Origin of the sequence: Enterococcus sp. C65 (assembly GCF_040887165.1) — a bacterium.
Taxonomy (GTDB): Bacteria; Bacillota; Bacilli; order Lactobacillales; family Enterococcaceae; genus Enterococcus_B; species Enterococcus_B hirae.
In genome coordinates, this window is record NZ_JBFOFG010000006.1 from 1 (window position 1) to 115,343 (window position 115,343).

Sequence of the window (115,343 nt, forward strand, 5' to 3'; positions counted from 1 at the left end):
CTTTATGTAAAGGTCAATAGGTAAAAGAAAAAAGTCAGACAAAAATGTCTGACTTTTATTTACTCAACTAATTTTACTACTCTAAGGTGTCACTTTTCTTTTTAAATGGCAAAAATTTTTAGTAATAAATGACAATTTAGAGATTGTCTTATTCTCCTTGTTTAACCAACTATAGGGCTGATTAACTCAAAATAATCTTAAAATCGTTATATGAACACTAAATACTATATTATTTTCTACATTCTACATAGATTCTCTTACCTGGAATAATTGATAGTCCGAATTTCTGCTTTGCTGGATCAATATATTTGAGTACGACTTGATCTAAGTTTACAAGTTCTAAATTATTTAGTATCCATTGCTTAAGTATCTCTTTTCCTTCTTCAAAAGTTCCAACTTCTTTTTGCGATTGAACAGACCAATTATCTTCTTCAATAACAAAAAAGCGTTGTATGGGTTCTTTTCTACCTGTTAAAGCTTCCATCCCCACTCTAGTTATTACTAAAGTTTTTCCAAATAATCTGATTTCCCCTTCAGGTATTTTGTTAGGATATTTTTTCTTCATTTGTCTTACATATCCTGAATCATATCCCCATCTTAAACTAGCTTCAGTCGCAGTCATCAAATCGTTGTCATGTAAATTATATTTCTTTTTCGACATGTTCTCTCCTTTTATACACTATAAAGATTATTAATAATGATATTTTTTATAGTGTATAAAAACAAGTGTTTAATTTGAGTGTACCCTAATTAGACAATAGTGTAGTGTGTCGTTGAAAAATATAGATGTAATTTTTATATTTAATTGACACAGTTTTTTCTAATTATTTGTCATATTCATTAGCTAACAAAAGCCACGAATTTTTTTGATAGATTGAGATATTTAAAAATCTATCAAAAAAATTTGGTTGCTTTTGTCACTCCGCGCTGAAAATTTATGCTATTTATCTAGAAAAATGACAGCTTGAGTAAAAGCTTTTCATATCAATCAAAAAGTAATCATTTACTGGCTCTTTCGAGTAATCAAGCATAACGTTCTCCCCCATTTCAATTCGATTATTCAAACATACGTTCCCTTTTATAAAGGTGAACAATCTAAAATAGCAAAAAAGTCAGACTAATTGTCTGACTTTAAGGATTTAAATAAGATTTAAACTATTTTTTTCTTCAACAATGACAGTAAAAGCTTCCAATTGTTCTAAATTTGATTTGATTTTTTTAAAGGCTTCTACTGATCCCTCTACATCTTTTTCCGTATTGTTATTGTATAATTTTTGATAAGCTCTAATTTCCTGTGTCTCATCGTTAATATCAATTAAATATAAATTTTTAAGAATATAAAGATATGCAGCAGAATTATCAGAAAAAACTGTATCTAATGCTCGCCAATAATTTTCAGGCCACAAAAAATTTTGCCACTGTTTTTTTATAGTTAAATATGTGAGGAAATAAAATTCTTTATTTTTTCCATTTAGAAAATCATCCGATTCAAGCTCTAAATCTGTGTAAATTTGACTAAGATTATAAAAACTAATATATAGAAATCTTTCAAAGAAATACAATCGTTGTGAGAAATCAAAAGAATAGCTATCTAAAATGGGAGTCCATTCATTAATAATTAATTTATGATCACGTGAATCTATTTTATTAATTATCTCTTTGTTTTTATGTTCAATAATGTTATGAACCAAGGCTGATTCACTATTGATTAAAATATTTTTAATAGCAACTTCAAATAGTTTTTCTCTCTTTTCATGTTCAAGGCTATTTAAATTACGAGTAACATACTCATAAACATCATTGTTATAACCACCGTTTTCTATAATTATTGCTTGAAGATTCGGATGATCTAACATTTCTTGACCCTGAACCTCTGTTAAATGAAAAATTTTCTCATACATAAAATATGCTTCTCTTTCACTAGAAAACGGTATAGGATATCCCTCCTGATTTGTTAAAATATCTCGTAATATTTCCCAGTTTTCTTTAGCCAGTACAACTGCAACTTCTTCGGAATTTACTAACCGTTTATATTCAGAAGGATAAAAGAGATATAAAAATATAATCACTAATTGCTGTTCAATTTGAACATAATCTCTTTTTCCTCTTACTTCTAACTCTTGAATAACATAGTAGTGAAACATTTTCCTTTCTCTAAGATTTCTTTTTTCTTCGATAAATAAACTTACAAATAACGGAGAAATACTAATAGATAGTTGTTTTTCAAGTTTTATAAAATATTCATTCCATATATTATCTGGATACAAACTATATGGGAGTTCAATTGTTTGATTAATAATTTTTTGTAAATATTTATCTTCCTCATGTTTAATTTTATCGTATTCACCCACAAAAATTATTGGTAATTTACCATTCAAACAATTGAAAAGCTTGTAAGCACCTTCCTGATTTAATGAAGAGATACGATCAAAATCATCAATGATCAATACTTTATTTTTTAAAAAGTACGCTGAAATTGAAGTTTTAAAAAACTTATAGTAAAAATAATCTGTCTTGTATTTAAAAAATTGCCAAACTGCTGCAAACAATGCAATTAGTGAAGCTAATGGTACTATCCAATTGCTAAACAGTTCCTTATCGATATATCTGACAAAAAATTCACTTAGATTTAAATTTATTGCTGGGGTAATAAGTATTGATATAACTACAGAAAAAATAATTAAAAATTTAAATAAAAAATTAATAACCGGATGTAAATCTGAAAAGGCTATATTTATAACTGTACGTTCATCCATTACGTTCCATAAATTCAAGTAAACAAAATTTTGCTTATTATTATTTTTCGCAATTTTCTCTACTTGTTTTAAGTATTCTGTTTTACCTGCACCCCATTCTCCGTTTAAGAAAAATGTCATATTTTTATTCAACAATTTCGCAAAAAATTCTGCACTCTCTCTCGTATCAATCCAATCTAATGAATCTACTTCATCTTCCTCAATTTGGACTTTTTTATTATAAAAAATTATAAACTTTATTATGAATTGCAAGAAATATAAACAACCAATAAATAATAAAAAACTAAAAAAATTTAGTATCTTAAAAAAACTCAAAATTAAATATACTATGAAAAAGAGTAAGCAAAGCTTGATTAAACCGTTCCTGTTGATAATATTATTTTTCATCATTTTTTGTCTTCCTTGCTTCATTTGTTATACCATATCTCATCCTGTATCTCCTAAATGTTCTTCGATTAATCCCTGTTTTTTCTTCCACTTCTTTGTCTGTAGATCCTTCTAAAAATAATTCAAATGCAAGCTGCAGGCGTGGATCATTTTCTTTATATTTAGGCTTTCCTCCTTTATATTTTCCTTTAGCTTTAGCAAGCGCAATACCTTGCTTCTGTATTTCAAGTATATATTTACGTTCATCTTCAGCCTGGTATTTATATAATTCAATAATCAAGTTATTAAGTAATCGACGGAGATTATCATCGGTAATACCTGTTAACGCTGGTAAATTCAAAACTTCAAGCGTTGCTTTCTTCAATTGAATTAAATTCATTGTTTCCGTTAATTCTTTATTATTACGCCCGAGACGTTTAAGTTCGGTGACTACCACAATATCATCTTCACGAATAAAATTCATCATTTCTTGAAATGCTTCTCGATTTGTATCCTTTCCACTCAACTTGTCAGTAAAAATTTTATCACAGTCAGATAAAAGCTCCAATTGTCGATCTAAATTTTGATCTGTACTACTTACTCGTGCATATCCAATTTTAGCCATAGAAAAAACTCCTTTAAAAATCAAAAATTTTGATCATTATAAAAATTCTGTTGCCCAACTCTGTTGACCTCTTAGAAACTCAAGTATATCATGAACATACAAAAAGTCCAACAGGGTATACTCTGTTGGGCTTTAAAATCAGATTTCTATTTCCTGAGTTAGTAATTTATTTTTTTCATAAAGCACATTTTTCTCTATGAATTCACTTAAAGAACGTATTTCAATCAAATTTCACACTTCCTTTAAGAATTGTTGTGCTAATAATAACACGATACTTTGGATCCAATGATTTAATCTAAACCTACAAATGTTAGAAACATCACAATAAATCCTTTATGATTGACTTTTACTAATTCAAATAGCTCGAGATTCAACATAATATTTTTTGTTGAATTAAAAACAGATATTTAATTTGATTTCATGTAACTCCTCAGTCTTCCATTTTTCTATCATATAAGTTATACTGTAAATAAATAAGGAGCTATGCACTAACATAGCCCCGTTGTAGCCCGTTTAAGACGGTGGCTCAGATTATATAAGTTTTGTAAACCTGTCATCTCTCGCCAAAGATTATGACGGGTTTACTTTTTGTTGTTTTTGCTTATTGTCACCATTAAGGCAACTAGAGCAATGACAAATGATCCAAACTGAACCATTAATCCAATTGCTTCAGCAACAGACAAAAACGCTACTCCCTTCTACGAAGTAGGAAAATGCACATAAGCATCACCCCCTGAGTAGCCACCGTCATAAACTTACTACGCAAATAGTATAGCATACTTCTTTTAGTAATAAACATTCTAATTATAAACTGTAATTGATTTTTCTTTTCCTGTGATAGGAAATATTTTTTTGGTACATTGTCTTCGAGAATGTCCGATAATAAAGACACGTTCTCTATTTTGTGCGACATAATTTTTGCTGTTAAACAATTGCCATTCCACATCGTACCCCAATTCATCCAAGGTTCGTATAATTGTCTCGAACGTAGCCCCTCTTTCATGGTTGAGCAATCCTTTAACATTTTCAAGGAATAGATAGCGTGTTCTGAGAATAGATGCGAACCTTGCAATTTCAAAGAAGAGAGTTCCCCGAGTATCTTCGAAGCCTTTCCGTTTTCCTGCAATCGAGAAAGCCTGACACGGAAATCCTCCACAGGTAACATCGACACTTCCAATTGATCGAATAAACCATATGATACTGTTGTGATGTCATTCATTTCCACCTCTCCTTCAGTGTTATGAATTGCCTTATAACTTTCTCTCGCCTTCGCATCGATTTCGCAAAACCCGACACATTTATGAGCTGTTTTCTCTAACCTCAAACGAAATCCACCCATACCTGCAAATAAATCTAAAAAGGGCTCTGTACTTTTTGATGTTGGTGAAATTCACTAATGTCTTTTTTATGATGTAAAAACATAGAAAAGACACCCTGAAATCCTTTAGAATTAATTTGGCTAACCAATTCATAGGAGGATTCAAGATGTCTTATACTCAGCTTATCAAAGATACCCTAAATATTCTAGACCTAACTATCTATATCGAGGAAAATTATTTAACCAAAGAAAGATATAAAGGGCAAACTTGCTTGATTTACAAAGGTACTCTTCAATACACGTCCGAAGAGTATCCACATTGTCTCAAACCGACGATTGCCTTATTTAGAAAGCTGTTTTCTCGATTGTCCTTAGCGACTCGAAAAGCTGTTGAATTCATTGTTATTGATAGGTATGTGCCTTATGTTTCATTGGTTAAAAAGCTTTTCCCAAATGCTCAGTCAAAAAGAAGAAGCAAGGTTGAACGATGAAAAACGAGTTTGGCGTGCCAGTTTCAAAGATTACTTAACTAAAAGTGAGATTGTCGACCGATTGTTAGCTACTTGTCCCAATCTACGACAAGGCTATCAGTTATATCAAGATGTTCTTTATGCAGTAAAGAAAAGAGATCATTTACTATTTGAGGACTGTTTATCCAGAGAAGTCAGCCAGCTACCTGAAACTTATGCGACAACTTTGCGAACATTTAAAAAGTTTCTGCCACAGATCCAAAATGCCCTCCGCTACAGTTATTCAAACGGACCACTAGAATGTTTAAACAACCATATTAAAGTATTAAAACGCAATGCTTATGGTTTTCGAAATTTTTATCATTTCAAACGTCGGATCATGATTCGACACGGTAAAACCATTTTAACCAAATAAAAAGAACAGAAAGAAGTTTTTCTTCTTTCTGCCCAACTTATTCTAAGATTTCTCTTTACCAACATCATTTGACAAAGAGCCTCTCTTTTAAACTATTTTTTATTTATGAGACAAGCGCTGGTTCATAAATTTTTGAAGAAGTTTCAAAAATGGCTTCTATAGTAGTTAAATCATATACATCCGCATATTTCGCAACCACTTTCCCACATTTTTCTAATATTTCTTCATGATCACTTTCTTGGTATTTTTCCACACATAACACGATACAATTTTCTAATTTATTAATGACTTCACCTACTACTACATGCTTTAAACCAATTGGCTTACACGCATATTTTTGTCCCAAAATGATTTCTTCGTTATCCATATCTCATCCACCTTTAATCGTTCTAACATTTTATAAAATGATAATAACATTAAAATTAGATTATGAAAACCAAAAACCATTATAATTTTAGAAAAAAATCAAAAGAACGACTATTTCGAGCGTTCTTTTGATTTCACTTGTTAAAGTTATTGAATTTTTTAAGAAATAACATCTAAAGGCACGATATCAATAAGCATTTCTACGTATTTCTCAAGATATTCTTGATCAATATGATCATACCCGCCTGTTACACCACAATCAATATCTAGAACGCCAATCAGATGTCCTTCTTTGATCATGGGCACAACGATTTCAGATTGAGCTGCAGAATCACAAGAAATATAGTTTTCATGTTTCTTAACGTCATCAACGATCAATGTAGTTTTTGTTTGTGCTGACTCACCACAAACCCCTTTTCCCATTGTGATCCTAGTACAAGAAACACGACCTTGAAATGGACCCAAAATCAATTCTTCGCCATTATATAAGTAATAACCTGCAAAAACTGTTTCTGGTAATGTCTCGTTCAACAAAGCAGAAGAATTCGCTAAATTTGCTAGCCAATGATCTTCTGCCTCTAATAATCCTTTTTGCTGTAATAATAAAATTTGATAGGCATCTTCTTTTTGCTTTTCTGTCCACAACATCTCAACCACTCCTTCTATGAAAAAATTATAGCTTAGAAATGATTTGCTGACTAGTCATTGAGAAAAAAACTGACCTTACTAGACAGAAAGACGGGAAAAGAACGTTCTTCAAATATAAAATACTTTCATTATTAATTTTTAGCACGGACTCATTAGAAAATTATTCCGCTTGCTGGATCTCTTGTTCCAAGTTTGCATAATCTATTGTCGTTCCAATAAACGTTGGATCATCGCTGGGAAAATGTTGAACAAGTGTTTCGATTTTACTGATTTCGACAGTGCCTTTTGTCAGCTCAAAATCAATGACATGCCCTCCGAATTGTTTAGCATCATCGATATAGTGCAAATGAAATCCAGCAGCTGCTACTCCTTGAAACAATTCTGGCGTATAAAATCCAACTAACGTTCCTTGACTATTTGTTTCATGAAATTCAGGTTGAGACTCTGATATTTTTGCTAATCTTCGGTAAGGCTTTTCTTGTTTTGGCATAATACGTGTGTGGACTGTTTTAAACAGCCCAGTAATTTTTATCGCTAAGAATAAGTTGTTTCCTGCTTGACTGGCTAAAATTGATTGTTTTAATTCTTCGACTTTTGTTTGATTTTCGACTTCAAACCGTCCATCTGCAATGAATGGGGTGATTGCTGCATAAGGAGTGGTTTCTTTTCCTGTCAGCTTAACAACTACTCCATCTGAACGCCCTTGATAAGCTTCGCCATCTAGGAAGATGACTTCCCCATCTAACCCATGTAGCGTTCCCAAACCTAAAGTCCCGTGTTTGAGTATCTGTTCAATCGTCTCAGTACCATCCATTAGTCCTGCCATCAATGCTCCTAGTGTTCCATGTTGAAAAAGTATTCTTTCACTCATCTTAGCATCTCCTTAATAGAATTGATCTGGTAAAATCGTTTCACCAAGTTTTTCATTATCACGGTAGTCGATTGGAATATCGATGATAACTGGACCTTGCGTTTTAAATCCTTCTTCTATTGCTTGTTCCAACTCAGCAACAGAGGTCACACGAAGCCCCTTAGCACCAAAAGCTTCTGCATATTTTACAAAATCAACTGGGCCAAAATCCACACCGGAAGCTCGTTGGTATTTCATGATTTCTTGAAATTCTACCATATTGTAACGACCATCGTTCCAAATCAAATGAATGATCTTCAAATTTTTACGAACAGCTGTTTCTAGATCTTGAGCAGAAAATAAGAAACCACCATCACCAGATACCGAAATGATTTGTGTTTTAGGACGTACTAATGCAGCGGAGATTGCCCATGGCAAAGCAACGCCTAGTGTCTGCATCCCATTGCTAAATAATAGATGTCTTGCTTCATAACTTCTAAAATGACGTGCCATCCAAATGTAGTGACTACCTACATCTACAGTAACAGTCATCTCATCTGTCACTTTATTTTGGAGTGTATTAATGACTTCTAGAGGATGTAAAATTCCTTCGCGGCCTTTTGTTGGCACAATATCACGCTCAGTTAATTTATTTTGCAAAAAGGCTAAGTATTCTTTCGCATCACGTGACACTTGATGCGGTGTTAAAGAATCCGTCAACAGATCCAATGTTTCAGAGATATCCCCGATTAATTCTCTTTCTGGCTGCATGTAAGAATCAATCTCAGCTGGTGTTTCATCAATAACGATTACTCGAGCATCTTTTTCAGCATTCCAGTTTCTTGCTTCATATTCGATTGGATCATAACCAATCGCAATCACTAGATCACTTCGTTTCAATAACATATCTCCTGGTTGATTTCTAAACAAACCGACTCTGCCAAAGAAATAGTTTTCTAATTTTCTAGAGATCACACCAGCGGCTTGGAAAGTTTCTACCACCGGCAAGCCTGTTTTTGCTACTAATCTACGGATCGCTGCTGTTTCTTTTTTACTTGAACCTCGCATCCCGATTAATAAAACAGGTAATTTCGCTTCTTGAATACGTTCCGCTAAATAATCGATATCGCCAGCAGAAGCAGAACCTAATTGTGGATCTTTTAGAGGTTTGATGACTTCATTTTTTACAGTCGCATCTACCACATCTTGTGGGATACTAATAAAGCTTGCTCCTTTTTTCGAACTTTTAGCCATTCGATAAGCATTGGCAATCACTTCTGAAATTGTTTCTGGATCTTGAATTTCTGCACTATATTTAGTGATTGGCTGAAATAAAGCAGCATTGTCCATACTTTGATGAGTTAATTTAAGTAGATCGCTTCGTTTGACTTGTCCTGCAATTGCAAGAACCGGATCACCTTCAGCCGTAGCGGTCACTAGCCCAGTTGCTAAATTACTAGCTCCAGGACCACTAGTAGCAATGACGACGCCTGGCTCGCCTGTGATCCGTCCAATTGCTTGAGCCATAAAAGCGGCATTTTGTTCATGTCTCGTAACGATTAATTCTGGTCCTTGATCTTCTAACTCATTAAACACCCCATCGATTTTTGCTCCTGGAATCCCAAAAACATATTCGACTTGGTGATTTGCTAAACTTTCTACTACAGCTCTAGAACCTTGTTTCATTTCATCATCCATTACAATATTACTCCTTTTTCATTAAACATTCTCTCGAAAAACGCTTTTTTATTAGTACAGTTTTACAAACTGTTTCACAAAAAGAGTGTAACACAAATTTTTTCATTTGTGTAGTAATATGAAAAATAAGCTGTAGTTTCAGAAAAATTCATGAAACTACAGCTCATTTGATTAGCGATACGATTTTCCCCAAATAGCTAACCCAAGCAATCTCTCATCGATTTGCGCAACTTCAGGCAGTAGCCCCCATAAACAATAACCATTTTTTTCAAATAAACGTTGACTCGCTTGATTACTATCAAAAATAAAAGCTAGCACTGTTTCAATGTTTAAGTGAGGGAGCTGTTTTTCTACAAAGTTCACAGCGTATTGCCCAATACCTCTATGTTGATAGACCTCATCAATATAAATACTGATTTCTACCGTTCGATCATAGGCAGGTCGTCCATAAAAATCGCTCAAACTGATCCAACCAATGATTACTCCTGCTTCTTGCATGATCCATAGTGGGCGTTTCTTAGGATCATGGGCTTCAAACCATGCCAATTTATCCTCGATAGTTACGGGCGTTACATCGGCAGTTGATTGTTTCGTTAAAATCGATTGATTGTAAATCTCCACGATGCGAGGTAGATCTTCTTTAGCTGCTATAGAATAACGGATCATATAGTACACACCTTTTTTTGTTTAAAAACTATTATACCAGTTCAAATTTTTAAGACAAGAATCTACTGATAAGATCACTAATCAAAACAAACACGTTTTTTAGCAAATGATAGTTTTTACTTATTTTTATTACGTTTGTATTGATGAATGATTTTTAACGCTCTTTTTTTCGTTTTGATATTGGGGCTCTTTAGCCGACGGTAGGCACTCGCTAAGTCTTGTTTTTCCATTGCTTTCTCCCTTTTTCAAGTCTATTTTTATCAAATAAACCGTTCACGAACTCAAATAGTAATGATTACGATTTATACAAACAATATAACTTCACCCAAAAAATTTGTCAATAAAAAATAAAATGAAATAACGATTATTTTATAATGTAAACAGCAAACAAAGATGGTATTATAAAGTAACAAAAAATTATCAAGGTGAGAAAATGAATAACACTCAATTAACGCTATATATATCCCTGGTCAAATTCCTCGGACAAGCTTTAGGGGAAAACTATGAAGTGGTTCTTCATCATCTGGAAGAAGGTCATTTTCATATCGCTGCCATTGAAAACAATCATATAAGTGGACGAGATATCCATTCTCCTGTTACTGGTTTCGCTTTAGAAATGGTGCGCTCAAAGAAATATCTTAAACAAGATTATTTAGTCAACTATGATGCACAAACAATCAACGGGAAAAAATTAAGAGGTGCCACTTTTTTTATACGCAATGATCAGCAGAAGATAGTCGGATTACTTTGCATTAATCAAGATATCAGCAAATATCAGTCACTCTCAAAGGAGATACTCGCATTAGCTGGCTTATCAACAGAAAAACAACCACTTGCAGTGTTTGATACGAATCACCTCCCCGAATCCGTTGAGATCTTGGAAGAAACCATTGAAGGGATTATCTACTCTATCGTCCCCTCCGATCTCTTGGACAAACAAACTCCTTTAAATAAAGAGTTGAAAATTAAAATCATTCGCCAATTAAATGAAAAAGGAATCTTCCAAATCAAAGGCGCTGTTTCACAAGTGGCTAAGATTCTCAACATATCAGATCCCAGCGTTTATCGTTACCTGAAGATTGCTGAAGGAGAAAAGTAAAGAGATGGCGAAAGCATCGGTTACCTCCAATGACAATAAGCAAGCATTTTTTTAACAGCTTCTCAGACATGATGGGCTTTGAAACTAAAGACGGCACTCCTCTTCACTAAGGAGTGCCGTCTTATTTCTTGGTTGTTTCACTTTTGAAACAGATGAAGGCTATTGTAAAAACGATCCAATCAGCGAGTTGGTATCAACTCATTACCTAGATATCGTTTGATCACTAATTGAACACATAACTTTTCCCATTGTCTATTACTCTTCTTCATTTTTTTTATTCAATGGTGCCAAAAACGCTTGTTTATCAAATGTTCCTTCCCACTTATCTACCATAATCGCAGAAACCATTGAGCCTGCGACGTTCAACATGGTACGTCCCATATCAACAATCGGATCGATACCAAATATCGCTCCAATACTTGTGATCGTGTGTCCAAACCCTAAGCCATTAAGAGTAACTGTCGCCGCAACGGTCGCCGTACCAGGCACACCAGCAATTCCGATGGATCCTACCGTAACGACAACGACCACCAAGAAATAAAAGGATAGATCCATTTCTGCGCCAACAGCTGATCCCATTAAAACACCAAGCATAGCAGGGAATACACCAGCACAACCATTCATACCAATCGAAGTTCCTAAAGTAGCAACAAAATTTGCCGTTTCTTGAGATACACCTAGATCTTCTTCCAGATTTTTCAAAGTATAAGGTAAAGTTCCTACACTTGAACGGGAAGAAAAAGCAAACAATAGTGTCGTAAATGCTTTTTTGTAAAAAACAATTGGATTCACACCCATGAATAGTAATAAAATGACATAAACGATCAACATCAAAAGAACACCAGTATATAGAGCTGCAATAAATCCGATCATTCCCATAATTGCTTGAATCCCTCTAGAAATAATTGTATTACTTACTAAAGCAACAACCCCATACGGCATCAACTTGATCACGTTAGTTAAAACGGAAATGACGGTTACTTTTAATGAGTCCAACAACGTAACAAAAGGTGCCACTTGATCCGGTTTTTTGACTTGTAAGAAGCGAATAGCTCCAGCAAACATAGCCGCTATGATCACAACCGATACAATACTCCCATTATCCCCCATCACACTAACAATATTGTTAGGTATCAGTTTCAAGAAAAATTCCGGGAAACTTTGCGAAGCAATATTACTAATGCTTTCTGCTTTGTCTGCTGCCAAGTCTCCAGCAAACTCTGCACCGTTAAGCCGATAGAGTTTGACAACCGCAATCCCCAATGCCGCAGAGATAGCTGTAGTCCCTAGTAATGTTGCAAAAGTTTTTCCCGTCAAATATTTTAACCGTTCTCCTTTGACATCAATCACTACTTTGATGATCGATAAGAACACGACAGGAATAGCTAGCAACTGGATCATCTTCAAGAATCCTGAACCAACTAAGGCATACCAGGCATTGATTTCCGTTCGAGCAAATTCGGTATAAATTTCGCTATCGGAACCAATCAAATCAATGACAACCCCTAAAAGCAAACCAAGAATAAGAGCATAAATCATTCGTTTTGAGAAATTAATCCGTTTGTCTTTGAGGTACTTCATTACCCCGAGGGATAGAATCAGCAAAGCGATTCCTCCCGCAGTATAATAATTACTTACTTTCAGAAATTGAGTAAAAAAAGGTGCATCGATCAATTTATTCATCCCCTTTATTTTGCAGTATTTGCTACAACATTTAGTGCTTCCCACGTAGAAGAAAAAGGTGGTGCATAAGCAAAATCAACAAATCCTAATTCTTCAGTCGTTATTTGAGCGTGTATCGCAACAGCTAAGCCAGTCGCACGAAGAACTGTTTCATTTTTCCCGAATAGTTGGGCGCCATACAACACTTTTGTTTGTCGGTCATAAACCAGTTTGATCATGATTTTTTCTTGAGTTCCATAATAATTCGAGTGATTCATTGTCTCAATACAAGTCGTTTTGATATCTAATCCTTTTTCTCTTGCCATTTTTTCAGTGATACCAGTCGCTGCTGCCTCATACTCTCCTACTTTGATCGCACTGCTGCCTAATGTCCCTGAATATTCCTGCATCTGTACACCGCTAAGATTGATCCCAACGATCCGTCCCATTTTATTCGCTGTAGTCGCTAAAGGAAGGTAAATATCCCCTAAGATTCGATGGGGAATCGAAGCACAGTCACCTGCCGCAAATACATCTTTTTGAGACGTTCTCCCATATGTATCGATTTTAATTGCACCATTTCCTAACAATTCCAATTGATCATTCAAAAAGCTGGTATTAGGAACAAATCCAGCAGCAACGATCACCGCATCCGCCTGATAACTTCCTCTATTCGTTTTGACAGCTACCACTTGTTCATGATTTTTTTCGATCTCTAGAACAGACTCCTCCAAGGAAACCCTTACATTTTCTTCTTCAATAGCTTCTTTAATTTTAGTAGAAAATTCCGGATCAAATGAACGATTCATCAAGTGAGGAGCCATCTCGATCAAATGAATATTTTTTCCTGCTTTCGTTAACTGATCAGCTACTTCAATGCCAATAAATCCACCACCCAGGATGACAATATTTTGATAATTTGATAATTCTTGCTGTAGTCGTTTGACTTCATTAAGTTTTGTAATCGTATATACATCACTGGAATCAATACCAGCAATGTTAGGAACAAACGGCTTTGCACCGACAGCCAGCATCAGACGATCATAAGTTTCATGACTCACTTCATTTGTACTTAAATTTTTTACAGCTAACGTTTTAGTGGCAAATTCGATTGATTCTACTCGATGGCGCAACAATAATTTAATTCCTAAACGTTCGATTTGTTCAGGCGTTCGAGCAAACATCTCTTGTTCATCATTAAATTCTTCACCTAAATAATAAGGAAGCCCACAAGCGCCGAAAGAGATATAATCCTCTTGTTCAATCACGATGATTTCTGCATCTGGATTGACTCTCTTTGCTTTGGCCGCTGCGCTCATTCCTGCAGCAATTCCACCAATGATTATTATTTTCATTCTTTCTTCCTCTTTTCTTATGCTTTAGATAAAACCCATTCGATTTCTATTAAAGCATCTTTTGGTAAGGCAACGACTTGAAAAGCTGATCGTGCTGGGAAACGTTCACCAAAGTGTTCTGCGTACACTTGATTAAATGCTTCAAAATGATTCATATCAGTTAGAAAACAAGTCGTTTTAACCACTTGATTCATGGTCAAGTCTAGCTCCTCCAACACTTGTGATATATTGATCATGATTTGGTTCGCTTGTGCTTTAATCTCTTCAGAAACGATTTCACCAGTGGTTGGATCGATTGGTAACTGTCCAGAAACAAAGATCAAGTCTCCCGCCACGCGATATTTTTCATACGGTAATTTGTTGCTACTCATTCTTTTCCTCCTTTAATAATTTTTTATCATAGAATACAATTACACTAAAAAATTATCATATATTTTTAAGGCAGTCAACCACTTTCAGAGTTTTTAAAAACCGCAAAAATTCTTTTATTTAAAATAAAATTATAAAAACTAATGTTATTTAAAATCTAACGCAAGCAATTAATTTCATTGATAATTTTTTATCAAGAAAGCGTTGACATAACGGAAATGAATGTGTTATTTTTGAGATACATGAAGTAGGTTTGGAGGAAACCCATATGAATATCAATACAAAAATTCTACACGATTACCCAGTCATCGACCCAGTTACAGGCGCATCGTCGATACCTAAATATCAAACTTCCACGTTTCTCATCAAAAAAATGTCTTCACTCACACAGGTTTTAGTTACACTCGTTTTGGTAACCCTACTGTCGAAGCGGCGGAAAAATGTATTGCTTCATTAGAAAACGCGCAGTTCGGTTTAGCCTTTTCATCAGGAATGGCTGCTATTAACGCTGTCCTGTTCCTTTTATCCAAAGGAGATCATTTAGTACTAGGTAAAAATATTTATGGTGGAACCTTCCAAAGCATCCATCTTTTCTTAGCTCGTTTCGGGATCGATTGCACTTTTGTTGATGAAACGGATATTGATTCTTGGCAAAAAGCGATTAAAAAAGAAACAAAAATGTTTTACATTGAAACTCCTTCCAATCCATTATTAACAATCACTGATATAAAGAAAGTGACTGAATTGGCTAACGAGTATCAGATCTTAACAGTTGCAGATAATACATTTATGACACCCATTTCACAACATCCTTTAGATTTAGGTGTTGATATCGTGATACATAGTGCAACAAAGTTTATCAATGGACATAGTGACATTGTTGCAGGTTTGGTCGCTACAAATAACGAGGAGCTGTATCAGCAATTAAAGGAACATCAAAAAGCACTGGGCGGGATTTTAGGTCCTGAAGATGCTTGGCTACTATTGCGCGGCGTTAAAACGCTGGGGTTAAGAATGGAAAAATCAGTTCGAAACGCTAGTGAATTAGCTAACTTTCTCGTCAATCATCCGAAAGTAACAAACGTTTATTATCCTGGTCTTGAACAGCATGCTGGACATTCGATCCATCAAAAACAATGCGAAGACTGTGGTGCTATTTTGTCATTTGAAGTAGATTCAGTTAAGCAAATTGAAACCTTATTCACACACTGTCGTGTACCAATCGTCGCTGTCAGTCTCGGCGGTGTGGAATCCATCCTTTCTTATCCTTGGGCGATGTCTCATGCCAGTATGCCTGAAAAGGATCGATTAGCGATGGGTGTCACTGAAACTTTAGTTCGGCTTTCATGCGGGATCGAAGATGTAGAAGATTTGATCGCTGATCTTGATGATGCGTTAAATGCTATGTAGTTTCACTCACTATCTGATATTCATGGTGAGTTCTATCATCGAAAATAAGCCGGATAATCCCCAAATAGTTCCTCCTATTTGGGATTATCCGGCTTATTTCTTAGAGTTAGACACTTCCGACATGCCTTCTTTTTCATCAAATTTTTTTATTCCATCATTGGTAAAAATTTCAGAACTGTTTTATTTAGGCTGTAAAAGTTCTCTTAACCAACTGTTGGCTAACATGGACTAATATCTTATTGTTCTAATAAATACCGATCGTAATTCTCGATTTTCTTATGTAATCGTGTTAAACACTCTTGCATCTCATCGATCTTTTGAATCAAATGCTGTCTTTCTGTCATCAATAATTGCTTCCTAGCAGCAATTGTCTGGTCTCCTTGCTTACACAATTTATTGTATTCGATCAACGACTCAATGGATAAACCAGCATTTCTCATACAAATTGTAAAATCTACCCAGTTGAGGTCTTCTTCTGTATAATCACGGATTCCGCCTTTCGTGCGATGTACAGGCGGAATGAGACCAATTTTCTCATAATAACGCAATGTATCGGGCGAGATCCCTTTCGCTTCGCTCACTTGTTTGATGTTCATAGTTGATATCTCCTTTTTTCTGCTCCATCTCGTTCATAATTGACTAGCCTAACATTTATCTGCTTGGCCAAAACCAATAAACGAATGGAGATTTATGCATGATCATCGTCGCATTTGAAACAACGTACAAAAAATGATCTAGTCTTTCGGCTCTCACTATAAGGGATTTTTCTCAAAAAAGCTAGCAGACCTAAAAAATTCGAGAAGTAACGAACCATACAGCTCCTGTTACTCCTACGAATTTTCTCTTATCATTCACTCGTACATCAAGATGTGGATTTTATTCTTTGTACACGAAATGCTTGATTCTTTGCTAAATAAAAAGGGCGTAAGTATGCAACCGTGTTGGAAAGCGGTAAAATATCTTTACTTAAATCAATGTTTAGCACTTCTTTCAAATACGTTTGACGAATCATAATGCGTTGCCATAATTCTGGATACTTTTCTTTGATTTTTGCTTGCAGTGCCTCATCAGCTAATACCACACATTCTTCCGCACTAACACCTGTATAACCCGGAACTGAAGGAATGATATCTAGTTGAAAAATCATCCCACTTTCAAGTATTTCTTGCGACTCTTGATAAATAGGTGAAGCTAACCACTCTTCATCTGCTGTCAAGTGACCAGGATTTAAATGCCAATGGAACTGTTTTTTTGGTAAAACAGTCTCAACTAGTTGATAAACTTCTTCGCCTCTCATCCCCACTTTGATTGTTTCTAACCAATGAACAATTGCTTGAAAATAAGGTTTAGCCACTTTTTCTAAATAATCCGCTTGCTCTGACGGAAGTTGTTTTTCATGTTCGATGACAAACCCTGTTCTGCTAGATAGACCACCTTTAAACCCAGTAGTTAAAGACAACGCATCCCCAAGTTTAATTGTTTTATCGGTTGGGTAAAGATTAGCATATTCGAAACGTTGCCCTGTCGCAGCAATTGTCACTACCGTGTTCGGTTGTCCTTTTCCATTTAACAATGCTCCAATTTCAGACTCTTTTACACCTACTTCAATCTTGTTTAGTGCTTGTAACATGCAACTAGAAGCTAGATTGGCACCAAATTCATAATGAGCGATCTCATTGGCGTTATTTGTTCTCCGTATTCCTTTTTCCCCGATCAACAGCGAACTAGCATTTAGTAGTTCAGTCGTTTCACCTTTTGCTTTTTCGATTGCTTCAATAATAAAGTGAGGAACATCGAATAGCTTGGTCGCTTCTTTCTTCCGTGTAGTAAACATTTTCCAACCAACTACCCCGATTTTTTTCTTTTCAACGAACCCTAACGAGGTAAATAATTGTTCTAAAGGTTGTTCGTGATCCATTGGTTGATTCGGCAATGAAAAAGGTGGATAATGAACCAATTCTGATTGGATTCGTGCATGTTTACATAGTTTCAGATTTTCATTTCCCAAAATCAAGGTACTTTTTCCACTATCTTCCATAACAAATAATCCTTCTTCAAACCGTGGAATAAATCCCGTAAAATATTCAAAATTGCTACCATGCTCACGATCTGCATAAATGATTAGTGTGTCAATCGCTTCTTCTCTCATCCTTTGTATCATTCGTTTTTTTCTCATCTCAATCGTTTCATCTGTTAAGAAAACCGGTGAGACATCTGCAAATTTTTTCGGCTCAGTCAACACATCTAAAATTATATTTTTCTTTTCCATACTTACTCCTTTATTGATCTAATATAAGACATTCCACCTGATTATTTATCAAAGCTTGTTGCAACTGCTTGCTGGGAGGTTGATCTGTTACTAGAAAATCAATCTCTTTTAAATCACAAACCTTAAAAAAACCGGTTTTATCCATTTTTGTATGATCTGCTAAAGCAACCACCGTTTTTGCCTGTTTGACCATTTGGCGTTTGACAAGTCCTTCTTCTTCCGTATGGATGAATATCCCCTCAGACGACAAAGCAAAAACACCTAAAAATGTATAGTCTACACTGTATTGTTTTAATTTCTCAATAGTATCTGCGCCATGTAAAAAAAGTTGTGTTTTGTGCAATTTTCCCGGCAATAGCGTAATCGTAGTTGCTGACCTTTTCGCCAACAGCATCGCATGAGTCAAAGAATTAGTGATAGCTGTCAAAGGTTTCATCCCTATTTGATTGATCACACTTTCTACAGTAGTGGAGGAATCGAAAATAACCGATGAATTGTCTTTAATGATAGCTGCAGCGGTTTTTCCTAACTGAAGTTTCACTCCATTTAATTTAGTTGAACGTTGCTGGTAATCAAAAATAGTTGCTTCTCTTTCTAATAAAATCGCTCCGCCGTGTGTTCTGCGAACTATATTTTTTTCTTCTAACTTCATTAAATCACGTCTGATCGTGTCTTTAGATACTTCCAGCTGTTCTGCTAAGTCATCAATCGCAGCATTTTGTTTTTCTTTCATGATTTTGATTATTTTTTTCAAACGAATTTCCCTCAGCAAGAAACCGCCTCCCTTATGTCACTTTACTACAGTTTGCAACACTTTGCAATATTTTGCAATTTATCGCATTTTGTCGCAAAAAAATCGCCAAATGCAATCAAATGATTTGTGCTATAATAAGCAGACAACGATGATTCCGTTACTGATATGAAAAAATCTTATATAGGAAAGTAGATGAATCTATGAAAATCGTTCCTCCAAAAATTTCTCCCACATTACCACTTAAGCCCTTTTCTACAATCTATTCCGAAGAGGAACCAATGCTTGAAATGTGCAAAGTAGTCAATGACGAAGCAATCGAAGCATTTTTCGATCGTCCACGTTTTTACAATATGGAATTTGATCACTGTCAATTTACAAATAGCGATTTTAGTCAGGTCGAGTTCGTAGATGTTCGCTTTACAAATTGTGATCTTTCCAACGTCAATATGCCAAAAGCCTCTATCCACCGAGTAGAATTTATCAATTGCAAACTACTTGGGACAACCTTTCAAGAATCAACGATTAAAAACGTTACTTTTAAAGATTGTCTAATCAATCTAGCTGCTTTTGGCTATGCTAAAATGGAGAATAATCAATTTTGCCATTGTTCATTGGAAAACGCCGATCTTTATCATTGTCACTTCAAAGGAATCATTTTTGACAATTGTGAATTGAACGAAGCGAATTTTCAGCAAACCTCTTTAAAAGGCGTTGATTTAAGCTCCTCTAATTTTGAAACATTAGGCATTACGATCAATGAATTAAAAGGTTGCCAGGTCTCAACCTACCAGGCCTTAAAATTCTCTACATTGTTAGGTCTAATTATAAAAGAGTAAGTGAATAACCTAGGTTTAATTCCCTAGAAGTAATACGATGAACACCATAAAAAGGTCATGAAAGATACAGTAAGCTCTGGTTTGTTCGGAGCTATTTGCTTCTTTCATGACCTTTTTGAACTATCTTTCTTGGATCTAATACTTATTAAACAGACTTCACTGTTTCATCTTTATGTTTACGAGCGGTAATCACGTAAACGATAACCAACACCAATTTCAGTAATGATATATTCAGGCTTCAACGTATTTGTTTCAATTTTTTTGCGGATATTTGACATATTGACTCGCAAAATTTGGGAATCTTCGCTGTATGGTCCCCATACTTGGGTCATTAATGTTTGGTAAGTGACTACTTTACCAATCTGCTCAAATAAACATTTAAGTAATCGATATTCATTTTTTGTTAAATGGATTTCTTGGTCATTTTTATAAACCAACTGCTTATCAAAATCGATTTTCAATGCATTATTTACTACGATCAACGTCTGTTCTTCTTTGGTTTTCTTATGGCGTAAAGCTGTTCTTATACGAGCTAGAAGTTCGTTAGTCCCGAAAGGTTTGGTGACGTAATCATCTGCTCCTAAATCAAGGGCGGCTACTTTTTCATTTTCGTCCTTTCGTGCAGAGATCACCACGATCGGAAGATCCATCCGTTTCCTCAATATTTTCAAGAGATCCATTCCATCAATATCCGGTAAACCTAGATCAAGTAAAATGACATCAAATGTTTCTGCCTGTAAAGCAGTTAAAGCTTCCATCCCATTTGCTGCTACCGTTAATCTATATTGTTCTCGCTCAAAAACCACTTCCATGAAGTCGGTAATATTGGGATCATCTTCAATCAATAAGATCATCTTATTCATAAAAAACTCCTTACTTTAAATAGATTCGGACAATCGTTTCCCCATTATCGGCAATCATCTCCATTTGTCCGTTATGAGCACGAATGATCGTGTTGACAATACTTAACCCAATTCCCAATCCGTTTTTAGAATCAACAGGCACCTCATTTGGTTGAGTCAGATTATTTTGGATTTTTTGAAATTGTTCGATAGGAATCTCACCCTTATTTCTAATCTCAATCCTCGTTTCTTCTCCATTTTGGCTCACAGTCAATCGTACAGGTTGCTGTTTTTCACCGTGTCTCAAAGCATTCTCAATCAAATTGAACAAAGCTTGTTCAATTAAAATAGGATCTGCTTGGATGAATAGCATGTTTTCTGGTAATACGACATCTAATTGGCTATCTGGATACACTTTTTTCAAATGACTATACACAGCTTCGATAATTTCTTCAATCGGTTCCGCTGATTTATTCACTTTCATTGTATTCATATTGATCCGTGTAATCGATAATAAATTTTCCACCATTCGAATCAACCATTGGGACTCATCTTGAATATCTTGCAATAATTTTTGTTGGGTTTCTTTCGACACACTTTTTTCATTGTTTAACGTCTCCGCAATCCCTGAAATTGCCGTTAATGGTGTCCGCAAATCATGCGAGACCGCTCGGAGCAAATTGCTGCGGACTCTTTCTCGTTCATTCTCAAGTTCGATTTGCTCTTTCTCATTTTTCAATTGATTTTGTTCCAGAATCGTTGCCAGTTGTGTAATGAGCAACTTTAAATAGTTTAGTTGATCGTTTTGTAGGTCGTGGGAATGACTTCGTTCCATTCCTAAAACAGCTACGACTTTTCCATTAGTAAGGATCGGTAAATAGAATCCTTTTGCTCCTCCGAGGGTATCGGTTCCATTTCCTGCTTCCTGTTGATTTTTTGCTGTCCAAACAGCTACTGCAATTTCTTCACTGATATTAAGTCTTGATTTTTTCCGATCGACACGATGCACACTTTTCACTTGTCCTTCAGAATCAAAGAGAACCACTTCCCGATCTAACAAACGTGAAAGATACGTCGCAGTAATATCAAAAATTTGTTGTTGATCTTGTGCCAACACATATTGTTTATTCAATTCATAAAGAATTTCCATTTGATGCTCTTTTTCCATAGAATAAACTGCTTGTTTTTTTAACCGCACCATTAAGTTACTAATCATCAGAGCAACTAAAAACATGATCAAAAGAGTGAACGGATAGCCTTGTTTATAGACTGTCAATGAATAAAGCGGCTCAACAAAAAACCAATTGAACGATAGTACACTAAGGATTGATGCTAAAGCACTCCAAAAATAACCGGAAGTCATCCGAGCGACTAATAAGACGAAAAAGAGATAGATCAACATCAGATTTTGATCACCGACGTTCAAATACTGCATCAACTCAGTAATTAAAGTGGCACAAAAAACAGCACCTAATGCATACCCTAGATCTTTCCCGCCGCCTTCAATGATTTTTCTTGTATGAAATAAAAAAGACGGTCTAGTTTCTTGAAATGGGATCAAATGGATCTCTGTATCATTCAATCGCTTCAGCAATCGGTTTTCAAACGATTCTAAAAATAATCGTTCATACCATGGTTGTCGTAGATTCTTTCCCATGATAATATCTGTAATACCAGTCATTTTAGCGTATTCAACGATCGTTTCAAAGCTTCCTTCTTCTTCCATACTGATCACTTCTCCACCAAGTTTGTCGGCAAGTGGTAAGTTTGTCGGCGTGTCTTCATGTGAACGAATCTGAATAACGACCCATTGCGCACCTAAGCCCTGCGCTAATCTTGCAGTCCAACGAATACACTTTTCTGCCATTTTAGGAAAATCGTCATTAACAATAGTCAACAACTTGCTTTGGATTCGATTGGTTTGACTACTAACTTGATTGATATGGTCGGAAGCTCTTTGGATCGCTAAACCTCTCAGATGATTCAACTTTTGTGGGGTAAAAAAATTTTTTAAGGCTCGTTTTGCATTTTCGTTGGTATAGATCTTTCCTTCTTCTAACCGTAAGATCAATTCTTCCGGCTCAACATCGATCACTTTCAAAGATGCTTGTTGAAAGAAAGTGTCTGGCACGGTTTCTTTTACTTCCACACCTGTTACATTAACAACAACATCATTCAAACTTTCGATATGTTGCACATTAATCGTTGTAAAAACGTTGATTCCAGCATTCAGTAACTCTGCCACGTCTTGGTAACGTTTCTTATTTCTTGAACCATGCGCATTGGTGTGTGCTAATTCATCGATCAAAACTACTTCGGGCTTTCGCTTGATCAAGCGATCAATATCAGGTTCAAATAAAGTGATTGATTTGTAATTGATTTCTTTGGGTGGGATCTGAGGCATACCTTCGAGTAGTTGATTCGTTTCTGGTCGATCATGAGGCTCAATATAGCCAATCACGACATCTTTACCTAAGGCAAATAATTCTCTAGCTTCTAAGAGCATCGCATACGTTTTACCGACACCAGCCGCAAAACCAAAGAATACTCTTAGTTTGCCCTTCTTCCCTTGCTGTCCTTGCATAAAATCTTCTGATACACTCGATAACGACATCCTTTCCCCCTCCAACTTATCCTTTATGTAAGTCTGAGCCATTTTCCGATTGGCTAAAACCAATCAAGAAAATGGCTAGAACCGATTATGAATCAGACATCTGATCTAACGAAAGATTCAATTGTAATACATTAACGTATTTGCGATCTGAAAACCAATCCTTATGGCTGTTTTTTTCTATTATAGCATAGATATCCGCTTCTTTAAGACCTCGCTCTTGAGCGATTTTTGACACTTGAAAATTGGCTGCTTCCACACTGATATCCGGGTCTACACCACTTGCCGAAGCAGTCACTAGATCCACCGGAACTTCTTTTTGCGCTGGGTTTTCTTGAAGTTGTTTTTTCGTTCTCTGTTCCACACGTGAAGCCTGTTCCTTGGATACCGGTGACAGTTGGCTAACTTTTTCATTCCGTCCAGAAAAATAGCGAGTTGATTCAAAAGGTTGCCCAATCAACTTCGAACCTATGACTTTCCCATCATTGGTAACTTGGCTACCATTAGCTTGTTCATTGAAAAAAAGTTGACCGACCCCGGTAACTAGTAATGTATAACCCCCTCCAAAAACAAGTAAACTTAACAATAAAAAACGAATACTTCCCATAACTGTTTTTCGCATCACTTTTCTCCTTTACAAAATCACGAATGATAAAATGACATCAATCAGTTTGATAAAAATAAATGGTGCAATGACTCCTCCTAATCCATAGACAAGTAGATTATGTCGCAGGATTTGGCTAGCTGGTTTTTCTTGGTAAGCAACACCTTTCAACGCTAATGGGATTAATGCCACAATCACCACTGCGTTATAAATGACCGCAGATAAAATAGCTGTTAAAGGCGTACTAAGTCCCATGATGTTCAATTGATCTAGTTGTGGATAGATGCTATAGAATAAAACTGGGATCACCGCAAAATATTTAGCAACATCATTGGCAATACTAAAGGTCGTTAACGCTCCCCGAGTCATCAATAGTTGTTTGCCGATTTGAACTACTTGCAGGAGCTTCGTAGGGCTTGAATCTAAGTCGATCATGTTCCCTGCTTCTTTGGCAGCCTGGGTTCCTGTATTCATTGCCATCGCTACATCAGCTTGTGCTAATGCCGGAGCATCATTCGTTCCATCACCGGTCATTGCTACAAGGTGACCTTTTTCTTGGTACTCACGGATTAATTCCATTTTGTTTTCTGGTGTTGCTTCTGCCAAAAAATCATCAACGCCAGCTTCTGCTGCAATCGCTGCCGCCGTCATGGGATTATCCCCTGTGATCATGATCGTTTTGATTCCCATTTTCCGCATATCTGCAAATTTTTCTTTCACACCATTTTTTACAATGTCTTTGAGATAAACGACACCTAAAACTTGGTAATTTTTGACAACTACTAATGGGGTTCCCCCTGCACGTGCGATTTGAGCCACTAATTGATCGCATTCTTCAGGATAGGTATGTCCATTTGCTTCCACGTATTTTTTCATAGTGTCAGCCGCACCTTTACGAATTTCGTCCCCGCGATAATCGATCCCGCTCATTCTTGTTTTGGCACTAAAATCAATAAATTTCACCTCAGATTGCTGAAATTCACGTTCCCGTAGATTGAATCGTTCTTTGGCTAAAATCACAATGCTTCTGCCTTCCGCTGTTTCATCTGCCAAAGAGGAAAGTTGGGCAGCATCCGCCAGTTCTCGTTCACTCACTTGATGAACTGGTAAAAATTCACTTGCACGTCGATTGCCCAGCGTAATCGTTCCTGTTTTATCCAATAATAAGACATCGACGTCTCCTGCCGCTTCGATTGCCCGACCACTCATGGCAATGACATTTTCTTTTGTCAATCGACTCATACCAGCAATACCGATCGAAGAGATCAACGCACCAATTGTCGTGGGTGCTAAACAAATCAATAACGCAATCACAATGATTAAAGAAAGCGGGCCACCTTTTCCTGCCAGCAGACTACTAAAGTGAGTAAACGGGATCAGCGTAATCGAAACTGTTAAGAAAATGATCGTCAAAGTGATCAAAAAGATTTGCAGTCCGATTTCATTCGGTGTTTTTTTTCGTTGGGTGCCTTCCACCATCGCAATCATTTTATCTAAAAATGATTGCCCGTTTTCAGAAGTGACCCTTATCACTAAATAATCAGAGACGACTGTCGTTCCTCCTGTCACAGCGCTTCGATCCCCTCCGGATTCCCGAATGACTGGTGCTGATTCTCCAGTAATGGCACTTTCATCGACGGAGGCAGCCCCTTCAATAACGTCCCCGTCTGCTGGGATTTGTTCACCTGCCTGGACATAAACCAGATCGCCTTTTTTCAAATCAGAAGAACGGATCTCAATAAAATTTTTTTCTTGCACATCTTCTAAACGGGTGATCTTATAGGTCATTACTTCTTTCTTCGCTTGCTTCAAACTATCCGCTTGTGCCTTCCCACGACCTTCAGCAACGGCTTCAGCAAAATTGGCAAATAATAGAGTCAACCATAAGAAAACCGTAATCGCAAGACTAAACCATAACGGTACATCCATCGGGTAAAAACACAAAATGGTTGTCAAAATCGCGCCTAAATAGACAACAAACATGACTGGGTTTCTTAATTGCTGTCGTGGGTCCAACTTCTTGAACGATTGACCCACAGCCCATAAATAGATTTTTTTCATTTTTCTCACTCACTTTACTGTAAAATACTCAGCAATTGGTCCTAAGGCTAATGCTGGTAAGAAACTCAAGGCGCCGATCACTAAAATGACAATAATCAACATCGTAACAAACGTTGGACTGACGGTTGATAATGTCCCTGGACTCAACGCTGCTTTTTTCTTATTCCCCATGTTTTCTGCTAGGAATAAAATCGCAACGATCGGTAGATATCTGGAAAGCAGCATCAAGAAACTGCCTAAATAGTTAATAAACGGCGTATCTGCTAATAGACCGCCAAATGAACTCCCATTATTATTCGCTAAGGAAGTTGCACCATATAATAATTCACTAAATCCATGAGGACCTTCATTAGTTAACCAAGTGAAGACTTCACTGTGGCTGATCAAGGCCATAGCTCCAAAGAGGGTCAACATTAAAGGAGTCAAAATAACTAAACTAGCCATCTTGATGTCAAACGCTTCAATTTTTTTCCCTAAATATTCGGGCGTACGACCAACTAATAAACCAGCAATAAAAACGGCTAACAAAAGAAAAGCAAGCATGCCGTATAGTCCACTACCAATCCCACCAAAAATAATCTCTCCTAATTGCATCAAAAAGAGTGGGATCGCTCCACCTAAGGGTGTAAAACTATCTAGCATCGCATTGACCGAACCATTAGAAGCAGCAGTCGTGCTGACAGCCCATAAACTTGACCATCCCACACCGAAACGAACTTCTTTTCCTTCCATGTTGGCCGAACCTAACACTTGAGTAAAGTTTGGTCCATAATATTCACTAACTGTTACCCCGATAAACGCTAATAGAACAAAAGTGGTTGCAACGATCAAGATCGTCCGTCCTTGTTTCCATTCTTTTACCCAAAAACCTAGTGTAAAAATCAATGCAGCAGGAATGAGCAAAATGGCAATATTTTCCAAAAAATTCGCTAAAATCGTTGGATTCTCAAAAGGATAAGCTGAATTTGCTCCAAAAAAACCACCACCGTTCGTTCCTAACTGCTTGATAGCTACTTGGCTTGCTACTGGTCCTAGATACAACCACAAATCTTTTCCTTCTAATCCTTGATAAGCTAGCCCTGATTGAAACGTTTGGATCGTTCCTTGAGAGATCAATAAGATGGCTAAAACGATGGAAAGCGGCAATAAGATATAGACTAGACCTCTGGTTAAATCTTGCCAAAAATTCCCTAGTCGTTTATTTTTCACTTGAGTCAAACCTCTTAATAAGGCAATCAAAACTGCTAAACCAACACCTGCAGATACAAAATTTTGAACTGTTAAGCCAAACATTTGCGAAAAATTCGATAAGGTAGTTTCCCCAGCATAGGCTTGCCAATTAGTATTCGTTACAAAGCTAACTGCCGTATTGAGGGCTAATGGGAAAGAAAGATTTTTAACTGTATTCCCTCCCGGCAACCATTCTTGTGTCATTAACAGACCAATCAGTAAAATGAGCGAAAAAAGGCTTAATGACAATACACTAAAAATGTAGCGTTTCGCCGTCATTTCTTTCTGACTGACTGGTCCGATTATTTTATAAAATAGTTTTTCAACGGGTTGCAAAAATCGTACGCCTTTAGGTATGTTATTTTGCATGATTTGTTTAATATACCACCCAAGAGGTAACGCTAGAATTAGTAACACAAATAAAAAAAACAATCCTTGATAAATGATACTACTCATAACTCTTCCCCCTTAAATAAAAACCAGAAAAGATAAATCATTAATAAAGCACTAATCAAACCAAATATAATCATCATTTTTCCTCTCTCCTTTATGATTTGATCATACAAAAAAAGATATAAAGATAGTGTGAAACTTTAAATCGTTTCTTTACACTATCTTTATATCTCTTGATTATTTATTCTTGTCTATTTTTCTCCATTATAAAAATAGAAGAAGCGTTTCAAAAAATGTTCATCCTATTATAAAGCTTACCGCTACGTTTATACCCGTTGTTACCCTCCGAACAAATGGTATTCATAGCCTTTTTTATAACGCTACTGGTGTTGCAGTTTCTTGCAGCACTTGGTTGAGTTGTTGGATTTTTTTACTTCCTTCTTCGTTCATCCACGTCATCGCCGCTTCTTTTCCGTGTTTGACAAAAGTTTCTACCCCAGCACTCCACGTTGCCCGACCACAAAGAACCCCATTGAAGGTCGATCCTGCTGCCTTGGCAAAACGTAGTGTTTCATAAAATAATTCTGCTTCGACACCGGCACTTAAAAAGATATAAGGCAAATGGGTAGCAGCAGCTTGTTCTTGGAAAAATTTCGCTGCTTCTTCTTTCGTATGTACGAAATCCGTTTGACCATATCCTTCTACATAGTGCATGTTGACAGGAACTTCCACTTTCAAGACATCGACATTGAATCGCTCTTCAGAAAATTTCTCCATCATTTTTATGACTTTACCAGGTTTTTTCATCGCATATTCTTTTGATTGACTATCAGAAATGTTTTGATCATATGAAACTAATTCTAAAAAGAATGGTAAATTTTCTGCCTGACATTCTGAGCCGATCCGTTCGATAAATACCTGTTTTCGCTCATTGATTTCGTCACTTTCATCAACATCATAATAAAGTAAGAATTTACAAGCATCTGCACCTGCCTCTTTTAGATTCTTAACTGAACAAGTAGGTAAAAGATCAGGAAGTCTTCCAGGCACGGTACTATCATATCCCGTTTTTTCATAGGCAAGAAGTAAGCCAGCTTCTTGCGCTTTCGCTTTCGCTGCAGGCAAGCCATACTCCGGGTCTAACAAAATCGCTGACGCATCTTTTGTTAGTTGCGAAGACACGATCATCTTAAATTCTTCCAGCTCTTTAGCACTTGCTTCTTCTCCTTTTGCTTTGGTAAGCATTTTACGTAATGCACCTCGTTGATCAATTGCTAAAGCGGCAAAGATTTGTTCTTTATTCCAGAGTTTTTTTAAATGTTTCATTTTTCCATCCATTGCTTCTATGTCACGCTCCTTTTAGTCTTCGTATTCGCCCATTTCCCATTTTTTAAGAAATTTTGCAAAAAATTCCGGCTTCTCTTGCGAAGCATTTGTGCTTTCACACTGGTTGATTTTTTCGATCAACTGTTTGTTTTTATCTGTTTCTTGATATTCTGCCTGAATAAAGGCTTCGATGACATCACAAATCAAAAATTCTCCTGTGATTCTGGCACCAAAACCAATGACGTTCGCATTTAGTTGCTCTTTTGCATAGATGGCACTGGTCATATCACGAACCAACGCACCTCTTACTCCAGGTACTTTATTGACTGCATTGGTAATCCCGACACCTGTTCCACATAAACATACGCCTAAATCAACTTCTTTTTTAACTACTGCTTCTCCAATTTTTTTCCCATATATCGGGTAATGTGTGCGGGTAAAATCATAGGTCCCTACATCCACTACTTCATGCCCTTTTGATTTCAAAAAATCCGCAACTGCTATTTTTGTATCTGTTACGATGTGGTCACATCCAATTGCTATTCTCATTATCTGCTCCTTTCTTAACCCATTTCATTTAACATATCTACACGAATCTGATGACGACCACCACTATAAGATGCGGTCAAAAATCCCTTAACGATATTTAACGCAAGCTCTTTACCAACAATCGCTGCGCCTAAGGTAATCATTCGGGCATCATTATGATCTCTAGTCATATAAGCACTTCTTTCATCCGACACTTCAGCTGCCACGATTCCTTTTATTTTTGTTGCGACCATAAAGCTCCCTGCACCATAACCATCAATAGCAATCCCTAGACTTTCCGGGTGTTCTTTTAAATCTGTTGTGATAGCTAATGTAGATGCAATAAAATCTTCTGCTGGTCGAATACTTTTATCTTCTACTTCAAATCCCTCTTGCACGAGCTTATCTTTTAACCATTCTTTTAATTCCATTCCGTCGCTATCCGCACCAATGACTACTCGCATACTCATTTTTCCTCCTGTTTAGTTTTCTCATTTCTCGCTAGTTTCATTTTTAATCGGTTGATCCAATACTTTTTCTTTGCTGATTTTTTGGTACCAATAAGCACTCTTTTTAGGAAATCGTTGCTGCGTATCAAAATCTACGTAAAATAATCCATAACGTTTATTGTAACCATTCGTCCAAGAAAACATATCCATCAACGACCAAATAAAGTATCCCTCAATTCTCACACCTTGGTCGATCGCCCGTAAAATAGCGGCTAGATGAAGACGAACATAATCGATCCGCTCCTCATCATTGATTTGTCCCGCTTCAAAATGATCCTTACTCCCTAAACCATTTTCTGTTACATAGATTTTTCCATAGTTCGGATAATTCTGTTTGATCAAGAGAAGCATATCTTCCAACCCTTGTGGATAGATCGGCCAATCCCAGTCAGTCGTTGGGATTACAGGATTTGTTACCCTTTCTCCTACACCTTGCAAGGCAAAGATACTACTTCCTTTTTCACCAGTTCCGTTATGTTGGATTTTTGATGTTCCTGTATAGCCTTTTAAAAAATGACTCGCATAATAATTGACTCCTAAAAAATCAATCATTTTTGCTGCTTCTTTTAGATGATCAAAATCTTCTATTTTGAGTTCAAGCTGCGCCCCATTTGCAGATAAGATCTCATTGATCACACGCATCGTTTCTGCTGAGTATTCCCCTTTAAACGTCGCATCCAATAGAAATTGATTCGCCAAGATATGTTCTTTCTTCGCTGACAGGCTATCTTCTCTCTGATCAGTTATCCCGTACTTTGATTCTAAAATATGAACGATCCCGATCTCACCTTGGTAATTAGCTTCCTTGTATTTTTTGACTACGCGAGCGTGGGCAACCATCATGTTGTGCATCGATTGGATCGCTTTACCCAGCTCATATTGATTGTTCGGCGGAAAATGACCGATGATGTATTGACCGGCAACCACTGACCAGGGTTCATTGATCGTGATCCAATGTTTCACTTTGTCCCCGTATTCTTCAAAACAAAATTGCGCAAAGTCAACATAATCATCCACCATATTTGCAGACAACCAATCACCATCTTTAAATTGCTTCTCTGGTGTATCAAAATGGTGCAAAGTCACAAACGGCGTGACTCCATTTTTGATACAAGAATCGATCAAACGATGATAAAATTGGACACCGATCGGATCGACCTTCTCTCTCCCACTAGGAAAGATCCTAGACCAGGCAATCGAAATCCGAATGCCATTGATGCCAAACTGATGACATGCTTGTAAGTCTTCTGCATAACGATTATAGAAATCACTTGCTTGACTAGGGTCAAACGTCCCTGTCTTTTTAAGGTAATCATCCCAATAATTTTTCCCACGGTTTCCTATTGAAAGGGCACCCTCAGCTTGATAAGCGGCCGTTGCCGCTCCAAAAATAAAATGTTCTGGAAATTTATTCATCGCATCCTCCACATCATGTTAGATTTTCAAAAACAAAGTTGACCGCATCAGTAGGTGCTTTTGCAAGTTTGACGTACTCGATTCCCGTAGTAGAAACAGTTTGTGTTTTATGGTCCTTCGCACTTTCTCTCAGTTCCTCAAGCATCGAAGCCATTTGCGGAGCTAAGATAATCAAGTCAAACTCGCCAATCTGATCTTTATGTTGCCCATAAGCCATTGCCGTCGCATCCACACCGATACTCAATTCCTTCGCACCCTTTTTAATTGCATTGGCTAACATCGAACTAGTTGCTCCATTGGCACAAAGTACAAGAACATTAGTCTGATCATTCTTTTGTTTAGCAAATGCCGGTGAAACGACTGCTGATTTGACAGTTGTACTTTCCAACTGATCCCCGTGCCCTATTTCTTTTTCTTTCACTAATAATTCATTGTCATAGGCTTTGAAAAATGGATAGTAAATCGCAAAATCAACAGTTAATAAAACAATCATCAAAACGATCGATAGTCCAGCAAAACCTGTCCCTAAGATCAACCCTACTGGTCCAGGAGTTGTCCATGGCAGATTGTAGATGAATCCATTCATATCTAACACCTCAACAAAAAATTTAAAGATCCAGACATTGAGGATCGGTGCAAGAATAAAAGGAATAAAAAAGATAGGATTCAATACGATTGGTGCACCAAACAGCATGGGTTCATTCACACCAAACAAAACGGGAATCGCTGAGGCACGTCCCATTGTTTTTAACTGCTTTGACTTTGCTAGAAAAGCAAACATCAACGTAATGACCAATGTCGCACCCGTCCCACCTAGTGTGGCAACAAAGTATTGTAAGCCTTGAGATAAAATTTTCGGTGCATGTTCCCCACTTTGATACAGTTGAAAATTCATCTCTACATTTGTTATGTAGATGGCAGCAACAGCTGGCTCAACAATAGAGGGACCGTGGATACCGACAAACCAGAAAAACGCCATTGCCCCAAAAATGAGTGCTAACCCAAAATAGCCATCGGCCGCTGAGAAAATTGGTTGGAACAGCTCAATCAATTTTTCTGAAAACCCACTACCGACAAGGTTACGAAAACCCAAATCAAATCCCCAAAAAAAGACGGTCGACAGTGTAATCGGGATCAAATCCTTAAATGTCTGTGAGATATTACCAGGAACTTCCTCTGGCATTTTCACTGTCAAATTCTTGCTAACACAGAATCGATAGATATTAGGAACAATAAAACCAACAATGAACGCTGTCATCAATCCTTTGGTCCCCATGTAATCAGAAGCAAATCCACCTTCTAACGAATCAACCCCAACAATCAAGAAACCAATAAAAGCAGCGATCATGGTTGAAGTACTATTGATTTGATTCGTTTTTGGCAATTTAGTATTAAAGTTTTCTGTCAAACTCTTGGTCACTGTAGCAGCCATTAAGATCCCTAATATCCCCATGGACCCGTTATACGCTTTCATTAGAATAGACTCTATTTCTTCTCCCCAATGAAAATTGAATACGTTGGGAACATATGCTACCAATAAAAAAAAGCTTGAAAAAAGAATGACAGGGATAAGACTGATAAAACCATCCCTAATTGCTCTTAAATAAGAATTATTAGAAATTTTCTCAAAAAACGGTTTCATTTTTTCGATACGTTTGATCATTGCATCCATACCCAGACTCCTCTATGATTTTTTATAAATATTAAAGAGATGTTGAATGACATCTTTCAATAGCAACGTGGTCATTAGATGATCTTGGGCGTGAACCATAATAAACCCTACTTCAATTGTTTCACCACTCGCTTCAGCAGCTAACATTTTAGTTTGAGAATTGTGCGCTTCAACCAAACTCTGATTGGCTTCTTCAACTAATCCATTGGCTTCTTCAAATTCCCCCTTCTCTGCTTTAGCTAACGCTTCGATCAATTTCGATCTTGCTTCACCAGCAAAAGCTACCACTTCAAATCCAATCATTGCTACTGTTTCTTTATCCATTTTTCTTCCTCCATTCTCTTACAAGAACATTATATTTGTTCCAGTTTATGTTTGTTTGTGTTCGTTTTTGTCTTTTACAAACAAATAGTAACCGAATATTTTTAACATGTCAATCTATTTTCTTATACAAACCTTTAATATTTGACAACCTTCTCTGAATGTTTTATGTTTATTTCAAACAAAAAAATAAGAACCACGAAATATCAGGGAGTTTATATCATGTTAAAAGAAGAACGACAAAAATACTTATTAGCACAACTAGAGAAGAACGGCATCGTGAAAGTGGCCGATATTGTTCAAGAATTGAAAGTAGCTGATATGACTGTTCGTAGAGATTTGCAGGAATTGGAGGATAAGGGGTTAATCATTCGCATTCATGGTGGTGCCAAACTATTAAATCCTAAAACTTCCGTGATCGAACTAAGTCATCGGGAAAAAAAGGATCTTCATTTGTCAGAAAAAATAGAAATTGCCACAATCATTGCGAATCATATCCACGAAGGCGATACTGTCTTTTTAGGACCTGGAACAACGATTGAATTAGCTTATGATTTCTTGACGATTAACCACGCTAAAATCATTACCAATTCGATCCATGTGTTTAACAAATTCAAAAGTGATCCTCGATTTGAGATCATCCTGATCGGCGGCTCCTATCGAAATAAGACCGGCGCTTTCGTTGGGACGATCGCCAATGATTTTATTGCAAATATCCATGTAAAAAAAAGTTTCATTGGGGTAAATGGATTAGATAAAACATCCGTTTTCACTTCAAATGAAGATGAAGGATTGACTCAACGTTACGCATTGAACAGTGCTGAAACACGATATATCGTAGCAGATCATCATAAACTTGATAAAAAAGATTTCTATGGCTTTTATCCACTCCAAGAAGTCGACTATTTGATTACCGATTCTGCTATATCCGATAGTCAAAAAGAAACTTTTGGCAAACATGTTCAATTATTAATTGATTAAAACTCTTTCAAGTAGTTAAGGAAACGAAAAATTAAAGGAAGACAGCGCCCAAATGGCCCTTTCATCGGGTCAATCCAAACGCTGCCTTTTTCGTTTTCTTCATTTCCTTGATCAATCAAGGATCTTTATGTATTTCGATAGAATCAATATTTCATATGCTTTCTTTGATACACTAATTTTTTTCAAGAAATTTTATCCTTTATCATGATCCAGCTCAATTTTTCCGTTGTCGATCTAGCTCATTCGCTAATATTGTTTCAACAATCAACTGAACCACTAAGTCAAAACCTTCTGTCTTGATTGGCACATCCGTTTGTTGCCTAAGCTTCACAATCTCTATCTTTCTCAACGGAACAGCTGCTTTATTTTCTGTAAGAGCTCTGTTCACCGCACTGCTCAAGCCACCAATAACTGCATAATTTTCGATAGTGACCACTTGTGTTTTCCCTTTCAACTCGTTAAGGATCAACTGTTTATCGATTGGTTTGATCGTAAACATATCAATGACTTCGCAACTAATTTGACAGGACTTTAACCGCTTAGCAACATTGAGAGCTTCGTAAACTAATCTGCCAGCGACAATAATTAAAATATCTGTTCCATGCCAAACAATGTTTCCTTTGCCTAATTGAAAAGTCGTTTCTTTTTTATAGATATTAGGTATCCTTTTATTTTCTCCGCGTACATAGTGAATACCGCTCAATTGGCTAAATTCTTTGATGATCCATGCCATTTGCACCTCATCTGTTGCTTCACAAATAATTGAATTTGGGATCATTGTCATCAACGCTAAATCTTCCCCTAGTTCATTGACGCGTTCCTTTCCATTTCGATTAGAAGCGAAATATTCCCCAAAAATATTGATGGTATTTCCACCGTATCCTTCGGAAATAAATAATTGATCAAAAATTTTTCGAATCGCATGAGAATCAAAAAGATGGATAAAAGGTTGGTAGCCAGCTAAACTTAACCCCGCTGCAATACCTACCATGTTCTCTTCATCCACAGGCATGTTGAGATATCTCTTTGGGTGTTCATTTTTTAAATCAACCCAATTACTAAATGATTCAAACTTATTTTCTAACGCAACGATATTGTGGTTTTTTTTCATTAATTCATTTAATGTATCAACTATGCAAGTACGAAGTTCTTTCCTTACAGATAACGAGTTACTTAACTGAACCATTTAGCTCATCCTTTCAAGCTTTTCTTGTAATTTCAAAATTGTTTTTTCTATCTCTTGATGGAATGTTTTAGGAATTTTTTTACTTGAATCCTCATGATCGTCCATTGTTAAGTCTGATAGCACTCGCTCTGGATAACTTTCTAAAACAATACAGAAGGCTTGTGTCGTCCTCATTTTATACTCTTCAATCGCCTCATTGATTGCTTTGATATTTGTCCCATCAACGAGCAACGTATAAAACCCAGCCTTCTCTGCTTTTCTTTTCAATAGATAAGATTTCTCATACCTTTTGCTTAACTGTTCTCGTTTTCTATAACCACTATCAATAATTACCAAGCAATGATCTAATTTAAAATGAGCAATACACTGAAATACTTGCCAGCAACGTTCATCTTTTAATTCGTCTTCATCCATCACTAAATAAACATCATTTTCCTTATTTGCTATTTTTAATCCCATCGCAAGACCTGCAGCTATTGCAACACCGTTATTTAAGTCCCCGATTGTCACATCGATTCCAGGAGTCTTTGAACGATCTAACTTTTTAGGGAGTCTGTCCCCTTGATGACTCATCGTCCATAGCCACTTCTTATCAAAATACCCTAGATTAGATAAAGTACTATATAATTCCAATACCGCATGACTTTTAGCTAAAACTAATTGATCACGATTTCCCCAATCTGGTTTTTTCGGGTCAATCTTCATCTGTTTGCCGTATAAAACAGCTAACAATTTGATCATAGAAAAAGAACAATCCATTGATTCTTCTCCTCTTTGTTTAACACTTATCAAAATATCTAGTTGAATGTTTAATGCTAATTTTTCCAATTGAGTCACTTGTTTATGATCAATAGCCATAACGATTCCTCCTATAAATGAATTAGAGAATAATTCATGATGCCATACAGATTTTTCACATGATATGTATACTTGCTCTTTTATGATCTGATCAAAATAAGATGATACTCCTTAATCTACAACCTCACTGGACACTTCCCTCCTTTTGAACTGAGTGTAAAGCCATTTTATGTCATCTTATGTCCCCTTTTCCTTCCCTACCCCTTCATATATAACATAAGTACACATCTCATAATATATTCAGTATATTCATTTATAAAATAAAAAAATAGAAAATATTTAATAAGATAAATTTGTTATAATAAAAACAAAAAGTCTGTTATCATAAAAAAATATTACAACAAAAAAATTACATTATCAATATTAAGAATAAAGATACATATAATAAACGAGATACACCTTCCTATTAAAAATGTTATTTTAAAATAACGATAAAAAATTTTTATCTTATTCCATTACCAAACTACCTCACTGAAACCGGAGTAAATTGTTTTGTTAAAAATGAAAATGACTCACCCTATAAAAACTCTTTCGGTATTTCCCATCTAAATATTCCGATCCCTCTTCAATCTCACTGCTCCTAATCATTTTAGGCTTTTTGATTTCCGGCTGTACTAGGACATACTGGTGCGTTGGTTTACTCATTGAATCTTCTATTTTCAAAATAATTTGCAGTTGTTCGTATAGCTAAATGAAATTTCTTGCTAATGTTCATTCAATCGTTGCTTGAACAATTAGTAAAAACATAGAAAAACAATCAGGTATCTAATTGACATTCCGCCGTTTTCATTTACGTGGAAAACAGGATCTATTAATTAAGCACCTTCGCACTCATGGTACTTAATTGAAGAAAATTCGTGAAAAGATCGTGCCTAGAACAGAAAAAATAAGCCTGACTTTGACGTAATGAATCAAAATCAGGCTTACTTTCTTTTTAGGTTAATGATTGTTTCAGACCTTTCATTTTCCAAAAGAATACGCTACGCTCTCAACTACTATCCCAGTTACTAATCAATGTGTGGTAGTTAAACAATTCGTGCACAATACTGAAAATGGCTTCTGGTTTTTTGAACAAAGCGATGAGCTATTTATAGCCAGTAGATCTATGGGAACAAATAAACGAACACCAAGCGTTTTTTGTGTTTCTCTTGAGGTCGTGAAAAGAGTGTTTTGACCTGAGCGCTCACCAAGTAAAAACTGCGACGAGTAATCGCAGGAGCATTAAGGATGAAAATCTCGAAACAGCTTCCCATGTTTTGAGATTTTTTGACTTATCGCCGAAGGTCAGCTCTTTGAACACCGTGAATCAGAGGTCGTGAAAACATCCGGTAGCTCTGATGACAATAAGAAAGAATTTTTTGAAACAGCTTCTCATGTTTTGAAAAATTCAGGCTTATTTCAAGGAGCTGATGTTTGAACACCGTTTAGCAAGAGGCTGTGAAAGAAGCGTTTAGCTCCGAGCGAATAAGCGATGATTTTTTAAAATAGCTCCTCATATTTTAGAAAATCATCGCTTATTGTTGAGGAGTTGCTTCTTGAACGCCGTTTAGCAAGAGGCTGTGAAAAGAGCGTCTTGACCTAAGCGTTAAGGATGAAAATCTCGAAACAGCTCCTCATGTTTTGAGATTTTTTGACTTATCGCCGAAGGTCAGCTCTTTGAACACCGTTTATTCGTTTTTAGAGATACTAGAAGATACTGAGAGAACTTTTGTCCCAGTCCCGATGCTTATTTGAACAATCCCATTGAATGAATAACTCTATGATTTCTAGATAAAAGATTTTCAAACAAAAATACAAGTTTTTTCACTCATTTTTTGCTATACCAATCGATCAATATCATACTCAAACCCATTTTGATTGCTTAACTGTTTGTAGAACTCACCACTTTTCTTGATCGTCCGTTTTTGGGTTGGCAGATCAAGAGAAATTAGTCCATAACGGTTCTTATATGCATTGATCCAGGACCAGCAGTCAATAAAGGTCCAAAGATGATACCCTTTGATATTACAGCCGTCATTGATTGCTTTCCAAAGATAGGCGAGGTGATCTTGGATATATTCGATCCGGTAATCATCAATCACTTGCCCACTTTCATCCATAAAGCGTTCCTCATCTGCTACGCCCATCCCATTTTCAGAGATAAAGGATTCGATATTCCCATAGTTTTCTTTGATATCCATGCATAAATCATGGATACCTTTTTCATAAATTTCCCAACCACGATATTCATTCATCCGTCGTCCCGGCATCACATGATTCTCAAAAAACCAATCCGGTAAGAACGGACCCTCTTGATTGATTGCAGTTAAACGAGCCTTCACACGACGTGGTTCATAATAGTTCAATCCTAAGATTTGTGCCGTGTTCTCTTTGATACAACGCAGGTCTTCCTCGGTATAATCCGTTGGCAATTGATCATATTCACGTAAAAGGTTAATTAATTTTTCTGGATAAACACCCTTGACCATTGGATCTAAAAAGCTGCGAACATAAAAAAGATCCGCAATTTCAGCTGCCTTCACATCAGCGGGGATTTGACTCCTTGGAAACGTCGGGCTTAAATTCAAGATAACACCTATTTTACTGTTCAAATTCAACTCTTTGTGTGCTGCAATTGCTTTCGCGTGAGCCAAAATAGTAAAGTGAGCCGCTTGCGCTCCTCGTTTGAAATCAATCAAATTTGGATAATGGAAGTCTTCCAAATATGACCCTAAGATCGGCCCCAACGGTTCATTGAAAGTGAACCAGTGGTAGACGAGATCGCCAAACTCCTTGAAACAAGTAACTGCAAATTGCACATATGCATCGACAACTTCCCGTGATTCCCAACCGCCTTTATCCTGTTGGGCTGCTGGCATATCAAAATGATAAAGATTGGCGAATACTTTAATACCATTGTTATTCATCTCAGTAAATAAATCCCGATAAAATTCAACCGCTTTTGGATTTACCTCCCCTACTCCATCATTTGGGAACATCCGCGCCCAAGAGATCGAGACCCGAAAGGAATTATGTCCGGTTTGCTTCATCAGTTGAACGTCTTCTTTATAACGATGAATGTGATCTGTCGTAATTTCTGAACTAATCCTTTGATAAAAACGGTATGGTTGTTCTTTGTACCAACGTTCCCAAACCGTTTCGGCTTTTCCAGTTTCACCACGACCTTCTGCTTGCTCAGCTGACCAAGCAGAACCCCACCAAAAGTTTTCTGGAAATGTTAATTGTTGTTTGTTCATTGTATCCTCCTAAAATGACATTCTCTTGAGTACTACTCCATCATAACACCGCTTCCAATAAATTGTAATATTTTTTTATTAAAAAATATATACTTTTTATAAATGTTAATTGTTTTACCCTTTAAAGATTGCTAAAATTAAAGAAAGGTATATAATTATTTATATCTTTACGCGGTAACTATAGGAGGGAAAAAATGAAGAAGAATGCGAAATATATGGAAGTTTATTCTGATGTAAAAAAGAAAATTGAAAACGGTACTTACGCAATCGGTGAAAAATTACCAACTGGTTCCGAATTGGCAAAACAATATCATACGAGTAAATTGACAGTAAAAAAAGGATTAGACATGTTAGTTTCTGAAGGAGTTTTACATAGTCGAAGTGGATTTGGAACCGAAGTTTTGCGCAAACCGATCCATAATTCGAAAGTTTTCGGTCCAAGCGAAGGTTTTATGAGTGTAGTTGGCGAAGAACATGTAGACTCTGAAATTCATATGTTTTCAATTGAATTACCGTCAAAAAAAATAGCAGAGCGATTACAGATTAACGACAAGGAATACATTTATAATATTGTTCGCAGTCGTTTTGTCGATCAACAACCCTATTCATTGGAACAAACTTTTATGCCGCTATCAATTATTCCTGGTTTGGAACCTAAACACTTGAAAAAATCGGTTTATTCCTATATTCGCAATGAACTGCAGTTAGAGATCAATGCTTCTCACGTTTGGATGAAGGGCGTACTGGCAACCGAGTTTGATGCAACTATATTAGGAATTGATGCCGGAGACTTTATGATCGAAGTTGAAAAAAGTGTTTCTTTGGCAAACGGGACTCCTTTTGAATACTCCATTACAAGGCATTTGTATCAAGATTTTGTTTTTGAAGCCGTTTTTGTTGAAAAATGATTGAAAGAGCTGAGGAAATCAGCTCTTTTTTTTGCCCTTTTTCATTAAAGTATATAATTTTAAAAAAAGTTATTTACTTTTATCAAATTCCGTTCTATTATTGAACTACGGTAAGTGCTTACAAATAAAAAACAAGGAGAATATACCATGAAGAAAACAAATAAGAAGGAACAGGTGTTTGAACGATTTGGTATGATCGCATCGAAGCTAGGAAATCAAATTCATATGCGTACATTACGCGATGCATTTGCAACATTCATGCCATTTATGATGTTAGCTGGATTCGTGACTTTGATTAATTACGTTATCTTAGAACCAACTGGTTTTATGGGTAAAATTGTTAAACCCGAAACATTAATGAAAGTTCAAGAAATTGGCATGTCGATCGCCAATGGAACATTGAGTATTACGACGCTATTAGTTGTAGCTGCAGTTTCTTATCATATGTGTGTTAGCAGAAATTATACAAATCATATCGCAGCAGTTTTAGTTTCGATCTCAACTTTCATCGTTTTAACACCAATGAAAATGATGTTCACTCCGGAAAATGCAAAAAAAGCGATTGAAGTAACCGGAGTTATTCCAGGTTCCCATACAGGTGCATCAGGAATGTTTGTCGGAATCTTTGTTGGATTAGTAGCTACTGAGCTATTCATCAAATTATCTACAAATGAAAAATTGCAAATCAAACTATCTGGAAATATCCCGCCCGCAGTGTTGAAGTCATTCAATGTATTGATCCCGATCATGATTACTGTTACTGGTTTTGCGATTCTATCTTTCGCTGTCAATCAGTTATTCAACATGGACGTAAATGGCGTGATCACTAAAGCGATCACGGGACCTTTAAGTCACATCACAACTGGTTTACCTGGCTTTATCTTAATCACATCAATCGCCAATTTATTCTTTGGTTTTGGAATTCATCAAGCTGTAATTTCAGGTTCTTTACTTGATCCGTTCTTATTACAAAACATGCAAGAAAATATGGCAGCTTATGCAAACCATGAACACATCCCACATATTATCAACATGGCTTTCAAGGATACTTTTGCTGTTATGGGTGGTTCAGGAAATACGATCGCCTTATTGATTGCGATTTTCATATTCAGTCGTCGAAAAGATTATAAAGACTTTGCTAAACTATCGGTAACACCAGCGATGTTTAATATCAGTGAGCCGATCATCTTTGGATTACCGATCGTATTTAACTTGAGTCTAATTATTCCGTTTGTGTTAGCACCAATCTTCTCATTAGTAACTGCCTACTTTGCGACTGCAGCCGGCTTAATCAATCATGTGGTAGTTCAGATACCGTGGACCACACCACCAGTTATTTCAGGATTCCTTGCGACAGGTGGAGATTGGCGAGCAGCAGTATTGCAAGTTCTAATCATTGCGGTTAGCGTATTTATCTATCTACCATTCCTACGAATTGATGAACACGTAACGGCAAAAATGGCTCAAAAGGAAGCTGAAATCACTAATCAATAATTGACACCTCCACTCCTAAAAAAGTGGCCTTTCTCGTTTAGTAAATATGTAAAAAAACGTCCTCAATTCTCTTAACAACCGACATTTGGGATCATCGTTGCATTTTGAATAAGTTGAAATTATGAGACTGATGAATCAGAACAGATTTTTCAGTCTCATTTTCAGTTAACTTGCCAATGACAAAACGATTGTTAGTAAAAACATTCAAAAAAAGTTCTTATTATTCAAGGACTGTCGCAATTTATATTTTTAGACACTCTCTAGCAGGATTTTTTTCTGATCTCTTTAATACGCATAGCGTTTGCGTGTAGTACATATAAACTTGATAAGCTGATTACGTTCACCTACCAGATCTGTCGCCCCTTTGGTATGAATAGGACTGTCATCGTGTCATCTGATTGACGTATATTTAAGATATACCAAAGTGACTCGACTTTTTGCTCCTTGTTTGCCACTCTTGCAAATCTATAATGTCAAACAATCTAGATTTACTGCTTATAAAAATAATCAAAAAAAGAACCCTTGAAAATCAAGGGTTCTTCCACTATCAGATAACGATAGATTAACGACGGATTTCTTTGATACGAGCAGCTTTTCCGTGTAATGCACGTAAGTAGTACAATTTTGCACGACGTACTTTACCGTAGCGAACGACTTCGATCTTTGCAACACGTGGTGTATGCAATGGGAATGTACGTTCAACGCCTACTCCGTTAGAAACTTTACGTACTGTATAAGTTTCGCTGATTCCAGCTCCGCGGCGTTTGATTACAACACCTTCAAATAACTGGATACGTTCACGTGTACCTTCGACAACTTTCGCATGAACACGTACAGTGTCACCAGGGCGGAAAGCTGGGATGTCAGAACGTAATTGTTCTTTTGTTAATTCTTCAATTAATGGATTCATTGATCTTTTCTCCTTATTCCAAACATTCTTATGAGTTTTCCCTCACAGCGGAACATCGTAATAGTTAAGTGCTTTTGCACTCACCATAAAATATTATCACACTATCAATTTAGTGTAAAGAGTCATATTGATATTTCTTATTCTATTTCGTCTGATTCTTCTTTTTTGACTTCTTCTAACAATTTCAGCATTTGTGGAGTCATTGATAATTGTTCCAATAAGTCAGGTCGGCGTTGATAGGTTCTTCTTAAGGATTCTTTCAGTTGCCATTCTTCAATCAATTTATGGTTTCCATTTGTTAAAACTTCTGGGACTTTCATCCCGTTAAATTCTGCTGGCCGTGTATATTGAGGATGTTCCAATAATCCCGTTGAATAAGAATCTGTTTGAGCGGATGTTTGATTTCCTAAAACATCCGGTAGTAAGCGGACTGTTGCATCAATCATCACCATTGCGCCAAGTTCGCCACCAGTCAAGACATAATCACCTAAAGAAACTTCATCCGTAACTAGCGAACGGATTCGTTCATCATAGCCTTCGTAATGTCCACAAATAAATACTAAATGTTCTTCATTCGAAAATTCTTCCGCCATCGCTTGATCAAATCGTTTACCAGCTGGATCCAATAAAATCACACGTTTTTTTGTTTCAGGATTTGCTTGTTCAATTGCTTTGATATTGTCATAGATAGGTTGGACTTTTAACAACATCCCTGCCCCGCCACCATATGGATAATCATCGACCGTTTGGTGTTTATTATCGGAATAGTCTCTAAAATTAGAAACATTGATCTCTAACAATCCTTTATTGACCGCTTTACCGATGATCGATTCACCCATTGGTCCTTCAAACATTCGTGGGAAGAGTGTTAAGACATCAATTTTCATCATCGATCAATCCTTCTGGAATCTCGACGTAAATGACCCCATTTTCTAAATCAACTGTTTTAACCACTGAATCAATATAAGGAAGCAAAACATCCTTTTTCTTTGGTCGTTGGACTACCCAAACATCGTTAGCACCTGGTGAAAGAATTTCTTTGATTTTACCTAATTCATTTCCATTTTCCTCAACGACCTTTGCTCCAATGATCTCATGATAATAAAATTCATTTTCTGGCAACTCGATCGTTTCTTCTTTTGAAACTTTTAAAATACCGTCTCGATATTTTTCAACATCGTTGATTGAAGGATGCCCTTCAAAACTTAACAAGTCAAAATTTTTATGTTTACGATGACTTTTGACGGTTAATTCAATTGGCGCTTTCTTCTCTTGAAACAAGGTAAGTACAGCACCTTTTTTATATCGTTCTTCTGGAAAATCTGTGGTAGAAATGACGCGCACTTCTCCTTTGATCCCTTGAGTATTTACGATTTTTCCAACATTTAAATATTCAGTCAACTTGTATCCCCTTTTCCTTTTCACACATGTTTCAACCAAACAATGGTTTTTAAATGGCTGAACGTGTTTTTGACGTATCTGCCTTATTTTAGCATGTGTGCATATGCAATTCTACTTTCTTTTCGCTTTTCTATATCATTTTCCAATCATTTATTGGTTCATAGAAACAGCCATTTTCAATGCGGAAAGAGTATCTTTGTGGGTAACAGTATAAACATTTTTAGGCTCTTGCCAGCTTACTTGTGTAGCTTGTTTGGAAGAATCATTCATTTCAACCGTAATTTTCCCGTACTTCTCAGGCGCAGGCAAACTTGCTTTTTCTAAGTAAGCAACGATTTCTTTGGCTAACGGTACAGGATCTTGTCCTTCAATATTACTTGCCCGGACACGAATACTCCAATTTCCTTCTTGCCATTCTAGAATACTAGATCCCGCCGCTCCTTGTTGATAGCCAGTGATATTGTAGCCCAAATCGACTTGTCGGCCATTTGTATCAACTGTAACTGGTCTCAAGGCATCAATTGCTTCTTGACTAGAAGCAAAACCATATTGGTAAAGATAAGAAGCCATCGGGGTTTCTTGGTTTAACTCTTTGGCATTTAAGACATAGGCTTTCGGTAGATCATAGTATAAGATCGAAAAGCCCTGTTTGGTTTCGGCAGCAGCGATGTTTAATTTCCCTGTTGTAATCGGAATCTCTTGTGGCATCGGTGTCGTTGGGTATTTTTCTTTCAGTTCTTCAAATGCGGTTTGTGCTTGTTTATTCTGTGTAGATGTTTCTGTTTTTGTAGTCGCCGTTTCCGTTGTATTTCCAGACATCTCAGAGCTTTCACTCTTTTTGGTTGTTGATTGAGTATCTGTTTCTTTGGAAGTACTATGACTCGTTGAATGAGTCTCTGGTGTCGCCGTATCAGTTGTTTCAGTAGAATTATTTGTCCCTTGACAGGCACTTAAAAGTAAAAGAGCTGGTATCAATAATGCAACTTTTTTCATAGGTATCTACTCCTTTCTATACTTTAAGGATACGCTTTCTATACTCATTTGCCAAGTAGTCACCTCAAAAAGAAAAAAGCTGTCTCGTCAAGACGAAACAGCTTTTTTTATTCCTTATGATCGATGATATTTAAACGCACTTTTTTCGGTGCATTTGTTCGTACCCCGTAAACGATCGTACGAATTGCTTTCGCAACACGCCCTTGTTTACCGATGATACGACCAATATCTTCAGGAGCCACAGTTAGGTTATATTCATAGAAGTCTTTTGACTCAGTGACTTCTAACTGGACTTGTTCAGGATAAGTGACTAACGGACGAACGATTGTTAAGACTAATTCGCTTAAATCTTTCATATCCGATCACCTTATTTCTTTGAGAATTTAGCTTCGTGGTGTTTTTGCATAACGCCTTCTCTTGAAAGGATGTTACGTACAGTATCAGAAGGTTGCGCACCTTTAGATAACCAGTTAAGAACTAAATCTTCTTTTAAAACTACTTCTGCAGGGTCTTTCAAAGGATTGTAAGTACCTACAGTTTCGATGAAACGTCCATCACGAGGAGAACGTGAATCAGCTACGACGATACGGTAAAAAGGACTCTTTTTAGAACCCATACGTTTTAAACGGATTTTAACTGCCATTATATATTTCCACCTCCATTGTTTTATTCACAAGTTGTAGTGTAACAGTTTTTTTTTACCCTGTAAAGCTTTTTTTCTTTACAGCTAATAAAAAATTTTTTCAACTCTCTTTTTTATTGAAAAAAAGAATTCCTGTCACTAAAAAGGCAGCAATCATCAAACCTGTTACCATTAAAGAAAAAGAATAGTTACTCGAATCAATCCTTTCCCCTAATGCGTTCGAAGCTGTCGTTAAATAAAAAGGAGAATACTCAGCAACTTTTGTAAACATAGATAACAAATAACAGCCAGCCACACAAATCCCTCCACAAGCTAGCACAAAATAGCCAGAAGAAATAAAGGAGGACAACCATAGAAATAAAGTATATAACCACACACCCCATAAATAATAATAAAAACTTCTTGTCCCTAATTGAACAACCAGCTCATTATCCCAATAAATAGCAGTATAAAAGTAAGTAATGAAGGAACAACCCCAAAAACCAACTGCCCAAAAAAACTGTCCCATGATCCATTTAGTAAAATAAATTTTCCAGCGAACCATCCCTTTGGTTAAAAGATTAATCAATGTTCCTTTTTGATATTCATTCGTCAAGGTCGAGCTAAACAATAACAAAAACAATAAAAGAAACATAGGCATGTTTTTATAAAATTGTCCCCAAGAAGTCAGCGCATCTACATTGACTTCCCCGATTTTCATACCAGATGCTGCTAAATTTTCTGACATCGATTGAACGATGTAGGGTGTTAATTTGGCTATCAGTGGATTCATGATCCCAAAAATGATCGTTAATGAAAGCAACAGTAATAATCTACCTGTACGCCAATTTTCCTTCCATTCTTTTTTTGAAAACGCGAGTAATTGCTTCATTTGTCCACCACTTCCATAAAAATTTGTTCTAAGGAAGGTTCTAAACGATGAATCGATTGAATCGGTAATTTGTGATCAACAATTAAAGATAGTGCACGAAGTAAGTCTTCGTTAGTTCTGCCAGGATAAATAAGGGTTTCATTTTTCATGATTGCTCCCGGCAAAAGCGATAAAAATTCTTGAGAATGTTTCACAGTTGAAAATTGGATTTCAAATCCTTCATTTTTAGGATGGGTTTTCAATTCTGCTACCGTGCCCGATAAAACGATTTCTCCTTTATTTAAGAAAGCCACTTCATCACAAATTTGTTCCACGTCTGATAGAATATGTGTGGAAAAAAGGATCGTTGTTTGCTCTTTGACACGTAATAAGATATCCAAAATTTCTTTACGCCCCAATGGGTCCAACGCCGAAGTCGGCTCATCACAAATAAACAGTTTTGGTTCATTCAGTAACCCCTGGGCAATCCCCAAACGTTGCTTCATCCCTCTTGAAAAAGTCCTAATCCTTTTTTTCTCGTGAGCCAATCCGACTAACGCTAATAACTCTTGCGTTTTTTGTTGGATTTTATGTTTAGGCATCTCGGTGATTTCCCCGCATAATTGCAAATACTCTTCGGCGGTAAGGTAGTCATAAAACATCGGAATATCTGGCAAATAGCCGATCCAGCGATTCGTTTTTGTTTGACCATAGTGAACCGTTTCATCATTAACCTTGATTGTTCCAGCATCTTTTTTTAGCAACCCCAAAATCAATTTCATCGTTGTCGTTTTCCCTGCACCATTTTTTCCAATAAACCCAAAGATCGTCTTTTCCTTGACGGTAAGGGAAAGATGGTTCAACACTTTTTTTTCACCAAAAGATTTTGATACATCGATTAGTTCAAGGATCGCCATTATGCCTCCTCCTTACCGAACACGAAATACAAGATTGGACCAACAAATTGAAATCCTATGAGAATTACGATGATCCAGAGTGTTCGACTGCCAAATCGATAATGCGTATGAGTCAAAATATGATAAAGGGCATAAAAAAATAACCCAAGTTGTATGATCACTAACGGGATCAAAAATGGTAAAAACTCGTTAATATGCATTTGTTCCACCTACCAATTTCATCTTTTTATTTGATGCTGCGTTACCCCAAGTCATGCGATGATGTGTACCGATGTTTCAATGAGAAACATTCTTTATCAAAAGTTCATGTACTACACTCTTTTCTAAAAAAATCACACAAACTCCTTCAGACAAGACTTCTATTCACTAATTATAGAAGATCCATGTCAAGTGAAGCAAATATATATACGTAATAACTACTATAAGTAGTCGAAAAAAGTAGTTAAGTTAGTCGCTATGTTCCTCAAGTGTTTTTATTTGCTGAGTTTACTTATTTTTTGTAAGATAAATATAGAAAGTTTGAAGGAGGAATTGTTTTATGACTAAAAAAATTGGATTTTTTGTAGGTAGTTTGCGTAAGGATTCGTACAATAGAAAAGTAGCAGAGGCTTTCGCTAACTTGCTACCTGAAGGATATGAAGGTGTTTTTGTAAAGATCGATGATCTGCCTTTTTATAACGAAGATCTTGAAACTCCAGAGAATGCTCCTGCTGAATGGAGTCGTTTCCGTGATGAGGTCAAGGAATTAGCAGGTGTTGTTTTTGTTTCTCCAGAATACAATCGTTCGGTTCCTGCTGTACTTAAAAATGCGCTAGATGTAGGCTCTCGTCCTTACGGTCAAAGCGCTTGGGACGGTAAACCTGGGTTAGTTGTCACTGCTTCCCCTGGCGGTATCGGTGGATTTGGCGCGAACCATCACCTACGTCAATCACTTGTATTCTTAAATGTTCCTACCTTACAACAACCTGAAGCTTATATTGGCAATATTGCAAATTTAGTTGATGAAGAAGGTCATATTGTGGAAGGAACACTCAGCTTCTTCCAAACGATTCTAGATGCTTATCTTGATTTTTTAAATAAATTAACTAAGTAAAAATTAGCTTTGATAAGCGATGGGTCGAATCAAATAGATCATATATGAAGGAAACAATCGAAAAAAGGTTGTGGCATGTCTAGCTCTGAAAAACAAGCCGAAGAATCCGAAAATAGCTTCTCCTATTTTGGAATTCTTTGGCTTGTTTTCAATACATGAATAAGACCACGAAAAAAGCGATAAGCTCCGAGCGGATCAGAAAGGATTTGTTAAAATCGCTCCTCATGCTTTGAAAAATTTTCATTCCTCTTTATGTTCTTTTTTCCGAGACTTCTCTTCCCTTTTACTAAACCAGTATTATCCACGATTACTTACATAATGCAATTCAATGAACTCTCCAAAATAATTAGTATCAACTAGTTTCAATCGTTCTTCGTATGCGCCTTCTTGAAACAATCGAATACCTTCTCCTAAAAGCACAGGTGCAATTTGGATCCACCATTCATCGATCAAATGATTTTCGATCAAAGGTTTCAACAAATTCCCACCACCAACGACCCAGACTGTTTGGTTAGAATGTTCTTTTATGTTTTTCACGAATGAAACGGGATCTTCATGAATAACTGTTGCATCATTTAATACCAATTCTTTGTTAGTAGAAAATACAAAATTCTTTTTTTCAGGATACAGATGGTCAGTTGCTAACAATTTTTTGGCTTCCTGATAAGTTTTTCTTCCCATAATCGTTTGATCAATTGTTTGATAAAAAGCCTCGTAAGTTGTTTTTTCTCCAGTTGGTGTGTCAAATAACCACTGTAAACTATCCTCTTTTGTTGCTAAGTAGCCATCTAAACTAATGGCACCATAAAAGACGATTTTCCCCATCATATTCACTCTCCTTTTCCCATCTGGCTGACTTCTTGTTTGCGAAAGCAATGATCTAAATGATCATTGACAATTCCCACAGCTTCTAAAAAAGCATATATGGTTGTGCTTCCGATGAATTTAAATCCGCGTTGTTTTAGATCTTTGGCGATTTGATCAGATAACGGGCTCGTTGTTGGTACCTCATTTTGTTCTTTATACGAGTGATTGATCACTTGATGATCCGAAAATGACCACAAATAATCCGCAAAACTACCAAATTCATGTTGGATTTTTTGGACACCCTGAGCATTGGCTACCGCTGCTTCAATTTTACGACGGTTACGAATGATCCCTTTATTTTCCATCAACTCATTGATTTTTGCTTCTGTATATTCGGCTACTTTACCGATCGAAAAAAAGTCATAAGCTTCATCAAAGGAGGCACTTTTATTCAAAATCGTTTGCCAGCTTAATCCCGCTTGATTGATATCTAACATCAATTTACGAAAAAGTAATTGATCATCATATTCTGGAACACCCCAAACTGTGTCATGATAATGTTTCATACTTGCTGTTTGCTCACCCCAAGGACATCTTCGTTTCATTCTCTTCACCTCTTAGCTTTATTGTACCATTCCTTTGTTTCTCTATCTAAAATGAGGAACGCTATGGCAGGTAGTTTTTGAATTGGGTTTATCTAGTATGCAAAAAAAGAATCGCAAAGCCAGCAGAAGCTAACTCAACGATTCTTTCGATGGATGAAACGGTAAACAAAATTCTACTATTATAATAGAAGTACGATAGACGTACGATAGAAGCTTTATTTCCGTTTTTTCTTTTTCTTTTTGTTTTTCTTGATCATGCGATTCATCGCCATTTTTCCAAGTTTTCCTTTGACACCTGTGCCAAACATTTGGTCCATTCCAGGAATATTCATATCTCCCTTAGACATTTGTTGCATCATTTTGCGTGATTCTTTAAATTGCTTAATCATGCGGTTAACTTCAACCACACTGTTACCAGAACCTGCGGCAATCCTTCTGCGACGACTTGGATTCAATAAATCAGGGTTTTCTCTTTCTGCAGGTGTCATTGAGTAAACCATTGCTTTTTTACGTTCGACATCTTTAGGATCTACTTTGACATTTTCAATCCCTGGTACTTGGTTCATCCCAGGAATCATTTTGATCAGATCCTCTAACGGTCCCATCCCCATCACTTGATCCAACTGTTCAATGAAATCATTGAAATCAAATGAATTTTCCCGCATTTTTTTCGCTAATTCTTCTGCTTTTTTCTCGTCATAGTCTTGTTGCGCTTTTTCGATCAACGTCAACATATCGCCCATACCAAGAATACGGCTTGCCATACGGTCTGGATGGAAAACTTCAAGATCTGTTAATTTTTCCCCTGACCCGATGAATTTGATTGGTGCGCCAGTCACAGAACGGATCGAAAGTGCTGCACCACCACGTGTATCACCATCTAATTTAGTAATAACTACCCCAGTGATCCCTAGTTGTTGGTTAAAACTATCTGCCACATTGACAGCATCTTGACCGGTCATCGCATCGACAACCAACAAGATTTCATTTGGTTGTGTTAATTCTTTGATTTGTTTCAATTCATCCATCAGGGTTTCATCGATATGCAGACGCCCCGCCGTATCGATCAGAACATAATCATTTTTCTTTTCTTTTGCTAATTCCATCCCTTGACGAACGATCTCAACTGGACTAACATCTGTTCCCATATCAAAAACAGGTACATCTAATTGTTGCCCTAGAACTTTCAATTGATCGATCGCAGCTGGACGATACACGTCACCTGCGATTAGTAAAGGACGTGCATTTTCATTTTTCTTTAAATAGTTGGCTAGTTTACCAGTAAACGTCGTCTTACCTGCCCCTTGCAAACCTGCCATCATGATGACTGTTGGAATTTTTGGTGATTTATTCAATTCAACAGTTTCTGCCCCTAAAGTGATCGTCAATTCTTCATCAACGATCTTAACGATTTGTTGTGCAGGTGTTAAACTTTCTAATACTTCTACACCAATCGCCCGTTCTCGAACACGCTTCGTAAAGTCTTTTACTACTTGTAAGTTTACATCGGCTTCTAGTAATGCAAGGCGGATCTCCCGCATCATTTCTTTGACGTCAGCTTCTGAAACTTTCCCTTTTTTTCTTAACTTGCTCATTGCCTGTTGAAGGCGCTCAGTTAAATTTTCAAATGCCATGATTTCTTCATTCCTTTATTCTTCAATTTCTTGGATCTGTTTCACATAATCAAGGAGAACTTCATCTTTAGGATAAGTTTCCTTTACATAAGTTTTCATTTTTTCTAATAACTGTTCCCGAACAATATAATTAGAGAAAAGATGGAGTTTCTTTTCATAATCTTCTAAAATCTTACTGGTTCGTTTGATATTATCGTATACTGCTTGGCGACTTACTTCATACTCTTCTGCTATTTCTCCTAATGAAAAATCGTCTGCATAATACAACTCCATATAATTCATCTGTTTTTCGGTTAAAAGCGTAGAATAAAATTCAAAAAGTGCGTTCATTCGGTTCGTTTTCTCGATTTCCATTCTGTTCACCTCGCAATTTCAACCATTCTTCATCAGAGAGTACGGTCATCTTTTGTTGGATAAAATAAGCAGTTGCCACACCAGTTCCAGACTTCAAGGTTCCTGAAAAACTCCCATCATAAATAAGAGAGGAACCACAAGAAGGACTTTTCGCTTTTAATATCACTAAATCTATTTCTTGCTCTTTTAATTTTTGATAAGCATGGATTGCCCCTTCTTGGTAGGCTTTTGTGACGTCTTCACCATTTGTAGTGATCACTTTTGCCTGACCATTCCAAACGTCAAATCCATCGCCACCAACGATTTCTGCTGGGGCTCTAGGAGTTGAAAGACCGCCCATTACTTCAGGACAAACCATGATCGCTTTACCTTCAGCGACCAGTTTCTTTAATTCGGGCACAGCTTTTTCTTGTCCATCATACCGACATAAGACACCGCCTAAACAAGCGCTAATTCCGATCAATTGCCACTCACTCCTTTATCCAACAAAGTGCCTTCCTATTATACCATTTATTTAGTTGGTAAAATAGTCCTTCTACTGGATTCTATGCTAAAATAAGAAATGTCTATTCATGACACTTAATTAAAAAAACCAGGCATTAGTTGATAGCTGTTTTTAAATAAACAAAAAGAATGAACGCAAGAAAAGGGAGAAGTTATGAAAAAAGTATTAGTGGTAGATGATGAACCTTCAATCGTCACATTGTTGACATTCAATCTGGAAAAAGAAGGGTATCAAGTAACAAGTGCTTTAGACGGACAAAAAGGACTGGAATTAGCACTGGAAGAACCTTTTGATTTTATGATTTTAGATGTGATGCTGCCTTCTATAGATGGTATGGCAATCACCCAAAAGTTAAGACAAGAAAAAATTGATACTCCAATTTTAATGCTAACAGCCAAAGATGACCAGGTCGATCGGATCATCGGTTTGGAAATTGGTGCTGATGATTATTTAACAAAGCCTTTCAGCCCTAGAGAAGTACTTGCTCGAATGAAAGCTATTTTTCGCCGCATCGAACCACGCCATGTCCAACAAGAAGAAGCAGAACCTGCTTACCTAACGATTGGACAGATCAAAGCAGATTTAACGAATTTCCAAGTAACCGTAGAGGAACGACCAATCGAATTAACGCCAAAAGAATTTGAACTGCTCGTTTATTTTATGAAACGAAAAGATCGTGTAATTGATCGTGATACGCTGCTAAATCGCATCTGGAATTTTGATTTTGCAGGTCAAAGTCGAATCGTTGATGTCCATGTCAGTCACTTAAGAGAAAAAATCGAAAGAGACCCTAAACATCCAAAATATTTAGTGACAGTTCGCGGTTTTGGCTATAAATTTCAGGAACCAAAACGATGAATTGGAAAAAAATTTCTGAGCGTGTCTTCTTTTTCATTCTCTTAGTGGGACTCTTTTTCGGTGGCTGGCAAATGATTTCTCAATATTTCAAACAACAAATCATCGAGCAACAAGAAAGCTATCTTTCAAAAAAAGGGCAATTGCTGATCCAGCAATTGACTATTGATGATTTATCTTCGAAGCATAATCAATCAGTTTTAACAGACTTTGTTCATCAATCAAATGAACGACTAACCTTATTAGCTCCAAATGGTACAATCCTATTCGATACGACCGATCACTCACTACGAGGGCAGCGAAATACTCGTCCAGAAATCAAAGCAGTCCTTGATGGCGGCTCACTAGGTACTTCTTTAAGAATGAGCAGTACGTTAAAGGAAGAACTATTATATGTAGCACTACCGATCAAGAAGAATGGGCAGTTGGAAGCCATTATTCGAATCGCAGAACCAACAAATGGCTTTTTGCCAAGAACAGAAAATTTTCGTCGTTGGGTCTTTTTCTTCTTTTTGGTTTTCTTCGTTGTTTTGTCCAGTATGAGCTATTATTTGGTTTATCAACGTAACCGTCCCTTGAAAACCGTGCTGCCCGTCTTAAAGAAAATGGTCAAAAACCCTGATAAAACCGAGACCATCATGCAAACTTCTGATCAATGGGAAGAACTTTACCAAACGATCAATGCTTTGAGTGAACAAATGAGTAAAGTCTATCGTGCCTATACGACCACTGAAGAACAATTGTATACTCTATTGAATGAATTAATGATTGGTGTCTTTTTGATCGATTCAGAGTCACATCTGCGGCTATTGAATCCAAAAATGCAGGCACATTTAGGGGTACATGATTATCAGCCTAATCAACGGTATACTGAGATCATTCAAGAGCCAAAATTAATCCAATTGATTCACCAAGTTACGCCAAATGAACCATTGATCCATCAAGAAATTACTATTTCAGAGGGACAACAAACATTAGACATCAGCTTACGTTACTTCAATAGTTCTGAAGAGACTGGGCAGATTCTAGGCGTGGCTTATGATCTCACAAAAGTAAGACGATTAGAAAAACTGCAAAAAGACTTCGTAGGAAATGTTTCTCATGAACTTAAAACACCGGTTACTTCATTGATCGGATTTACTGAAACACTGCTGGATGGAGCCAAAGATGACCCAAAAATATTGAATGAGTTCCTATTGATCATGCAAAAAGATGCGATTCGTTTAGATAAGCTGATCCGAGAAATCATTCAGTTATCAAAAGATGAAGAAACGGCACACGAAACGCAAACCATCCATTTAGCAACTTACTTTGAACAAATCATTCAAAGTTACCAACCAATGATCGAAAAGAAACACTTAACCCTGGAAATGCAACAGAAAGAAAAATCATTTACAACTCAAACTGAACTCTTATACCCGATCATCAAAAATCTGATCGAAAATGCAATCCAATATTCTAAAGAATCAGAGAAAATAATCATCCGTTACGAGGTTGACAACCAATTGACATTCTCCGTCCAAGACTTTGGTATTGGGATTGATCGTGAAGATCAAGAAAGGATCTTTGAGCGCTTCTATCGAGTGGATAAAGCACGTAGTCGACACTCAGGTGGTACTGGTCTAGGTCTGGCTATTGTGAAAGATTACGTCAATCTCTTGGGTGGTACGATCAAAGTGGAAAGTCATCCAGGAATGGGGTCGACTTTTACCGTCACCATCCCTCCAGCATGATCACCTTTAAATCTTCAAAAAATGAATGAACAAGTGAAATAGAGGAACAGAAAAAAATAGGCGGTTGGCATAACCGCCTATTTTTGTTTTGTCTATCTGTTAATCGTGTTTATTGTCTACTGAAAACAGCACTTTGAGCCAGAACCAAATAGACCGTTTTTTCTTTCCATCCTTCAACTGGCTGTAATTTTCGATCATTCGCGTATACTGCCGGAAAATCGAGTCCGCCGCAAAAAATAGAATCAAAAGCAACAGAATCGAAACGGGTGAAATAGCGGAGATAGAAAATAATTTATGCAGAAAGACGACTGAAAATAAGATACCTGCTGCACAAAATAAAATGATCCGCCCTCTGAATTGGTTCAATGGGTGACAAATTTTATAGAGTACGAGAAAACCAACCGCTGTCAGTAGCATCGTTGAAGCCGTGGAAACATCTGTCTTATTCAAATGCAAGATGACACCGCCTACCACTAAAGTCCCCACGACAGTCATATCTGTTAGCCCACCAGGAATGGCTTTTTCTAAGACATTCACAATAAACTTTCCTTCAATTCGATTTTTGTTTTCTTCAAGAGCAAGTAAAAACGATGGCAAACCAATCGTAAACAGACTAATCAAGGTAATTTGAGAAGGCTCCAACGGATAAGTCAGTGCAAACAAGACAGAAAAGACGGAAAGTAAGAAAGAAAAAATATTTTTTACTAAAAACAAACTAGCAGATCGTTCAATATTATTAACAACTCGCCGACCTTCTGCTACGATCTCAGGCATTCTAGAAAAATCAGAATCTAATAAGGCAACTTGCGCAGCTTGGATCGTTGCTTCGTTGCCAGAAGCCATAGCGATACTACAATCAGCTTCTTTCATTGCTAAAATATCATTGACACCATCACCAGTCATCGCGACTGTATTTTTTTGTTTAAGAAGCTGAACGAACTGCATTTTTTGTTCAGGTTTTACCCGTCCAAATACGGTGTATTTTTCCACTGCTGAGAGATAATCTTCCTCAGCAAGTTGAGAAACATCAATATATTGGTCTGCATTAGCAATGCCCGCCTGTAATGCGACAGTTGAAACGGTCTGCGGATTATCCCCTGAAATCACTTTGATTGCTACCCCTTGTTCCTTAAAATAAGCAAATGTGTCAGGGGCTTCTTTTCGAATTGGGTTGGCAATCAAAAGATAAGCAAGCGGAATCACTTCTGCTTCTAAAAGTGCTTCGCTCAATATTCCTTGGTAACTACCGAAAACCAACACACGATAGCCCTGATCAGCATATTGACTAAATTCATTTTTAACTGTTTCGAAACGTTCACGTAAAACCATTTCTGGCGCTCCTAATACATAGACCCCATCAGCAAATGTTACGCTACTGAATTTTTGTACCGATGAAAAAGGCAAGATAGATAAAGGTTCTTGATCTGTAGGCTTATTAAAGTACGTTTTGATTGCTTGCATCGTCGCATTGTCATTTGCCATAGCTTTAGCATAATCTGAAATGAGTTCTTGAATCCTAGTTGCCTGTTGCTCCGCTTGCTCATTTTTAGCAATCACTAGTTTTTGTACAGACATCTGATTTTCAGTAATAGTTCCCGTTTTATCTACACATAGTACATTAACCCTTGCTAAAGTCTCTATGCTTTTCATATCATGTAATAATACTCGTTGCTTAGCTAAACGAGCGGCACTCATTGCTAGAGCGATCGTTGTCAATAGATACAATCCTTCTGGTATCATCCCGATTAAAGCTGCTTCCATGGCTACCACACTTTCTTTGATCGTGTTGCCATTAAAAAAGTAACTTTGTGAAAACAAAGTGATGCCGATGGGAATAATAATGATCCCGATCCATTTGATTAATTTATTCAGCGAAGCAATCATTTCTGATTGTTCGCCTCCTCCCATTTTTTTTGCTTTTGCTGTTAATTGGGAGATGTAAGAGTCATAGCCAACCTTGTCTAATCGTACATAAGCCTTACCAGAAACGACAAAGCTCCCTGACATCAAATAATCATCTACTTCTTTCACGATCTCATCTGCTTCACCTGTCAAAAGTGCTTCGTTGACTTGTAATTTACCGTCTAAGACATAACCGTCTGCAGGAATCTGTTGACCCGTTTCGAGCAAGATGACATCATCTAAAACTAATTCCTCCATATCGATCTTATTGGCTACGCCGTTTCTTACGACTGTGACTTTTGCTGCATTCAGTACACTCAAATTATCTAATATCTTTTTTGAGCGAATCTCTTGATAGATAGCAATTCCCGTGTTTGCAAGAATCACTGGCAAAAAAGTCAAATTTTTATAGGAACTAACTAGACATAATAAAACTGCTAAGACGATAAAAATCAAATTAAAATAAGTAAATATATTTTGCAAAACGATTTGTTTGTTCGTTTTAAATGATGGGTCGATCGTTTCATTTGTTGCTTGAGCATGCACTCGTTCTGCAACTTGCTCATCTGTTAGCCCCTTTCGATAATCGGGAGCATATCTTGTAATATTTTTAACTGAAGTTTGATCTTTTTCAACTTCCGTTTGATGACTAAATATTCTCATTTACCGTTTACCTCGATTATTAGTATTATATTTACCTTAATACATTTGTAAAAAAAAAGCCTATGAAATGACTAATAAATATCTTTCATTACTGTCATATTCATTTGCAGGAAATAGCTAAAAAAAAGCATGCCCGTTAAAGGCACACTTTTAGGGGTAGCAGATTTGAGTACATGATTGCTTATTTTAAGTTTCCTTCAGCATCACGTTCTACTTTCATCGCAGTAATTGGTAAGTAACCGAGTTCTTTCACCGGTCCTTGTTGGATTTCGTCTGTCATCATATAATCTAAAAATTTTTGAACTTCCGGGGAAGGCTCACCATTTGTATACATGTGTTCATAAGACCAAATTTTCCAACTGTTGTCAGCAACATTTTCTTCTTTTGGTTCTACACCATCAATACTTAAAGCCTGTGTTTTATCATCCAAATAAGAAAAAGCAAGGTAGCTGATTGCGCCAGGAGTTTGGCTAACAATTTGTCGAACAGTTCCTGATGAATCCTGTTCTTGTGATTGTACTGGAGTAGCACCATCTAATCCCCACTTTTCAAAAGTAGCTCGTGTACCACTACCATTTGCCCGATTGATGACATTGATTTTTTCATCTTTCCCACCTAGTTCTTGCCAATTGGTAATTTTTCCAGTGAATATATCAATTAATTCCTGTTTTGTAATATTTTTGACGTTCGTGTCTTTATTGACGATTGGCGCCATACCTACCACCGCAACTTTATGATCCTTTATTTTACTTGCATCTACGCCTTCTTTTTCCTCAGCAAAGACATCGGAGTTTCCGATCGTCACTGCCCCAGACTCGACCTGACTTAACCCAGTACCACTTCCGCCACCTTGGACAGAGATTTGATAGTTGGGATTTTTTTGGACAAAACTTTCTTGTGCCGCATCGACTAAAGGTTGGAGCGCAGTAGATCCGACAGCCACGATTTTGACTTGATCGCCAGAAGTTGCAGAATTATTTTGTGCTGCGGAGCCATCCGTGCTACCAGAACCGGAACCACAGCCAGCTAACATAAGACCTAAAACACCTAAAGAAAATAATACTTTTTTCATTGATATACCCCTTTCTTATTTACAAGTAAATTGTAGCAATCCACTGTAAATCCTGCATATTGAAGGTGTAAATATCCAGTTAATTTATGTAAAGTTATCGTAAATCGAAGCCAAATAAAAAGGCTTCGTACTTTTTGATGTTGGTGAAATTCACCGACAAATTTTTTATGATGTAAAAACAGAGAGAAGAGCCCCACTGAAATCCTTTAAACCATGATCCGTCACGTAAAACTATTTTAACCAAAAAAAAAACACAGAAAGAAGTTTTCTTCTTTCTGGCCAAATGATTCTAGACTTTCTCTTTACCAACGTCATTTGACAAAAAGCCCAAAAATAAAGGTTAATTTATATCAAAACTAACCTTTAATCCTTTTCTTTCTTCTCTATCTACGATATACTATAATTAAATAAAGGAGCTATGCGCTAACATAGCCCTTAATGTGTAGTCCGTTCAAAGCGGATGGCATTTTTTAACAAGTTTAGAGCCTGTCTACTTCGCCAAAAGTTGAGACGGCTCTATTTTTTTTTGTTCTTTTTTGAACTTTAACCATGCTAAAATCGAATCACTAGCTTTCGCTACGGCAGTAATTACTACTGCTGCTGCTCCGATAATAGCAATGATTTGATCCAACGAGAACAAATCAGGCATTTCCTTTCTAAAGAGTACGTCCAACAAGCTAATAAGCCCATAGGCACCACGTCTCCTCAATTGGATTTGCCAAACCGCCACAAACTTTCTACAATCATCATTTGACAAAAAGCCCTATTCAAGTAATAGAATAGCAATTGGGATTAATGATTCTACTATGATTGAAGAAGTAGCAATATGCTATATTTAATGTCATGCAGAACAACACTTCGCAAACAAAGTTACTTTTCAAATTTAGATAAATGGGTTATAATAAAAATGAAAGGGCATGCTGTAACATGCCCAGTGTAGTCCGTTCAAAGCGGATGGCATATATACAAAGCTTTAGAGCCTGTCTACTTCGCCAAAAGTTGAGACGGCTCTATTTTTTTTGTTCTTTTTTGAACTTTAACCATGCTAAAATCGAATCACTAGCTTTCGCTATTGCAGTAATTATTACTGCTGCTGTTCCGATAATAGCAATGATTTGATCCAATGAGAACAAATCAGGCATTTCCTTTCTAAAGAGTACGTCCAACAAGCTAATAAGCCCATAGGCACCACGCCCCCTCAATTGGATTTGCCAAACCGCCACAAACTTTCTACAATAATATTATATCATAGAATAAAGATCTTTAGCTTGCCTAAAAAGGCTATTTGAATTTTTTAAATAGGTTGATTATTATACGAAAAGAGATATTTCCTTTGCGGAATATGTAATACATTCAGTTATTCATTCTTTTATATTTCGATTTGATTTTCTTCATTGTATTCTTCTTCAGGCAACATTGCTTCATTCATATCTTCATCCATTGATTGCGTATCTAACTTCTTACTTAGTGAATACTCCATTTCTATGTTTATTCTAGTTTGTTCTACCACTTTTTCTTTGAGTTCTTCCTTTTGTGGGAAACGAAGCTGTTTTTTCGCTATTTCTAACTTCTCTTCTATTTCCTTAAGTTGTTCTTGCTTTCCTGCCATCCTTTCAGGTATTTTTGTACAGTGTTTTCAAAACGTCGAATCCTGCCAACGCCTGTTTTGGGATCAAAAATCTTTGACAAAGAGCAAAAAAACACTGTTCGCTACTATCATTTGCTCACAATGTTTCCTCTTTATTGAACCTATTTATTAACTTCGCCGGACAGTTTTTCTTCTATTCTTAATTTTGCTATAGAATAAAAAATGACTGCTAATAAAAACGAAAGAATCGCTAGATAAAAACTTGGTTTAATGGTCAAAAAGTACATCGAAGTTTCCCCTGTATCTTTCAATCCACTTTCACTTAAGCCATTCGGTCCAACAATGATTCGTGGCAGAATAGAAAAAAAGGAAGTAAAAACCAACATACAAGAAAAATGAATCAAGTGCCAATTATAACTATTCATAAATTTATTTGTCAAAATCAAGCTCATACTCACTAAAAAATAGAATAGTGTTAAAATTGGAAAATTTTTCGATACTACAATCCCAGTACCATGAATTAGCCCCAAAATTTCTGCTCCCTGAACAACGGCATTCACCCAAGTAAACGGCAACAGCAGAATTGGAAAAAACCAAAAAAATAAATACAATTGTTCAAGTTTTATTTTCTTTTTCATCACTTTACTCCTACGCGATTTTTTCTTTCACCTACTATAAGCGTTTTCTCTAAAAAAATTAGGGGGAAAATCTTTTTTTTTAGAGATAAGGCTATGAGAGTTTATTCATTTAATCTACAAATTTCAAAAAAGTGTTTGATTATTAGCTGGTTGATTTTAGAATGAAAGTAGAAGAAATCGGATTCACCTGATTGGGGGAACACACCATGAAAAATCATGGAAAAAAATTAATTTTGCTCTTACTTTTCATTCCGTATGTGTACTTCTCTTTACTACTAGATTATCGGTATCATTCTGTTTTTGGCTTGATTTTTTTGATTTTTCTGTCTTTTTACGCTGGCTTTAGCTTCCAGAAAAAGCAACAGTTACTCTTTCTCTTCTTTATTAATATTAGTTCAACATTCATTTCTTATTTGATTTGTCACTATTACTCTGATTGGCATTTCTTTTACCAGCCATTCAAACCAACCCAACTGATTTTACTGCTTTCAGTTTTGTATTTGATCCCTCAAATTCTTGGGGCTTTTTGGGCAAGAATTTTCACTCGCTAAATCAGTGAATCGAAAAAATATGACTAGCAAAGGATCGGTAAACACCCAATTTTTATAGAAAATCAGCTATGATTTCTCATTGATCCTTGTAAAAAAGTCTGAAAAATCATAGCACCGAAAGAAGCAAAAAATAAAAATTTACGCTATTCATTAAAGTTCATGCAGATAGATTTTTTTTATAATAATTTTATCAAATAATTGTGATTGACTGTCTTGTTCACCAATAATCTCGGCAATTACTGTACGACTGTTTGGTTTTCTACGTAACTGATAATTGATCTTTCCAGTTGCGGTCAATTCGTTTAACATATCGACCACTCCTCCAAAGCCCGTCTTTTTCGTAATGAAACCTAGTGTAACCATTCGTTCATCTAAATTTTTAGCAGAAATCGTTACACCAGTAATCAAATAACGTTTCAGTGTTTGTACCAACTCATCTAGACCATCAGAAGTCGAAACGACAGCAGCTGTTTGGTCAGTGTAGTTTCCAAGTAGTTCATTACTTTCTATAGGTGCCTGTACTTCTTCATTTGCCTTCTGACGTAAATCTGCTAATTCTTGTAACAGTGTTTCATATTGCTCTTGTGTCAACATCACTCCTGCAACTTTTTCACGATTAAATATATATACACCGGTTTCAGCTTTTCTTGCCTGATCAAATACATCCATCGGTGATCGTTTTACTTCAGTGATTGAAGATGTAGGAACTTCTAATTTCTTTAAATCCAAAAGACATCCTCCTTTACTCATCTTCTTTATTATAACACACCCTTTTCATATGATAAAAATCAATTTTTCGTATCAATCCAATAATCAATATCTGATAGTAGACGATCTACCCCAAAAGAAGGTTGGTAGAAATAAGTCTTTTGATGTTTACTATTATTTAATGGAAAAAAATGGTCCGTAATAATCAATTGTGCATAACTTGGAGGGATTGATCGAGTACAAACATGTATGGAGGTCCGTTTTCGATGTCGCAAGGTCTTATCCAGAACAGAAGCTAGGCGGCGCGCTTCCTCATGATCGTAACGAAAAAAAAAGACGATTTTTACTTCTGGTGGATAGATTTCCAGGTATCCTCTTTCTTGCAAAACTTTAAGTAAAAGTAGGCCCCATTCATACGATGGATATGTAAGTGCTTGTTGTAAAGCCATCCGGTATTGATAAAGTTTTTCATTAACATTCGGCACCAAACGCAAGCTTTCCTGATACTCATGAAATTCCTCTTTGACTACTCTTTCGTGTAGTCCAATTGAGTAACGGAGCCACTCTTGATAGATAACTCGCGTGATCGTTGTTTTATTCGTACTTTCAAATTCACTAGCCAACCAAAACAACGAATCCAATTTCTCTGTTAAGGTCATTAATTTTCGGTAGATTTTCGTTTCTTCAATTTTTTTCCAGTATTTTTCGATAATGATGTTGCAACTTAAACGAACGATACAGCGGTAATTTTTTTCGCGGACAGATAAACGTTGTTCGTGTCGGAATAACAACTCTGGAAAAAGTTCAAAAAAAAGCGTGCGATGTTCGTCTAATATTTTGATTTCGGCATTTTGGGCACGTGTCTCCAACAAATGGATAAATAATTCGGAAAAAGACTGTTCTGTATCCCCAATAAAAAAGAGGGGAAAATCTTTAAGAAAACAGAAAAAAAGATAGCGTATCTTTCTTTCAGAACCATAAAGTTGTTGTTTTCGATAAGAAAAAGACAAATGATATTCACCCAGCCATTTTCTTAGACGATCTTGTGAGGAGCGGTCATACTCTTGTTGATACTCCGTGTTCAAAATCAAATCCTTCAATAAGCAAAAGGACGAAGAGTGGATCAGAAAATCAAACAACAAATAGGGCTCACTGTAGCCTTTATTATAAATCAGCTTTACGCTTTTTTTATGTTGAATCAGTTGGATCGGAAAATCTCCTTCTTCTAATCTTTTTAAATATCGATCGATCGTTTTTACATCAACTAATAGTTTTTCTGCTAGATCCGTTTTTTTCCACGATAAATCTTTCATTTGATGGATCAATATAAATAGATTTTGTACATTTTTTGACAATAATCTTTGCCACTTCATTGGCGTTCCCTCACTTATTTTTTACTGTGTGTTTCAGGAGTACGATCAACTATAGATTAATACATCTCCCTATATATAAATTACGAAAAAAAACATTTTTTCTTCTTTAATTCAAACGAAATTCATTAAATTCTAATTTAACAGATCGAAAAAGTTAACTACTGCTATTTTTTTCTTACCGTCACACATTGAACTGTGCAAAATTTCGTACAATGGGAACAACTATGGTTACTGATTATTTCTTGAATACCTCTCTCAACCTCTCTCCTGCCATTTTTTCTTTTCATTTTGTCTACATAAATAAAAAAGACAATCTTTAACGACCTTTGCTAAAATTGATTCGCTGAAAAATAGCTGCTTGCCAGTTTTCATTTGAATAAATTTGCTTGTGTTTGTCCTTAAAGATTGTCTTTTTTCTATTCTTACACTCACTCGTTAATCAAGTAACGTTAACAACTTATTTTAAAGTTAAGGCGTTGAGCGCAACGACCACTGTACTTAGTGACATCAAGACTGCTCCCACTGCTGGGCTTAAAATAAGTCCGATCGGTGCTAAGATTCCTGCTGCTAAAGGAATAGCAATAATATTATAACCAGCGCCCCACCAAAGATTTTGGATCATTTTTCTTCTCGTTTCTTTTGCTAATTCTAAGAAATGCAAGATATCTTTGGGGTCACTGTTCGTTAAGACAACATCTGCAGAATCAATCGCAATATCAGTTCCTGCTCCGATTGCCATACCTATCGTTGCCCGTGCTAAGCTTGGCGCATCATTGATGCCGTCACCAACCATGATCACTTTTTTTCCTTGATCAAGATATCTTTGAACGATCGCCTCTTTGTCATCTGGCAGTAGACCACCGTAATATTCATTGATTCCAAGATATTCCGCTACTGCTTGGGCTGCTTTGGGGTTATCCCCAGTCAACATGACTGGGATAATATTTTTTTCTTTGATCGCTTGGATAAACTCTTTTGCTTCTGGTTTAATGACATCTCCTAGAGCAATCACAGCCACTAATTTATCTGAAACTACTAAAAAGCTGACAGTGTTTCCTTGAGCTTCATAGTTTTTTAATCGTTCAGGGTCGATTTTTAGTCCTAAACGTTTTGCTTCTTTTTCATTAATAATTTTAACATCTTTGTCTTCCACAGTTGCTTCTAAACCAACACCTGCTAAATTTTTTTGTTCCTGTGCTTGATAAGGAGTAATCTTTTTTTCTTTTAAATAATTCATTATCCCAATCGCTAAAGGATGATTTGCATGTGCTTCTAAAGCACCAATATATTTCAAGATTTCTTCTTCTTGATAAGCTTCATCTAAAATCTCAATACCAGTTACAGTAAATTTTCCTTGGGTCAACGTGCCTGTTTTATCTAACATGATCACATCTAGATCATTGGCTTGTTCCATCGCATTCCGATTTTTCAAAAGCAACCCATTTTTAGCTGCGATCGAAGTCGAACGAGCAACGACTAATGGAATCGCAAGTCCCAGTGCATGCGGACAAGCAATGATGAACACGGTGACCATTCGTTCTAGTGCATCTGGTAGATTTGCTAGGAAGAGCCAAGCAATAAAGGCGATGATCCCAACTACTAAAGCCACATAAAATAACCATTTTGCTACTTTATCTGATAGAAACTCTAATTTAGATTTTTCTCCTTGGGCTTTTCGTACCATCTCCATTACTTTTGCAAGGTAACCATTTTCGCCAGTACCTGTTACAGTAATTTCAATTGTTCCGTCGCCATTAATTGATCCACCAATGACCGAATCGCCCACTTGCTTTTTAACCCCTTTGGATTCACCCGTAACAGCAGATTCATCAACAATGGTATGTCCTTTGTCGATCGTCCCATCCGTTGGCATCTTGTCTCCAGCACGAACAATTAGACGATCACCTTCATGGACCTCTTTTAAAGAGACGGTTTCTTCAGTCCCGTCTTTTTTCAATCGTTTTACCGATTCAGGTAATAATTCTGCTAATTTTTGTAAAGCATCGCTGGCATTAGAGACTGCATTCATTTCGATCCAATGTCCCAATAACATGATTACGATTAACGTTGCTAATTCCCAGAAAAAATCCATGACATGTGTATGGGGGTTGATGAGGTTGGCTATAAAAGAATACACACTATAAACATATGCGACGGTAATCCCCATAGCAATCAGTGTCATCATTGCTGGACTTTTTTGTTTCAATTCCATTTTGGCTCCGCTTAAGAATGGTTGTCCGCCATAAATAAATAAAATCGTTGCCAGAACCAACACCACCCAATTAGAACCAGGAAACGTCACTTGAAAAGGAAAGGACATCCCCATCATCGGTGAAAAAAGAATAATCGGAATCGCTAAAATCAGAGAAAACCAAAATTTTTGCTTAAAGTTCCCCATGTGCATAGAATGATCCATTCCATCCATATTTTCATGACCCATGTGGCTATGATTCATTCCACTCATATCTTCATGATCCATATGGTTATGATCCATTCCGCTCATGTGTCCATGGTCCATCTGTTGGTGCCGTTCCATGTGTCCATGCGTATGGTGTTGATCCATATTTTCCATTTTTCCATGTTCCTTTAAATTATTCTTGGTATTCGTTTGTTCTACAGTTATTTTTTCCTCAGGATTCTTTCCAATAGCGCCCTTTTTATTTGTTTCATTCTCAGGATCCATTCCATTATTCATTTTTTTCCTTCCTTTCCTCTGAAACGATTTATTTGATCGTTTTTCGATTTAAGCTTAAAGAATTCAATAATACACTGATTGAACTAAAGGCCATTGCGCCACCAGCAATGATTGGGTTTAAAAAACCAAAGGCAGCAAAAGGAATCCCGATCGTATTATAAATGAATGCCCAAAACAAATTTTGTTTGATTTTTTTTAATGTGGCAGCTGATAAAGAAATCATTTGATTGATAGAAGTTAAATGACTATTCATTAATGTCACATCGGCTGTTTCCATCGCAATATCGGTTCCACTTCCCATTGCAATTCCAACATCTGCTAAAGCTAGCGCTGGGGCATCATTGATTCCATCACCGACCATGCCAACTTTCTTTCCAGCTTTCTGTAGTTTTTCTACATAGTTGGCTTTTTCTTCAGGTAAAACTTCTGCAAAGATATGGTCAGAATCGATTCCTACTTGTTTGCCGATTGCTTGAGCGGCTCGTTGATTATCTCCCGTAACCATAAACACATCTACACCTTTTTGTTGTAGTTGCTCGATTGCTTGTTTTGCATCTTCTTTGATTTGATCAGCAACGGCAATCATCCCAAGAACCTGTTCTTCGTTGGCTAAAAACATCACTGTTTTCCCTGCCTGTTCTAATTCTAACGCCTGTTCTTGAAATTCATCAAATGAAAGGTTCATTTCAGCTAGTCTCTTTCTAGTCCCAGCAAAATAATGAACACCGTTGATCGTTCCACTGATTCCTGCACCAGGATGAGCAACAAAATCGGTGATTGGCTGAGTTTTTGCACCGACTTTTGCGCCATAAGCAACAATAGCTTTTCCTAAAGGATGTTCAGAAGCATGTTCAAGGGAATAGAAAAGGGAAATGATCTCTTTGGGACCGATCACATCTGTTACTTCTGGTCGGCCTTGTGTAATCGTTCCAGTTTTATCCAAAATAATACTATTTAGATGAGCGGCTCCTTCTAACGCTTCGCCACCTTTGATCAATATCCCATTATGAGCACCGACTCCTGTTCCTACCATGATGGCGGTTGGTGTTGCTAAACCAAGCGCACATGGGCAAGCAATGACTAAAACGGACACACTATGAAGCAATGCTAACTGCCAATCCTTCGTGAGCCATCCTGTAACTAATAGTGTCACCAATGCTAAAAACAAAACGATCGGTACGAAAATCCCTGAAATCTTGTCAGCAATTTGTTGGATCGGTGCTTTACTTCCTTGAGCATCTTCCACCATTTGGATGATTTGTGCCAACACCGTATCTTTTCCTATCTGAGAAACTTGTATTTGGATCAATCCATTGGTATTGATCGTTCCACCAAAAACCATATCTTTTTCTTTTTTCTCAACAGGTACACTTTCTCCTGTCAACATGCTTTCATCCAATGCACTAGCGCCAGCAATGATCCGTCCATCTGTAGGTACTTGTTCACCAGGACGAATCACTAAGATGTCATCGATCATGACCTCATCAATTGCAATCGTCTCTTCTTTACCATCTCTTAAAACTTGTGCTGTTTTTGTCTGAAGGGACATCAACTGTTTGATGGCATCGCCTGTTTTACTTTTTGCTGTATGTTCTAAATACTTTCCAAGTAAAATCAAGGTAATGATCATACTGCTACTTTCAAAATAAAGATCATGGGAATGGCTAGGGAAAAAACCATTATAAATGCTTAATGCGAAGGCTGCAGATGTTCCAATCGCAACTAAGACATCCATATTCGGCGCCTTAGTTTTTAATGCATGATAGGCTCCTTTATAAAAGCGCCAACCTACATAAAATTGCACAGGCAAAGCAAAAAGCAACTGCACAAGAGGCAGATGGAAGAACGACACAATTGGTCCATGACTTCCAAGCATCATGGCAATCATTGCTAACATCAAGGGTAAAGTCAAGATCGCACTAAAGATAAGATCAAACTTCATTTTTCTTAAATAGGTTTGTTTCTCCTCAGCAATTTTTTGTTTATGCGCTTCGTCATATAAAATTGCCCCATAGCCGATATTTTCGACACTTTTGATCAATCTTTCTGTAGTAGTGTCGGTATATTTCACACTTGCCTTTTCAGTGGCTAAATTGACAGTAGCGGACATGACACCAGGTTGTTCATTTAGTTCTTTTTCGATTCGAGCAGAACAATTCGCACATGTCATTCCAGTAATGACAAATGTTTCCATTTTGGTATTCGTTGCCATCAAATCACCTCTGCTTGATAGCCTAATTCATTGATTGCTTGACAAATCTCTGTCGCTTGAACATTTGCTTCATCAAATTTCACAACGGCTTTTTCTTTTTTCAGCTGAACTTTTACTTTTTTGACACCACTGATTCTTCCGACCGCTTCTTCAATCCGAGCCACACAATGGTTGCAACTCATCCCTTTAACTGAAAATTCTTGTTTCATTCTTGTTTCCTCCTTATTACTGTTTCTTACATTCACATTGGCCAGGTATACAATTACATTCAATCGTTTCGACTGGCTCTTTTTTATTGAGTTGTTTCATGATCTGCTGAATATCTGCTTGGGTCAATGTCGCTTCTTCAACCAAATCAGCAATCGTCGCACCGACTCTTTTTGCACAAATATGTGAAAAGAGATTTTCAGTAGCACTTCGAACGGTTTCCATCTCGGAAACAGCTGGATGATAAATAAATTTCTTTCCCTCTTGTTCAGTCCAAAGCGCTTCTTTTTTCACCAAACGCCCTAGAAGGGTTTTAACAGTTGCTACTTTCCAATCCATCGAATCAGCTAATATCTGAGTGATTTGTTGGGCGTTTGCTTGACCTAAAGTCCAGATAACTCGCATGACTTCCCATTCAGAATCACTGATTTTAATTAATACTCTCTTTTCTTCCATTAGTTTTCCACCTCCATCGATTACATTTGTAAACTTAACTTCGATAATAGATTACAACTGTAATCGTAAATTGTCAACCAATGGGCTTATTTTTTTTCAACTGGTTAATATACTTTTGTCGATCACGTTTATTATCTAAAATGAGTAACTTATTTTTTACTTGCAATGTATCAATCAGTTGGAAGATTCGAGGTTCATTCTTTCGCTTAAAACGCCAAACAAAACACAAAAAATCCAAGTATTCTTTATCCAACTTTTCAGTAAAGTCATTAGGCATGTCTGGTCTGGTCGCACGATCTCGCTTTCTTTTTAAAGTTCGTTTGATGACACGAGCCATTGCAAGATACGTTGGCACTCGTAATAAGATGATTTGATCTGCTTCTTGCAGTCTCTTCCTAGCAGTAGCAAGATAGTTTCCTTCGATGATCCAGTTCTCATGTTTAGCCATAAAGTTTTCTTGCTCTAGTTGAAACCAAACTTGTGCCTTTTCACTATAATCTGTACCATGCCATAAAAAATCTAAGGGTAAAAGAGGAATCTTTGCCGTTTCTTGAATAGTTCTTGCCAGTGTCGATTTTCCAGAGCCACTTTGTCCTAAAATTACTATCTTCATCTTATTCCTCCTCCACTCAAAACTTTTTCTTTTTTTATTTATGATAACATGAGGCACAAAAAAAGAGAGAAACGATCGTTTCTCTCTCAGCTCATTATGTTTCAATCAATGTTTCTTTTACATTTTTATTTTTATCACGACGGGCAATCGCTGGTAAGATCATTCCCAACATGATCAAAATAATTGGTGTAACGACATTTGAGATCAACTGGAACCACCAAGCTTTAGGATCAGCTGCATACTCGACTTTGGGAACCATTCCCAGAATACAAGCAAAAGCGGTAAAGGCAAAACACCAAGCACCGAAAATAAAACCAACCTTTGGATTCTTCACGAATTTATACTCAGAAGTAAATTTCTTGTAAGCTTTGTTCAACATCATATACGCTAAGAATACCCATAAATAACGCATAGGCATTACTACTGAATTTAGATTAGTCAACCATTTCACTAATTCGTTCATGTCTTTGATTCCAAAAATAGGTAGTAAAATGATGATGCTAACTAAAATCCCAGTCAATAAATAGCCATTGACGAGTGTTCCTTTATTGCTTCGTTTACGTAACCATGAAGGAACAAATTCTGGATCTGCATCTGCTAATAAAATTTTCAGCGGTGCATCGATTGAGAAGGCTAATGCGGAAATTTGACCAACCATATTTGTCAAAGCATAGATGATCATCAACGAATTACCAATGCCATAATAGTTGCCTAGGATTTGGAAAGCACTGTAAGCACCATTTGCCATTAAGTCTTTCGGAATATTGTCACTCGCAAATAACATTCCCATCGCTACAGAACCTAAAACCGCACAAACACCAACCATCGCAGCCAAGAAAATCATTCCTTTTGGAAATTCTTTGGCTGGATTTCTTGTGGAATTAACATAAGGAGAGATTTTTTCTGCCCCACCTACTGCAAATACAAGCATCGAAACGGTCGTAAAATAGCTAAAGTCAAATGTCGGGATGTATGTTTTGACCTGATTCATTCCTGTAGTAGCAAATTCCATATCAGTAGTAATAAATGGAGCTGTTACTGCCATCAAAATAAATAAAAGTGACATGACAAACATCGCAGTTCCTGCTAATCCACCAATGACCTTCAAAGTGGATAATCCTTTTGTAGAAAGATACAAGAAGGCTAAGAAAATTACTAAGGAAATCACTGCTACCATTTGAACAGTCATTGTGTTAACAATATTTCCATTTCCTTGAACTGCCCATCCAGCAGCAATCAAAATTGCCTGAGGTTTTTGTGCAAGATAAGGAATGTGGACGACCCAATAAGTCCATGCAGCATAGTATGCCAACCGTTTATTTGATGTCGTATTTTCGACCCAAGAGCTGACGCCACCTTTACTGTCTTTAAATGCGGAACCAAGTTGCCCTACGATCAAGGCATAAGGGATAAAATAAATAGCAAGAATCAATAGCCAAGAAGTAACAACTGAGATTCCTTGTTGCGCATAGTTGTTTACTACATTCCCCATGCCCCAAACCATGTTGAAAGCAATAAGTGCTACGGTAAACCAACGTAGTTGTTTATCGTTCATCTGTTTTCTCCTTTTAAATTTTTTTAAATAAAATATTTATCTATTTACAATCATAAACAAATTCTTATCTATTTACAATAGTTCGTTATTTTATGTGTGTATATTTTTAATTTTCCCACACTGTTTTTCCATCTTTTTATCATTTAACACAAGATAACACCTTGTATAAATTAGTTAATCCCTTTCAAACTGAACGATGTAAAAGAATTTTCTAAAAATTAGATCAAACAGTTATTTTAATATGCTTACTTTCTAATCAAAAAACAACAATGGGTAGTACAATTCAAAAATCGTTGCTTTTACATAAAAAAAGAAATTCCCCTTTCATCCGAACAGTCATCAAGCTGACGAATAAAGGAAAATTTCTTTTCTATTGATCAATAACAAACAAAATACACCTATAGAACTTCATTTTAAACACGCATATAAATAGTTTGGTTAAAGATTTTCACTTATTTTCTGATAATCCTACTCCGTAGGCAAGAAAAGTTCACTTTAACGATGCTTGTGTTTAGATCAACAGTCGATCGTTAGAGTTTTAAACATCTCATAGCGTTTAAGACTGCTAGTACAGTGACACCTACATCAGCAAATACGGCATCTCCCATTGTGGCGATCCCGAATGCGCCTAAAATTAAGACAACACTTTTGATCCCGATCGCAAAGATAATATTTTGTTTAACGATTTTCAACGTTTTTCTTGATAAGCGAATAGCATCTGCGATTTTTCCAGGTTCATCATTCATGATCACTACATCAGCCGCTTCGATTGCTGCATCACTTCCAAGACCTCCCATCGCTATTCCGACATCAGCTCTAGCTAGCACAGGTGCATCATTGATTCCGTCACCAACAAACGCAGTCTTTTGCGATGCGTTCGTGAGGATTTGCTCTAATTTAGCCACTTTGTCTTGCGGTAAGAGCTCGCTATAGACCGTGTCGATTCCTAATTCATTTCCAATATGTGTCGCAATTGCTTGTGCGTCCCCGGTAAGCATCACAGTTTGTTTAACTCCAAGTTTTTTTAGTTTTTGTAAAGCTGCTTTTGCATCTTCTTTGATGGAATCTGCAATCACTATGCTTCCAACATACTGTTGATCAATTGCCACATATACTAAGGTACCAACTGCTTGATTGACTGGAAAGGCTATATTGTATCGAGTGAAAAGTTTATGATTTCCTACTAAGACTACTTTCCCATCCACAACTGCCTTGATTCCTTCGCCTAAAACTTCTTCCATTTGATCCGTGGGTAATAATGCTCCTTCATAATCAGCTAAAATCGCTTGTGCAATCGGATGTGTCGAATATTGTTCAACACTTGCAACATATTGCATGAATAAAGGTTCAACCATAGTAGTTTCAATTGATTGAACAGAAAAATCACCTTTTGTCAGAGTTCCTGTTTTGTCAAAAACCATGGTGTCTGTATGAGCTAATAATTCAAGGTAATTACTACCCTTCACTAATACACCCATTTTACTAGCTCCACCAATCCCTCCAAAAAAGCTTAAAGGTACCGAAATTACTAAAGCACAAGGACACGAAATCACTAAGAACGTCAAAGCTCGGTAAATCCATTCATCAAATCCTGTATTTGGTAACACAAGTGGTGGTAAAATGGCTAATAAAACAGCTAATACTACTACCACTGGCGTGTAGTAACGAGCAAATTTAGTGATGAAATTTTCTGCTGGTGCCTTTTTACTACTTGCATTTTCTACTAATTCGAGCAATTTACTAATGGTTGAGTTTTGATAATTTTTTTCTACTTCAACAACTAATGGTTGATTGATATTGATAAAACCACTTAATACTGACTCTCCTTCAAAAACTTCTTTTGGAACCGATTCTCCCGTTAATGCAGAAGTGTCAACTAATGACTGCCCACTGATGACTTTCCCATCTAATGGTACTCGTTCTCCTGGTTTGACAAAAACATGCTCCCCAATCATTACTCTTTCTGGGTGGGTTGTCACCAATCCAGCTTCTGTTTCAACATGAGCCACTTCTGGTCGAATCTCCATCAATGCACGTATCGATTTTCTTGATTGGTTGACTGCAAAGCCTTGGAAATATTCACCTACTTGATAAAACAACATGACCGCTACTGCCTCTGGATATTCACCAATCAACATCGCACCGATCGTTGCGATTGCCATCAAAAAATTTTCATCAAACAATTGACCTCTCGTAATGTTTAATGCAGCTTGTTTAATAACATCAAAACCAATAAATAAATAGACAAGTAAAAATCCAATAAAACGAATCGGTTCAGCTGGAGCCCAAATAAACAAGCCTAATAAGCCAATAGCTGATAGGACAATACGAATCAGATCCTTTTTTTCTTCATTTAATGTCGAAGTCACTTCTTCCATCTCTTTTACCTCAACTTCTGGTTCTAATTCCTTGATCACTTTTCTAGTTTCAGTTTCGATTTCACCTATCTTATCCTGATCTGCGTCAATCGTTAATTTACCTACAGCAAAGTTAACATTTGCTTGCTTTACCCCATTGATTTCGTTGATTCTTTTTTCGATTTTCATTGCACAGTTTGCGCAATCCAATCCTTCTAATCGATAGCTTTTCATGCTCTGACCTCCTCACTTTAAACATGAACGTTTATTCATATATAATTATATATGAGTGGTCACTCATTTGTCAAACTAATACTTCTTCTATTTTTTATCAATCAAAAAAGCATTACCTTTACAATAAAAAAAGCGACTCATAAAGTGAAAACCATATCATCCATTGTAAGAGTACAAGAGTGTCACAAATAAAAAAGAACTGAACAATGGAATCTACACTTGTCATTCCCTGAACTAATCCATACCTAATAGCTATCTTATCAGCAATTAAAAAAATAAGCATTTCTCCTATTTGATTAAAACTCCCCCACTAGCCAAACGAGTGAGGGAGTTTTTTTATTGTTGTTGTATCTCTTCATCCTAAGCGATATCTATTTTACTGGGATTATTCCACTTCTATAGTCGCTAGTAGTTGTTGGAAACTATTCGTAGTACTTGTTCCTGGTCGATTACCTACTAATTTAATTGAAATGATATCGCCAGCAACCACGCCTTTACTGTAAGTCACCCGAACGGTCTCATTCATTTTTTTGACTGATGAATAGTAAGCTTTTCCTTTATATGTTTCCGCGATATATGCATCATTTTTATAAAGTACGATTCGATTGTCTTGCTCAAATATTTCTCGATCAATATCCATCACTACTTTATTTCCAACTATTTGAATATCTTTCACGATCTGATCATATTCAGTCGCTACTGATTCCAATTTTTTCTCGACTACATAGGTTTCTAACAATACTTTACCTGCAGAGCTTTGACCAGGTGAACCAGGTGCTAAATAAACTTCAATTTTTTCGCCTTTGTTGCCTTCAAACGCACGACGTATCTTTACTAGTTCGTCTGTTATATCTTTATAAGAATAGTATGCTTTACCATTATACGTTTCAAAATAATAGTTACCATCCAAATAAACCATCAGGCGTTGTTTGCTATTAAATTGTTCTGGCGTTAAGTTTAAGTAGATATATGGTTGGTGACTTTCTACTCCAACAGATAACAAAGTATTTTGGGATATGTCATCTTCTGATTGGATATCGATATTTTTAAAAGTTGCCCAACCATTTCCCGTAGAAGAAAAACGGATAATATATGTATTGTCTTTTTCTGGTGTCGTAAAAGTAAACGAATGTCTTTCCCATTGTTCATTATTATGTGCCGATTCTTGTAAAGAAACAAATTCTTCTCCGTGATTCAATGTACCAAACTCGACTTTACCCGGAAAATTTTTACTTCCCGCAGCGTCATAAGAAAATGTGTAGGTCGTGTTGGGTCGTAATTTCACATATTGATGGATATTTTCGCCCAACATTGCTTTCACATAAGAAACCCCATTTTCGGTTACCAGTGTTGGATTGTTCGATTCTGGGTTTGACACGATCCAATGATCTAAACCAGCGTTAAAATCCCCGTTACTGATAATCGAATCCTCAACCACTTCTTTCAAGTTATCACTGATAGTAATAGCTTCCTTACCTATGGTTGTTGCATGTACGCCTATAGAAGTTCCTAAAGACAGACAGGCAATGCTTGCGACAAATACCTTTTTCATGTTATTTTTCATTCTATTTTCCCCCACTAATTGATTTCTGCTGTTACGATTAGGTAACGAGACTCATTCTATATTATCTCTGGAGATACTCTTTTATTTGCCTTAAATTTTCATGAACATTTTATTTTAAAGACCCTTTTTTACACAAAAAAAGAAATAAATCGCCAAATTCCCATTTTTCATCTCTCTATTTAGCAATCCTGCTAATGTTTACTAATTTTTTGGAATTGTCCATAATTTTTTTTTCCAAAAAAAGAAATTATCATTGCCGATAGCAGCTATTTCATTAGTACAATCCTTATAACGAGTAAGGAGGTTCCAACCAAGATGAAAGCGATATTATCCAAAAAACATTATATCCAATTAATTATTTTAGAAACATATTTAGCAAATGGACAAGTGACCGTTCAACAACTAGAAGAAACAACCCAAGCAACCAAGCAAACGATTCTTAAACAATTGAATGAGCTGGAAAATCGTGGCTTTTTTCAAGTGGAAAAGAAAAAAGATCATTTATTGCTGAGAAAAAATAAACCAATCAGCTATAGTGAAGTATACAGTTATATTTATCAAGATTCTGTACAGATTCAATTTATTTCTCTGGTTTTTTCTTGTCCGTTTATAACAACTTCGGAAATTTTAAAAAAACTAAAAATCAGTAAATCTCAATTTCGCCGTATCAAAAAACAAGTAGCTGATTTTTTGAACTGCCATGATATTTGTCTGACTGACTCTCCTTTCTACTTTACAGGAGATTCATCTAAACTATATCAGTTTTTTTATGTCTTTTTTTCAGAAAAATATCACGCTAATACTCAATATATTCTTCCGAAAGAACAATTAATTCTTGATCAACTGTTGCAAGCATTTACCGAATTGCCCAACTTTTCTACTTCTCGAGAACAACAACGATTAAGTAGCTGGATCTGGGTGATTATTAAGCTTAGTGTCCATATCCAAAAATCAACGACTTATTATAAATCAGCGGATAAAAAGGCAATATCCTCAGCAACTTTACCATTTGATGATTCACGAATCGTCATTGATTATGCACACTTCAAAGAAGTATTCAAGCTTTCATATACGGGTGTCGTCCAATCAAATCTCTTAACATTTCAGTCAATGATGAAAGAACCAAAGCTTTCACTAGAAATGCAAGGGAAAAAGCAATCCTTGATTCAGTTGACAACTGAACTCTACCAACTATTTGGAGAAAATAAAGAAATTGAGCTCCATTATTCGATCGATCAATCACTAACTTTGTCTGGAAAAATCAAATATTTGTTAAATGATCAAAAAAAACGATTTGTGATTGAATTTTTTAAGCAAAATGGGCGCTTTTCTGCCCATACTGCTAACCGACTGTTACAAAAATTGATCACTTTCAGAAATGAAATAAATGATGATCCTTTATTTTATGAATGGCTCTATCTTACGATTATCTATGATAAACACTTAAAGGAACTTATTAGAAAAAATCAACAGAAGAAAAAAATTGGTCTTGCTTTTACCTACGACCAAGTACATAGTGAATTACTGATTACGCTTCTTAAAACGAAATTGAATGAGTACGCAGTTTTTGAAATCATTGATGTCCAAGATTCTGTAATGAACGATCAAAATGCAGATTCCATCGATTACTGGATTTCTAATATTCCAATAGCTCCTCAGAAAAACTGGCTACTTTTAGACAATTATCCTTCGCTAAAAGAGATTCGTACCTTAGAATTGCTTCTTCAGCAATCAACGATCCAACCATTAATCGAAGCTTTAAAAGAGCCATTACAAACTGACTAAGTTATAAAAAAACTGCAGAAAGTTAACCTCCTAAGAGGCCACTTTCTGCAGTTTTTTGTGGTTGAACCAGCTATTTCATTTTTATGGATAGATACGGTTTAACAAACGTGGGAATGGAATTGCTTCACGCACATGGTCGATACCTGCGATCCAAGTAACTGTTCGCTCCAAGCCCAATCCAAATCCAGAATGTGGCACTGAACCATATTTACGCAAATCAAGATACCAAGAATATTCATTTTCGTCTAAACCATGATTTTTGATTTGTTCTAATAAGAATTCATAATCCGTTGCCCGTTCACTACCTCCAATGATCTCACCGTATCCTTCTGGTGCGATCATATCGGCACAGATCACTACATCTTCACGAGTTGGATGTGGTTTCATATAGAAAGGTTTGATTGCTTTTGGATAATTCAAGATAAATACGGGTTGTTCAAATGAATTGGCAATGAATGTCTCATGCGGAGAACCAAAATCATCGCCCCACTCAATATCATCAAACCCATTTTTCTTCAATAATTCAATCGCATCATCATAAGAGATACGTGGGAATGGTAACTTCGTATAAGTTTTCAATACTTCTTTGTCTCGTTCCAAGACATCTAATGCGTAATCACAGTGATCCAATACATTTTGTACTAAGAAAGCAACATATTGTTCTTGGACCTCTAGACTTTCTTCTTGATGTGTAAATGCCATCTCAGGTTCAATCATCCAAAATTCGATCAAATGACGACGTGTTTTTGATTTTTCTGCACGGAATGTTGGACCAAAGGAGAATACTTTACCAAAAGCCATCGCTGCAGCTTCCATATATAATTGACCACTTTGTGATAAGTACGCTTTTTGGTCAAAATAGTTCGTTTCAAATAAGTCAGTCGTTCCTTCTGGTGCAGAACCAGTTAAAATTGGAGGATCGATTTTGACAAAGTTATGGTTATTAAAGAACTCATATGTTGCACGAATAATTTCATTTCTGATTTGCATGATTGCATGTTGTCTGGAAGAACGTAACCATAAATGACGGTGATCCATCAAAAAATCAGTTCCATGTTCTTTAGGTGTGATGGGATAATCATGACTTTCACTGACAACTTCGATTGTCTTAATCCCGATTTCGTAGCCAAATTTTGAACGGCTATCTTCACGGATTTCTCCGGTCAAGATGATTGATGTTTCTTGGTGAAGATTTTTCGCTAATTGAAATACTTCTTCTGGAACTTCACTTTTCACAACTACTCCTTGAAAATAAGCCGTTCCATCTCTTAGTTGTAGAAAAGCAATTTTTCCGCTTGAACGTTTATTTGCTACCCAAGCGCCAATCTTTACTGTTTCTCCTACATGATTTTTCGAATCAATGATTTGAATTGTTTCCACTTATGACTCTCCTTCGCTCTACCTTAATTATTAGGATTATATTTGACTTTTACTCTCAATAAATTGCGCAATACGCCGGACTGCTTCTTCCAAAGTTCCAAGATCCGTTGCATAACTTAATCGCACATTTTCTGGCGCACCAAACCCTTCACCAGTTACTAAAGCAACACCCGTTTCCTCTAATAGATCTTCTACCCACTTCGTGACATTCTCATAACCGCACATAGCCAACGTTTCTTTTACATTCGGAAACAAATAAAAAGCACCTTGTGGTTTATTAAGTGTCACTCCAGGTAAGTTTGAAACAAGCGGATATAAGATATTTAGGCGTTCTTCAAATGCCAGGCGCATTTCTTCCACTGGATCTTGCTCACCAGTCAACGCTTCAATCGCAGCATATTGACTGACTGCTGTTGAATTACTTGTTGATTGAGAAGCAATTGCAATCATCCCATCGATGATTTCTTGGTTCCCCAAAGCATAGCCGATTCTCCATCCCGTCATTGCATAAGTTTTTGAGACCCCATTGATGATGATCGTTTGCTTACGAATAGCTTCAGAGATTGTTGCAATTGGAGTAAACTCATTGCCATTATAAACTAAACGTCCATAAATATCATCTGCAACTATCAAAATATCATGTTTGACAGCCCATTCTCCGATTGCTTGCAGCTCTTTTTGATCATAGATCATTCCTGTCGGATTCGAAGGAGAATTGATGATCAATGCTTTCGTTTTAGGGGTTCGTGATGCTTCTAGCTGGGAAACAGTTATTTTAAATCCATTGTTTTCCTCGCCTTTAACAAATACCGGTCGACCTTCTGCTAATTTTACTTGCTCTCCATAACTTACCCAATAAGGTACTGGGATGATCACTTCATCTTCAGGATCTAAAATCGTCTGAAAAAGGGCATATAACGCAAATTTTGCACCATCCGTTACAATCGTTTGAGAAGGTTCATAGGTGATCCCATAATACTCCTTGATATAATCGACAATTGCTTGGCGTAGTTCAGGAATCCCTGCGCTCGGCGTATAGTAACTTGCTTTGCCGTTTCTAATTGCCTGAACCGCCACTTCTTGGATATTTTCGGGCGTTGCAAAGTCAGGTTCTCCGACCGTTAGACTTAAGATATCTTTTCCTTGTGCTTTCAAAGCTTTTGCTTTTGCTGCTGCAGCAAGCGTCACAGAAGGTTCTAATTGTTGTACTCTTTTTGACAGCTTCATCCTACTCATCCTTTACAAATTATATTCCAGTGATCGTTTTTATTTCTTTCCCTGACTCGAAAGAAAGCAAATAATAATTGAATTGATCCTTTGAATTTTTTCCAACAACTTCCCAGACAGCTTGATTATCGTACATTCCTAGTGAAGCTTTTTCGATTTGGACTTCCGGATGAGCTTGAGCAATTTTTTCTTTTGCTTCTTGTTCAGTTATCCCATCTTTTTGAGCTAATACTTTGACCTTTTCGCCCGATTTAGGAATAATGACCGCAATTTCTTGCCCTTTATCGTTTTTACCAGTCAAAGAAAAGTAAGTATGATTCCGAGTAAACCAATAAAAGTGATCTGCTTCTTCAAGTCCTGCGTATTTTTTAGCAATCTCAATTGCTTCTTGTTTGGCTTGCATCCTTGGGCGGCTCGCACGTAAATAAAAAATCGAACTAAATACGATGATCGCTAATAAAGCGATAATCAACCCTAGTAATACATGATTAATTGTTTTTTCTTTCGGAGATTCTTGCTTTTGTTTTGATTGTTTCTTCAAGGATCGTCGCTCCTTTTATATTCGCTAAGTTTTATTATAGCAGATTTTTCATGCGAAAATAGATTGTCTGAAGAAGTTTATTCTTCGTTTTTCTTTAAGAATTTTGGGATATCTTTGCAAATATCGTCCAATGTTTCTTCTTTGATCGTAATATTCTTCGGTAAGGCCTGCAAGATCCGATTACTGTATTTCGCAGACAGTAATCGACGATCCAGAATCAATAAAACGCCTCGATCTTCTTCACCACGAATCAATCTTCCTAAGGCTTGTCTCAATTTTAAAGCAGCTTTAGGGATCGATTCTTGATAGAATGGGTTGATTCCTTCTGATTCAAGGTAGGTATTCCTTGCCTTCACCATCGGTCGTAACGGATTGTCAAAAGGTAAGCGGGTAACCACGACAATCTGTAAAGCATCCCCCGGTAAATCCACACCTTCCCAAAAACTATCAGCTCCAAATAAAACACTCATTTCAGACAGCATGAATCGTTTCAACAATTTCTGTCGGCTACCGCCGATCCCTTGGGCTAAGATTTCCCGTCCTTGCTCTAACATGGATAAATGAATCGCCTGATAAACTTTTTGTAAAATATCATGTGACGTAAACAAAACCAAGATTGGTCGCTTTTCTTGTAAGATCAATTGAGACAACGTCTGAGACAAATAGTCCACGTATTGTTGCTGATCAACTTGACTAATTGACGGTGCTTCTTTGGGTACATAGATACGGGCTTGTTTTTCGTAATCATAAGGAGATGCAATCACTTTCAATGGTGTACCTTCAATTCCTAAACGTTTCGCAAGATACTGGCGATTCGGTCCCACTTTAAGCGTGCCGCCAATATATAAAATATGCGTGTAGCGCGGATACCAAACTGTTCTTTTCAGTGAGGCTGCCTTGAAATCGTGAAGATGAAAAATCGTTTGTTGCGCCGTTTTGTTTGGAACAAACCAATGGATCAAATTTTCATGCCAATCTTCCAGCCACTGTTCCATCAAAGTTGCTTGCTTTTCCATTTGATCGAATAATTGATAAAGAGTGGCTAAATCAATGCGCATTTGTTTCGTCCAACTTTCTTGAATGATTATCAAACTTAAGCGCATTTGGTCTTGTAGTTGTTTGATTTCACGATAAAACACATGGAGATGGTCAATTGCAAGGCTCGACTCAAATGGTAACTGCGAAAGCATTTCTTGAGTAACCATCATTTCTTCTGGATACTGACCGTTTGTTTGCTTTGCCGCAAATTGATTCAGTCCTTCTGCCAGAAAAATTTGCGCTTCGTTAAGTGCGTTTAACTCCTCTTGGTAAATCTCTAACCAACGTTGAACTTCGTGGTTTTCTGGTAAATACGCTTTGATCCGGTCAAACAAATGATCCGATTCGTTAAACTGTTGGATTTGTTTGAAAAAATACGCAATACTTAAGCGGCGATCATTGACTTTCTCTGCAATATCAGGCAAATGATGCGCCTCATCGATCAATAAATATGGACTCTCTGGTAACAATGGTCGCTTTCTTTGGGTTTCTTGGACTAAAAAAGCATGATTCACAATCAAAAAATTGCTTTGCTGGATCTTTCTCTCTAAAAAACGAACAAAATCTTGTGCATAAAACGGTTGATTTTTAGCTAAAAATGAAGTCCCCCGATGGGCAATCTCACTAAAGAGAAGATGATTCAAGTTGGTCAAATGCAATTCGTCTAAATCACCGGTTTTCGTTTGAGTCAACCAAACAAGGATTGCCATTTGGTAAAGTAAATATTGTTTTTGTTCTTTTGGCGCTTCAAGGGTCGCTTTGAACCTTTGCAAATCGATATAATGGCGATAACTTTTAATCACTGTTGCTTGAATCGGCTGATCCAACAATTGATTTAACAGTGGGATATCTTTTTCCATGATCTGTTGCTGGAGTACCAGTGAGACAGTACTGATGATCGCCGGCTTTTCAGGAGTGGCTAAATAGCTGAGTGGAAGAAGGTACCCGATCGTTTTTCCCATTCCAGTAGCGGCTTCAATCATCAAATCTTTGGACTCATCTTTGGTAAAATGGTCGTATACTGCATTCATCAAGCGATTTTGTTCCTTACGATACATCAATGTTTTCCCAAATATCTTTTCTTTAGCTTGTTTCTTTCTAGGATAAACTTGCTCGTTGTAATGAATGCTGGTATAAAGATCTACTTCTTTTTTTTGCAAAGCTAACCCATCGATTATCTCTAATTCTTCGTTTAACGGCTGAGGTTGTTCTCTCATCTCTTCCATCACACTTTGAATAAATCGACTTGTATCCATTCCAGTTTGCCCACTTAATGCATAAATGGCTTCTAATGTGACTAATGGTAAACGGCGCATCCGTTCTTCAATCAATAGAAGAAGTTGGGCAGTCACTTCGGCATCACTATCAGCTTGGTGTGGGTTTTCATGAATAAAGCCTAGACTCTCTGACAGATCAGCCAATCGAAAGCTTGGCTCACTTGGCAAGAAGATTTGAGCTAATTCAACAGTATCGATGCCAGGAATCTTTAATCCCGGTGTTTGGCACCTTAATAGCTCCTGATTAAGAAAGTTATAATCAAAATAAATATTATGAGCAACAAAAATCGTATCCGCCAACAGATTATAGATGGTTGCGGCCACATCTTCAAAATAAGGTGCTTGTTGGACACGACGATTGGTAATTCCTGTCAGATGTTGGATTTGTTTGGAAATCTTGCGTCCGGGATTAATATCAATCGAAAAACGAGAAGTGATTCGACCACCTTCAATCATGACACATCCAAATTGGATAATGCGATCTTCTTTTGGATTTGTCCCAGTCGTTTCAATATCGACAACTGCATAAGTTTTTGATTTCAAATTTACTTCCTCTTCTCTTGCCTTTAAATGTTCTCTTGCGATTATACTACAATCACCAGAAAATTTCTTAATCTCTCTTTCCATTTATGAAAAAAACCTTTATATTATTGGTTCACTTTCTAAATCATCTGATCACCTTACCTACCGGCTGACTACTCAACTATCTGTTGATGCAGAATCAACTCCACTTATCTGAAGAACGTATTTAACTTTGTGATTGATCCAAAACAAAAAAGCTCGACAACTACAAAGTAGTTATCGAGCTTTTATTCAAATCAATTAATTAAGCTTTAACAACGTTAGTTGCTTGAGGGCCACGTTGACCTTCTTCAACGTCAAAGTTTACTGTTTGACCTTCTTCAAGAGTTTTGAATCCGTCGCCTTGGATAGCTGAGAAATGAACGAATACATCGTTACCGTTTTCTGCTGTAATGAATCCAAAACCTTTTTCTGAGTTAAACCATTTTACTGTACCTGTTTCCATAATAAAAATCCTCCTTGTGTTTCAACACATATTTTGCAATTACTTGAATGGTGTATATCTGGAAGATGTTTATTTGAAACATGCCACAGATTACCGAACAAAAACTACACTCTTAATATATCATATCGGTTACAAAATAGCCACTATTTTCCCTTCTTTTTTTCCTTTTCATCTGGTGTTTTCTGACAAAAAAGAGAAAAAGAGTGATATCTCTGTATTCCGTCCTAACAAATATGGAATCGTTTCCTTATAATTCAGACTTTCTCTAACGATTTTTTTTGATAAGATTCCCCTTAAGAACGATAGTTGATAGTAAAATAACACCAGTTGAATTAATTTTTTCTACTTTTTATTTTTTTACTATAAAAAAAACTGAGGAAAAAAAATTTCCCCAGTCTTGTTCTATCATTTCTTTATTCAACATTCAAAAACTCATGGCACTCTATCAGTAACGAAGGATCGCTACTAAACTTTTCTCATCTGGCGCCTCTTTTTGTTCAAGAATAACTACTTGTCCTCCGTTGATGATGACATTATCTGCCAACTCATTTAAAACTTGACGGCGGTCATACTCTGTTTCTGGATCTTCTCCAAATCCATCCACTAAGTTAGACGTAGCAATAAACAAGTGAGAAATTTTCCCTTCTTTAGCAGCTGGAACGATATCCACTAGTTGATCGATAAATTTTTTATCTAACAAACGATTATACCCTTCTGCTTCTTTTGCAGCTAATTCCTCAGAAAGTTTTTTAGCTCCTGCTTCGATTTCTTTTAACGATAATTGTGCAGGTGAGGCAGAGATCGCCACATCAGAACAATAGTACGGATTTTTAGCAATTTTTTTGAACATCGTTTGGTTTTCCGGTAACGCAAAGAGATAAATTGGGCGTTTTTCAGGATTGTCAAAGGTATCCTTAAGATAATCATCAACTGCTTGATAATAATTGACCCAGTCGATCTCTACTTCCTCATCTTTTGGATTGACACCATGAAATGTAGCTCCCTCACTACCATTTGAAGTATAGTTTAATCCGCCACCTGTTAACTCCGAACCTAAAGCTGTTACTACATCTTTCGGTGCATCTTCCGGTAATTTTACTTCAGTTACCTGCTTATTGTTTACTTCGTACAACTTCATTGAATCACGATTCAATCCTAGTAGATAATAAGCGTAGTTAAAGTGACTATTTTTGATAATCGCTAGAAGATATGGCAGATCACTCACATAATATTGGTCATCTACAGGAATACCTAAGCGATGGATATACGTATGTTCTGGAGATAAGATGACAGCCACGCTTGTTGTAGCGCTTCGCCAAAATGAAGCATCTTCTAACAAACTAGTGATTTTTTCTTGGAACAAGGACCAGTCATGTTCAGCATATTTTTTTTCAAACCGTTTTTTTGCTTCTTTCGCAAAATTTTTGAACTTGATTTGATCTTTTTCTACATCTTGATGTGCGACATGGGTGTTCAACATAATCGTGACGAATGGGCCTGTAGCACCTTCTGAAGTCAGCTGTGACAATAATTCTTTCGCCATTTTTGTCATAATCGTATCCCTCCTAAAAAAAGTCATTCCTTTACTATAAGTAAAGTCTACCACAACAAATTTTTTCGAGATAATAAAACGAATTTTAATAAAACGACTTATTTCTATTTTTGTTTTATTTAATTAATTTCATAATTATTTCATACTTTACTCAATCATTCCTTTCATTTCTTAAAAAGAAATTCAATTCTTTTTGCTATACTAATAGAAAATAAATGAATGAGGTGATCACATGCACATATTCATGATCTTCAGTTTATTAACCCTAACTGCTGTTACTATTTTTGTTGCTTCTCGATTGAATGAGCCAGAAGTGCAACCGGTAAAAATTCGTAGCAAAGATCAAGAGAAGTAACCACTTTTCTCCTTTTTCTATAAATATCTTTTATTATGTTTTTATCAGAAATATTGAAACTACTCTATCTCTTTGATAAAATTTTAATTTATAGGAAAACTATTAGAAAACAAGGAGAAAATAAATGCCTCAAAAAAAATTACGATTGTTCATGTTATTAACAAGTTTGATCTTGTGCCTCACTGCGATTTTACCAATCACAGCAGTTCACGCTGACGAATCATTCAAAGTCAATGCAAAAGCCGCTTTTGCTGTTGATGCAGAGAGTGGTAAGATCCTTTATGATCAAGATGGAGAAAAACCAATGGGAATTGCTTCAATCACTAAAATAATTGGTCTTTATATCGTTCTTGATCAAGTAAAAGAAGGAAAACTGACTTGGGATGAAAAAGTGCCAATTTCAGATTATGCTGAAAAATTGAGCGTTGTTCCTGACTTGTCAAACGTACCGTTGCACAAAGAGAACAGCTATACGGTCAAAGAACTTTTTGATTCAGCCTTTATTCAATCTGCTAACGCCTCAATGGTAGCTTTAGCCGAAAAAATAGCTGGCAGTGAAACAAAGTTTCTTGAATTGATGAAAAAACAATTAAAAGATTGGGGTATTAACGACGCAACGATTGTGAACGCCTCTGGATTAAATAATTCCTATCTCGGTGAGAATCGTCCTGAAGGTACCTCGGAAACAGAAGAAAACCAAATGTCAGCCAAAGATGTTGCGATCGTTGCCAGACACTTGATCTTAGATTTTCCTGAGGTATTAAAAGTGACAAATACTACTAATGAAACATTCGGCGAAGGGACTCAGTCACCTGTCGAAATGGTGAATTGGAATTGGATGCTTTCTGGGTTTGTTAACTATAAAGAAGGCGTAGATGGTTTAAAAACTGGTACAACTGAATTTGCTGGTGCTTGTTTTGTTGGAACGATCAATAAAGATGGTAGACGAGTCATTACGGTTGTTTTAAATGCCGATGACCATGCTACAAATCCAAGTGCCCGCTTCAACGAAACCGGACGTTTAATGGATTACTGCTATGATAATTGGTCAATTAAAGAACTTGGAAAGTCCAATGCAAGTATTCCAGATTTAAAAAACTTAGCAGTGAAAGATGGCAAAGAAACTTCAGTAGCAGTTGCCTTAAAAAATCCTGTAAAAGTTTGGGTAAGAAATGGTATGGATACTGGTAAATTAAAAATTACTCCTACCCTTGATAAAAAAGTCGTAACGAATGATCAAGTAGCAGCCCCCGTCAATAAAGGTATGAAGGTAGGGACAGCAACGATTACCTTAGCCGATGATTCACTGGGCTATTTGGAAGACAATAAAGAACCAACCACAGATATTATTACTGCTAAATCAGTTGAAAAAGCAAATATCTTTGTGATTGGTTGGCGACATGTTACTGATTTTTTTAGTAATTTGTTCTAATCCAGCTAAAATACCAACAAGTAGAACGTAGAATTTTAAGTACACCTCTTAAGTCAGAATGTCATTGTCTAACTTAGGAGGTGTACTTTTATCTAACAATCCCTGCTACATGCCTCAAGTTTTCCTTTTTTTAGTTTTTAATTTTTCAGAACAGCTTTTTTCTCTAATTTTAGCTATAATAGTAAAGGTTGTGTCAATTTTATTGATTTTATCTTTCAATCAATCGTTTTTGCGTAAATTGGTATCAACCTAAACAAAACACGTTTTATTTCGTGTTCATTAAACGAAAGGAGTTAATTCTATGAATTTGACAAGAGACCTGACTTTCTTGGTTCTCTATGTTTTAGGGTTTACCGGTATTCTTTATTGGCGCCGTCGTCAAAGTGATCCTGCTCTGTTCTTTTATTGTGGATCTTGGACATTTATGATGATGGTCACTTACTTCATTGTTTTGGAAATTTTTTATTCCACCTTTTACTTTTTGATCCCACTTGTTTTTTTCAGTATTTTTGCATTCTCCTATTTTACTGAAAAACGCAAACTATTGAACGGGGTATTGTTCAATTTCTTTTTAATTAGTTTTGGCGGCTACTTAGTCACCTTGCTGCTTGAAACACAAAATATTTTTATTGGTGGTTTATTTGCAATAATTGCTATCCCCGTTTTGTTGATCTTGTTATTTGGCGTTTACATTTTGATCGTCTTTTTATTTTGGAACGGGTTATTAGTTTTAAAAAGAGAATCTCGCTCATTAGCCAATCTCTTAACTTTATTATTAGCAATCTTTTTAACGTTATATACTATATTTCAAATCTTCTTTATCCAATATTTCCCACAATGGTTCAATGTATTATTCACGGCTGTCCCATTGATTCTGTTTTATCTTTTTGTGGTTTTCTATAACTTTATAACCGTTTCTTTTTTGTATCAGTTCAACCGTCCACGATACAACCAAAATTACATTATCGTTTTAGGGGCTGGTCTACTAAATGGCGAAACGGTATCCCCTCTTTTAGCAAAAAGAATCGACAAAGCGATCGCCTTTTATTGGGCACAAAGTAAAGCAACCTTGAACCCGCCTATTCTATTGATGTCTGGTGGTCAAGGATCAGATGAAAAAGTGCCGGAAGCAATTGCGATGAAGCAATATGCTTTAGCTAAAGGCATTCCTGAGAGAGATATCTTGGTGGAAGCCAATTCAAAGACAACTTTAGAAAATATGCGTTTTTCTAAAGAACTCATGGATCAACAAACTGGTGGGCCATATCGAGCGATTTTCACTTCTAATAATTACCACATCTTCCGTGCAGGTCTTTATGCAAAGCAAGCTGGTTTAAAAGCGGATGGAATCGGAGCGAAAACTGCCTTTTACTACTTGCCGAATGCATTTTTGCGAGAATATATCGCCATCTTGGTTCTGCACAAAAAAAGACACTTGGTCGTTGGTGGCTTAATCGTGCTATTTACCGTATTACTCGCAGCTTTGAGCATCTTTATTTAAATAAGGCATTTGGGTGTCCCCCAAATGCCTTTTACTTTTTGTAATCTTTCCTTTTGCAACAACTATTTTCGTGTTTTCGTTCTCCCCTTAGATCGCTCAGACTGTTTCTGACTTCCCATCATTGGCAGGAAAAGAATTCCCTTTTTCACTACTACTTTTTGTGCTGAATAAATTCCACTATTACCAGAACACATGAAGCTCACCAGACAGATCATAAAGAAATAACTGGCTGCTTGTCCACCGAACAATTCGATTCCCATAACAAAACAAGCAATGGGTGTATTTGTTGCTCCTGAAAAGACGCCAATGAATCCCAAGGCTGCTAAAAAAGGAATGGACACATGTAAGATTGGTGCTAGAGCAGCACCTAATGTCGCTCCGATTTCAAATAAAGGAGTTACCTCTCCACCTTGATAACCAGCACCTAAAGACAAGACAGTAAATCCAAGCTTTCCAAGAAAATCATAGAAATGGGCGGTACCATTAAAGGCATCAGTTAACAAAGGCAAACTGAGCCCCAAATATCTTTGGGTTTGCAATAAGAGCGCTGCGATGACGACCACAGCTCCGCCAATAAAATTACGTAGAACTGGACTAGCCATTCTTTTGGCATACCAAGTTTTCAAAAAAACGATCGAACGACTAAATACCCAACCAATCAGACCAAAAGCAATGCCTGCAACGAATAATTTAAAGAAAAGAGATACATCCCAACTTGGAATCGTCCCCATAGGGTAATGGATATGTTTCACCCCAAAGCTTTCAGTCACAAAGTTAGCAAACAGTGCTGCAAAAAAACTTGGAAATAAGGCTTCTGTTCTAACTTTTCCAATTGCTAAAACTTCTAACCCAAATAGTGTTCCAGCAAGAGGCGTACCAAAAACGGAACTAAAACCAGCACTGATCCCGCTGATCACCAATAACTCCCGTTCCACTTTATTTAACCGAAAGAGACGGGCTAAATTTTCTGCTAAAGCGCCTCCCATTTGCACAGCTGTTCCTTCTCGTCCGACAGAACCACCAAATAAATGGGTGGTAATCGTTCCAAATAACGTTAAAGGAATCAGGCGTAAAGGAATTTTTTCTTCCCCACCATTTCCTTGATCAATCACTAAGTTATTTCCTCTACCAGAATTTCCTCCGTACTTACTATATAAAAAAGCAAAAATTCCACCACTTACTGGTAAAAGAAACAACAACCAGGGTGAAGCAAGGCGTATATTAGTAACCCATGTTAAACTATTGAGAAAAAAGGCTGATAAACTTCCCATAAAAATTCCCAATAGCAATGTGATCAATAACCATTTGATCATGTATACGACGACCCTAATTGGATCAGGTAATCGATTTTCCATCTCTTTTCCTCCTCAAAAAAAACGCCTACTAAAAAAAGGGGTATCCCGATTCTTAGTAGGCGTCATTAGTTATCTTAAGATTAACGTTTAAAGGCGAACACCATCACCTATTCACTTCATCAATTAAAATAGCATATATTTATGAAAAATACAATGAAATTATCCTTCTTTTTTTACAATCTCAGTAAATTCATAAAAAGGAGTCAATTGGACTAAATTGTGGTTACAATGCTCACTATCATGGCAAATATAGTTTCCTTTTTTCGTATAGGTGCCATCTGAATTCGATTTTGTTGTTGCTAAAAAGAGTGACACACTCGAAGTTTTTTTACAAATCGTACAAATCCCTTTCGTGATGGTCGGGGATAAAGTCCCGCGAATACCATTTAACTTCCCTGATTCATCATAATAAACAAGAAATTTTTTCTGAGTACCAGGATCATTCCATCCAATATAGGTGTGTTCTCTTAAATCCAAATGATTCCAATCAGGTTGTTTTAGCTTTTTCACTTTTCGGAATAATTTTTCGATTTGAGCTTTCGAAGGTTGCTCAAAAGGTTGAACTGATTCTTTTAATTCTTCTAATAAGCGTTCAGCAGTTTCTTTGGTCAAAGAAGTATTTAAGATGTTTTCTAAGAAAAGGTTCATCCTTTGTGAGGGTTCTACTAGTTCCTCTATTCTCTCCACAGCTAATGCTTGGACCGTTTCGATCGTTTTAGAATCGTTTACTGAATGATAGACTGATATTAATTGTTCGACTTCTCTTTTAATAAAATAATATTGATAAGGTTTAATTGTTTTTTCCATGACTTTGAGTCCTTTCTTCTTTCAAGTGAATGTACTTTGAAGAAAAGAACTTCAACAAAGTACGTTAGTTAAAGCTTTTCCACTCTTTTAAATAAGATCCATATGGCATCTTATCATCACCCCCTTTAAGTTTGTATCAACAACTTGTTCTTGATACAAAGTAAACAGTAAAAATCATGGTTCGTCAATAAAAAAAAACCTGAGAAATTTTATGAAATTTCTCAGGAAGAATTCTTAATCACATCGTATTAAATCGATTGTTCTTTGCCGAAATATCTTTGCCATTTTTGTTTCATCGAAGCAGTCATTGGCTGCGCTGCTTCTTTCACAGCACAATATTTGTCGACAAACGTCACAATATAGCTTTCTTTATACTTAGGCGGTGCGATCGTAGCGCCCCACATATGTTTTAAGATGATATCACGCTCTAAATCGGATAGGTCAGTAATTTTTTCTGCATTTTTCACTGCGATCCTTGGATGGATATAAGCATGCGTTCCTTCATCAAATTTTGTTGTACGCCAATCATAGTAGAAAAGATCATGCAAAAGACCTGCACGTGCAGTCGCTTTTGCATTACCGCCCCATTTTTTGGCTAATTTATAACTATAGTAAGAAACACTAAGAGAATGCTCTAATCGAGTGGAGTGGACATGTTGTGTATAATTGGCTAATTTCTTCACTGCATCTGTTGCTAATAGATCTTCTACATAAGACATATATTCTTCGTCTTCACGCCATTTTTCTGTCATAATTATTGATCTGCCACCTTTTTTGAATTTCATTTTCCTTTGAAATTGATCCTAGTATACCATTAGTGTTCGGAATATTCTAGTGAGGTTCCATCAAAATGTAGAAAGCTTAATAGTTCCTTAATCATAAAGAGAAATGGTAAAGTACGATGCCTGCTGCCACTCCTACATTTAATGATTCAGCATTTCCGCGAATCGGAATATAGATATTTTTATCCGTCAAGGAAAGAATTTCGGGCCGCACGCCTTGCCCTTCATTCCCCATGACAATTGCATACTTCTCAGGAACAGTTACCTGTTCTAATGAACGAGCATCCTCGTTCAATTCCGTTCCATAGATATTAAAATTGTGTTCCTTTAAAAGCGGGATCATTTGCTCAAGGTCTGTTTGAAGTATTGGTAGATGGTAATTGCTCCCCTGCATACTTCTTAACACTTTTGTACTATAAATGTCAGCTGATCCTTTTCCTAAAACGACACCAGATAGTCCAAAAGCATCTGCCGTACGAATCATTGTTCCAACATTCCCAGGATCTTGGACATTATCTAACAATAACCATCCTCCAGTTAATTCGGGCATGTTTACTTTTTCGTAGAGCATAACGGCTAAGATACCTTGGGGTGTTGGCAAATCTGATACCACAGCCATGACTTCATTCGTTACCAAGGTACAAGGGATGTCTAAATGGTTTTTAAGCCACTCCTCCCACTCTTCTAACCCTTTTTCTGTGATTAAGATTTCTTTTACTTTGGCATGAGAAGCAACTGCCTCTTCAACCAAATGGAATCCTTCGAGTAGATACTCGCCTGTTTCTTCCCGGTATTTTTTCTTATGTAGTTTTTTCAATTCTTTGATTCTTGGATTTTTTGCTGATTGGATTTCTTTCACATTTTTCACCTCACTTAATTATAGCATGAATTCGAACCTTGAACTTGTTACAACATCAAAAAATCGGTATCATTAATTTAAAAAGCAAGGAAAGAAAGGTGGATATGATGAAAAAAATCAAGATGAACGTTCAAGGACGTGTCCAAGGTGTTGGCTTTCGTTATATGACAAAAATCGTTGCCGATCAATTAGGGATCACAGGCACAGTTAAAAACGAAGAAGATGGTTCGGTGACAATCGAAGCATGTGGCGATGAGGAAACGATCAAAAGATTCATTGAAGAAGTAAAGGATTCTCCAAGTCCTAGTGGTCGCGTACAATACGTTGACTTGCAAGATAATCCGATGATGGAAGAACGAAAAAAATTTGATGTGATCGGCTAATTTACTGATTCTGAATGGACGAAACACGCAAAAGGTAGTTCTATTTACACTATGAGAAGGCTCACATGACTTTAAGAAAGTTTGACGATAAAGGACTTTTTTTAAAGAAACAACGTGCCTTCTCTCTTCTAATCGTCCCTCACTCGTTTGATCGTTTTTGCTTCTGTTTAACCGATGGCTTTTCTCCCTTTCCTTTTTGTGGTTTGACAAATAACTTTTTTATTTTTTTAAGACCATATAGGTAGGAATCTATGAATTTTCTATAAAGTAGATTGAATTGTGTGTGCTTTTTTAGTATAGTTAATTTTGTGTAAAAATTATAAAAGAGGAAGTATTTTATGAATAAATGGAAAAATTGGGTATTGGGTTCTGGCCTTGTCACAGTCATGCTTTTCTTATCTGGTTGTGTTCGTCTGGATTCAAATGGTAACCCTGACACATCAGGTATCGTGTACCGAGTATTAGTCCATCCAATGGGACAAGCGATTACATATTTAGTGGAGAACTTCAACTGGTCCTATGGTTGGGCTGTTATTTTAATGACAGTCATCGTTCGTATCATCATTTTGCCATTAGGTATTAGTCAATCGAAAAAGACAATGATCCAATCTGAAAAAATGCAAGCATTGAAGCCGCAAGTCGAAGCCGCTCAACAAAAACTAAAAACGGCGACTACTCGTGAAGAACAAATGGCTGCACAAGCTGAAATGCAACAAGTTTATCGTGAAAATGGGTTAAGTATGACTGGCGGGATCGGCTGCTTGCCTCTCTTGATCCAAATGCCGATCTTTTCAGCCCTTTATTTCACAGCTCGTTATACAGAAGGCATTCGTGAATCCTCTTTCTATGGGATCGACTTAGGACACCCTAGTTTTGTATTAGTTGCGATTGCTGGTGCTGCTTATTTACTTCAAGGATATATTTCAACAATCGGTATCCCTGAAGAACAAAAGAAAACAATGCGTACGATGCTTATCGTTTCGCCTGCGATGATCGTCTTCATGTCGATCAGTGCGCCAGCTGGAGTCACACTTTATTGGGTAGTTGGTGGTATCTTTAGTTGTTTGCAAACCTTCATTACAAATGTCATCATGAAGCCTAAATTAAAAGCTCAAGTGGCAGAAGAGTTAAAACAAAATCCACCGAAGCAAGTCGTAACACCTCGTAAAGACGTGACACCTGCGGATAGCGAACAACCAGTGAAGAAACAAGTCAAAGCACCTAAAAACCAAACAGGTCGTAACGCTGGAAAACAACAAAAACGGAAATAACTAAGCATTTCGTTTATTTCTCAAAATAGCTGAAATAAAAAAGGAAGAGAGAACGCCTCTCCTCCTTTTTTATTTTGTCCTCTGATCATTGATCATTCTTTGCTAAATTGCCGAATCAATGGTTCGGATTGAATAAAAATCAGTGTAGACATTTTTCTTCTCACTAGCAGCAACCACTTTCAAGGTCTTTGACCTGTTGTTTGTCATCATTAGATTTTCTTTTTGATCCTCAATAAATCAACTAGTGGATTGACTTTGGTTATCGTTGTGATTGCGAGATAGATCGGACAAGCAATGACGAATTGGATCAGATTGGTTCGGATATTACTCGTTAAATGACCTGTTAAAAACCTGGTGATCAAACACATGATCAATCCAGCAATTATAAACATCCCGATTTTTCTGAGAGAAAAGGTAAACGTCGTCTGTTTCAGAAAAGCTCTTGTTCTTACAACTGTAACAAAACTTTCGGCGAGAATAGTTGAAAATACGACCCCCAAAAAGCCAATAGACGGCAATAGTATGAGATTTGCCACAAGATTGATGATAGCTCCAATGATTACTGAACGATTATACTCTTTAACCTGACCAATTGGCATTAGATATTGTCTAGAAATCGCCATGCCTAAAGGAACGATCACAATCAAAACCGTAAAATATGGAATAATTTGAGTGATGTAGCTAAATTTTTCGCCAAAAAACCAAGGAACGAGCTTGTCATAAACTGTCAACATCCCAAACATGATTGGAATCGAAAAAAACAATTGTAAATGAATCGTTTTTTCCATCGTGCGAACGATTTTCTCCATATTTTTTTTTGCAAAAAAACTTGTCATATGGGGAAGTAAGACGATGTCTAAGGTAGTTATGATCGTGATGAATACGGTATTCAATTGCAGAGAATTGGTAAAATAGCCCACTGCAACACTTCCTAATGTGAAACCTAAAAGGGTCTTATTCAAATTGGTATACAACATGATCGCAATTTGAGGAATAAAATAATCAAAAGAGCCCTTTAAATGACTAAGACTTTTCTTTAAATCAACTTTCGTCAAATGAATGTATTTAGGAATAAAGAACCAGACACTCACTTGTGAACAAACTAAACCTAGTCCTTGAATCAAGGTATATTTTAACGTGTCGTCTTCGTTTTTAATCAAGAAAAGAATGAGAAAAAACGTGACTAGTTGGACTACTAAATTAGCTATACTAGTTTTCTTAAAATCTTCAATTCCCATAAAAAACCAAGATACGTCAAATAATACGGCAAAAATCGCCAAGGATTGGACAAACAAATACGAACGATTATTTAATAAAGAGGCAACAATAAAGTAAGCGACTATGACAATTAAGCTCGCTAATGCCTTAAAAAGCAGAATTTCCCAAAAAACTTCTGATAACGCTTCTTTCTTACGGTTGTAAGTCAAAGTTATTTCCCGGTTCCCGTACATCGTTACCCCTAGCCCCGCAAACAAAACAAAATATTGGACAATTGAAAACGTATAATTATAAAGACCGATCCCACTTGGCCCTAAAGCATTAGAAACGATTGGAATGGTAATAATCGGAAGAATGATTTTCGTCAGTTGAAACAAGCTCTGATAAAAAAAATTTTTGGCTATATTTTTCATTTATTCATCCCGTCTAAAAATATCTCTCGTATAGACTTTTTCGATCACATCTTTTAATTGATGGTCCATCCGATTTGAGACGATCACATCCGATAGTTGTTTGAATCGCGCAAGATCCGAAACGACAGGCGCATGATGAAATTCTTCAACAGGTAACGTTGGCTCATAAACAACCACCGAAACTCCTTGTTCCTGGATTCGTTTCATGACTCCTTGAATCGATGAATAACGGAAATTGTCTGAATCGGCTTTCATCGTTAACCGATAGATTCCCACAGTTTTAGGCTTTTGGGCTAAAATTTGTTCTGCAATAAAATCTTTTCTGGTTGTATTTGCTTCAACGATCGCTTGGATAAGATTGTTAGGCACATCGGTATAATTTGCTTTCAACTGTTTCGTATCTTTTGGCAAACAATACCCTCCATAACCAAATGAAGGATTATTGTAATGAGAGCCGATACGTGGGTCCAGTCCGACGCCTTCAATGATTTGTTTCGTATTTAAGCCTCGTATCTCCGCATAACTATCCAATTCATTGAAGTAAGCCACACGCAACGCCAGATACGTATTTGAGAATAACTTGATTGCTTCCGCTTCTGTTGAATGAGTCAATAAAACTGGGACATTATCTGCTTGCGTATTCTTTTTGAACATATTCGCAATCTCTGTTCCTCTATCTGAACATTCTCCTACAACAATGCGGGAAGGATAAAGATTATCGTACAATGCTTTACCTTCACGTAAAAATTCTGGTGAAAAAACAATATTTTCTGTTTGATATTTTTTCTTTAATTCGGCCGTATACCCTACTGGTACCGTGGACTTAATGATAAATTTTGCTTCTGGACGAATGGCGAGAGCTTGTTCAATGATGCTCTCAATCGATGAGGTATTAAAATAATTTTTCTTTTCATCGTAATCAGTGGGTGTGGCAATAATCAAATAATCACCAAAAAGAACCGCTTCTCGGAAATCCTTAATAAATTCGATTGCTAGGTCTTCTCTTTGAAGAAAATTATGTACTTCACGGTCTTCAATTGGTGACTCCTTCTTTTGTAGTCGTTCGATCTTTTCTGCTACGATGTCATAAGCTTTGACATTCTCATGCTGGCTAAGTAATAACGCATTGGCTAGCCCTACATAGCCTAGGCCGAAAATTGATACGTTCAATTGGTTTCACCTCTATCATTAGTTTTATTAACATAAAAAACACAAACTGGAACGTTATTGGTAGTTCTTCGTTTCATTCGCTTTATCATTCTTCTAAAAAAACAAAGCCATTTACTTTTCCTTTGAACCCAGGCTCATTTCGTCAGTCACTCTTACAAATAATCAAAACATTCTTGAGGTTAAGAGCTTTTCACCTCATTTTCCCTGTTTAAGTGCTTTTTTTATTTTGTGAAATTCCTTTAGTTATAAAGTTTCATAAAGTTCTGCTACTTGATTGATGATTACGTTTTCGCTGAATTTTTGGATATGAGCAGCAGCGTTCTCGGAATATTTTGTAACAGGTAACGTTCCAGAAAAAAAATCTTGAAGAATATTTACTAGTTCTTCTGACTCTTTGACATCAAACAATTTTCCTGTGTTCTCATCATAGATCAGATCTTTATTGCCTCGTATATTTGAAGCGACTACCGGTAAACCAACGCTCATAGCCTCCATGATCGATACGGGCAATCCTTCTCTTAAAGAAGGAAAGAGAAATAGATCACTCATTTTCATGATCTCAATAATATCCTTACGATATCCGAGTAAACTGACTTTCTTTTCCAAACCTAAAAATTTAATTTTTTGTTCTAGCGTTTGTTTCAAAGGCCCCGTTCCACAAATAAAATAGTGGAAATCTTGGTCTTTAAATGAAGCGAGTGCATGAATCACCAGTTCGTGGTTTTTGTTTTTATTCAATTCACCGACTGAAAGGAGTACTTTGGTTGTTGGCTGAGCTAGTGAAAGTACCTTACTTTTTAGCCGTTTATCAACCAAGGTTTTCTCGAACTTTTCTACTTGGATTCCAACCCCCTGAATCAAATGAGTTTGTGTTGCTTTAAATTTTTGTGAAGCAAGCAAATAATCTTCCTGATTAATGGTAATAAGCTTACTTGTATAACGAGATAAGTATTTTTCAACTGGGTAATAGACGAACCAATTAAGCATTGGGGCTCCTTGATAAAAGTGAAACCCGTGTGCCGTATAGTAGATAGGAATATTGATCCGCTTACAAGCAAGTCTTGTCACCATCGAAGCAACTGGCGTATGCGTATGTACGATATCGATATTCTCTTCTTTGATCAGCTGTTTGATTTTCTTATAGGCTAAAAGATTGCTTTTAGCTAATGGATTCCTATTGAATGGTATTTGAAACACAGGTATTTTTTTATCAGAAAAATAAGATGCCAACGGTTGTTCAAGCGCACATGCCACACTCACTTCATGTCCATTTTTGATTAGTTGATCAATATGTGGGATTAAAAAAGCATTGAGTGTATTGGAGATCGTCGTCACATATAAAATTTTCAGTATGGTTCATTCCCTTCAAATTTTTCACTTGTTGGTCCAAAATTTGAGCTAATCCCTTCTTGTTTGAACACTTTAAGGACTGTTTGTAACAAGATCCAAACATCTTTGCCAAACGAATAACTTTCAACGTACAAACAATCATACGTAAACTTTTCTTCCCAACTGATCGCATTTCTACCACTGACTTGGGCCAATCCGGTCAAACCTGGGCGAATGTTGTGGCGTTTTCGTTGCTCTTCATTATAAAGTGTCAAATATTCTACCAATAATGGACGAGGACCAACAAAAGACATTTCGCCTTTAAAGATATTCCAAAGCTCTGGCAGCTCGTCAAGGCTAGTCGCTCTAAGTAGTTTGCCGAATTTTGTCAGACGAACTTCATCTGGAAGATACGCGCCATGTTGATCTTTCTCGTCTGTCATCGTGCGAAACTTGTACATAAAAAATAATCGTTCATTCTTCCCTGGTCTTGTTTGCTTAAAAATAACCGGTGAACCTAGTTTAAATCGAACACACCCCGCAAGTATGAGCATCAGTGGTGCAAGCAAAAGCAATAAAAGACCTGAGAAAAAAAGATCGAACGCACGCTTTCCAAAAAGTCGATAAAAGGTTGGTTTACTCATAACGCATCACTCGCTTGATCGTTGCAACGACTCTATTTAACTCTTCATCCGTCATTTTAGTATCTGAGGGAAGACAAACTCCAGAAGAAAAAAGCGATTCTGCAACTTCGCCGCCAATAAAATCAAACGAGTCAAAAACAGGCTGTAAGTGCATCGGTTTCCAGACAGGACGTGCTTCGATCTGTTCTTTTTCCAATTCTTCAATCAAATAAGATGGATCTATTCCTTCTAAACGAATGACACTCAACCAATAGTTAGGTTCGTTCCAAGAGTTTTCCGGCATAAATTGTATATTAGGAAACTCGGACAATTCTTCTTGATAAAATTGATAGATGGCACGCTTCTTTTGGATTCTTTCATTTAATACTTTTAATTGACCACGTCCGATTCCTGCTAATATATTGCTCATACGATAGTTGTAACCGATTTCTAAATGTTGATAATAACGTTCATTTTCACGAGATTGAGTGGCCCAAAATTTGACTTTTTCGATTTTTGATTGATCGTCAGAGATTAATGCTCCCCCACCTGAAGTTGTGATGATCTTATTTCCATTGAAGGAATAAATCCCATAGTCTCCAAACGTTCCTGTATATTTACCTTGGTAAGTCGTTCCTAATGATTCGGCAGCATCTTCAATCAACGTCACTTGATATTCTTGACAGATCTGCATGATTTCAGCTAAGTTTGCAGCTAATCCATATAAATGAACGACGATCACCGCTTTCGCTTTTGGATATTTTTCTAAAGCTGCGCGTAAATGAACAGGACTCATATTCCAAGTTTCGGCATCACTATCCACAAAGATTGGGACGGCTCCTTGATAAAGAATCGGGTTGACCGTAGCTGCAAAAGTCAAGGATTGACAAATCACTTGATCTCCTTTCGTGACACCTGCTGCCTTTAATGCTAAATGAATCGCTGCCGTACCTGAAGAAAGCGCAGCAACATGCTTGGCTCCCACATGATCTGCCAGTTCTTGCTCAAAACCATCGACATTGGCACCTAAAGGGGCAATCCAGTTCGTATCAAAGGCTTCTTTGACAAACGCTTGTTCATAGCCTGCTTCACTCATATGGGGCGAAGCTAATAATATTCGCTTTTTTCTCACATCAACTCCACCTTTCAATTATCTTTGCTGGTACCCCCACCCATTTTGAATGATGAGGGATATCTCTGATGACAACACTGCCAGCCCCAATAATGTTGCCATCACCAATCGAACATTCTTGAATAATCTTTGTACCGACACCTAGTTCATTTTTATCTCCTAAAGTGACTGCTCCCGAAATATTGACATTAGGAAAAATGGCATTGTAACTACCTATAATGGAGTCATGACCGATTGTTGAACCAATATTGATCATATTGAAGTCACCGATTGAAATATCTGCAGTATAGGTCGTGTAAGGCATCAATATGTTCCCAATGCCCAGTTGAACATTTAAGCCAATCAATGCGCTAGGGGCAAACAAATTTGGAAAAAGCAAGTGAGGGTTTTGTCGTAACTGTTCATAGATGTTTTCTTTGACCGTCGGAGCCGCAATCCCAAGAAAAACTGCCATTGGTGTTTTGACTTGAAGCAAGTCAGCAATTTTGCCAATCACAGGTTTTCCTAGAACATCGCTTTGCTCACTTTTACGATCATCGACAAAACCGACCCACTGATACTCATTTTGTTGTTGGAGCAAAAAAGCAATTTCTTTACCAAACCCACCTGCTCCTACTATTATTGCATCCACTCGCTTTCTCCTCTCGTTTCTTTTTTTGATGGTCAAACGTTTTTTTACATGCGATTTGAATAACGTATCCCTATGCAATTTTTGATCGCAGGAATCGTATAATCCAGCACATAAAGCAATGATTTTACTACTTTACTAATAGTACGTTCAGCTTAAAACAGCTAGTTTCTATTGATTAGAAGCATTGGCAAAACGAATCACTTCTCTTGCTAATTGTTTCTCATCTTTTGGCAAATGACGGATAAAATCCATCACTTTTTGATTTGAATAACCTTTGATGTTTCCGACAAAAATTTTTTCATAGACAGCTTCATCGTTTCTCTCTTTATCCAACAGTAGTTCTTCATATAGTTTTTCCCCAGGACGGATACCCGTTTCAAGAATCTCAATTTCGTCTTCACGATAGCCACTCAGGCGAATCATATTTTTGGCAAGGTTGACGATTTTGACTGGTTCACCCATATCTAAAATAAAAATCTCTCCACCTTTAGCCAAGACTCCTGATTGAATGACCAATCGACTTGCTTCAGGAATTGTCATAAAGTAACGTGTCATCCGAAAATCAGTAATCGTGACTGGTCCACCTTGCGCAATTTGTTCACGAAAGACAGGAATCACACTTCCTCGTGAACCTAATACATTTCCAAAGCGAACAGCGGAAAATGTTGTTCCATTTTTTTCGTTCAATCCTGTTACAATCATTTCTGCAATCCGCTTTGTCGCTCCCATCACATTAGGTGGATGATTCGCTTTATCTGTTGAGACCATCACAAAATTTTTGACTTTCGCTTGTTTGGCTGCTTCCGCAACATTTTTCGTTCCAAGAATATTATTTTTTACTGCTTCTTTGGGATTTACTTCCATGAGAGGAACATGCTTATGTGCTGCAGCATGATAAACGATATCTGGGCGATAGTTTTGCATGATCTCATTGATTTTGTCACGATCTTGAATATCTGCAATGAGCGGGACGATTTTTGTCTGCTGATTTTGCTGATTCATGCGGAGTTCCCGATCGATCAAATAAATCGAATTTTCCCCATGTCCTACTAGTAATAATTGTGCTGGGGAAAACTGGATAATCTGCCGACAAATCTCTGAGCCGATCGAGCCACCCGCACCAGTCACAAGAATGGTTTTCCCTGTTAAATGACCTTTGATCGATTCAATGTCCAATTCAACTTCATCTCTTTCTAGTAAATCAACTACGTCAATTTTTTTTAATTTTGTGACACTGACTTTTCCAGAAGCGATTTCTTCCATTGAAGGCATCGTGTTTACTTTGACATGCAAGGATTCTACCATTTGAAAGATATTCCTGATTTTTGTTTTGGATAAGGAAGGAATGGCGATGGTAACGATTTGTACATCATGTTTCTTAATTAGTGTAGGGAGGTCTTTGATCATACCGATCACTTTTTTTCCTGAAAGATATGTATTTTGCTTATTAGGATCATCATCAACAAAACCAATGACATAGGTGTCACTTGCTGTTTTTGATCCAAGTAAGATATTTGCCAAAATTCTACCGCCTTCACCAGCGCCTACGATGATCGTCTTCTTGGCAGTGGCTCTAGGTTGTAGCTTTGTCTGCTTTTTCTCAATGTAAAGACGCCACTCCAGACGGCTTCCCATGATTAAAAGCAAAGACAAAATATAGGTAAAGATCGTTAGACGTAACATATACTGATGATTGATAAAAAACAAGACAAAAAGATTTGAAATCATAGTGATCGACAAAGAAACAAAAATCGCCCTGATTTCTTCTAAATTCATATAGCGATTGATTCTTGTAAAGACTTTAAATAAACTCCCATAAAACAAATAGAAACCTATTGAAACGCCTGTAGAGATGAACATAAAATCCGTTGATACTTCTGCGAATGGCTTCATGAATCTAATTGTAGCAATGTTTGCCAAAAACAACAATAAGCTATCAACTCCTATCAAAATAGCAATCTTTCTTTTTCTTGTGACTTCAAACACCTTTACTCCCCCTAAAATAACCCAAACTTCTTCTTTTTTATCGCTTGATAAGTTGGATAATGAATCTGCTCCCCATTGATTAAATCTTTGGCGACTTGTTTCATTTGCTCAACTTTTTCGTTATTGAAGTCTTTAGCGATTTGTTCATAACATTCTTTTAAACAAAAAGAACGTCGCTCAACACCGTGAGCATCCGAAGCAACCATTTGTACAAGATTGTACTTGACCATTTTTTTTGCTGTTTTTTGGATTTCTTTGCCAAAGCGCCCCAGATAACTTGGCGCTGTCAGCTGTGTCAAACACCCCATTTCTAGATAAGGCAACAAACGATTCGGATCTTTTGCAAAATAAGTATTACGCTCAGGATGCACGATTACTGGTATTTTTCCTAGTTTCAACAGTTCAAAAAAAAGGTTCTTTGCATATAACGGTACTTCTAATGTAGGAAATTCAATCAACAGATAAGTATCATTTAAATCTGTAAAAAGAAGTTCATCTCGGTGAAGCGCTTCAAGCAATTCTCCAGTAATACGAACTTCTTGACCTTCTAATAACACCAACGGTAAATTTCTTTTATCCAGCTCTTTTTGTAAAGTGGCGACTAGGGGAATGACTTTTTTCTTTTGATTACAATACTTGCCATTGTTATGGTGCGGTGTACATAAAATATGAGTAATCCCTTGTTCAACCGCTTTTTCAGCCATTGCCAGGCTTTCTTCCAGGTTTTGCGCACCATCGTCAACTGCTGGTAATAGATGACAATGTAAATCGATCATTCCCTTTACCTCCTCTTTATCATTCATAATAATAACTTGTATCTTTGCTTTGTTCGACTCCGTTATAAACAATTCCCAGTACCTTTGCCTGAGCCATCTCTAATAATTTTTTGGCTTTCACAACTGCTTCTTTTCGTGAAGTCTTTTCACGTACTACCAGAAGCGTACCATCTGCCTTTGATGACAAGATTTGAGCATCTGTCACAGTTACAATCGGCGGCAAATCAAACATCACGATATCATAGAGCTGACTTGCTTCTACCATTAGTTGATCCATTCTTTTCGAGCTTAACAGCTCTGATGGATTAGGAGGAATCGGTCCACTTGGTAATACCGATAATTCCTTGATTGCCGTTTTTTGGATCCCTTTACTGATCGTTTCAGTTGAGCTGAGTAAATTACTTAACCCATAGTGATTATTTACTTGAAATGCTTTGTAAATAACTGGTTTTCGCATGTCAGCATCAACTAATAATACTTTCTGCCCAGCTTTTGCAAAGACAACAGCCAGATTTGCAGCCGTTGTCGATTTCCCTTCACCTGGTCCAGATGACGTGACCACGATCGTTTTGACTTGTTGATCATTGATTGAAACAAATTGGATATTGGTTCGAATCGTTCGGTAGTGCTCGGCCGCTGCTGATGAAGGATTAGTTAAAGTAATCAAACGAATCGGTTGAAGTAGTGTTTCTTTTTGTTTTATGACACGTCGCATGTTTTCCCTCCTACACTCTTGAACGAGCTCTACGAGAAGCTCTCGCTTGTTCACCAGTTTCATCGTTTATTGTCACCGGTGCGTTGTTGTTTTTGTCATTTCTATTGAAATCTTTGGCAGTCATTTCTGGTACCGTTCCTAAAATTGGAAACCCTATGACCTCCGAAAGATATTTTTCATCTTTCACAGTCTGGTCGAACAATTCCAATAACAGAGCTATCCCCATGCCAATCATCAAACCTAAAATAAGGCCAAGGGCAATATTTATTTTTTTATTTGGTGACACCGATGTTCCGTCCGCAACCGCTTCAGAAATGATCGATATTTTATCGACATTCATCACATCTTTTGCTTTCGTTTGAAACACCTCAGCTGTGGTATTCGCAATTTTCTGAGCATTATCTGGAATCGAACTAATCGCTTGGATAGAAAACATTTGTGAATTTTCGGATTGATTCACTGTGATTGCTTGTTTGATTTCTCCAACCGTCATTGCTAGCTGATCTTGCGTTTCTAATTGATCTTTCACTTCACTTAAAACTAAGTCACTAATGATCATATCTTTGTAGGTGTTAATCATTTGTAAATTCGTATTCACATCATTGACATTCGTAATATTTGACTGAGGCAACGTGACAATCAATTGGGCTTGTGAACTAAACTTAGGTGTTAGAATAAAGAATGTAACGAAACTTGCTACCGCCAAACCAACTAACGTTGAAATAAATAAGGTCAACAAACGCTTACGAAATACTCCGATGATCTCTTTTATACTAATTGTCTCTTCCATTTCTCTCCACTTTCCTGTTACTTTCCTAGATTCATTTTTCTTTTAACACATGACATCCTGCTGATGTTACTTGTTCTCATAAAATATACTCATTTCAGTGAAGCTTCGTGAGACTTCCATCCTATGAACATACTTAGATAATAAAATGACATCGATTTCTAAAAAAATTTTTTAGTTTATCATTCAGATAATAATTATTATCATCTAGAGTAAGATACTGGATCCCATCGTTTTAAAAACTTTTTATTCCCAAAAAAATAAATCGTTACTTTATCTAATCGCTTCCAAATCACGGTAAATTTGCTAATTCTATTAGACAAGTAAAGAATTTCTACCTGAGACCCTATTTACTATTATCCCATTCATAACAAGCTTTTCTTGTTATGAATAACAATTTTTCTATATTAATTATACCTAACTTTCATTTTTAAATAAAGGATGATTTAAAAATAACAAAAACTATGCATTTCACTCAATAGCACTAACCGATTGTTCTCTTTTTACCAAAAAATGTCATATTGTTCTGATTCGTGAAAGAAAAGTCGCTTATTGCTAGATAGCATGAATAAAAACGATATACACTACATAAAAAGAGTCTGAGGTATTAAGACCTTAAGCTTACTTTTTATACTAAGATGAGTAATTGCTATGAAAGCATCCACTCTGGTACTTTCACAATCTTATCGACGGCGTTCAAAGATCTGCACTTCGGTAATCAGTCAAAAAATAAGCCGAAGCATTTAAAAATAGAAGAAACTATTTTCGGATGCTTCGGCTTATATCTCAGAGCTAGACTTGTCATAACGCTTGTTTCAAATCAAGTTGGCAAAGGGCTACCTGATTTATTTAGTGATAATCTGATCTAAGCTTGCTATTGATAGTGCCATTTCAGCAATTTGTTTCAGCTGTGCCAAACGATTGTTACGGACAGCAGGATCGTCTACCATGACCATGGTTTGGTCAAAATACGTTTCGATCAATGGACGTAAAGCAACAAGTTGATCATAATCTTCTTTCAGCGTTTGTGTACCAAATTGTTTTTTCATTTCTGCTACCGCTTGATAAAGTGCTGTTTCAGCTTCATTTTCAAATAACGCAGGATTAATCTCTGTTGTCGTTGTTTCTTGCGCTTTCTTCGCTAAATTAACCACTCGAGTCAATGCTTCCATCGATGGCTTAAACTCTTCCTCATCTAAACGTTCTTTAAACAGTTGAGCTGCTGCAAAAACTTTTGTCAAATCGCTTTGTTTTGCATTTAAAACTGCATCAATCACATCGTGTCGGATTTGTTTTGTAGTTAGTAACTGACGGAAACGTCCTTTGATAAAATCAATGACTGCCTGTTGTCCATCCGATAACTGGACGCCAAAACGTTCTTGATCTTCATTGATTGCCTGGTCGATTTCACGTTGTAAACGAACCAATGGAAATGCCCAATTTTTTGCTTCGATGATGCGGACAATCCCATACGCTTGACGACGAAGAGCATACGGATCATTTGACCCACTTGGGATCATTCCAACTGTAAAGAAAGAGAAGATACTATCTAATTTGTCTGCAATCGCTAATACTGCACCAATTTTGGTTTCTGGTAAGTCACCTTCACTTGAAATTGGCAGATAGTGTTCCTTGATAGCTATTGCTACAGCTGATGTTTCGCCGTGTAATCGCGCATATTTTTCACCCATGATCCCTTGAAGCTCTGGAAACTCACCTACCATGTTGGTCACTAAATCAAATTTATAGATTTCAGCAGCACGTTGTAAATCCGTTAACTCTTCTGGTGATAAGCCGACAGATTTACCTAAAATACGAGCAATAACTTGTACTCGTTGCATTTTTTCGTAGATGCTTCCAATTTTTTCATGGAAAGTCACTGATTTTAATTTATCAACAAAAGTCTCGATTTCAATCTTTTTATCTTCATTGTAGAAAAACTCTGCATCTTCTAAACGAGCAGTCAATACTTTTTGATTTCCACGGATCACGTTTTCTAGTTTGACACGATCCCCATTTCGAGCAGAAATAAAATGTGGCAAGAGTAATCCTTGGTCATTTCTTACTTCAAAATAACGTTGGTGCTCCTTCATTGAAGTAACCAATACTTCTTCAGGGACAGACAGATATTTTTCTTCAAAATCGCCAGCAAAAACTGTGGGATATTCGACTAAATTATTCACTTCTTCTAATAACTTTTCGTCTAAATCGATCGTCCAATGGTTTTTCTCTGCTAATTCTGTTGCTTGTTGGACAATCATTTCTTTTCTTTTATGTGGCGCAGCTATCACGAATTGTTCTTGTAATTTTTCTTCATACTCATTGGCATGAGCGAAACGAACTGTTTCTCCTAAGAAACGATGACCACGTGATGTGCGATCTGTTGTAACATCTAAAATCTCGAAAGGAATCACTTCATCATCTAGTAAAGCAACAATCCAATGAATAGGACGAATATATTCAAAGTCAAAATTTGCCCAATGCATCGTAACAGGAAATGTCAAACTTTTGATGACATCTGCAAGTCCAGTCAATACTTCTTTCGCTGGTTGTCCATGTGTATATTTGGTTACGTACACATACTCTACACCCTTCAGCTCTTTAAAGGTAATATCGTCAGTCGTCAAACCTTGACCACGTACAAACCCTTCTGCGGCTTTCGTCCAATTTCCATCTGAATCCAATGCGATTTTTTTAGCCGGACCCTTTAATTCTTCTTCGCTATCTGCTTGACGTTCTGGGATATTGGTTACTTTGATCGCTAAACGTCTTGGCGTTGAAAAAGTTTCGATTGTATCATAAGACAATTGGTGTTCATCTAAAAACTTTGCTGTTTTTTGTTCCAGTTGTTTCATGCTTGGTGTAACTACATGGGCAGGCATTTCTTCCAACCCGATTTCTAAAAGTAACTCTTTTGCCATGTTATTCAGCCTCCTTAACTGTTTCTGGATTTGCTGTGTTTTTATTCAATAAAGGAAATCCTAATTTTTCACGCTCTGCCACAAAAATCTTTGCAACAGATTTTGCCATATTTCTGATACGTGACAGATAACCAGCACGTTCTGTGACAGAAACTGCCCCACGAGCATCTAATAGATTGAATGTATGGCTGCATTTTAAAATGTAATCATAGGCAGGATGAACTAAATTTTCATCAATGCATCGTTTAGCTTCTTTTTCAAAACGATCAAAATTACTTAATAATAGTTCTTGATCACTGACTTCAAATGAATATTTGGAGTGTTCGTATTCAGGCTGTTTGAAAATCTCCCCATATTTTACGCCATCTGACCATTCAAGATCATAGACACTTTCTACTTCTTGGATGTAGGATGCCAAGCGCTCCAAACCATAAGTAATTTCAGATGTCACTGGTTTACATGGCAGACCGCCGACTTGTTGGAAATACGTGAATTGTGTAATTTCCATTCCATCGAGCCAAACTTCCCAACCAACACCGGCACAGCCCATCGAAGGGTTTTCCCAGTTATCTTCGACAAACCGAATGTCGTGTTCCAAAGGATCGATCCCCAATAAACGTAAACTTTCTAAATAAAGTTCTTGGATATTTTCAGGTGATGGTTTCATCACTACTTGGAACTGATGATGTTGATACAGACGGTTCGGATTTTCCCCATAACGACCATCGGCTGGGCGACGAGAAGGCTCTACGTATGCTGCATTCCAAGGCTCTGGTCCAATTGCTCGTAAAAAGGTATATGGGCTCATTGTACCTGCCCCCTTTTCTGTATCATAGGCTTGCATCAACATGCACCCATTTGATGACCAAAATTTTTGTAACGTCAAGATCATGTCTTGTACAGATAATTTTTTGCTCATTTAAAATGACTCCTTCCACTTCTAAATAGTTTGCTGAGAATTTGAAACAACAAAAAGTCCCTATGCTTGTCTAAACAAACATAGGGACGAATAACTTCGCGGTTCCACCCTACTTCCGAAAATTTCGGCAGCTTCATTGTCAGTACTCACAAGTGCCTCTTCAAAAACCGACAGCATTCGGCTCACACCCTCCCGAACTCGCTTTTGCTACGTATTTTTTACTGATCTTGTTCAACGTACTTTATTCTTTTATTTAGCCAATCAAGTTTTTGTACAAAACTCTCATTTATCTAGGTTCCATAATAGACGTATAGTTAGGCTTTTGTCAAATAGTTTTGAATGTTGATTGAACATTCTACTCATTTTTTTGGTTTTCAGAAGCACTTTCTCCTTCCGGATCAGGCTTTTTTAGGACATGTTCCCATGATTTCATTTGATCAATGAACTTTTTACTTTTTAGATGAATCCCTACGTATTCTTCGTATAACTGGTCAATCAGTTGCCTGATCGTTGCTTTGGTTTCGTCTTTTAAATTGATCCCTGTGATCTTATCATAAGAAATAGCAGAGAACATACGCACGAAATAAACAGCTCTTGGATCTGCATGATAACGACGGTGATCCATTGACCAATGTTCTTCGCACAGCACGCCTCCATATTTGGAAGAATAATCAAATTTACCTTGCGTTTTGCCACACACCACACAATGTGTCCAAATCGGTGCAATCCCAAAGCGTTGCAATAATTGTACCTCAAAGATGTTAGTGATGATTTCCGCGTCGTCCCCCTGATCCATCCGTTGCAATGCTGCTTGTGTAAATTGAAAAAGATGGGGATCATATTGATGGTCTTCGATCGCTGCATCCACTAAGTTTAACAAATACGTGCCGTAACCACTTAAAAAAATGTCTTCTTGAATTTTTCTAAAGGAGTGAACATCTTTTACGCTGGTTATAAACGAAAGTCCTTCACTTTTAAACGTACCAATGTAGATTCCTTCAGTAAAAGGGAGTAGTGCAGGTGCTAATGGTTGGTTTTGCCGGTGAATTCCTTTGACATAAAACATCAGCTTCCCCGCAGACTCAGTAAAAATTTTCACTAATTTATCTTTTTCTTTATAATTTCGACTGGACAATATGATCCCTTTTGATTCGGCTAGCTGGCTCATTTTTTTCGCCCCCTTTTAGAAAAAGAACAAGGAAAAGAAAAATCATTCACTGAATCATTTTCCTTTCCCACTTATTCTACTCATTTTCTTGTCTTCTGACTTTTACACGCGGTTTCGTCTATCGAATAATCACGTTCAACTCATTTTTATCTACTTAAAGTTAGTATTCCTCTTTGCGGTAACCAAAATCTTGTAAATAAACTCTTTTATCGCGCCAATCTTTTTGAACTTTAACCCATAGTTCTAGAAATACTTTGTCACCAAGCAAATTCTCAATATCTTTTCTTGCTTTTGTTCCAATTTCTTTTAGCATTTTACCACCTTTACCGATGATAATCCCTTTTTGACTATCACGTTCAACGATAATAGTTGCTTGAATTTGGATTTTATCATTTTCATTGCGTTTCATTGAGTCAACAACAACAGCCACTGAATGTGGGACTTCATCTCTAGTCAAAAACAGGACTTTCTCACGAATCAATTCCGAAACGATAAAGTATTCTGGATGATCCGTTACTTGATCATCCGGGAAGTATTGAGGACCTTCTGGCATCTCAGCGATCAACACTTCCATTAGACGGTCCACATTGTTCCCTTCTGTAGCCGAAATCGGTACAACTTGTGCAAAAGGCATTTGTGCCGAATAATCTTCGATGATTCCTAATAATTCATCTGGATGAACTTTATCGATTTTATTGATAATCAAATAAACAGGTGATTGAACATTTTTTAATCGTTCAATAATAAAATCATCCCCACGTCCACGTTTTTGATCCGCACTGATCATAAATAAGACAGCATCCACTTCTCTTAGTGCACTGTAGGCTGATTCCACCATAAAATCACCCAAACGATGTTTTGGTTTATGGATTCCCGGAGTGTCGATAAAAATCAACTGTGCTTCTGGTGTCGTATAAACGCCTTGGATCTTATTTCTGGTCGTTTGTGCCTTGTCACTCATGATAGCAATTTTTTGCCCAACGATTCGATTTAATAATGTTGATTTGCCAACATTTGGTCGTCCCACAATAGCGACAAAACCTGATTTATGTTCTAACATATTATTCTCCTTTTAATTAAAAAACATTTGATAGATTTTAGGTACAAATAAAATGAGACCGACGATCACTGCAAAACAAGCGGTGACTAACACTGCTCCTGCCGCCATATCTTTGATTTTTTTCCCAATTGGATGGAAATGAAAATCGGTAAACATATCCACCACATTCTCAAAAACAGTATTTAAAATCTCAACGATCCACACCAGAAAAACTGCTAAAACTAACCACAGCCATTCTATTTGATTCAGTTGAAATACAACTCCCATAAAAAACGCCAGCAACCCAAAACCTACATGTTTTTTCATATTACGTTCCTCATCAAAGACTGTTTTAACCCCTTGAAGAGCAAATTCTACTGACATAGCGAAGTGCTTATTTTTCTCAACCTTTTTCTCGCACTCTTTATCTTTTAAGTCCATAAGCATCTAAAATCTCTTTCTGTAAACCAAACATCTCTGCTTCATCTTCGGGTGTCATGTGATCATAACCATTGATGTGCAAAAAGCCATGCACTGCCAAAAATCCCAACTCTCGATCATACGAATGACCATATTCTTCCGCTTGTTCCTGGGCACGCTCAATTGAGATCATGATATCTCCTAATACTCGTGGTAAAGGATTATCGCCTTCTTCAAAAATCACGGGAATTTCGTCTTCCCCTTCGTCTTCTAATGCAAAACTAATCACATCTGTTGGGGCATCTTTGCCACGGTAGACACGGTTGATTTCTTGGATTGCTGCATTGTCCATAAAAGTAACAGACATTTCTGTTTCCTCGGATAATTTCAAATGAGCCGCTGCAAATTGCAGAAGGTCCTCGATCTCCTTGATTTTTTCTGTTGAAACTTTCTGTGTTTCATCCATAAATGTGATGTCCATATTTATCGCTTCTTTCTTACTTATTGCTGATATTTTTTATTTTAGCCATTTTCTTTTTCTACTTTCATCGTTTCCGCTTCCGATTTCATTTTAGGATATTTGATCCGTGAATGGAAGGTACTACTTAACCCACTGATCAAAGATTTTTCCACTTTGCGAATTTCTTTTAATGTTAAACCACTATCATCAAGTTGACCATCAGAGATTCGTTCTTCAATCAAATTATGGACAAATTTTTCGATTTTTTCACCTGTTGGATGATCCATTGCCCGTACTGCCGCTTCACAACTATCTGCAATATTCACGATGCCGGCTTCTCGGGTCTGTGGTTTGGGACCAGGATAACGAAATTGTTCTTCGGTGACTTCAGGATTTCTTTCTTTTGCCTTGATATAGAAATACTTCATCAATGTTGTTCCATGATGCTGTCGGCAAATATCGATTACCATTTGCGGCATGCCATATTCCTCTAAAATTTTCGCTCCATCGGTCACATGACCAAAAATGATCTGTTTACTATCTTCCGGTAATAAGAAATTATGTGGATTTTCAGCACCAGAAGGCAAGTTTTCTACAAAAAAGCTAGCATGTTTGATTTTACCAATATCGTGGTAGTAACAAGCTACACGCGTCAATAATGACCGCCCATTGATCTCAGCCACTGCGTTCGCGCTCAAATTGGCGACCATCATACTGTGATGATAAGTTCCTGGTGCTTCTTCCAATAGCTGTTTTAACAATGGATGGTTAGGATTACTTAACTCATTCAAGACGATCACACTATCATCGTTGACCATCAATTCGATATACGGATGTAATCCCATCGTTAACAGATACGACAGCAAAGCCCCCATAAAGCCACAAATCAGTGTTAACCAAGTTGTTCCATTACTAAAGCTCATACCTTGATAAACGATCAACACAACATCCATCATCAACGGAAAAATAATGACCCACATCATAGCTGAAAACCATTGTTCTGACACTCGTTGGCGTTTTAAAACCGTCGCTAATAAACCTGAAAAAAGATAAGCCATCAAGATAACGGTCAAAAAGTTGGTCCCAATCGAGCCATAAAAAATAAACAATGCAGATACGGCTTGGAACAAGGCAGCCATAATTCCTGCCCTCCGGTTCAAAAAGAAATTTAAAACTAAAGGAACAAAAGCTGCAGGATAAAACAGCGGGATAAAAGCTGCTTGTTCCGTTTGGAATAGTTGGAAAAATTTCATTAATAACACACTGATGGACATAGCCGTAACATAAAAGAGAACATACTCTGTTCGTTTTCCGGCTTCATGGTACTGCATTGAGTTGTAAACTAAAACAGCAATTTGCAATAAGACTGCTAAGATCATTGCTACTAAAGGAAAAATGGACGTTGTTTGACTGGTCAATCCTAATAATTCAAGCTTTTTCATTGCATCTGCATCGATTTGATTTCCTTCACGAACAATGATTTCGCCTTGATAGATCATGACCGGTTGAACCGCACTCCTTGCTGATTGTTTCAATTCCTCTGTTTTCTTTTCATTTAAGACATCATTTACGACGATTCCTTGATCGACAAGATAATGGATCGTTTGTTGTTGGTCAGGTGTCACGTTCAAATATTGGATCTGTTCTTCTGCCTGTTGCTTGAAGGTTTCTAAATCACTTTCTCGAACTTGTTTTTTCATTTGTTCATTGATCAATCGAAGACTTTCATCTCGGACTGTCGCAATTTGACTATCTGACATACTAAAGATTTTTGTGTAAAAATTAGTCGGTAATTTTTGATAAAATGCCACGTTTTCAGCATTGGCATTTTCAAAACTCTTCTTTAAAGCTGCAATTCGTTCGTCGATAGTTGGCTTAGGAACATTTTCATCTTCTTTTGCTTTATCTACTTTTTCTTTATACGCTTTATTGATCGAATCATTTGTTTTATTGATCAATTCAAAAAGCTGCTTGATGCGACTACTTTGTTCACTAGCTAAATCTTGTTGATACGTATATTCTGGCGTAACAGCTTCCGCTGCTAATTTTCTTTTTTGTTCGGTTTCTTCTGTATTCTCAATCGTTTTATTCGCACGGATACTTTCTTCTGCCACTTGTCCTTCTCTGAAGTCATTGGCTTTTTGCTTGACGCTACTAAACGTGACGCCACAAACGATCACAAAAAACAAAAGCAATAAGAAAGGCATTGCCGCCTTTCCTAATTTTGCTTGCAGTTGTTGGAGTATTTTATTCAACATTCGCTTATCCCCCTAAGCCTTACTCTTGATGAAGATCTGCCTTTTCATAAGCTTTGATGATTTCGGCTACAACAGGATGACGAACGACGTCACTTGCTTCAAAATTGACGAAAGCAATTTTTTTGATTTGTTTCAATGTACGTTCTGCATGGATCAAACCACTCATCGTCCCTTTAGGTAAGTCAATCTGACTTGTATCGCCGTTTACGATCATTTTTGATTGATACCCCAAACGAGTCAAGAACATTTTCATCTGTGCCACTGTTGTATTTTGAGCTTCATCTAGTATTACAAAAGCATCGTCAAGTGTTCGCCCACGCATATAAGCTAATGGCGCAATTTCGATGATCCCACGCTCCATCAAACGATTGGTATGATCTAAACCAAATATTTGATACAGTGCATCATACACTGGACGTAAATAAGGATCAACCTTTTCTTTCAGATCACCCGGTAAGAAACCAAGATTTTCTCCTGCTTCCACCGCTGGACGAGTCAAAATGATTTTTTGGACTTCGCCTTTTTTCAACGCAGCAATTGCTAAAACGACCGCTAGAAATGTTTTACCTGTTCCAGCAGGACCGACACCAAATACGATGTCATGTTTAGCAACGGCCTCGACATATTGTTTTTGTCCACTATTTTTCACTCGAATCGGTTTACCATTGCGGTCTTTGACGATTTCTTCTTCATACATTTCAATGAAGTAATCCAATGTCCCTTTTTGCCCCATTTTTAAGGCAGTAACAACATCAGGTGTACTGACATGTATCCCCCGCTTGATCAATTCTTGTAAGGTACGTATCACCGATTGTGCTAACGAAAGCCCCGGCTCTTCTCCAATAATCTGGATCATTTCGCCTCTCGTATGAATCGTTGTTTCAGTCATTTCTTCAATTAATTTTACATGTTTGTCATGCGAGCCTAACAACATACTGATATCGTCAGCAGCTGTTAATCTAATTTCTAAAGAACTGGATGCTTCTGTCAAAAATAGACATCTCCTTTAC

The 115,343-nt window shown here is 36.8% G+C and carries 103 protein-coding genes, 3 pseudogenes and 1 riboswitch; of the genes and pseudogenes, 17 read left to right on the forward strand and 89 right to left on the reverse strand.

Features of this window, described 5'->3' with window-relative positions:
* Positions 1-229: 229 nt before the first annotated feature.
* The 5 genes and pseudogenes from AB3I12_RS07870 to AB3I12_RS07890 form a co-directional block, all read right to left on the reverse strand.
* Entirely contained in the window at positions 230-661 is a 432-nt protein-coding gene (locus AB3I12_RS07870; RefSeq protein WP_155727575.1) for a helix-turn-helix domain-containing protein, read from the reverse strand.
* Between the two features lie 478 nt (positions 662-1,139).
* Positions 1,140-3,146: a P-loop NTPase fold protein gene (locus AB3I12_RS07875; protein ID WP_368015650.1), complete on the reverse strand. Its 2,007-nt coding sequence runs from the start codon at positions 3,144-3,146 to the stop codon at positions 1,140-1,142.
* The gene (locus tag AB3I12_RS07880; protein ID WP_063627339.1) at positions 3,133-3,747 is read right to left on the reverse strand and encodes a recombinase family protein; all 615 of its coding nucleotides are present in this window, start codon (positions 3,745-3,747) and stop codon (positions 3,133-3,135) included. Before AB3I12_RS07880 ends, AB3I12_RS07875 begins: the two co-directional genes overlap by 14 nt.
* A 581-nt stretch (positions 3,748-4,328) precedes the next feature.
* Complete coding sequence (locus AB3I12_RS07885; RefSeq protein WP_081248828.1) at positions 4,329-4,430, reverse strand: putative holin-like toxin; 102 nt, start codon at positions 4,428-4,430, stop codon at positions 4,329-4,331.
* Positions 4,431-4,583: 153 nt separating this feature from the next.
* Positions 4,584-5,086: pseudogene (locus tag AB3I12_RS07890) on the reverse strand (DNA cytosine methyltransferase); the annotation flags it as partial.
* Positions 5,087-5,232: 146 nt separating this feature from the next.
* Here AB3I12_RS07890 and AB3I12_RS07895 point away from each other — a divergent pair.
* Positions 5,233-5,950: pseudogene (locus AB3I12_RS07895) on the forward strand (transposase).
* A gap of 103 nt (positions 5,951-6,053) precedes the next feature.
* Here AB3I12_RS07895 and AB3I12_RS07900 read toward each other — a convergent pair.
* The 6 genes from AB3I12_RS07900 to AB3I12_RS07925 all read right to left on the reverse strand — a co-directional run bounded on the left by AB3I12_RS07900 (position 6,054) and on the right by AB3I12_RS07925 (position 10,408).
* Complete coding sequence (locus AB3I12_RS07900; RefSeq protein ID WP_063627342.1) at positions 6,054-6,317, reverse strand: hypothetical protein; 264 nt, start codon at positions 6,315-6,317, stop codon at positions 6,054-6,056.
* Between the two features lie 158 nt (positions 6,318-6,475).
* A complete protein-coding gene (locus AB3I12_RS07905) occupies positions 6,476-6,961 on the reverse strand; it encodes a GAF domain-containing protein (RefSeq protein ID WP_025480112.1) in 486 nt (161 codons plus the stop codon).
* Between the two features lie 163 nt (positions 6,962-7,124).
* Complete coding sequence (gene budA / locus AB3I12_RS07910; protein ID WP_063627343.1) at positions 7,125-7,835, reverse strand: acetolactate decarboxylase; 711 nt, start codon at positions 7,833-7,835, stop codon at positions 7,125-7,127.
* 12 nt (positions 7,836-7,847) lie between these two features.
* A complete protein-coding gene (gene alsS / locus AB3I12_RS07915; protein ID WP_063627344.1) occupies positions 7,848-9,512 on the reverse strand; it encodes an acetolactate synthase AlsS in 1,665 nt (554 codons plus the stop codon).
* 171 nt (positions 9,513-9,683) lie between these two features.
* Positions 9,684-10,178, reverse strand: a complete 495-nt coding sequence (locus tag AB3I12_RS07920; RefSeq protein ID WP_010718432.1) for a GNAT family N-acetyltransferase — start codon at positions 10,176-10,178, stop codon at positions 9,684-9,686.
* Positions 10,179-10,294: 116 nt separating this feature from the next.
* A complete protein-coding gene (locus tag AB3I12_RS07925) occupies positions 10,295-10,408 on the reverse strand; it encodes a putative metal homeostasis protein (protein ID WP_010718433.1) in 114 nt (37 codons plus the stop codon).
* Between the two features lie 203 nt (positions 10,409-10,611).
* Between AB3I12_RS07925 and AB3I12_RS07930 the strand changes: the two genes are divergently transcribed.
* Entirely contained in the window at positions 10,612-11,277 is a 666-nt protein-coding gene (locus AB3I12_RS07930) for a transcriptional regulator (RefSeq protein ID WP_010737898.1), read from the forward strand.
* Positions 11,278-11,532: 255 nt separating this feature from the next.
* Here AB3I12_RS07930 and AB3I12_RS07935 read toward each other — a convergent pair whose 3' ends face one another.
* Genes AB3I12_RS07935 through AB3I12_RS07945 form a run of 3 tightly spaced genes read right to left on the reverse strand, consistent with a single transcriptional unit; the run spans position 11,533 to position 14,665 of the window.
* Complete coding sequence (locus AB3I12_RS07935) at positions 11,533-12,951, reverse strand: cation:dicarboxylase symporter family transporter (RefSeq protein ID WP_034700793.1); 1,419 nt, start codon at positions 12,949-12,951, stop codon at positions 11,533-11,535.
* A gap of 14 nt (positions 12,952-12,965) precedes the next feature.
* On the reverse strand, positions 12,966-14,294 hold the full coding sequence (locus tag AB3I12_RS07940) for a CoA-disulfide reductase (RefSeq protein ID WP_063627345.1): 1,329 nt from the start codon (positions 14,292-14,294) through the stop codon (positions 12,966-12,968).
* A 17-nt stretch (positions 14,295-14,311) separates the two neighbouring features.
* Entirely contained in the window at positions 14,312-14,665 is a 354-nt protein-coding gene (locus tag AB3I12_RS07945) for a Rid family detoxifying hydrolase (RefSeq protein WP_010737901.1), read from the reverse strand.
* A gap of 266 nt (positions 14,666-14,931) precedes the next feature.
* Here AB3I12_RS07945 and AB3I12_RS07950 point away from each other — a divergent pair.
* Positions 14,932-16,073, forward strand: a pseudogene (locus AB3I12_RS07950) (PLP-dependent aspartate aminotransferase family protein).
* Positions 16,074-16,309: 236 nt separating this feature from the next.
* Here the strand turns inward: AB3I12_RS07950 and AB3I12_RS07955 are convergent.
* The 3 genes from AB3I12_RS07955 to AB3I12_RS07965 form a co-directional block, all read right to left on the reverse strand.
* The gene (locus AB3I12_RS07955; protein ID WP_010718439.1) at positions 16,310-16,669 is read right to left on the reverse strand and encodes a MerR family transcriptional regulator; all 360 of its coding nucleotides are present in this window, start codon (positions 16,667-16,669) and stop codon (positions 16,310-16,312) included.
* A gap of 266 nt (positions 16,670-16,935) precedes the next feature.
* Positions 16,936-18,342: a Xaa-Pro peptidase family protein gene (locus AB3I12_RS07960; RefSeq protein ID WP_063627347.1), complete on the reverse strand. Its 1,407-nt coding sequence runs from the start codon at positions 18,340-18,342 to the stop codon at positions 16,936-16,938.
* A gap of 10 nt (positions 18,343-18,352) precedes the next feature.
* Entirely contained in the window at positions 18,353-19,114 is a 762-nt protein-coding gene (locus tag AB3I12_RS07965) for a DeoR/GlpR family DNA-binding transcription regulator (RefSeq protein ID WP_063627348.1), read from the reverse strand.
* 182 nt (positions 19,115-19,296) lie between these two features.
* Here AB3I12_RS07965 and AB3I12_RS07970 point away from each other — a divergent pair, with 182 nt between their 5' ends.
* Positions 19,297-19,932 (forward strand): pentapeptide repeat-containing protein, encoded by a 636-nt coding sequence (locus AB3I12_RS07970; protein WP_063627349.1) that lies wholly within the window; start codon positions 19,297-19,299, stop codon positions 19,930-19,932.
* A 176-nt stretch (positions 19,933-20,108) separates the two neighbouring features.
* Here AB3I12_RS07970 and AB3I12_RS07975 read toward each other — a convergent pair whose 3' ends face one another.
* The 11 genes from AB3I12_RS07975 to AB3I12_RS08025 all read right to left on the reverse strand — a co-directional run bounded on the left by AB3I12_RS07975 (position 20,109) and on the right by AB3I12_RS08025 (position 33,448).
* A complete protein-coding gene (locus tag AB3I12_RS07975) occupies positions 20,109-20,795 on the reverse strand; it encodes a response regulator transcription factor (RefSeq protein WP_010718443.1) in 687 nt (228 codons plus the stop codon).
* A 10-nt stretch (positions 20,796-20,805) separates the two neighbouring features.
* Positions 20,806-23,388 carry a sensor histidine kinase KdpD gene (locus tag AB3I12_RS07980; RefSeq protein WP_331245435.1) on the reverse strand — a complete coding sequence of 861 codons (2,583 nt, stop codon included), beginning with the start codon at positions 23,386-23,388 and terminating at the stop codon, positions 20,806-20,808.
* Between the two features lie 85 nt (positions 23,389-23,473).
* Positions 23,474-24,007 (reverse strand): potassium-transporting ATPase subunit C, encoded by a 534-nt coding sequence (locus AB3I12_RS07985; RefSeq protein ID WP_034700806.1) that lies wholly within the window; start codon positions 24,005-24,007, stop codon positions 23,474-23,476.
* Between the two features lie 12 nt (positions 24,008-24,019).
* Positions 24,020-26,050 (reverse strand): potassium-transporting ATPase subunit KdpB, encoded by a 2,031-nt coding sequence (kdpB, locus tag AB3I12_RS07990; RefSeq protein ID WP_034700808.1) that lies wholly within the window; start codon positions 26,048-26,050, stop codon positions 24,020-24,022.
* Positions 26,051-26,059: 9 nt separating this feature from the next.
* The gene (gene kdpA, locus AB3I12_RS07995) at positions 26,060-27,736 is read right to left on the reverse strand and encodes a potassium-transporting ATPase subunit KdpA (RefSeq protein ID WP_063627350.1); all 1,677 of its coding nucleotides are present in this window, start codon (positions 27,734-27,736) and stop codon (positions 26,060-26,062) included.
* Positions 27,737-28,045: 309 nt separating this feature from the next.
* Complete coding sequence (gene lacD, locus AB3I12_RS08000) at positions 28,046-29,011, reverse strand: tagatose-bisphosphate aldolase (RefSeq protein WP_010718448.1); 966 nt, start codon at positions 29,009-29,011, stop codon at positions 28,046-28,048.
* Between the two features lie 21 nt (positions 29,012-29,032).
* Positions 29,033-29,548, reverse strand: coding sequence for a galactose-6-phosphate isomerase subunit LacB (lacB, locus tag AB3I12_RS08005; RefSeq protein WP_063627351.1), 516 nt, complete (start codon positions 29,546-29,548; stop codon positions 29,033-29,035).
* Positions 29,549-29,562: 14 nt separating this feature from the next.
* Entirely contained in the window at positions 29,563-29,991 is a 429-nt protein-coding gene (lacA, locus tag AB3I12_RS08010) for a galactose-6-phosphate isomerase subunit LacA (RefSeq protein ID WP_063627352.1), read from the reverse strand.
* 27 nt (positions 29,992-30,018) lie between these two features.
* A complete protein-coding gene (gene lacG, locus AB3I12_RS08015) occupies positions 30,019-31,452 on the reverse strand; it encodes a 6-phospho-beta-galactosidase (RefSeq protein WP_063627353.1) in 1,434 nt (477 codons plus the stop codon).
* A 13-nt stretch (positions 31,453-31,465) separates the two neighbouring features.
* The gene (locus AB3I12_RS08020) at positions 31,466-33,124 is read right to left on the reverse strand and encodes a PTS transporter subunit EIIC (RefSeq protein WP_063627354.1); all 1,659 of its coding nucleotides are present in this window, start codon (positions 33,122-33,124) and stop codon (positions 31,466-31,468) included.
* A gap of 12 nt (positions 33,125-33,136) precedes the next feature.
* Positions 33,137-33,448 (reverse strand): PTS lactose/cellobiose transporter subunit IIA, encoded by a 312-nt coding sequence (locus AB3I12_RS08025; RefSeq protein ID WP_034700819.1) that lies wholly within the window; start codon positions 33,446-33,448, stop codon positions 33,137-33,139.
* A 219-nt stretch (positions 33,449-33,667) separates the two neighbouring features.
* On the opposite strand from AB3I12_RS08025, the gene AB3I12_RS08030 reads away from it, so the two are divergent.
* Entirely contained in the window at positions 33,668-34,426 is a 759-nt protein-coding gene (locus tag AB3I12_RS08030) for a DeoR/GlpR family DNA-binding transcription regulator (RefSeq protein ID WP_034700821.1), read from the forward strand.
* Positions 34,427-34,640: 214 nt separating this feature from the next.
* Here AB3I12_RS08030 and AB3I12_RS08035 read toward each other — a convergent pair whose 3' ends face one another.
* The 3 genes from AB3I12_RS08035 to AB3I12_RS08045 all read right to left on the reverse strand — a co-directional run bounded on the left by AB3I12_RS08035 (position 34,641) and on the right by AB3I12_RS08045 (position 39,706).
* Complete coding sequence (locus AB3I12_RS08035) at positions 34,641-35,612, reverse strand: transketolase family protein (RefSeq protein ID WP_063627355.1); 972 nt, start codon at positions 35,610-35,612, stop codon at positions 34,641-34,643.
* Positions 35,613-36,470 (reverse strand): hypothetical protein, encoded by an 858-nt coding sequence (locus tag AB3I12_RS08040; RefSeq protein ID WP_034700825.1) that lies wholly within the window; start codon positions 36,468-36,470, stop codon positions 35,613-35,615.
* Between the two features lie 1,817 nt (positions 36,471-38,287).
* Positions 38,288-39,706: a glycoside hydrolase family 1 protein gene (locus AB3I12_RS08045; RefSeq protein ID WP_063627356.1), complete on the reverse strand. Its 1,419-nt coding sequence runs from the start codon at positions 39,704-39,706 to the stop codon at positions 38,288-38,290.
* A 194-nt stretch (positions 39,707-39,900) separates the two neighbouring features.
* Here AB3I12_RS08045 and AB3I12_RS08050 point away from each other — a divergent pair, with 194 nt between their 5' ends.
* The gene (locus AB3I12_RS08050; RefSeq protein WP_034700829.1) at positions 39,901-40,614 is read left to right on the forward strand and encodes a GntR family transcriptional regulator; all 714 of its coding nucleotides are present in this window, start codon (positions 39,901-39,903) and stop codon (positions 40,612-40,614) included.
* 147 nt (positions 40,615-40,761) lie between these two features.
* Positions 40,762-42,108, forward strand: coding sequence for a PTS sugar transporter subunit IIC (locus tag AB3I12_RS08055; protein ID WP_010737911.1), 1,347 nt, complete (start codon positions 40,762-40,764; stop codon positions 42,106-42,108).
* 562 nt (positions 42,109-42,670) lie between these two features.
* Here the strand turns inward: AB3I12_RS08055 and rplS are convergent.
* The 9 genes from rplS to AB3I12_RS08100 all read right to left on the reverse strand — a co-directional run bounded on the left by rplS (position 42,671) and on the right by AB3I12_RS08100 (position 48,022).
* The gene (gene rplS / locus AB3I12_RS08060; RefSeq protein WP_002286913.1) at positions 42,671-43,018 is read right to left on the reverse strand and encodes a 50S ribosomal protein L19; all 348 of its coding nucleotides are present in this window, start codon (positions 43,016-43,018) and stop codon (positions 42,671-42,673) included.
* 137 nt (positions 43,019-43,155) lie between these two features.
* Positions 43,156-43,905: a tRNA (guanosine(37)-N1)-methyltransferase TrmD gene (gene trmD, locus AB3I12_RS08065; protein ID WP_025480115.1), complete on the reverse strand. Its 750-nt coding sequence runs from the start codon at positions 43,903-43,905 to the stop codon at positions 43,156-43,158.
* Complete coding sequence (gene rimM / locus AB3I12_RS08070) at positions 43,895-44,419, reverse strand: ribosome maturation factor RimM (protein ID WP_010718461.1); 525 nt, start codon at positions 44,417-44,419, stop codon at positions 43,895-43,897. Before rimM ends, trmD begins: the two co-directional genes overlap by 11 nt.
* A gap of 150 nt (positions 44,420-44,569) precedes the next feature.
* A complete protein-coding gene (locus AB3I12_RS08075; protein ID WP_063627357.1) occupies positions 44,570-45,412 on the reverse strand; it encodes a hypothetical protein in 843 nt (280 codons plus the stop codon).
* 107 nt (positions 45,413-45,519) lie between these two features.
* Positions 45,520-45,768: a KH domain-containing protein gene (locus AB3I12_RS08080; protein WP_010718463.1), complete on the reverse strand. Its 249-nt coding sequence runs from the start codon at positions 45,766-45,768 to the stop codon at positions 45,520-45,522.
* An 11-nt stretch (positions 45,769-45,779) separates the two neighbouring features.
* Positions 45,780-46,055 (reverse strand): 30S ribosomal protein S16, encoded by a 276-nt coding sequence (gene rpsP / locus AB3I12_RS08085; RefSeq protein ID WP_010718464.1) that lies wholly within the window; start codon positions 46,053-46,055, stop codon positions 45,780-45,782.
* A gap of 100 nt (positions 46,056-46,155) precedes the next feature.
* Positions 46,156-46,926, reverse strand: coding sequence for an ABC transporter permease subunit (locus tag AB3I12_RS08090; protein ID WP_063627358.1), 771 nt, complete (start codon positions 46,924-46,926; stop codon positions 46,156-46,158).
* On the reverse strand, positions 46,923-47,822 hold the full coding sequence (locus AB3I12_RS08095; RefSeq protein ID WP_063627359.1) for an ABC transporter ATP-binding protein: 900 nt from the start codon (positions 47,820-47,822) through the stop codon (positions 46,923-46,925). The genes AB3I12_RS08090 and AB3I12_RS08095 overlap by 4 nt, the downstream gene beginning before the upstream one ends.
* On the reverse strand, positions 47,822-48,022 hold the full coding sequence (locus tag AB3I12_RS08100) for a PLDc N-terminal domain-containing protein (protein WP_010737914.1): 201 nt from the start codon (positions 48,020-48,022) through the stop codon (positions 47,822-47,824). The genes AB3I12_RS08095 and AB3I12_RS08100 overlap by 1 nt, the downstream gene beginning before the upstream one ends.
* A gap of 338 nt (positions 48,023-48,360) precedes the next feature.
* On the opposite strand from AB3I12_RS08100, the gene AB3I12_RS08105 reads away from it, so the two are divergent.
* Positions 48,361-48,915 carry an NADPH-dependent FMN reductase gene (locus tag AB3I12_RS08105; RefSeq protein WP_010718468.1) on the forward strand — a complete coding sequence of 185 codons (555 nt, stop codon included), beginning with the start codon at positions 48,361-48,363 and terminating at the stop codon, positions 48,913-48,915.
* A 297-nt stretch (positions 48,916-49,212) separates the two neighbouring features.
* Here the strand turns inward: AB3I12_RS08105 and AB3I12_RS08110 are convergent, their stop codons facing one another.
* The 5 genes from AB3I12_RS08110 to AB3I12_RS08130 form a co-directional block, all read right to left on the reverse strand.
* Entirely contained in the window at positions 49,213-49,740 is a 528-nt protein-coding gene (locus AB3I12_RS08110) for a dihydrofolate reductase family protein (RefSeq protein ID WP_034700956.1), read from the reverse strand.
* 5 nt (positions 49,741-49,745) lie between these two features.
* Entirely contained in the window at positions 49,746-50,327 is a 582-nt protein-coding gene (locus tag AB3I12_RS08115; RefSeq protein WP_010737917.1) for a DNA-3-methyladenine glycosylase I, read from the reverse strand.
* A 215-nt stretch (positions 50,328-50,542) separates the two neighbouring features.
* Complete coding sequence (ffh, locus tag AB3I12_RS08120; protein WP_010718476.1) at positions 50,543-51,961, reverse strand: signal recognition particle protein; 1,419 nt, start codon at positions 51,959-51,961, stop codon at positions 50,543-50,545.
* Between the two features lie 15 nt (positions 51,962-51,976).
* On the reverse strand, positions 51,977-52,315 hold the full coding sequence (locus AB3I12_RS08125; RefSeq protein ID WP_010718477.1) for a putative DNA-binding protein: 339 nt from the start codon (positions 52,313-52,315) through the stop codon (positions 51,977-51,979).
* Positions 52,275-52,778, reverse strand: coding sequence for a DUF523 domain-containing protein (locus AB3I12_RS08130; RefSeq protein WP_010718478.1), 504 nt, complete (start codon positions 52,776-52,778; stop codon positions 52,275-52,277). The genes AB3I12_RS08125 and AB3I12_RS08130 overlap by 41 nt, the downstream gene beginning before the upstream one ends.
* A gap of 195 nt (positions 52,779-52,973) precedes the next feature.
* On the opposite strand from AB3I12_RS08130, the gene AB3I12_RS08135 reads away from it, so the two are divergent.
* Together AB3I12_RS08135 and AB3I12_RS08140 are read left to right on the forward strand one after the other, a co-directional pair.
* Positions 52,974-53,678 (forward strand): response regulator transcription factor, encoded by a 705-nt coding sequence (locus AB3I12_RS08135; protein WP_010718479.1) that lies wholly within the window; start codon positions 52,974-52,976, stop codon positions 53,676-53,678.
* Positions 53,675-55,408: an ATP-binding protein gene (locus AB3I12_RS08140; RefSeq protein WP_063627360.1), complete on the forward strand. Its 1,734-nt coding sequence runs from the start codon at positions 53,675-53,677 to the stop codon at positions 55,406-55,408. Before AB3I12_RS08135 ends, AB3I12_RS08140 begins: the two co-directional genes overlap by 4 nt.
* A 99-nt stretch (positions 55,409-55,507) precedes the next feature.
* On the opposite strand, the gene AB3I12_RS08145 is transcribed toward AB3I12_RS08140, so the two are convergent.
* The 6 genes from AB3I12_RS08145 to AB3I12_RS08170 all read right to left on the reverse strand — a co-directional run bounded on the left by AB3I12_RS08145 (position 55,508) and on the right by AB3I12_RS08170 (position 61,271).
* Entirely contained in the window at positions 55,508-57,973 is a 2,466-nt protein-coding gene (locus AB3I12_RS08145) for a cation-translocating P-type ATPase (RefSeq protein WP_063627361.1), read from the reverse strand.
* Between the two features lie 181 nt (positions 57,974-58,154).
* Entirely contained in the window at positions 58,155-59,045 is an 891-nt protein-coding gene (locus tag AB3I12_RS08150) for a phosphate ABC transporter substrate-binding protein PstS family protein (protein ID WP_034700844.1), read from the reverse strand.
* 490 nt (positions 59,046-59,535) lie between these two features.
* Entirely contained in the window at positions 59,536-59,775 is a 240-nt protein-coding gene (locus AB3I12_RS08155) for a hypothetical protein (protein ID WP_063627362.1), read from the reverse strand.
* Between the two features lie 280 nt (positions 59,776-60,055).
* A complete protein-coding gene (locus AB3I12_RS08160; protein ID WP_063627363.1) occupies positions 60,056-60,268 on the reverse strand; it encodes a hypothetical protein in 213 nt (70 codons plus the stop codon).
* 146 nt (positions 60,269-60,414) lie between these two features.
* Positions 60,415-60,654, reverse strand: a complete 240-nt coding sequence (locus AB3I12_RS08165) for a hypothetical protein (RefSeq protein WP_063627364.1) — start codon at positions 60,652-60,654, stop codon at positions 60,415-60,417.
* A gap of 140 nt (positions 60,655-60,794) precedes the next feature.
* On the reverse strand, positions 60,795-61,271 hold the full coding sequence (locus AB3I12_RS08170) for a hypothetical protein (protein WP_010718484.1): 477 nt from the start codon (positions 61,269-61,271) through the stop codon (positions 60,795-60,797).
* 206 nt (positions 61,272-61,477) lie between these two features.
* Here AB3I12_RS08170 and AB3I12_RS08175 point away from each other — a divergent pair, with 206 nt between their 5' ends.
* A complete protein-coding gene (locus tag AB3I12_RS08175; RefSeq protein ID WP_014834534.1) occupies positions 61,478-61,822 on the forward strand; it encodes a hypothetical protein in 345 nt (114 codons plus the stop codon).
* Between the two features lie 150 nt (positions 61,823-61,972).
* Here the strand turns inward: AB3I12_RS08175 and AB3I12_RS08180 are convergent, their stop codons facing one another.
* From AB3I12_RS08180 to AB3I12_RS08225, 10 genes are all read right to left on the reverse strand, one after another.
* Positions 61,973-62,551: a hypothetical protein gene (locus AB3I12_RS08180; protein WP_063627365.1), complete on the reverse strand. Its 579-nt coding sequence runs from the start codon at positions 62,549-62,551 to the stop codon at positions 61,973-61,975.
* A gap of 59 nt (positions 62,552-62,610) precedes the next feature.
* Positions 62,611-63,903, reverse strand: a complete 1,293-nt coding sequence (locus AB3I12_RS08185; RefSeq protein ID WP_063627366.1) for a helix-turn-helix domain-containing protein — start codon at positions 63,901-63,903, stop codon at positions 62,611-62,613.
* Between the two features lie 457 nt (positions 63,904-64,360).
* Positions 64,361-66,466: a copper/silver-translocating P-type ATPase CopB gene (gene copB, locus AB3I12_RS08190; RefSeq protein WP_331245440.1), complete on the reverse strand. Its 2,106-nt coding sequence runs from the start codon at positions 66,464-66,466 to the stop codon at positions 64,361-64,363.
* Positions 66,467-66,626: 160 nt separating this feature from the next.
* On the reverse strand, positions 66,627-68,810 hold the full coding sequence (gene copA / locus AB3I12_RS08195; RefSeq protein WP_063627368.1) for a copper-translocating P-type ATPase CopA: 2,184 nt from the start codon (positions 68,808-68,810) through the stop codon (positions 66,627-66,629).
* Positions 68,810-69,019 carry a copper chaperone CopZ gene (copZ, locus tag AB3I12_RS08200; RefSeq protein ID WP_010718490.1) on the reverse strand — a complete coding sequence of 70 codons (210 nt, stop codon included), beginning with the start codon at positions 69,017-69,019 and terminating at the stop codon, positions 68,810-68,812. The genes copA and copZ overlap by 1 nt, the downstream gene beginning before the upstream one ends.
* A 16-nt stretch (positions 69,020-69,035) precedes the next feature.
* Positions 69,036-69,473, reverse strand: a complete 438-nt coding sequence (locus AB3I12_RS08205) for a CopY/TcrY family copper transport repressor (protein ID WP_053766604.1) — start codon at positions 69,471-69,473, stop codon at positions 69,036-69,038.
* Positions 69,474-69,546: 73 nt separating this feature from the next.
* Entirely contained in the window at positions 69,547-70,086 is a 540-nt protein-coding gene (locus tag AB3I12_RS08210) for a topology modulation protein (protein ID WP_034700862.1), read from the reverse strand.
* Between the two features lie 94 nt (positions 70,087-70,180).
* Positions 70,181-71,641, reverse strand: coding sequence for an APC family permease (locus AB3I12_RS08215; protein WP_010718493.1), 1,461 nt, complete (start codon positions 71,639-71,641; stop codon positions 70,181-70,183).
* Positions 71,642-72,171: 530 nt separating this feature from the next.
* A complete protein-coding gene (locus tag AB3I12_RS08220) occupies positions 72,172-74,232 on the reverse strand; it encodes a heavy metal translocating P-type ATPase (protein ID WP_063627369.1) in 2,061 nt (686 codons plus the stop codon).
* A gap of 385 nt (positions 74,233-74,617) precedes the next feature.
* Complete coding sequence (locus AB3I12_RS08225; protein ID WP_063627370.1) at positions 74,618-75,796, reverse strand: carbohydrate binding domain-containing protein; 1,179 nt, start codon at positions 75,794-75,796, stop codon at positions 74,618-74,620.
* Between the two features lie 315 nt (positions 75,797-76,111).
* Here AB3I12_RS08225 and AB3I12_RS08230 point away from each other — a divergent pair, with 315 nt between their 5' ends.
* Entirely contained in the window at positions 76,112-77,581 is a 1,470-nt protein-coding gene (locus tag AB3I12_RS08230; protein WP_231105509.1) for a MarR family transcriptional regulator, read from the forward strand.
* 81 nt (positions 77,582-77,662) lie between these two features.
* Here the strand turns inward: AB3I12_RS08230 and asnS are convergent, their stop codons facing one another.
* From asnS to AB3I12_RS08260, 6 genes are all read right to left on the reverse strand, one after another.
* The gene (gene asnS / locus AB3I12_RS08235; RefSeq protein WP_010718497.1) at positions 77,663-78,961 is read right to left on the reverse strand and encodes an asparagine--tRNA ligase; all 1,299 of its coding nucleotides are present in this window, start codon (positions 78,959-78,961) and stop codon (positions 77,663-77,665) included.
* A 36-nt stretch (positions 78,962-78,997) separates the two neighbouring features.
* Positions 78,998-80,188 (reverse strand): pyridoxal phosphate-dependent aminotransferase, encoded by a 1,191-nt coding sequence (locus AB3I12_RS08240; protein ID WP_053766602.1) that lies wholly within the window; start codon positions 80,186-80,188, stop codon positions 78,998-79,000.
* Positions 80,189-80,207: 19 nt separating this feature from the next.
* Entirely contained in the window at positions 80,208-80,729 is a 522-nt protein-coding gene (locus tag AB3I12_RS08245) for a DUF5590 domain-containing protein (protein WP_010718499.1), read from the reverse strand.
* Positions 80,730-80,806: 77 nt separating this feature from the next.
* The gene (locus AB3I12_RS08250) at positions 80,807-83,587 is read right to left on the reverse strand and encodes a helicase C-terminal domain-containing protein (RefSeq protein WP_063627720.1); all 2,781 of its coding nucleotides are present in this window, start codon (positions 83,585-83,587) and stop codon (positions 80,807-80,809) included.
* 283 nt (positions 83,588-83,870) lie between these two features.
* A complete protein-coding gene (locus tag AB3I12_RS08255) occupies positions 83,871-84,071 on the reverse strand; it encodes a cold-shock protein (RefSeq protein WP_005875554.1) in 201 nt (66 codons plus the stop codon).
* A gap of 445 nt (positions 84,072-84,516) precedes the next feature.
* Complete coding sequence (locus tag AB3I12_RS08260; protein ID WP_063627371.1) at positions 84,517-85,623, reverse strand: hypothetical protein; 1,107 nt, start codon at positions 85,621-85,623, stop codon at positions 84,517-84,519.
* Between the two features lie 232 nt (positions 85,624-85,855).
* Between AB3I12_RS08260 and AB3I12_RS08265 the strand changes: the two genes are divergently transcribed.
* From AB3I12_RS08265 to AB3I12_RS08275, 3 genes are all read left to right on the forward strand, one after another.
* Positions 85,856-85,978 carry a hypothetical protein gene (locus AB3I12_RS08265; protein WP_010718502.1) on the forward strand — a complete coding sequence of 41 codons (123 nt, stop codon included), beginning with the start codon at positions 85,856-85,858 and terminating at the stop codon, positions 85,976-85,978.
* Positions 85,979-86,102: 124 nt separating this feature from the next.
* Positions 86,103-87,410, forward strand: coding sequence for a serine hydrolase (locus tag AB3I12_RS08270; protein WP_063627372.1), 1,308 nt, complete (start codon positions 86,103-86,105; stop codon positions 87,408-87,410).
* Between the two features lie 301 nt (positions 87,411-87,711).
* Positions 87,712-88,911, forward strand: a complete 1,200-nt coding sequence (locus tag AB3I12_RS08275; RefSeq protein WP_063627373.1) for a YdcF family protein — start codon at positions 87,712-87,714, stop codon at positions 88,909-88,911.
* Positions 88,912-88,973: 62 nt separating this feature from the next.
* Here the strand turns inward: AB3I12_RS08275 and AB3I12_RS08280 are convergent, their stop codons facing one another.
* From AB3I12_RS08280 to AB3I12_RS08295, 4 genes are all read right to left on the reverse strand, one after another.
* Positions 88,974-90,266, reverse strand: a complete 1,293-nt coding sequence (locus AB3I12_RS08280; RefSeq protein ID WP_063627374.1) for a voltage-gated chloride channel family protein — start codon at positions 90,264-90,266, stop codon at positions 88,974-88,976.
* A gap of 49 nt (positions 90,267-90,315) precedes the next feature.
* Positions 90,316-90,383: riboswitch (Fluoride riboswitch) on the reverse strand.
* A gap of 42 nt (positions 90,384-90,425) precedes the next feature.
* A complete protein-coding gene (locus tag AB3I12_RS08285; RefSeq protein WP_063627375.1) occupies positions 90,426-91,073 on the reverse strand; it encodes a FusB/FusC family EF-G-binding protein in 648 nt (215 codons plus the stop codon).
* Positions 91,074-91,321: 248 nt separating this feature from the next.
* Positions 91,322-91,825 carry an HD domain-containing protein gene (locus AB3I12_RS08290; protein WP_010737939.1) on the reverse strand — a complete coding sequence of 168 codons (504 nt, stop codon included), beginning with the start codon at positions 91,823-91,825 and terminating at the stop codon, positions 91,322-91,324.
* Between the two features lie 124 nt (positions 91,826-91,949).
* Positions 91,950-92,714 (reverse strand): RNA methyltransferase, encoded by a 765-nt coding sequence (locus AB3I12_RS08295; protein WP_034700883.1) that lies wholly within the window; start codon positions 92,712-92,714, stop codon positions 91,950-91,952.
* A gap of 107 nt (positions 92,715-92,821) precedes the next feature.
* On the opposite strand from AB3I12_RS08295, the gene AB3I12_RS08300 reads away from it, so the two are divergent.
* Both AB3I12_RS08300 and yidC read left to right on the forward strand, forming a co-directional pair.
* Positions 92,822-93,097 (forward strand): acylphosphatase, encoded by a 276-nt coding sequence (locus tag AB3I12_RS08300; RefSeq protein ID WP_010718509.1) that lies wholly within the window; start codon positions 92,822-92,824, stop codon positions 93,095-93,097.
* A 338-nt stretch (positions 93,098-93,435) separates the two neighbouring features.
* Entirely contained in the window at positions 93,436-94,368 is a 933-nt protein-coding gene (gene yidC, locus AB3I12_RS08305) for a membrane protein insertase YidC (RefSeq protein ID WP_010718510.1), read from the forward strand.
* A gap of 209 nt (positions 94,369-94,577) precedes the next feature.
* Here the strand turns inward: yidC and AB3I12_RS08310 are convergent, their stop codons facing one another.
* The 18 genes from AB3I12_RS08310 to AB3I12_RS08395 all read right to left on the reverse strand — a co-directional run bounded on the left by AB3I12_RS08310 (position 94,578) and on the right by AB3I12_RS08395 (position 115,324).
* Positions 94,578-95,999, reverse strand: a complete 1,422-nt coding sequence (locus AB3I12_RS08310) for an oligosaccharide flippase family protein (protein ID WP_010718511.1) — start codon at positions 95,997-95,999, stop codon at positions 94,578-94,580.
* Positions 96,000-97,169 carry a nucleotide sugar dehydrogenase gene (locus AB3I12_RS08315; protein ID WP_063627376.1) on the reverse strand — a complete coding sequence of 390 codons (1,170 nt, stop codon included), beginning with the start codon at positions 97,167-97,169 and terminating at the stop codon, positions 96,000-96,002.
* Between the two features lie 243 nt (positions 97,170-97,412).
* Complete coding sequence (locus AB3I12_RS08320; protein WP_063627377.1) at positions 97,413-98,504, reverse strand: glycosyltransferase family 4 protein; 1,092 nt, start codon at positions 98,502-98,504, stop codon at positions 97,413-97,415.
* A gap of 11 nt (positions 98,505-98,515) precedes the next feature.
* A complete protein-coding gene (locus AB3I12_RS08325; RefSeq protein ID WP_063627378.1) occupies positions 98,516-99,142 on the reverse strand; it encodes a sugar transferase in 627 nt (208 codons plus the stop codon).
* Entirely contained in the window at positions 99,135-100,253 is a 1,119-nt protein-coding gene (locus AB3I12_RS08330) for a DegT/DnrJ/EryC1/StrS aminotransferase family protein (protein WP_053766592.1), read from the reverse strand. The genes AB3I12_RS08325 and AB3I12_RS08330 overlap by 8 nt, the downstream gene beginning before the upstream one ends.
* A gap of 1 nt (position 100,254) precedes the next feature.
* On the reverse strand, positions 100,255-100,884 hold the full coding sequence (locus AB3I12_RS08335; RefSeq protein ID WP_063627379.1) for an acetyltransferase: 630 nt from the start codon (positions 100,882-100,884) through the stop codon (positions 100,255-100,257).
* Positions 100,885-101,052: 168 nt separating this feature from the next.
* Positions 101,053-102,870, reverse strand: a complete 1,818-nt coding sequence (locus AB3I12_RS08340) for a nucleoside-diphosphate sugar epimerase/dehydratase (protein WP_063627380.1) — start codon at positions 102,868-102,870, stop codon at positions 101,053-101,055.
* Between the two features lie 11 nt (positions 102,871-102,881).
* Positions 102,882-103,646, reverse strand: a complete 765-nt coding sequence (locus AB3I12_RS08345; RefSeq protein WP_063627381.1) for a tyrosine-protein phosphatase — start codon at positions 103,644-103,646, stop codon at positions 102,882-102,884.
* A 19-nt stretch (positions 103,647-103,665) separates the two neighbouring features.
* Positions 103,666-104,361 (reverse strand): CpsD/CapB family tyrosine-protein kinase, encoded by a 696-nt coding sequence (locus AB3I12_RS08350; protein ID WP_063627382.1) that lies wholly within the window; start codon positions 104,359-104,361, stop codon positions 103,666-103,668.
* Between the two features lie 10 nt (positions 104,362-104,371).
* Positions 104,372-105,151 carry a YveK family protein gene (locus AB3I12_RS08355; RefSeq protein WP_010737948.1) on the reverse strand — a complete coding sequence of 260 codons (780 nt, stop codon included), beginning with the start codon at positions 105,149-105,151 and terminating at the stop codon, positions 104,372-104,374.
* Positions 105,152-105,993: 842 nt separating this feature from the next.
* Complete coding sequence (gene glyS / locus AB3I12_RS08360) at positions 105,994-108,069, reverse strand: glycine--tRNA ligase subunit beta (RefSeq protein ID WP_063627383.1); 2,076 nt, start codon at positions 108,067-108,069, stop codon at positions 105,994-105,996.
* Position 108,070: 1 nt separating this feature from the next.
* Entirely contained in the window at positions 108,071-108,988 is a 918-nt protein-coding gene (gene glyQ / locus AB3I12_RS08365) for a glycine--tRNA ligase subunit alpha (protein ID WP_010718522.1), read from the reverse strand.
* Between the two features lie 355 nt (positions 108,989-109,343).
* The gene (recO, locus tag AB3I12_RS08370) at positions 109,344-110,156 is read right to left on the reverse strand and encodes a DNA repair protein RecO (protein WP_010718523.1); all 813 of its coding nucleotides are present in this window, start codon (positions 110,154-110,156) and stop codon (positions 109,344-109,346) included.
* 160 nt (positions 110,157-110,316) lie between these two features.
* Positions 110,317-111,216 (reverse strand): GTPase Era, encoded by a 900-nt coding sequence (gene era, locus AB3I12_RS08375; RefSeq protein WP_010718524.1) that lies wholly within the window; start codon positions 111,214-111,216, stop codon positions 110,317-110,319.
* 12 nt (positions 111,217-111,228) lie between these two features.
* Positions 111,229-111,636: a diacylglycerol kinase family protein gene (locus tag AB3I12_RS08380; protein ID WP_172595700.1), complete on the reverse strand. Its 408-nt coding sequence runs from the start codon at positions 111,634-111,636 to the stop codon at positions 111,229-111,231.
* Positions 111,620-112,096: an rRNA maturation RNase YbeY gene (gene ybeY / locus AB3I12_RS08385; protein WP_025480127.1), complete on the reverse strand. Its 477-nt coding sequence runs from the start codon at positions 112,094-112,096 to the stop codon at positions 111,620-111,622. The genes AB3I12_RS08380 and ybeY overlap by 17 nt, the downstream gene beginning before the upstream one ends.
* A 41-nt stretch (positions 112,097-112,137) precedes the next feature.
* Complete coding sequence (locus AB3I12_RS08390; RefSeq protein ID WP_010718527.1) at positions 112,138-114,333, reverse strand: HD family phosphohydrolase; 2,196 nt, start codon at positions 114,331-114,333, stop codon at positions 112,138-112,140.
* Positions 114,334-114,352: 19 nt separating this feature from the next.
* On the reverse strand, positions 114,353-115,324 hold the full coding sequence (locus AB3I12_RS08395; protein WP_010718528.1) for a PhoH family protein: 972 nt from the start codon (positions 115,322-115,324) through the stop codon (positions 114,353-114,355).
* Between the last annotated feature and the right edge of the window lie 19 nt (positions 115,325-115,343).

Coding starts and splice junctions, on each gene's coding strand:
- AB3I12_RS08105 (WP_010718468.1), top strand. CDS start 48,361: ATGACTAAAAAAATTGGATTTTTTGTAGGTAGTTTGCGTAAGGATTCG.
- lacA (WP_063627352.1), bottom strand. CDS start 29,991: ATGCGAGTAGTCATTGGTGCGGATAGCGACGGAATGGAATTAAAAGAA.
- AB3I12_RS08115 (WP_010737917.1), bottom strand. CDS start 50,327: ATGAAACGAAGATGTCCTTGGGGTGAGCAAACAGCAAGTATGAAACAT.
- AB3I12_RS07940 (WP_063627345.1), bottom strand. CDS start 14,294: ATGAAAATAATAATCATTGGTGGAATTGCTGCAGGAATGAGCGCAGCG.
- AB3I12_RS08240 (WP_053766602.1), bottom strand. CDS start 80,188: ATGAAGCTGTCAAAAAGAGTACAACAATTAGAACCTTCTGTGACGCTT.
- AB3I12_RS08165 (WP_063627364.1), bottom strand. CDS start 60,654: ATGGCAGGAAAGCAAGAACAACTTAAGGAAATAGAAGAGAAGTTAGAA.
- AB3I12_RS07945 (WP_010737901.1), bottom strand. CDS start 14,665: ATGAGTAGCAACAAATTACCGTATGAAAAATATCGCGTGGCGGGAGAC.
- AB3I12_RS08150 (WP_034700844.1), bottom strand. CDS start 59,045: ATGAAAAAAGTATTATTTTCTTTAGGTGTTTTAGGTCTTATGTTAGCT.
- AB3I12_RS07985 (WP_034700806.1), bottom strand. CDS start 24,007: ATGCGAAAAACAGTTATGGGAAGTATTCGTTTTTTATTGTTAAGTTTA.
- AB3I12_RS08100 (WP_010737914.1), bottom strand. CDS start 48,022: ATGCATATTAACGAGTTTTTACCATTTTTGATCCCGTTAGTGATCATA.
- AB3I12_RS07975 (WP_010718443.1), bottom strand. CDS start 20,795: ATGAATAAGATGATCTTATTGATTGAAGATGATCCCAATATTACCGAC.
- trmD (WP_025480115.1), bottom strand. CDS start 43,905: ATGAAAATTGATGTCTTAACACTCTTCCCACGAATGTTTGAAGGACCA.
- lacB (WP_063627351.1), bottom strand. CDS start 29,548: ATGAGAATAGCAATTGGATGTGACCACATCGTAACAGATACAAAAATA.
- yidC (WP_010718510.1), top strand. CDS start 93,436: ATGAATAAATGGAAAAATTGGGTATTGGGTTCTGGCCTTGTCACAGTC.
- AB3I12_RS07925 (WP_010718433.1), bottom strand. CDS start 10,408: ATGGAAAAACAAGACTTAGCGAGTGCCTACCGTCGGCTAAAGAGCCCC.
- AB3I12_RS08390 (WP_010718527.1), bottom strand. CDS start 114,333: ATGTTGAATAAAATACTCCAACAACTGCAAGCAAAATTAGGAAAGGCG.
- kdpB (WP_034700808.1), bottom strand. CDS start 26,050: ATGAAAAAAATCTATTTATGGGCTGTGGGTCAATCGTTCAAGAAGTTG.
- AB3I12_RS08185 (WP_063627366.1), bottom strand. CDS start 63,903: ATGAAGTGGCAAAGATTATTGTCAAAAAATGTACAAAATCTATTTATA.
- AB3I12_RS07930 (WP_010737898.1), top strand. CDS start 10,612: ATGAATAACACTCAATTAACGCTATATATATCCCTGGTCAAATTCCTC.
- AB3I12_RS07920 (WP_010718432.1), bottom strand. CDS start 10,178: ATGATCCGTTATTCTATAGCAGCTAAAGAAGATCTACCTCGCATCGTG.
- AB3I12_RS08255 (WP_005875554.1), bottom strand. CDS start 84,071: ATGGAAACAGGTACAGTAAAATGGTTTAACTCAGAAAAAGGTTTTGGA.
- AB3I12_RS08090 (WP_063627358.1), bottom strand. CDS start 46,926: ATGAAGCAATTACTCGCGTTTTCAAAAAAAGAATGGAAGGAAAATTGG.
- AB3I12_RS08095 (WP_063627359.1), bottom strand. CDS start 47,822: ATGGCGATCCTTGAACTAATCGATGTATCAAAATCTTTTGGTGAAAAA.
- AB3I12_RS07900 (WP_063627342.1), bottom strand. CDS start 6,317: ATGGATAACGAAGAAATCATTTTGGGACAAAAATATGCGTGTAAGCCA.
- rpsP (WP_010718464.1), bottom strand. CDS start 46,055: ATGGCAGTTAAAATCCGTTTAAAACGTATGGGTTCTAAAAAGAGTCCT.
- copB (WP_331245440.1), bottom strand. CDS start 66,466: ATGGATCAACACCATACGCATGGACACATGGAACGGCACCAACAGATG.
- AB3I12_RS08205 (WP_053766604.1), bottom strand. CDS start 69,473: ATGGAAGAAAAGAGAGTATTAATTAAAATCAGTGATTCTGAATGGGAA.
- glyQ (WP_010718522.1), bottom strand. CDS start 108,988: ATGAGCAAAAAATTATCTGTACAAGACATGATCTTGACGTTACAAAAA.
- AB3I12_RS08080 (WP_010718463.1), bottom strand. CDS start 45,768: ATGAAAGATTTAAGCGAATTAGTCTTAACAATCGTTCGTCCGTTAGTC.
- AB3I12_RS08020 (WP_063627354.1), bottom strand. CDS start 33,124: ATGGATGCAATGATCAAACGTATCGAAAAAATGAAACCGTTTTTTGAG.
- AB3I12_RS08215 (WP_010718493.1), bottom strand. CDS start 71,641: ATGAACGATAAACAACTACGTTGGTTTACCGTAGCACTTATTGCTTTC.
- AB3I12_RS08170 (WP_010718484.1), bottom strand. CDS start 61,271: ATGAAAAAGAAAATAAAACTTGAACAATTGTATTTATTTTTTTGGTTT.
- budA (WP_063627343.1), bottom strand. CDS start 7,835: ATGAGTGAAAGAATACTTTTTCAACATGGAACACTAGGAGCATTGATG.
- AB3I12_RS08175 (WP_014834534.1), top strand. CDS start 61,478: ATGAAAAATCATGGAAAAAAATTAATTTTGCTCTTACTTTTCATTCCG.
- AB3I12_RS08300 (WP_010718509.1), top strand. CDS start 92,822: ATGAAAAAAATCAAGATGAACGTTCAAGGACGTGTCCAAGGTGTTGGC.
- rplS (WP_002286913.1), bottom strand. CDS start 43,018: ATGAATCCATTAATTGAAGAATTAACAAAAGAACAATTACGTTCTGAC.
- AB3I12_RS08270 (WP_063627372.1), top strand. CDS start 86,103: ATGCCTCAAAAAAAATTACGATTGTTCATGTTATTAACAAGTTTGATC.
- copA (WP_063627368.1), bottom strand. CDS start 68,810: ATGGCAACGAATACCAAAATGGAAACATTTGTCATTACTGGAATGACA.
- AB3I12_RS08050 (WP_034700829.1), top strand. CDS start 39,901: ATGAAGAAGAATGCGAAATATATGGAAGTTTATTCTGATGTAAAAAAG.
- ybeY (WP_025480127.1), bottom strand. CDS start 112,096: ATGGACATCACATTTATGGATGAAACACAGAAAGTTTCAACAGAAAAA.
- AB3I12_RS08055 (WP_010737911.1), top strand. CDS start 40,762: ATGAAGAAAACAAATAAGAAGGAACAGGTGTTTGAACGATTTGGTATG.
- AB3I12_RS07970 (WP_063627349.1), top strand. CDS start 19,297: ATGAAAATCGTTCCTCCAAAAATTTCTCCCACATTACCACTTAAGCCC.
- era (WP_010718524.1), bottom strand. CDS start 111,216: ATGTTAGAACATAAATCAGGTTTTGTCGCTATTGTGGGACGACCAAAT.
- AB3I12_RS08275 (WP_063627373.1), top strand. CDS start 87,712: ATGAATTTGACAAGAGACCTGACTTTCTTGGTTCTCTATGTTTTAGGG.
- AB3I12_RS08035 (WP_063627355.1), bottom strand. CDS start 35,612: ATGGTTCAGTTAAGTAACTCGTTATCTGTAAGGAAAGAACTTCGTACT.
- AB3I12_RS07960 (WP_063627347.1), bottom strand. CDS start 18,342: ATGGAAAAGAAAAATATAATTTTAGATGTGTTGACTGAGCCGAAAAAA.
- AB3I12_RS08045 (WP_063627356.1), bottom strand. CDS start 39,706: ATGAACAAACAACAATTAACATTTCCAGAAAACTTTTGGTGGGGTTCT.
- AB3I12_RS08325 (WP_063627378.1), bottom strand. CDS start 99,142: ATGAGTAAACCAACCTTTTATCGACTTTTTGGAAAGCGTGCGTTCGAT.
- AB3I12_RS08075 (WP_063627357.1), bottom strand. CDS start 45,412: ATGAAAAAAGTTGCATTATTGATACCAGCTCTTTTACTTTTAAGTGCC.
- AB3I12_RS08290 (WP_010737939.1), bottom strand. CDS start 91,825: ATGACAGAAAAATGGCGTGAAGACGAAGAATATATGTCTTATGTAGAA.
- AB3I12_RS08030 (WP_034700821.1), top strand. CDS start 33,668: ATGTTAAAAGAAGAACGACAAAAATACTTATTAGCACAACTAGAGAAG.
- lacD (WP_010718448.1), bottom strand. CDS start 29,011: ATGGATGGAAAAATGAAACATTTAAAAAAACTCTGGAATAAAGAACAA.
- AB3I12_RS07980 (WP_331245435.1), bottom strand. CDS start 23,388: ATGTCGTTATCGAGTGTATCAGAAGATTTTATGCAAGGACAGCAAGGG.
- recO (WP_010718523.1), bottom strand. CDS start 110,156: ATGAGCCAGCTAGCCGAATCAAAAGGGATCATATTGTCCAGTCGAAAT.
- AB3I12_RS08265 (WP_010718502.1), top strand. CDS start 85,856: ATGCACATATTCATGATCTTCAGTTTATTAACCCTAACTGCTGTTACT.
- AB3I12_RS08350 (WP_063627382.1), bottom strand. CDS start 104,361: ATGCGACGTGTCATAAAACAAAAAGAAACACTACTTCAACCGATTCGT.
- lacG (WP_063627353.1), bottom strand. CDS start 31,452: ATGAATAAATTTCCAGAACATTTTATTTTTGGAGCGGCAACGGCCGCT.
- AB3I12_RS08220 (WP_063627369.1), bottom strand. CDS start 74,232: ATGAAAAGCTATCGATTAGAAGGATTGGATTGCGCAAACTGTGCAATG.
- AB3I12_RS08125 (WP_010718477.1), bottom strand. CDS start 52,315: ATGGAAATCGAGAAAACGAACCGAATGAACGCACTTTTTGAATTTTAT.
- AB3I12_RS08260 (WP_063627371.1), bottom strand. CDS start 85,623: ATGACAAAAATGGCGAAAGAATTATTGTCACAGCTGACTTCAGAAGGT.
- AB3I12_RS08285 (WP_063627375.1), bottom strand. CDS start 91,073: ATGGAAAAAACAATTAAACCTTATCAATATTATTTTATTAAAAGAGAA.
- AB3I12_RS08110 (WP_034700956.1), bottom strand. CDS start 49,740: ATGGGGAAAATCGTCTTTTATGGTGCCATTAGTTTAGATGGCTACTTA.
- AB3I12_RS08040 (WP_034700825.1), bottom strand. CDS start 36,470: ATGGCTATTGATCATAAACAAGTGACTCAATTGGAAAAATTAGCATTA.
- AB3I12_RS07870 (WP_155727575.1), bottom strand. CDS start 661: ATGTCGAAAAAGAAATATAATTTACATGACAACGATTTGATGACTGCG.
- AB3I12_RS07955 (WP_010718439.1), bottom strand. CDS start 16,669: ATGAACATCAAACAAGTGAGCGAAGCGAAAGGGATCTCGCCCGATACA.
- AB3I12_RS08280 (WP_063627374.1), bottom strand. CDS start 90,266: ATGGAAAATCGATTACCTGATCCAATTAGGGTCGTCGTATACATGATC.
- AB3I12_RS08140 (WP_063627360.1), top strand. CDS start 53,675: ATGAATTGGAAAAAAATTTCTGAGCGTGTCTTCTTTTTCATTCTCTTA.
- AB3I12_RS07880 (WP_063627339.1), bottom strand. CDS start 3,747: ATGGCTAAAATTGGATATGCACGAGTAAGTAGTACAGATCAAAATTTA.
- AB3I12_RS08380 (WP_172595700.1), bottom strand. CDS start 111,636: ATGGACTTAAAAGATAAAGAGTGCGAGAAAAAGGTTGAGAAAAATAAG.
- ffh (WP_010718476.1), bottom strand. CDS start 51,961: ATGGCATTTGAAAATTTAACTGAGCGCCTTCAACAGGCAATGAGCAAG.
- glyS (WP_063627383.1), bottom strand. CDS start 108,069: ATGGCAAAAGAGTTACTTTTAGAAATCGGGTTGGAAGAAATGCCTGCC.
- AB3I12_RS08355 (WP_010737948.1), bottom strand. CDS start 105,151: ATGGAAGAGACAATTAGTATAAAAGAGATCATCGGAGTATTTCGTAAG.
- AB3I12_RS08145 (WP_063627361.1), bottom strand. CDS start 57,973: ATGAGAATATTTAGTCATCAAACGGAAGTTGAAAAAGATCAAACTTCA.
- AB3I12_RS07875 (WP_368015650.1), bottom strand. CDS start 3,146: ATGATGAAAAATAATATTATCAACAGGAACGGTTTAATCAAGCTTTGC.
- alsS (WP_063627344.1), bottom strand. CDS start 9,512: ATGGATGATGAAATGAAACAAGGTTCTAGAGCTGTAGTAGAAAGTTTA.
- kdpA (WP_063627350.1), bottom strand. CDS start 27,736: ATGAGTAGTATCATTTATCAAGGATTGTTTTTTTTATTTGTGTTACTA.
- AB3I12_RS08230 (WP_231105509.1), top strand. CDS start 76,112: ATGAAAGCGATATTATCCAAAAAACATTATATCCAATTAATTATTTTA.
- AB3I12_RS08135 (WP_010718479.1), top strand. CDS start 52,974: ATGAAAAAAGTATTAGTGGTAGATGATGAACCTTCAATCGTCACATTG.
- AB3I12_RS08345 (WP_063627381.1), bottom strand. CDS start 103,646: ATGATCGATTTACATTGTCATCTATTACCAGCAGTTGACGATGGTGCG.
- AB3I12_RS08210 (WP_034700862.1), bottom strand. CDS start 70,086: ATGAAGATAGTAATTTTAGGACAAAGTGGCTCTGGAAAATCGACACTG.
- AB3I12_RS08025 (WP_034700819.1), bottom strand. CDS start 33,448: ATGGATAAAGAAACAGTAGCAATGATTGGATTTGAAGTGGTAGCTTTT.
- AB3I12_RS08310 (WP_010718511.1), bottom strand. CDS start 95,999: ATGAAAAATATAGCCAAAAATTTTTTTTATCAGAGCTTGTTTCAACTG.
- copZ (WP_010718490.1), bottom strand. CDS start 69,019: ATGAAACAAGAATTTTCAGTTAAAGGGATGAGTTGCAACCATTGTGTG.
- AB3I12_RS08225 (WP_063627370.1), bottom strand. CDS start 75,796: ATGAAAAATAACATGAAAAAGGTATTTGTCGCAAGCATTGCCTGTCTG.